Origin of the sequence: Oceanobacter sp. 1_MG-2023, assembly GCF_030689025.1 — a bacterium.
GTDB lineage: Bacteria > Pseudomonadota > Gammaproteobacteria > Pseudomonadales > Oceanobacteraceae > Oceanobacter.
The window spans coordinates 1-84,735 of sequence record NZ_JAUYWA010000015.1; the positions used below are offsets into that span (position 1 = coordinate 1).

General features: G+C 53.7%; 79 protein-coding genes and 6 tRNA genes. 37 read left to right on the top strand and 48 right to left on the bottom strand.

Going from position 1 to position 84,735, the window contains the following annotated elements:
- Both Q8W22_RS10815 and Q8W22_RS10820 read left to right on the top strand, forming a co-directional pair.
- A partial coding sequence (locus Q8W22_RS10815; RefSeq protein WP_305452372.1) for a hypothetical protein occupies positions 1-353 on the top strand: 353 nt, incomplete at its 5' end.
- A gap of 2 nt (positions 354-355) precedes the next feature.
- A complete protein-coding gene (locus tag Q8W22_RS10820; protein ID WP_305452373.1) occupies positions 356-598 on the top strand; it encodes a hypothetical protein in 243 nt (80 codons plus the stop codon).
- Positions 599-829: 231 nt separating this feature from the next.
- Here Q8W22_RS10820 and Q8W22_RS10825 read toward each other — a convergent pair.
- Together Q8W22_RS10825 and uvrB are read right to left on the bottom strand one after the other, a co-directional pair.
- Positions 830-906 (bottom strand) — tRNA-Val (locus tag Q8W22_RS10825).
- A gap of 99 nt (positions 907-1,005) precedes the next feature.
- Complete coding sequence (gene uvrB / locus Q8W22_RS10830; protein ID WP_303434042.1) at positions 1,006-3,036, bottom strand: excinuclease ABC subunit UvrB; 2,031 nt, start codon at positions 3,034-3,036, stop codon at positions 1,006-1,008.
- 125 nt (positions 3,037-3,161) lie between these two features.
- On the opposite strand from uvrB, the gene Q8W22_RS10835 reads away from it, so the two are divergent.
- Complete coding sequence (locus Q8W22_RS10835) at positions 3,162-4,349, top strand: pyridoxal phosphate-dependent aminotransferase (RefSeq protein WP_303434115.1); 1,188 nt, start codon at positions 3,162-3,164, stop codon at positions 4,347-4,349.
- A 265-nt stretch (positions 4,350-4,614) separates the two neighbouring features.
- On the opposite strand, the gene hda is transcribed toward Q8W22_RS10835, so the two are convergent.
- Positions 4,615-5,316, bottom strand: coding sequence for a DnaA regulatory inactivator Hda (gene hda, locus Q8W22_RS10840; RefSeq protein WP_303434043.1), 702 nt, complete (start codon positions 5,314-5,316; stop codon positions 4,615-4,617).
- The gene (locus Q8W22_RS10845; RefSeq protein ID WP_303434044.1) at positions 5,316-6,326 is read right to left on the bottom strand and encodes a DUF2066 domain-containing protein; all 1,011 of its coding nucleotides are present in this window, start codon (positions 6,324-6,326) and stop codon (positions 5,316-5,318) included. The genes hda and Q8W22_RS10845 overlap by 1 nt, the downstream gene beginning before the upstream one ends.
- 440 nt (positions 6,327-6,766) lie before the next feature.
- Here Q8W22_RS10845 and purM point away from each other — a divergent pair, with 440 nt between their 5' ends.
- From purM to Q8W22_RS10870, 5 genes are all read left to right on the top strand, one after another.
- Positions 6,767-7,819 carry a phosphoribosylformylglycinamidine cyclo-ligase gene (purM, locus tag Q8W22_RS10850; RefSeq protein ID WP_305415499.1) on the top strand — a complete coding sequence of 351 codons (1,053 nt, stop codon included), beginning with the start codon at positions 6,767-6,769 and terminating at the stop codon, positions 7,817-7,819.
- Complete coding sequence (purN, locus tag Q8W22_RS10855; RefSeq protein ID WP_303434046.1) at positions 7,816-8,484, top strand: phosphoribosylglycinamide formyltransferase; 669 nt, start codon at positions 7,816-7,818, stop codon at positions 8,482-8,484. Before purM ends, purN begins: the two co-directional genes overlap by 4 nt.
- Positions 8,485-8,512: 28 nt before the next feature.
- Positions 8,513-9,328 (top strand): DUF3108 domain-containing protein, encoded by an 816-nt coding sequence (locus Q8W22_RS10860; RefSeq protein ID WP_305452374.1) that lies wholly within the window; start codon positions 8,513-8,515, stop codon positions 9,326-9,328.
- A 26-nt stretch (positions 9,329-9,354) separates the two neighbouring features.
- Positions 9,355-9,936, top strand: coding sequence for a dCTP deaminase (gene dcd / locus Q8W22_RS10865; RefSeq protein ID WP_303434048.1), 582 nt, complete (start codon positions 9,355-9,357; stop codon positions 9,934-9,936).
- A 143-nt stretch (positions 9,937-10,079) separates the two neighbouring features.
- Positions 10,080-10,155 (top strand) — tRNA-Asn (locus tag Q8W22_RS10870).
- Between the two features lie 280 nt (positions 10,156-10,435).
- On the opposite strand, the gene pyrF is transcribed toward Q8W22_RS10870, so the two are convergent.
- From pyrF to gyrA, 11 genes are all read right to left on the bottom strand, one after another.
- Positions 10,436-11,170 carry an orotidine-5'-phosphate decarboxylase gene (gene pyrF / locus Q8W22_RS10875; protein WP_305415501.1) on the bottom strand — a complete coding sequence of 245 codons (735 nt, stop codon included), beginning with the start codon at positions 11,168-11,170 and terminating at the stop codon, positions 10,436-10,438.
- Positions 11,167-12,351 carry a hypothetical protein gene (locus Q8W22_RS10880; protein ID WP_305452375.1) on the bottom strand — a complete coding sequence of 395 codons (1,185 nt, stop codon included), beginning with the start codon at positions 12,349-12,351 and terminating at the stop codon, positions 11,167-11,169. The genes pyrF and Q8W22_RS10880 overlap by 4 nt, the downstream gene beginning before the upstream one ends.
- 9 nt (positions 12,352-12,360) lie before the next feature.
- Positions 12,361-12,645, bottom strand: a complete 285-nt coding sequence (locus Q8W22_RS10885; protein WP_303434051.1) for a LapA family protein — start codon at positions 12,643-12,645, stop codon at positions 12,361-12,363.
- Positions 12,646-12,668: 23 nt separating this feature from the next.
- Positions 12,669-12,980 carry an integration host factor subunit beta gene (ihfB, locus tag Q8W22_RS10890; protein WP_303434052.1) on the bottom strand — a complete coding sequence of 104 codons (312 nt, stop codon included), beginning with the start codon at positions 12,978-12,980 and terminating at the stop codon, positions 12,669-12,671.
- A gap of 322 nt (positions 12,981-13,302) precedes the next feature.
- Positions 13,303-14,985: a 30S ribosomal protein S1 gene (gene rpsA / locus Q8W22_RS10895; RefSeq protein ID WP_303434053.1), complete on the bottom strand. Its 1,683-nt coding sequence runs from the start codon at positions 14,983-14,985 to the stop codon at positions 13,303-13,305.
- A 157-nt stretch (positions 14,986-15,142) separates the two neighbouring features.
- Complete coding sequence (gene cmk / locus Q8W22_RS10900; RefSeq protein WP_303434054.1) at positions 15,143-15,859, bottom strand: (d)CMP kinase; 717 nt, start codon at positions 15,857-15,859, stop codon at positions 15,143-15,145.
- The gene (locus Q8W22_RS10905) at positions 15,852-18,101 is read right to left on the bottom strand and encodes a bifunctional prephenate dehydrogenase/3-phosphoshikimate 1-carboxyvinyltransferase (RefSeq protein WP_305452376.1); all 2,250 of its coding nucleotides are present in this window, start codon (positions 18,099-18,101) and stop codon (positions 15,852-15,854) included. Before Q8W22_RS10905 ends, cmk begins: the two co-directional genes overlap by 8 nt.
- Positions 18,098-19,210, bottom strand: coding sequence for a histidinol-phosphate transaminase (gene hisC / locus Q8W22_RS10910; RefSeq protein WP_303434056.1), 1,113 nt, complete (start codon positions 19,208-19,210; stop codon positions 18,098-18,100). Before hisC ends, Q8W22_RS10905 begins: the two co-directional genes overlap by 4 nt.
- A 112-nt stretch (positions 19,211-19,322) precedes the next feature.
- Complete coding sequence (gene pheA / locus Q8W22_RS10915) at positions 19,323-20,414, bottom strand: prephenate dehydratase (RefSeq protein WP_305452378.1); 1,092 nt, start codon at positions 20,412-20,414, stop codon at positions 19,323-19,325.
- Positions 20,415-20,479: 65 nt separating this feature from the next.
- Positions 20,480-21,562: a 3-phosphoserine/phosphohydroxythreonine transaminase gene (gene serC / locus Q8W22_RS10920; protein WP_303434058.1), complete on the bottom strand. Its 1,083-nt coding sequence runs from the start codon at positions 21,560-21,562 to the stop codon at positions 20,480-20,482.
- 58 nt (positions 21,563-21,620) lie between these two features.
- Positions 21,621-24,314: a DNA gyrase subunit A gene (gene gyrA / locus Q8W22_RS10925; protein WP_305415506.1), complete on the bottom strand. Its 2,694-nt coding sequence runs from the start codon at positions 24,312-24,314 to the stop codon at positions 21,621-21,623.
- 470 nt (positions 24,315-24,784) lie between these two features.
- On the opposite strand from gyrA, the gene Q8W22_RS10930 reads away from it, so the two are divergent.
- The 5 genes from Q8W22_RS10930 (at position 24,785) to Q8W22_RS10950 (ending at position 29,588) form a co-directional block, all read left to right on the top strand.
- The gene (locus Q8W22_RS10930) at positions 24,785-26,089 is read left to right on the top strand and encodes a TRZ/ATZ family hydrolase (protein WP_303434060.1); all 1,305 of its coding nucleotides are present in this window, start codon (positions 24,785-24,787) and stop codon (positions 26,087-26,089) included.
- Positions 26,090-26,122: 33 nt separating this feature from the next.
- Positions 26,123-26,851 carry a bifunctional 2-polyprenyl-6-hydroxyphenol methylase/3-demethylubiquinol 3-O-methyltransferase UbiG gene (gene ubiG / locus Q8W22_RS10935; protein ID WP_305452379.1) on the top strand — a complete coding sequence of 243 codons (729 nt, stop codon included), beginning with the start codon at positions 26,123-26,125 and terminating at the stop codon, positions 26,849-26,851.
- Entirely contained in the window at positions 26,848-27,507 is a 660-nt protein-coding gene (locus Q8W22_RS10940) for an HAD family hydrolase (protein WP_305415507.1), read from the top strand. The genes ubiG and Q8W22_RS10940 overlap by 4 nt, the downstream gene beginning before the upstream one ends.
- Positions 27,508-27,598: 91 nt before the next feature.
- The gene (locus Q8W22_RS10945) at positions 27,599-28,354 is read left to right on the top strand and encodes a YciK family oxidoreductase (RefSeq protein ID WP_305452380.1); all 756 of its coding nucleotides are present in this window, start codon (positions 27,599-27,601) and stop codon (positions 28,352-28,354) included.
- 310 nt (positions 28,355-28,664) lie between these two features.
- On the top strand, positions 28,665-29,588 hold the full coding sequence (locus Q8W22_RS10950) for a GGDEF domain-containing protein (protein WP_305452381.1): 924 nt from the start codon (positions 28,665-28,667) through the stop codon (positions 29,586-29,588).
- Between the two features lie 12 nt (positions 29,589-29,600).
- Here the strand turns inward: Q8W22_RS10950 and rluB are convergent, their stop codons facing one another.
- The 7 genes from rluB to Q8W22_RS10985 all read right to left on the bottom strand — a co-directional run bounded on the left by rluB (position 29,601) and on the right by Q8W22_RS10985 (position 36,345).
- Positions 29,601-30,455, bottom strand: a complete 855-nt coding sequence (gene rluB / locus Q8W22_RS10955; protein WP_303434065.1) for a 23S rRNA pseudouridine(2605) synthase RluB — start codon at positions 30,453-30,455, stop codon at positions 29,601-29,603.
- The gene (gene scpB, locus Q8W22_RS10960) at positions 30,452-31,414 is read right to left on the bottom strand and encodes an SMC-Scp complex subunit ScpB (protein WP_305452382.1); all 963 of its coding nucleotides are present in this window, start codon (positions 31,412-31,414) and stop codon (positions 30,452-30,454) included. The genes rluB and scpB overlap by 4 nt, the downstream gene beginning before the upstream one ends.
- Entirely contained in the window at positions 31,407-32,309 is a 903-nt protein-coding gene (locus Q8W22_RS10965) for a ScpA family protein (RefSeq protein WP_370694174.1), read from the bottom strand. The genes scpB and Q8W22_RS10965 overlap by 8 nt, the downstream gene beginning before the upstream one ends.
- Positions 32,310-32,317: 8 nt before the next feature.
- Positions 32,318-33,523, bottom strand: a complete 1,206-nt coding sequence (locus Q8W22_RS10970) for a tryptophan--tRNA ligase (protein ID WP_305415537.1) — start codon at positions 33,521-33,523, stop codon at positions 32,318-32,320.
- Positions 33,524-33,629: 106 nt separating this feature from the next.
- On the bottom strand, positions 33,630-34,679 hold the full coding sequence (gene trpS, locus Q8W22_RS10975; protein WP_305452383.1) for a tryptophan--tRNA ligase: 1,050 nt from the start codon (positions 34,677-34,679) through the stop codon (positions 33,630-33,632).
- Between the two features lie 77 nt (positions 34,680-34,756).
- Positions 34,757-35,380 (bottom strand): L-threonylcarbamoyladenylate synthase, encoded by a 624-nt coding sequence (locus tag Q8W22_RS10980; protein WP_303434068.1) that lies wholly within the window; start codon positions 35,378-35,380, stop codon positions 34,757-34,759.
- Between the two features lie 101 nt (positions 35,381-35,481).
- Positions 35,482-36,345, bottom strand: a complete 864-nt coding sequence (locus Q8W22_RS10985; protein WP_303434069.1) for a PHP domain-containing protein — start codon at positions 36,343-36,345, stop codon at positions 35,482-35,484.
- 65 nt (positions 36,346-36,410) lie between these two features.
- Here Q8W22_RS10985 and Q8W22_RS10990 point away from each other — a divergent pair, with 65 nt between their 5' ends.
- From Q8W22_RS10990 to Q8W22_RS11020, 7 genes are all read left to right on the top strand, one after another.
- The gene (locus tag Q8W22_RS10990) at positions 36,411-37,016 is read left to right on the top strand and encodes a septation protein A (protein ID WP_303434070.1); all 606 of its coding nucleotides are present in this window, start codon (positions 36,411-36,413) and stop codon (positions 37,014-37,016) included.
- A 3-nt stretch (positions 37,017-37,019) separates the two neighbouring features.
- Positions 37,020-37,319 carry a YciI family protein gene (locus Q8W22_RS10995; RefSeq protein WP_303434071.1) on the top strand — a complete coding sequence of 100 codons (300 nt, stop codon included), beginning with the start codon at positions 37,020-37,022 and terminating at the stop codon, positions 37,317-37,319.
- Positions 37,320-37,341: 22 nt separating this feature from the next.
- On the top strand, positions 37,342-38,070 hold the full coding sequence (locus Q8W22_RS11000; RefSeq protein WP_305415512.1) for a TIGR04211 family SH3 domain-containing protein: 729 nt from the start codon (positions 37,342-37,344) through the stop codon (positions 38,068-38,070).
- Between the two features lie 93 nt (positions 38,071-38,163).
- On the top strand, positions 38,164-38,721 hold the full coding sequence (locus tag Q8W22_RS11005) for a peptidylprolyl isomerase (protein WP_370693694.1): 558 nt from the start codon (positions 38,164-38,166) through the stop codon (positions 38,719-38,721).
- Positions 38,722-38,809: 88 nt separating this feature from the next.
- Entirely contained in the window at positions 38,810-40,891 is a 2,082-nt protein-coding gene (gene mnmC, locus Q8W22_RS11010) for a bifunctional tRNA (5-methylaminomethyl-2-thiouridine)(34)-methyltransferase MnmD/FAD-dependent 5-carboxymethylaminomethyl-2-thiouridine(34) oxidoreductase MnmC (RefSeq protein ID WP_305452384.1), read from the top strand.
- Positions 40,892-41,035: 144 nt separating this feature from the next.
- Complete coding sequence (locus tag Q8W22_RS11015) at positions 41,036-41,314, top strand: type II toxin-antitoxin system RelE/ParE family toxin (protein WP_305452385.1); 279 nt, start codon at positions 41,036-41,038, stop codon at positions 41,312-41,314.
- A complete protein-coding gene (locus tag Q8W22_RS11020) occupies positions 41,314-41,610 on the top strand; it encodes a HigA family addiction module antitoxin (RefSeq protein ID WP_305452386.1) in 297 nt (98 codons plus the stop codon). Before Q8W22_RS11015 ends, Q8W22_RS11020 begins: the two co-directional genes overlap by 1 nt.
- Before the next feature lie 218 nt (positions 41,611-41,828).
- Here the strand turns inward: Q8W22_RS11020 and Q8W22_RS11025 are convergent, their stop codons facing one another.
- The 12 genes from Q8W22_RS11025 to Q8W22_RS11080 form a co-directional block, all read right to left on the bottom strand.
- A complete protein-coding gene (locus Q8W22_RS11025; protein ID WP_303434077.1) occupies positions 41,829-42,026 on the bottom strand; it encodes a hypothetical protein in 198 nt (65 codons plus the stop codon).
- Between the two features lie 45 nt (positions 42,027-42,071).
- A complete protein-coding gene (locus tag Q8W22_RS11030) occupies positions 42,072-42,332 on the bottom strand; it encodes a YheU family protein (RefSeq protein ID WP_303434078.1) in 261 nt (86 codons plus the stop codon).
- Entirely contained in the window at positions 42,316-42,759 is a 444-nt protein-coding gene (locus Q8W22_RS11035) for a hypothetical protein (RefSeq protein ID WP_303434079.1), read from the bottom strand. Before Q8W22_RS11035 ends, Q8W22_RS11030 begins: the two co-directional genes overlap by 17 nt.
- Before the next feature lie 189 nt (positions 42,760-42,948).
- On the bottom strand, positions 42,949-43,278 hold the full coding sequence (locus Q8W22_RS11040) for a multidrug efflux SMR transporter (protein ID WP_303434080.1): 330 nt from the start codon (positions 43,276-43,278) through the stop codon (positions 42,949-42,951).
- Positions 43,279-43,442: 164 nt separating this feature from the next.
- Positions 43,443-45,245, bottom strand: coding sequence for an alpha/beta hydrolase (locus Q8W22_RS11045; protein WP_305452387.1), 1,803 nt, complete (start codon positions 45,243-45,245; stop codon positions 43,443-43,445).
- Positions 45,246-45,321: 76 nt separating this feature from the next.
- The gene (locus Q8W22_RS11050) at positions 45,322-45,714 is read right to left on the bottom strand and encodes a phasin family protein (RefSeq protein ID WP_303434082.1); all 393 of its coding nucleotides are present in this window, start codon (positions 45,712-45,714) and stop codon (positions 45,322-45,324) included.
- Positions 45,715-45,950: 236 nt separating this feature from the next.
- A complete protein-coding gene (locus Q8W22_RS11055) occupies positions 45,951-46,202 on the bottom strand; it encodes a DUF6489 family protein (RefSeq protein WP_303434083.1) in 252 nt (83 codons plus the stop codon).
- Positions 46,203-46,245: 43 nt separating this feature from the next.
- Positions 46,246-47,403 carry an MFS transporter gene (locus tag Q8W22_RS11060; RefSeq protein WP_305452388.1) on the bottom strand — a complete coding sequence of 386 codons (1,158 nt, stop codon included), beginning with the start codon at positions 47,401-47,403 and terminating at the stop codon, positions 46,246-46,248.
- Positions 47,404-47,414: 11 nt separating this feature from the next.
- On the bottom strand, positions 47,415-48,530 hold the full coding sequence (gene aroC / locus Q8W22_RS11065; protein ID WP_305452390.1) for a chorismate synthase: 1,116 nt from the start codon (positions 48,528-48,530) through the stop codon (positions 47,415-47,417).
- Between the two features lie 85 nt (positions 48,531-48,615).
- Entirely contained in the window at positions 48,616-49,554 is a 939-nt protein-coding gene (gene prmB / locus Q8W22_RS11070) for a 50S ribosomal protein L3 N(5)-glutamine methyltransferase (protein WP_303434086.1), read from the bottom strand.
- Between the two features lie 132 nt (positions 49,555-49,686).
- On the bottom strand, positions 49,687-50,613 hold the full coding sequence (locus Q8W22_RS11075) for a patatin-like phospholipase family protein (protein ID WP_303434087.1): 927 nt from the start codon (positions 50,611-50,613) through the stop codon (positions 49,687-49,689).
- A gap of 6 nt (positions 50,614-50,619) precedes the next feature.
- Positions 50,620-51,564 carry a DUF4892 domain-containing protein gene (locus Q8W22_RS11080; RefSeq protein WP_305415519.1) on the bottom strand — a complete coding sequence of 315 codons (945 nt, stop codon included), beginning with the start codon at positions 51,562-51,564 and terminating at the stop codon, positions 50,620-50,622.
- Between the two features lie 161 nt (positions 51,565-51,725).
- On the opposite strand from Q8W22_RS11080, the gene Q8W22_RS11085 reads away from it, so the two are divergent.
- Entirely contained in the window at positions 51,726-53,525 is a 1,800-nt protein-coding gene (locus Q8W22_RS11085) for a DUF885 family protein (RefSeq protein WP_305452391.1), read from the top strand.
- 6 nt (positions 53,526-53,531) lie between these two features.
- Here the strand turns inward: Q8W22_RS11085 and Q8W22_RS11090 are convergent, their stop codons facing one another.
- The 5 genes from Q8W22_RS11090 to Q8W22_RS11110 form a co-directional block, all read right to left on the bottom strand.
- Positions 53,532-54,068 carry an RNA methyltransferase gene (locus Q8W22_RS11090; protein WP_305415521.1) on the bottom strand — a complete coding sequence of 179 codons (537 nt, stop codon included), beginning with the start codon at positions 54,066-54,068 and terminating at the stop codon, positions 53,532-53,534.
- A gap of 159 nt (positions 54,069-54,227) precedes the next feature.
- Positions 54,228-55,562, bottom strand: a complete 1,335-nt coding sequence (locus Q8W22_RS11095) for a DUF3422 family protein (protein WP_305452392.1) — start codon at positions 55,560-55,562, stop codon at positions 54,228-54,230.
- Positions 55,563-55,729: 167 nt separating this feature from the next.
- Positions 55,730-56,257: a hypothetical protein gene (locus Q8W22_RS11100; protein ID WP_305452393.1), complete on the bottom strand. Its 528-nt coding sequence runs from the start codon at positions 56,255-56,257 to the stop codon at positions 55,730-55,732.
- A gap of 81 nt (positions 56,258-56,338) precedes the next feature.
- Positions 56,339-57,400, bottom strand: a complete 1,062-nt coding sequence (locus Q8W22_RS11105; protein ID WP_303434093.1) for a YHYH protein — start codon at positions 57,398-57,400, stop codon at positions 56,339-56,341.
- 377 nt (positions 57,401-57,777) lie between these two features.
- On the bottom strand, positions 57,778-59,019 hold the full coding sequence (locus Q8W22_RS11110) for a YihY family inner membrane protein (protein WP_305452394.1): 1,242 nt from the start codon (positions 59,017-59,019) through the stop codon (positions 57,778-57,780).
- A gap of 59 nt (positions 59,020-59,078) precedes the next feature.
- Here Q8W22_RS11110 and arsC point away from each other — a divergent pair, with 59 nt between their 5' ends.
- Genes arsC through Q8W22_RS11125 form a run of 3 tightly spaced genes read left to right on the top strand, consistent with a single transcriptional unit; the run spans position 59,079 to position 60,455 of the window.
- On the top strand, positions 59,079-59,426 hold the full coding sequence (gene arsC / locus Q8W22_RS11115; RefSeq protein WP_305452395.1) for an arsenate reductase (glutaredoxin): 348 nt from the start codon (positions 59,079-59,081) through the stop codon (positions 59,424-59,426).
- Positions 59,426-60,043, top strand: a complete 618-nt coding sequence (gene wrbA / locus Q8W22_RS11120) for an NAD(P)H:quinone oxidoreductase (RefSeq protein ID WP_305415526.1) — start codon at positions 59,426-59,428, stop codon at positions 60,041-60,043. The genes arsC and wrbA overlap by 1 nt, the downstream gene beginning before the upstream one ends.
- A gap of 1 nt (position 60,044) precedes the next feature.
- Complete coding sequence (locus Q8W22_RS11125; RefSeq protein ID WP_303434097.1) at positions 60,045-60,455, top strand: DUF2069 domain-containing protein; 411 nt, start codon at positions 60,045-60,047, stop codon at positions 60,453-60,455.
- Positions 60,456-60,626: 171 nt separating this feature from the next.
- Here the strand turns inward: Q8W22_RS11125 and Q8W22_RS11130 are convergent, their stop codons facing one another.
- Positions 60,627-61,832, bottom strand: coding sequence for a YbfB/YjiJ family MFS transporter (locus Q8W22_RS11130; RefSeq protein WP_305452396.1), 1,206 nt, complete (start codon positions 61,830-61,832; stop codon positions 60,627-60,629).
- Between the two features lie 103 nt (positions 61,833-61,935).
- Here Q8W22_RS11130 and Q8W22_RS11135 point away from each other — a divergent pair, with 103 nt between their 5' ends.
- Positions 61,936-62,826 (top strand): LysR family transcriptional regulator, encoded by an 891-nt coding sequence (locus Q8W22_RS11135; RefSeq protein WP_305452397.1) that lies wholly within the window; start codon positions 61,936-61,938, stop codon positions 62,824-62,826.
- Here Q8W22_RS11135 and Q8W22_RS11140 read toward each other — a convergent pair.
- The 4 genes from Q8W22_RS11140 to Q8W22_RS11155 form a co-directional block, all read right to left on the bottom strand.
- Positions 62,788-63,141 (bottom strand): DUF1428 domain-containing protein, encoded by a 354-nt coding sequence (locus Q8W22_RS11140; RefSeq protein WP_303434100.1) that lies wholly within the window; start codon positions 63,139-63,141, stop codon positions 62,788-62,790. The genes Q8W22_RS11135 and Q8W22_RS11140 overlap by 39 nt on opposite strands.
- Positions 63,142-63,523: 382 nt before the next feature.
- Positions 63,524-63,766: a hypothetical protein gene (locus Q8W22_RS11145; RefSeq protein ID WP_303434101.1), complete on the bottom strand. Its 243-nt coding sequence runs from the start codon at positions 63,764-63,766 to the stop codon at positions 63,524-63,526.
- Positions 63,767-64,024: 258 nt separating this feature from the next.
- Positions 64,025-65,095 (bottom strand): AraC family transcriptional regulator, encoded by a 1,071-nt coding sequence (locus Q8W22_RS11150; protein WP_303434102.1) that lies wholly within the window; start codon positions 65,093-65,095, stop codon positions 64,025-64,027.
- 1 nt (position 65,096) lies between these two features.
- Entirely contained in the window at positions 65,097-66,011 is a 915-nt protein-coding gene (locus tag Q8W22_RS11155) for a GGDEF domain-containing protein (RefSeq protein ID WP_303434103.1), read from the bottom strand.
- A gap of 473 nt (positions 66,012-66,484) precedes the next feature.
- Here Q8W22_RS11155 and Q8W22_RS11160 point away from each other — a divergent pair, with 473 nt between their 5' ends.
- The 6 genes from Q8W22_RS11160 (at position 66,485) to Q8W22_RS11185 (ending at position 74,213) form a co-directional block, all read left to right on the top strand.
- Positions 66,485-69,265: a TonB-dependent receptor gene (locus Q8W22_RS11160; protein WP_305452398.1), complete on the top strand. Its 2,781-nt coding sequence runs from the start codon at positions 66,485-66,487 to the stop codon at positions 69,263-69,265.
- Positions 69,266-69,384: 119 nt separating this feature from the next.
- Entirely contained in the window at positions 69,385-71,349 is a 1,965-nt protein-coding gene (locus tag Q8W22_RS11165; protein ID WP_305452399.1) for a phytase, read from the top strand.
- A 481-nt stretch (positions 71,350-71,830) separates the two neighbouring features.
- Complete coding sequence (locus Q8W22_RS11170; protein WP_303434106.1) at positions 71,831-72,886, top strand: hypothetical protein; 1,056 nt, start codon at positions 71,831-71,833, stop codon at positions 72,884-72,886.
- Complete coding sequence (locus Q8W22_RS11175) at positions 72,883-73,419, top strand: ATP/GTP-binding protein (protein WP_303434107.1); 537 nt, start codon at positions 72,883-72,885, stop codon at positions 73,417-73,419. Before Q8W22_RS11170 ends, Q8W22_RS11175 begins: the two co-directional genes overlap by 4 nt.
- Positions 73,412-73,837, top strand: coding sequence for a roadblock/LC7 domain-containing protein (locus tag Q8W22_RS11180; RefSeq protein WP_305415531.1), 426 nt, complete (start codon positions 73,412-73,414; stop codon positions 73,835-73,837). The genes Q8W22_RS11175 and Q8W22_RS11180 overlap by 8 nt, the downstream gene beginning before the upstream one ends.
- 16 nt (positions 73,838-73,853) lie before the next feature.
- The gene (locus tag Q8W22_RS11185) at positions 73,854-74,213 is read left to right on the top strand and encodes a hypothetical protein (protein ID WP_303434109.1); all 360 of its coding nucleotides are present in this window, start codon (positions 73,854-73,856) and stop codon (positions 74,211-74,213) included.
- 124 nt (positions 74,214-74,337) lie between these two features.
- Here Q8W22_RS11185 and lysS read toward each other — a convergent pair whose 3' ends face one another.
- From lysS to Q8W22_RS11205, 4 genes are all read right to left on the bottom strand, one after another.
- Complete coding sequence (lysS, locus tag Q8W22_RS11190) at positions 74,338-75,864, bottom strand: lysine--tRNA ligase (RefSeq protein ID WP_305415532.1); 1,527 nt, start codon at positions 75,862-75,864, stop codon at positions 74,338-74,340.
- 146 nt (positions 75,865-76,010) lie between these two features.
- A complete protein-coding gene (prfB, locus tag Q8W22_RS11195) occupies positions 76,011-77,096 on the bottom strand; it encodes a peptide chain release factor 2 (protein WP_368501393.1) in 1,086 nt (361 codons plus the stop codon).
- A 199-nt stretch (positions 77,097-77,295) separates the two neighbouring features.
- The gene (locus Q8W22_RS11200) at positions 77,296-77,832 is read right to left on the bottom strand and encodes a hypothetical protein (RefSeq protein ID WP_305452401.1); all 537 of its coding nucleotides are present in this window, start codon (positions 77,830-77,832) and stop codon (positions 77,296-77,298) included.
- Positions 77,829-79,772 (bottom strand): ATP-binding cassette domain-containing protein, encoded by a 1,944-nt coding sequence (locus Q8W22_RS11205; RefSeq protein WP_305452402.1) that lies wholly within the window; start codon positions 79,770-79,772, stop codon positions 77,829-77,831. The genes Q8W22_RS11200 and Q8W22_RS11205 overlap by 4 nt, the downstream gene beginning before the upstream one ends.
- 235 nt (positions 79,773-80,007) lie before the next feature.
- On the opposite strand from Q8W22_RS11205, the gene Q8W22_RS11210 reads away from it, so the two are divergent.
- From Q8W22_RS11210 to Q8W22_RS11235, 6 genes are all read left to right on the top strand, one after another.
- The gene (locus Q8W22_RS11210; protein WP_305452403.1) at positions 80,008-81,114 is read left to right on the top strand and encodes an efflux RND transporter periplasmic adaptor subunit; all 1,107 of its coding nucleotides are present in this window, start codon (positions 80,008-80,010) and stop codon (positions 81,112-81,114) included.
- 2 nt (positions 81,115-81,116) lie between these two features.
- A complete protein-coding gene (locus Q8W22_RS11215) occupies positions 81,117-84,251 on the top strand; it encodes an efflux RND transporter permease subunit (protein WP_303434114.1) in 3,135 nt (1,044 codons plus the stop codon).
- Between the two features lie 97 nt (positions 84,252-84,348).
- Positions 84,349-84,424, top strand: a tRNA-Val gene (locus Q8W22_RS11220).
- A gap of 21 nt (positions 84,425-84,445) precedes the next feature.
- Positions 84,446-84,522 (top strand) — tRNA-Asp (locus tag Q8W22_RS11225).
- A gap of 30 nt (positions 84,523-84,552) precedes the next feature.
- Positions 84,553-84,628: transfer RNA gene (locus Q8W22_RS11230), tRNA-Val, on the top strand.
- Positions 84,629-84,659: 31 nt separating this feature from the next.
- Positions 84,660-84,733 (top strand) — tRNA-Asp (locus tag Q8W22_RS11235).
- The last annotated feature ends 2 nt before the right edge of the window (positions 84,734-84,735 follow it).

An 84,735-nucleotide genomic window follows, 5' to 3' on the forward strand; every position in this document is an offset into this window, starting at 1 on the left:
ATTCAACGGCGGCATTTCGCCTGTTGCAGCTGAGGAAAACCTTAAAATACTGTCCGGGATTAGTTGACCACTACAACGAGCTAATGCCCGGTGTGGCTCAAGAAAGTTCTAGTAGTCCTGGTTTGCCTGAAGTATTGGAGTCAGTTCTACCAGATGTTAATGCCCAAAAGGCATCTACTCGTAAGCCTAGTCAGATCGGTAGGGGTAAGGCAAAAGCGAAGCCAGCAAAGAGGCTCTATAGCTTTCAAATCGATGAGGCAGATCTCGAAGATTTGAAAATTCGAGCTGATGAAGATGGCAGGACAGTATCTGGCGTTCTTAGAATGTTGGTTAAGGCATATCTGAAGGAGTGAGTATGGGAAAGGTAGTTACATTCGGTGACCGGTTGAGTAGGTGTAGATTGGATGATTTAGAGCATCGTTTGGATCGTCATGTCGGTTTCTTGCGTGGCTTCAATGAAACTTTGAGTAGCTTAGAGGATGCCGAAAACTTTAGATTTGTGGTAGAAATTCTTGGCTTCATTCAAACTGATGCAGAAGCTATCAAGGATCTATTGGTTGAGCTGAGGAAGAAACCCAACGTGTCCAAGTCCATTTGACAGACAGCTACACAGGTCAGCAACTGGACCGAGTGTCAGGCAGAGCTATCGATGACCTTGCCAAAAGCACTGTATATTGATAATTGAATGTAGGCGTAAAGCTAGTAGGAATGCGGGGCAAGCCCTGATAGGTGACTACTGTATATTGATAAAGTATTGAGAATTTTTTGATTCTCGATAGACATAAAAAAAGCCAGACACCGCTAAGTGTCTGACTTCTTTAATAATTCTTGGTAGGACTACCCAGATTCGAACTGGGGACCTCTACCATGTCAAGGTAGCGCTCTAACCAACTGAGCTATAGTCCTAAAGAGAGCGCGCATATTACTTCTGGTTTTGTAGTCGTGCAACCCTTTTTCTGAATTTTTTCAAAAAAGGGGGAAATCGGTCGGCTGCCACTTTTTATATTAGCTGTTGGCGATGATTCTGGCTTTCATGTCGTGGAGCTGGTCGCGGAGTTTGGCGGCGGTTTCAAAATCGAGGTCGCGGGCGGCTTTGAACATGCGGTCTTCAACTTCGGCGACTTTTTTCACCAGCTCGGGGGCGGTGAGTCGGCTCCAGTCGGCTGATCCATAATCCGGCTTGTCTTCTGCCACTTTGCGGTTACGGTTGCCATTGCGTCCTTTTTTACCGGGTGCAGGAGCCGCTTCCAGGATGTCTTCAACCGATTTGAAGACGCCTTGGGGAGTGATGTTGTGCTCTTCGTTGAAGGCGACCTGTTTTTCCCGGCGGCGGTCGGTTTCTTCCATCGCCTTGCGCATGGAGTCGGTTACCCGGTCGGCGTAGAGTATTGCCCGGCCATTCAGGTTACGGGCGGCGCGGCCAATGGTCTGGATCAGTGAGCGTTCGGAGCGCAAAAAGCCTTCCTTGTCGGCATCAAAAATAGCCACCAGCGAAACTTCCGGGATATCCAGCCCTTCTCGCAATAAGTTAATACCCACGAGCACATCAAACTCGCCCAGCCTCAGGTCGCGGATGATTTCTACCCGCTCGACGGTGTCGATGTCGGAGTGCAGGTAGCGAACGCGCACGCCTTGCTCAAACAGGAAGTCGGTCAGGTCTTCGGCCATACGTTTAGTGAGTACGGTAATCAGTATCCGTTCGCCCTTGTCGACCCGTAAGCGCAGCTCATGCAGCACATCGTCGACCTGACCGGTGGCTGGGCGGATTTCGATAATCGGGTCGACCAGGCCGGTGGGCCGCACCACCTGTTCGACCACTGCGTCCTGGTGCTCTTTTTCATAATTGCCGGGGGTGGCGGAGACAAAGATGCATTGCGGTACGATGGCTTCCCACTCTTCAAATTGCATCGGCCGGTTGTCGAGTGCCGATGGCAGCCGAAAGCCAAATTGCACCAGGGTTTCCTTGCGGGAACGGTCGCCCCGATACATGCCGCCAATCTGGGGGATGGTAACGTGACTTTCATCCACAAATACCAGCGCGTCTTTGGGGATGTAGTCAAACAGGGTTGGCGGCGCGGCCCCCTGCTCTCGGCCTGAGAGGTAGCGCGAGTAGTTTTCGATGCCGGAGCAGTACCCCAGCTCTTGCATCATCTCAATATCGTAGCGGGTGCGCTGTTCCAGCCGCTGGGCTTCGACCAGCAAATTCTCGTTGCGGTAATATTCCAGCCGTTCGTCCAGCTCGACCTTGATGCCGTCAATGGCATCGAGAATACGCTGGCGCGGGGTGGCGTAGTGGGTTTTGGGATAGATCGTGACGCGGCCAAGGCGGTTGTGTATGGCACCGGTCAGTGGATCAAAACTGCTGAGCTGTTCGACTTCGTCGTCAAACAGTTCGATACGTACGGCTTCGTCGTCACTTTCTGCCGGGTAGACGTCGATCACTTCTCCCCGTACTCGATAGGTGCCGCGGTGAAAATCCATGTCGTTACGAGTATATTGCAGCTCAGCCAAACGGCGTAGAATAGTACGCTGATCAACCTGGTCTCCGCGCACCAGGTGCAACATCATTTTGAGGTAGGAGTCCGGATCGCCAAGACCATAGATGGCCGATACGGTGGCGATAATAATGGCATCGCGGCGTTCCAGCAGTGCCTTGGTGGCCGACAGCCGCATCTGCTCGATGTGTTCGTTGACGGAAGCATCCTTGTCGATAAACGTATCCGATGAGGGCACATAGGCTTCTGGCTGGTAGTAGTCGTAGTAGGAAACAAAATATTCCACAGCGTTGTCGGGGAAAAATTCCTTGAACTCACCGTACAGCTGCGCCGCCAATGTTTTATTGTGCGCCATGATAATCGCCGGCCGCTGACACTGGGCGATAACGTTGGCCATGGTGTAGGTTTTACCGGAACCCGTAACGCCGAGCAGGGTTTGTTTGAGAAGTCCGGCGTTAATACCGGCAACTAACTGCCGAATGGCTTCAGGCTGATCTCCGGCAGGGGAATATTTGGACGTGAGCGCAAACGTCTTGCTCATAGGGATTCCAGTATGTCAGTAGATTTAGTAAGATTCCGCAGTTTGGCATTCATTCCGGACAATTCATCATTTTGCAACATTGCTCCGGTTGTCAATTTTCTATCACGCCTGTTTTGAGGATACACATTTTGGACCTGCAACTGTCTGATCGCGTTCAACAGATCAAGCCTTCCCCTACGCTGGCAGTCACCAATCGTGCTGCGGTTTTGCGGTCAGAAGGTAAGGACATTATCGGCCTTGGCGCCGGCGAACCGGATTTCGACACCCCTGAGCACATAAAAAAAGCGGCTATTGCGGCTATTGATGCAGGCTTCACCAAGTATACCTCTGTGGATGGAACGCCGGGACTCAAACAAGCCATTATCAGCAAGTTCAAAAACGACAACAACCTGGAATATGAAGCAAATCAGATTCTGGTGTCGTGTGGTGGCAAGCAAAGCTTTTTTAACTTGAGCCTGGCCTTGTTAAACCCTGGCGATGAAGTCGTTATCCCGGCGCCGTACTGGGTGTCTTACCCGGATATGGTCAAGATTGCGGAAGCCACGCCGGTGATTGTTGAAACATCGATGGACAACCAGTTCAAGATGACGGCTGAGCAACTGGATGCGGCCATTACTCCCAAAACGCGTCTGGTGGTCTTGAACAGCCCATCCAACCCGTCTGGCAAAGCCTACAGCCTGGATGAACTGAAAGCGCTCGGCGCGGTGCTGCAACAGTATCCGGATGTGCTGATCGCCACCGATGATATGTATGAGCTGATTTTGTGGGCTGAGTGTGGCTTCCACAATATTCTCAACGCCTGCCCTGAGCTGTACGAGCGCACCATCGTTCTGAACGGTGTATCCAAGGCGTTCAGCATGACTGGCTGGCGGATTGGTTATGCTGCCGGGCCAGCCAAGCTGATTGGGGCGATGAAAAAGATCCAGTCACAAAGCACATCAAACCCGGCCTCGATCTCCCAGGTGGCGGCGGAAGCCGCTTTAAGAGGCGGTAACGACTGCGTCAAACCCATGGTGGCTGCGTTCAAGGAACGTCACGACTATCTGGTAGCGGCATTAAATGCGTTACCCGGCGTTGAGTGTCTTGAAGGGGATGGCGCGTTCTACGCGTTCCCGAGCTTTCAGGGCGCGATGGATACGATGGGCATTGCCAATGATATCGACTTTGCAGAGAAGATGCTGATCGAAGCCGGTGTGGCGATGGTGCCTGGGTCGGCGTTTGGTTCGCCAGGCTTTATGCGACTGTCGTTCGCAACCAGTCTGGCAACGTTGAAAGATGCCATTGCGCGCCTGCAAAAAGCGCTGGGTAACTGATCCGGCGACGTATTTTGGCTTCAGTCTTCCTTGTTCCCATGCCTGGCGTGGGGACAAGGCAGCCAGACATCAATAGCTGAATCTTCAGAATTAGCTGTAACGTTTTATCAAGACCGTCTTGTTTATCCTGCCCAACAACACCTGCAGCACACCTATACCAGCACCATCAACACACCATCAACACACCATCAACACACCATCAACACACCATCAACACACCACCAGCACCAACAGCACCGATATGGTCTTGCCAGGGTTGGTTGTGTTACCAGTCCATCTCTTCCTTGACAAACGGGATGGTCAATTTGCGCTGATGGGTCAACGAAGCATGGTCCAGACGATCCAGAATATCAGCCAGGCCTTCCATATGTTCCGGCCCTCGCGAGACGATAAAACGCGCCACGTCTTCTGCCAGTAAAATACCCCGCTGCCGCGCCCGCAAGACCAGTGCCAGAGCCCGCTCTTCTGGCTGCAGCAATGCCAAATGGTACACCACGCCCCAGCATAATCGGGACCCCAGATCCGGCAGCGCCACAGCCAGCTGTTGAGGCGGACAACGTGCCGAGATCAACAAATGGCCATCGTTTTCCCGCACCCGGTTAAACAGATGAAACAGGGCCAGCTCCCAGTCGTCATGGCCCAGTACTGCCTCGATATCATCCAGTACCACCAAGGGTAATTGTTCCAGTGAATCCAGCACCTCGGGGCTGTAGTTCACCAGCTCTTTTAATGGCAGATAGACACTGTGATGACCGAGACCATCGGCATAATGACACGCCGCTTGCAACAAATGACTCAGGCCGCAACCGGAATCCCCCCAAAGGAACAGGAAAGGGTCTCCTGATAACGTCCACTGGCGCTGCACAGCCTGGATGACTTCTTCGTTGGGTCCGGCATAAAAATTGGCAATGCGCGCATCATCCCGCACATAGACGGACAAGGTCAGCTGAGGGTGCGGCGTCACCATTAATGCCCCATCCAGAGCAGTGTATCCGGCAAGTTGCTATCACTGACTCGACGGTCAAAACGGATATTAGTCAGCACCTGCGACCAACTGGCATTCAGCGTCAGCCCCAGATCGAGACTGTCGCCACGAACGCCCAGAACCGACACCTGCTCTACTCCGGATACCGAAGCCAGTAATGCCAACACAGCCCGATAATCGTCGTAGCGGCTAACCTGCTGTATGGTCAGCGTCTGTTGCTCTATTGCCAAATCGGCTGCTGAAGTCACCACGCCGTAGCGACTGGAAAAATAGCCACTCACTGCCTCGGCCAGTGCAGCAATAACTGCCGACTCCGATTTGCCGCGAATATCCAGCGGAAAGTGGTCATGGTGATATTCAAGATAACCATCCGCACGCCAGCCATCTCCTGACGGAGTGATCCGGGCGGCAACAATGGCATCCGTGTGATAGCGTTCAGAAGCTGCCCGGATATCATCCCGGAACAAGCCGAACAGGCGTTCGGCTGGTAGCGCCATCTGGTCGTCCAGGTCCTGAATCGGCCAGACGGCTGGAATCCCGTGCAGTGCAAATACATTGCGCCAGCCCCGATATTGATCGGCACTGATAACCGATCGGCTGCCGTTATAAGACAACCCCAGCCAGAACATGACATCCGGTCGATTACTGCCCCACACAGGCAATCCATGACGGGCCAGCAAGTCATTGACCGGACCTGTCGCAAACATGGCTTGCAGTACCAGAGCCCCGCCATCCGTCTGCGAGGTGTAACGATAACTGGCCAGATAACGGCTCGATGACTTACCGGTCAGAGATTTCAGCTCTGCCGCAGGTTTGCCCGACACCTTGGTCAATACCTGCAGCAATGCCGCGGGCATCGCCGCTTCTCGCGTCGCGGGCGTTCTATCTGCCACTTCAATAGAGGCCAGATACAGATCCGTTACTACCCCGGCAGAGGCCACGGGAGAGAGTAACAACAGACAATACATCAATCGCAGAAAGACTGAGCGCACGCGTGAAAATTCCTTTGTCATTCCGGTTTACGGCGTACAACCACCGCGAACATGGGTTCTTGCTCTGACGCCAAAGGGGTTGCTGCGACTATCGGTACTGCGACTGTTTATAAGCCTTATATTGCAAGCCTTATAAGCTCCGTTATTGATAGCCCCACATTGACTGCGGCCATCATAACCATCACAACAACAATACCGGGAGCAGGAACAACACCAAGACATCGGACAGTGGCTATTGTGCCACGCACAAGCCACGCACCCAAGAGAACTCCGCCAGTGACTTGATGATCTGGGGATGCTGATCGTAACAAAAGCCGGTTTCCATGCGCTTCTGCGCCAATTAACTGGCCTGTCGTACTATTTCTTTGTCGCAGCAGGTGAAGTGGCGGACACAAATCGCTAGAATACCCCGCTTCTTTGCAGCCACCCTGTGAATCCGAATGACCGAATCAAAATCCCTAAGCTATAAAGACGCTGGCGTTGACATCAATGCCGGAAACGCACTGGTAGAACGCATCAAGGACGTAGCCAAACGCACTCGCCGCCCGGAAGTCATGGCCGGCCTTGGCGGTTTTGGCGCTCTGTTCGAACTGCCACAAGGCTACCATCAACCCGTTCTGGTATCGGGTACCGATGGCGTGGGCACCAAGCTGCGTCTGGCTATGGATCTGGGCAAGCACGACACCATTGGTATCGACCTGGTCGCCATGTGTGTCAATGACCTCGTGGTCTCTGGTGCCGAGCCGCTGTTTTTTCTTGACTATTATGCCACCGGCCACCTGAACGTTGACGTTGCCGCAGCCGTTGTCAGTGGTATTGGTGCCGGCTGTGAACAGGCCGGTGCCGCACTGGTTGGCGGTGAAACCGCTGAGATGCCCGGTATGTACGAAGGCGAAGACTACGATCTCGCCGGTTTTTGTGTTGGTATTGTTGAAAAAGCCGACATCATTGATGGCACCAAGGTTCAGGCCGGTGATTCCCTGGTCGCGCTGGCCTCCAGTGGCCCGCATTCCAATGGCTACTCGCTGGTACGCAAGATCCTTGAAGTTGCTGATGCCGATCTGCAACAGGACCTCGACGGTGTGCCGCTGGCCGACGCTCTGATGGCACCGACTCGCATCTACGTCAAATCAACCTTGCAACTGATCAATGCCACCGAAGTGCACGCGCTGTCGCATATCACCGGCGGCGGTTTCCAGGAAAATATCCCCCGCGTTTTGCCAGACAACTGCAAAGCCGTGATCAATACCAACAGCTGGCGCTGGCCTGCGGTGTTCGAATGGCTGCAACAAGCCGGTAATGTCGCCACCGCAGAAATGTTCCGCACCTTTAACTGTGGTGTTGGCATGATCATCGCCTTGCCGGAACACAAAGCAGACCAGGCGATCGCCCTGCTGAACGCTGAAGGTGAACAAGCCTGGATTATTGGCAATATCGTTGAAAAAACCGATGAAGAAGCCAGCGTGGAATTCATCGGTCACCGCACCGTATGATGACCGACTCGGCACTTGATCAACCTCGTATCGTGATACTGATTTCCGGTACGGGGAGTAATATGCTGGCCATTGCCGACGCTGTCCAGACGGGCGATATTGACGCCATGGTTGCCGGTGTTGTTTGTAATCGCCCAGAGGCAGCGGGTATGCAATATGCCCGCGACCGCGATATTCCGGTGGTACTGGTGGACCATCAGCAGTTCAACAGCCGCGAGGAATTTGATGCCCACCTGATGCGGGCCATCGATGACCTTGCCCCGGATCTGGTAGTGCTGGCGGGATTCATGCGCATCCTGACCGCTGACTTTGTTCGTCGTTACCGCGGCCGCCTGATCAATATTCACCCATCCCTACTGCCCTTGTATCAAGGGTTGGACACCCATCAACGCGCCATTGATGCCGGTGACAAAGAACATGGAGCCTCCGTACACTTTGTCACCGAAGAGCTGGATGGTGGCCCAGTGATCGCTCAAGCCAGTGTGCCCATTGAGGAAGACGACACCGCCGCCAGCCTGCAACGCAAGGTACAGGCCCAGGAGCATGTGTTGTATCCAATCATCGTCAAATGGTGTACACAAGGCAGACTGGAGATGACTGATAAAGGTGTCACTCTTGATAGTAAACTTCTGCCGCCATCCGGACTCAGACTGACAGCCCAGTAATCAATCACCATCGCAGTGAGGATGATCTGTGAGACGAATCAAATACCTGGCCTGTACTCTGCTACTGTCACCCTTATTGGCTTTGGCCAGTAACGGTGACACTCAGCCCCCTACTCTGGACAGCACGGATAGTACCTACCCGTCATCGACGGACGATGCCGGACTGCAACCAGAGCACAACGCGATACCAGACGAGCTGCCAGCAGTGCAACACGCCACACTGCAACCCTTCAGGGCACAATATACCAGTCGCTACGAATGGGGGTTTTTCAGTTTCAACATTGATGCTGAGCGCCGTCTGGTACAGCGCCAGGATGAACTCTGGCAGATGACCTTTGAGGCTGACGCCTCCGCCGCATCGGTGCAGGAGCAGGCGGTTTTTTCACTGCAGGATGGCATTATCCAGCCGCAAAGCTACCATTACCGGGGCTCAGGACTGATCCAGGAAGATGATCAGGAATATCAGTTTGACGCTGCCCGGCAGCGGATTTATTCACCGTTGCAGTCGCGTGAATTTAACGATGTCTGGCAAGACAAGCTGCAAGACAAGCTGACCTATATGCTGCAAGTCAGCCTGGATCTTGCCAGTGGTCAGGATCAACTCAGCTATCAGGTGTTCGAGAAAAACCGGGTACGCAATTATGAATTTGTTATCGTTGCGGAAGAGCCGTTAAAAACCAGAATTGGCGTGCTGGATACCATCAAGATCAAACAAGTCCGTGATGATCAACGAGACATTTATGCCTGGCTGGCGAAAGACAAGGGTTACCTGCTGGTAAAACTGGTGGATCGCAAAAAAGGCAAAACCCAATACCAGATCGACCTGGTCAGTAGCGACCTGTAAATCGACCCAATAATCAGAGAACCGCCATGCGATTAAGTGATGCCGACATTGAACAGCGCCTGAGTGAGGGCAGCATTACTATCGAGCCAGCTCCAGGCCCCGATGCGATTGCTGGCATCAGTGTTGACCTGCGCCTCGACCACCGTTTTCGAGTCTTCAGCAATAACTCTGCCACTCACCTGGATCTTTCCGGTGAACGCGCACAGCTGGAGCGCGATATCGACCATATCATGAGCAAGGAAATCGAAATTGCACATGATCAGTCGCTTTATATCCATCCGGGGGAGCTGGTACTCGGAGCAACCATGGAATCTGTCACCATCCCGGACGACTTGGTTGGATGGCTTGATGGTCGCAGCTCACTGGCACGCCTTGGTCTGGTGGTTCACCTGACCGCCGGACGAATCGACCCGGGCTGGGATGGCCAGATCGTTCTGGAGTTTTATAACAATGGCAAATTGCCGCTGGCATTACGACCAGCCATGGTGATTTGTGCCTTGTCGTTCGAAACGCTCAGCAGCCCTGCCAAACGTCCGTATAACAAACGGGTAAACGCCAAATACAAAAACCAGAAAGGTGTGGTTTTCAGCCGTATCGCCAAAGATTAAAGATGGCTTCTGCTGATGCGTCGAATACTTTCTACCGACGCTCCGGCAGAACGCCTAACGCCTTGAATTTTCTCTTGTTTATTTAATTCTGGGCTATTGACACAAACCGCTGGCTCCGTATAATGCGCACCACTTGCTGATGTTCCCCGATAGCTCAGTTGGTAGAGCAGTAGACTGTTAATCTATTGGTCGCTGGTTCAAGTCCAGCTCGGGGAGCCAGGCAAGTAATATGAAGTTCTGCTAATCGCTCTCGCCGATTCCTGCTTCGATTGATCCTATCCGTGTTTTCTTTCTTGTTATATCCAAACAGATCCCGACGATTTGCCGTTGTTGCTTTATGGCGTCATTGGTTGTTACGTCATTGATTGTTACGCCAACTCAGCCCCATTCCGCCGCTGGTCTGGTTAAATCTACTGCTGCGCTTGCGCTATCACAGTACTGACAGCGTATTGAATAAGTGCTCATCCATAAGCACTCCCAGCAGCAGACACATCAGCGATCAGGCCAGGCTATCGAGAATTTTCTGACACGCTGCAGCCGGATTCTCCGCCTGGGTAATCGGTCGGCCAATGACCAGATAATCAACCCCTGCAGCCATTGCCTGTTCGGGTGTCATAACACGTTTTTGATCCTGATTCGTGCTCCAGGATGGACGGATACCCGGCGTTACTGTTTTGAACTCGGCCCCACAATGCTGGCGAATAACCGCGAGCTCATTGGCAGAACACACAACACCGTCCAACCCGGATGACTGCGCCAGGCTTGCCAGTCGTGCTACCTGCTGCTCCGGTGTCACCGTCAGGCCCAACTCCGCCAGATCAGAGCCATCCATGGAGGTCAGCACCGTGACACCAATCAACAACGGAGGGTTGGAACGCTTGTCCAGTTCATTACGAGCGGCTTCCATCATGCGACGACCACCACTGGCGTGTACATTCACCATCCAGACACCCAGGTCGGCCGCAGCCGCGACAGCCTTGGCGCAGGTATTGGGAATATCGTGAAATTTCAAATCGAGAAACACATCAAATCCAAGCCCGTGTAATTGCTCGATGACACTCGGCCCGGCGGCGGTAAACAGCTCTTTACCCACCTTCACCCGACAACTGGCAGGGTCCAGCAATCTGGCGGTTGCCAGTGCGCCCTCCGATGAGGGGTAGTCCAGCGCCACCACGATAGGAGAAGTTACAGCAGCGGAAACAGGTGGAGCAGAACGGAAAGAATCAATAGTCATAGGTCTTCAATAACAACGGAGGAGTGACTGGAAGAGGTGATAGCCTTGAAGCTGGCCCAGTTTTTACAACTTGGGCAGCGCCAATGGAATTCCCGCGCCTTGAAGCCACATTGACTGCAGACAAAGCTCGGGTCATCGGTATCGATGCGGTGGAGAATATCATACACCCCATGGGCCTGCGACTCGGTCAAACGCTGCTTGTGGCGCAGCAACAAGCCCAACATCGCCACATACCCGGTATAGGATGGATAACGTTCAAGATCCTCGATAAATCCAGCGATGGCGCTGTCCGCCCCTTCGAGATCGGCCAGGGTTTCGGCACGGGCCACCAGAGAAGGCACGTAATTCAGCTCTTCACCATGACGCTGCAAGTGGGCCAGCAAACCACGGGGATCACCCAGCTGACGGAACGACTTCACCATCGGTTCCAGCATGGCAATAATGGAGCCAGGATCATGATCCAGCGCTTTCAGATAGCAGCGTACCGCTTCATGGGGTTCGTTTTGCTCAAACGCCATATTCCCCAGCACCACAAAGGCACGGGCACAGCGACTGTCTGATTTGAGTGCGGCGCGGCACAGCTGACGGGTTTCAACATAATTGCCACTACTTGCCACCCGTTCAGCCAATTCACACGCCGCATGTGCCACACGGCGTTGTAACAAAGGGGAAGTGGGTAATTTTTTGGCCTGATTCAGGTCGAGAATTTGTTGCCACTCGCCCTCGCCTTCCAGTAATTCCAGTAAAACCATGGCTGCTTTTTCCTGGATACGGCCACGACTCTCCAGTAATTCCAGCAACAGGCGTTCCGCCCGGTCATGCAGACCCGCCATGGAAAAATCCATCGCCAGTTCCAGCTCCAGTTCTTGCAGCAGTACGCCCTTCAGGTCAGTCCGGGCAAACAGGGTCTGGTGCAAGTGGATAGCACGTTCAACTTCGCCTTTTTCCCGCAAACTACAGCCGAGACGGAGAAACAATTCAACCGAATCATCATCCAGTGTCTGGGCATTAACAATACGTTTAAGAGTGAGGTCGGTGTTTTGTGCAAGAATAAAATCGATACTGGGAATCCAGTCAACCGGTGTACTTTTGGGGCGAGCCTTACCGGAACGATAGCCCAGTGTCCAGCCAATGCCAGTACCTACCAGCACCAGTATAAACACAATTGCGGATTCTATCATGATGCCAGCCTAGGGCAGCCTGCCAGATCGCTTCTCTAATTCATCCAGCGCTTTTTGCAAGCGGCGGATTTTGCGTTTCTTTGATAAGACGGACATCACACCCGCCAGCAGGCCAATAGCACAACCAAGTGCCAACATCAGACCAAACCACAGCGCAACCGGCAGACTGACAGGAGCCCCTACCAGAAAAAACACATCCAGCGACTCGCTGTTACGAGTCGCGAATGTCAGACAATAGAGAAAGATAAGCAGGAATGAGATCAGACTTATGCCGATCCTGATTTTTTGCAGCATGATATTACCTGGCCGACAAGGCCCTAGTGTTCGCCGTCGATACTGTCATTAACCTGGTCGCGCAAGTCTTTACCCGGCTTGAAATGCGGCACAAACTTGCCTTGCAACTCGACCGTTTCGCCAGTTTTGGGATTACGCCCGATCCTCGGTGCACGATAGTGCAACGAGAAGCTGCCAAATCCGCGAATCTCAATCCGCTCACCCGACGACAGGCTCAACGACATATAATCGAGCATCGTTTTAACGGCTAACTCGACATCTTTGGCAGATAACTGCGGCTGACGACTGACGATACGTTCTATCAGTTCAGACTTAGTCACAGTGTTTTCCTCCATGAGGTGACTGCATGACAATAACTGTTGTCAAATCATGCAGTTAGCAGACAACAAATGCAACCGTTCGATGTTTGTTTATGTACTCAAAGATGGGAAAGCCATTTCATCCACGATGTTACCTGAAATATCCAGACAATCCCTATAGCTAATCGACATAAAAGCGCACTGCCAATCAAGGAAAACCTGTCCTGGCTGTCTGGAACCATACCGCTTCAAACAATACCGTCTCAAGCAATACCGAAATAATACCCTGCTATCAAAACTGGATAACAAGGCATAAAAAAACCCGCCGAAGCGGGTTTTTATTCAGAGCAGCTTGACCTTAGTCTTTCTGGTTCAGCTGTTCTTTGATCAGATCACCAATGGTGGTCGGTCCAGATACTTCAGCATCCGCTTTGGTACGCTGTTCTTTCAGAGCCTGACGATCTTCTGCATTGTCTTTGGCTTTCATAGAGATGCTCAACGCACGGTTTTTACGATCAACCATGGTGATAACACCTTGTACGTCTTCGCCTTCTTTCAGCACAGTACGGGCATCGTCTACTTTGTCACGGCTGATTTCAGAAGCTTTCAGGGAAGCTTCTACGCCTGGAGACAATTCAACAACCGCTGATTTGACATCAACAGAAATGACCTTACCGACAACAACAGCGCCTTTATCGTGAACTGCAACAAACTCGGAGAACGGATCGCTTTCCAGCTGTTTCACGCCCAGAGAGATACGCTCACGCTCTGGATCGATAGACAGGATAACGGTTTCCAGCTCATCGCCTTTCTTGTAGTTACGAACGGCTTCTTCGCCCGTGTCGTTCCAGGAGATGTCAGACAGGTGAACCAGACCATCGATACCACCGTCCAGACCGATAAAGATACCGAAGTCAGTGATTGACTTGATCTTGCCGGAGATTTTATCGCCCTTGTTACACTTGGTACCGAATTCTTCCCATGGGTTCATGGTGCACTGCTTGATACCCAGAGAGATACGACGACGTTCTTCGTCGATATCCAGAACCATCACGTCGATCTCATCACCAACCTGAACAACCTTGGATGGGTGGATGTTCTTGTTGGTCCAATCCATTTCGGAAACGTGAACCAAACCTTCAACGCCTTCTTCCAGCTCAGCGAAACAACCGTAGTCAGTCAGGTTGGTGACGCGGGCTTTAACGCGGGCATTTTCAGGGTAACGGTCATTGATGTTGACCCATGGATCATCACCCAGTTGTTTCAGACCCAGGGAAACGCGGTTGCGTTCACGGTCGAATTTCAGGACTTTAACGTCAATTTCGTCACCAACAGCAACGATTTCGCTTGGATGCTTGATGCGCTTCCAGGCCATATCGGTGATGTGCAGCAGGCCGTCAACACCACCCAGATCGACGAATGCGCCGTAATCGGTCAGGTTCTTGACGATACCTTTGACAGACTGACCTTCTTGCAGGTTAGCCAGCAATTCTTCACGTTCCTGGCTGTTGGCAGCTTCCAGAACGGCACGACGAGAAACCACAACGTTGTTACGCTTGGCATCCAGCTTGATAACCTTGAATTCCAGCTCTTTACCTTCCAGGTGGGCTGTGTCACGTACTGGACGGACATCAACCAGAGAACCTGGCAGGAAGGCACGGATGTTTTTCAGGTCAACAGTGAAACCACCTTTAACCTTACCGTTGATAATACCGGTAACCATTTCTTCAGCTTCAAAGGCTTTCTCAAGCTCTTTCCAGCTTTCAGCACGCTTGGCTTTTTCACGAGACAGCTTAGTTTCACCAAAACCGTCTTCAACCGCTTCCAGGGAAACCTGGGTTTCGTCGCCAATAGCAACTTCCAGTTCACCTTTTTCATTCAGGAACTGGCTGCGGGGAATAACAGCTTCAGATTTCAGACCTGAGTTCACAGTTACCCAGTCGCTGTCGATGTCGACTACGGTACCAGTGACGATAGAACCGGGCTGCATGTCCAGTTCTTTCAAGGATTCTTCAAATAACTCAGCAAAACTTTCGGTCATGAATTAATACCTATATAAAAGCGTATATTCCGATGAAATGGTTGACGGAATAGTGACGCGTTCCAAATGGCCAGACATTTGGGTCAAATCATACAAAAACCCTGGTACGCTTCTGATTCCTTAGAGCAGGGGGCTGGCAAACGTACCGGATTTCATCTCAGACCAGTCCTGCTTTGCGAACAAGATCTGCCACGTGTCCGCACACCTGGTCGATCGTCAGCTCAGTACTGTCAATGGTTATAGCGTCATCGGCAGGCTTCAGCGGAGCAACAGCCCGGTTGCTGTCGCGTTCATCGCGAGCTCGGATGTCTTCGATAAGGGCGGGTAAACTAGCATCAAATCCCTTGTCAAGCAACTGCTCATATCGCCTTCTGCCCCGCTCTTCGGCGCTGGCGGTCAGGAATACTTTAACTTCGGCCAGAGGGAACACCACGGTACCCATATCCCGGCCATCAGCAATCAGGCCCGGGGCCTGACAAAAGTCACGTTGCCGCTGCAACAGGGCATCGCGTACTGCAGGTAAAGCCGCAACCTGAGAGGCCAGGCTGCCAACGTCTTCAGTGCGAATGGTGTCGGTCACGTTTTCGTTTTCCAGAATCACCTGCACTCCAGTGCTGCGTGGTTCAAAACGCACATCCAGCACCGCAGCGACAGCGGCGACAGCGACTTCGTCATCCAGCGCAATCTGTTTGCGGCTGGCGGCCAGACCGGTAATCCGGTACAGCGCACCACTATCCAGCAAATGCCAGCCCAGCTGCTCAGCCAAAAGCGCACAAACGGTGCCTTTACCAGCACCGGAGGGGCCATCAATGGCGATAACCGCAGACGTCGTCGGGACTGCTGCCGGAATTGACGTTGCTCTCGAATCAGTCACCACCCACATCTCCTTGTATTTGCAGCTGTAACCCCGTGCTATTGGCCAGTTCAACATAACCCGGGAAAGAGGTCGCGACGTTGGCGCAGTCATGAATAACAATCGCTGCATCTGCCCGCAATGAGGCCATTGAGAAACTCATGGCGATACGATGGTCGCCATGGCTTGCGATCACGCCAGCACCAAAGCTGCCTTCAGGGCCAAAACCGGGAATAATTGCACCATCGGCAGTGCCTTGCGCCGCAACGCCGAGGCTATTCAAGCCATCAACCATGGACTGGATACGGTCGCTCTCCTTGACGCGCAATTCCTCTGCTCCCGTCAGGATGGTTTCCCCTTCGGCACAGGCGGCGGCAATAAAGATCGCCGGAAATTCGTCAATCGCCAGCGGCACCTGGTCTTCCGGTATATGGATACCCTTGAGCTGGGCCGAGCGTACCCGGATATCAGCTACCGGTTCACCGCCAACTTCACGCTCATTCATAACCTCGATATTGCCGCCCATGGCACGGAGGATATTGATCACGCCAATACGGGTCGGATTGATACCAACATGCTGCAAGGTAATATCGGAACCCGGTGCAATGCTGGCTCCCACCATATAAAACGCAGTGGACGAGATATCTGCCGGGACATCAATACTGGTCGCCGTCAATTCACCGCCAGACTGGATCGTCACCGTGCTGCCATCCACCTGCACATCGTAGCCAAAGCCTTTCAGCATGCGTTCGGTATGATCCCGGGTCGGTGCCGGTTCCGTCACGGATGTACTGCCTTCGGCGTACAAACCCGCCAGCAGCACACAGCTCTTGACCTGGGCACTGGCCATGGGCAACACGTAGTGAATACCTTTCAGGGCCTGGTTACCCTTGATTTTTAACGGTGGACGACCACCTTCTTCGGTTTCCACAATGGCGCCCATTTGTCGTAACGGATCAGCCACCCGCCCCATTGGACGCTTGCTCAAGGATTCATCACCACTCATTTCGACATCAAAAGACTGACCGGCCAACAGACCGGACAACAGCCGGATGGAGGTGCCAGAGTTGCCGACATACAGGGCATTGGCCGGTGCTTTCAAGCCATGCAGGCCAACACCATGAATGGTCACACGACCACGATGCGGGCCTTCAATCACCACTCCCATATCCCGGAAGGCCTGCAAGGTTGCCAAGCTGTCTTCACCTTCGAGAAAGCCGCTGACTTCTGTAACACCATTGGCCAGCGAACCCAGCATGATGGAGCGATGAGAAATGGATTTGTCGCCAGGTACGCGAAAGGTGCCGGACAAACACTTGGCCGGTTGCACCAGATAGGAAAGAGAACTGGTTTTCATAGGTTCCACAAAGGCCCTGCGGGCAAGTATGTTTGAAAAATGATCCCGTGCAGCCTTGGCACGAGTCAGCACCCCCATCAGGGTCGTGGTGTCATTCTGGACAATGGCCTCACGTAACTGCAGGAGGTCTTTGTTAAACAGGTCCAGGGTTGCCAGCAATTGCTCCCGGTTGGCGGTAAAAATATCCCGCCACATCTCCGGGCTACTGGCAGCGATCCGGGTAAAGTCACGGAAACCACCCGCCGCATAATTGAAGATTTCTTTGTTTTCATGATTGTTGGCCAGGGTATCCACCAACGAATAGGCCAGCAAATGCGGCAGATGGCTGGTCGCGGCCAATACTTCGTCGTGATGACCCACCGACATGATTTCGACGTCGGCTCCCACCGCTTGCCAGGCCTGCATGACCAGTTGCAGTGCGGTGTTGTCGGTATGGGCCTCGGTCGTGATGATCACCTTGTGCCGGCAGTAGAGATGTTCATCCGCCGCGGCCACCCCACTGCGTTCAGAACCGGCAATCGGGTGGCCGAGAATAAAGCGGCCAAACCCGGCCCCGAATACCGCCTTGACATCTGCAGCAACCGATCCCTTGACCGAGCCGACATCGGTAATCACTGCATGCTGCGGCAAGCTCGCACTCAATGCCTGCAGCACCGGACGTACCGATAAAATCGGCACCGATACAATCACCAGATCGGCGTCGGCAACCGCTGCCCCGGGGGAGGTTGCGTAGCGGTCAATAATGCCGGTCTCGCAAGCCAGTTCCATTGAATCGAGGTTGCGATCAAAGCCGACCACCTCGCCTACGCCCCCCTGGGCACGCAGTCCCTTGACCCAGGAGCAACCAATCAGCCCCAGGCCAATTACCGCGACCCGGTGAACAAAGAATCCATTCTCTGTGGTCAAGCCAGCACCTTCGTCAACGCATCAATAAATGTCTGGTTTTCTGCCGTCGTTCCGACCGATACCCGAATGTATCCGGGCATATCGTAGTTGGCGACCGGGCGAATAATCACCCCCATTTGCAGCAACTGTTGATTCACCGTCTGATCATCCTTGCCTTCAGGCAACTTGAAGGTCACAAAATTGGCTACTGACGGAATATAACTCAATCCCAGCGACTCAAACGCGGCAACCAACTGCGCCATACCCTGACGGTTAAGCGCAACACTGTTGGCCAGATAGTCGCTATCTTTCAGCGCTGCGGTGGCAGCGGCCAGTGCAAAGGAATCCACATTGAATGGCGGACGAACCCGGTTCATCAGGTCAGCCACAACCGGGCTGGAAACGCCATAACCGACCCGCAGCGATGCCAGACCATAGGCCTTGGAAAAAGTACGCACGACCAGCAGGTTGGGATACTGTGACAGGTAATCCAGACCGCTGGGGTAGTCTTCAACTTCGGCATATTCGAAATACGCTTCGTCCAGCAAGACCAGCACCCGCTCAGGTACCGCTGCCAGAAAAGCTTCCAGTTCTGCACGGGTACTGTAGGTACCAGTCGGGTTGTTCGGATTGGTGGCAAATACAACCCGTGTACGGTCATTGATCGCCGCCGCCATTGCCATCAGATCATGGCCAAAATTCAGGGCAGGCACTTCGATCACTTCGCCACCAATGGCGCGGGTCACCAGACCGTAAATGGAAAAAGCATGTTGCGACACAACGACGTTATCGCCCTTGTCGACAAAAACCCGCACGGCAAAATCGAGAATATCACTGGAGCCGTTCCCCAGTGTCAGTTGATCCGCGGTCACGCCCAGGCGTTCACACAAGGCGGCCTTGAGATCAAAACCGGCACCATCCGGGTAACGGGTCAGTTCTGCCAGCTGACCCTGAATGGCGGCAATCACATTCGGGCTGGGGCCAAGCGGATTTTCATTGCTGGCCAGCTTGACAATATTGGCCTCATCCAGCCCATGTTCACGCGCCAGCTCATCAATCGGTTTGCCAGGCTGATAAGGTTTCAGACCGCGCACTCCGGCAACGGCCAACTGCTGAAAATCTACACTCATGATTTGCTCTCATAGCATGGGCCAGACAAGGGAGCCGCACGGCCAGATGTCTAACACTTGTTTAATCAACCCCGTCAATCGATGGACAGACAGGGCTCGGTAACCAGGTCGCTTACAGAACGGCTTTCGGGTAAGAACCCAGCCATTTGTAATCCGCCGCAACCTGTTGCAGCTGTTCCAGCACAGTACTGATCACAGCGTCGTCACTGTGGCCTTCAAAATCAATAAAAAAGGCGTAATTCCAGGTGCCGGTACGTGCTGGTCGGGTTTCGATACGCGTCAGGCTGATTCCGGCCTGATGAAATGGCTCCAGCACCTGATACAGGGCACCCGGCTGATTGCGGCTGGACACCATGATCGAGGTTTTGTCTTCACCACTGGACAGGGTTGCCTGACGGCCAACAATCAAGAAGCGCGTGGTATTGTCCGGGCGATCTTCAATATTGGCGCTGCAGACAACCAGCTGATACAGATCAGCAGCAACTTCACCGGCAATCGCCGCACTGCCCGGTTCAAGGCTGGCACGGCGCGCCGCTTCGGCATTGGAACTGAGCGCAATCCGCTCCACGTCCGGATAATGCTGGTCAAGCCAGCGTCGGCATTGCCCCAGTGACTGGGCGTGGGAGTAGATCCGTTCGATCGGTTGGGCCGGGGCTTGCGACATCAGGTGATGATGAATCCGCAGCGATACTTCGCCACAAATCTGCAAGTTTGAATCAAAAAAGCTGTCGAGGGTATGGGTCACCACGCCTTCGGTCGAGTTTTCTACCGGCACCACCCCAAAATTGGCAGCACCGCTTTCCACTTCACGGAACACATCACCAATCGAGACCTGGCTGTGACAACACACGGCATGGCCAAAATGTTTTACTGCCGCCTGTTGGGTGAAGGTCCCTTCCGGGCCAAGAAACGCCACATTCAATGGCTCTTCCAAAGCCAGACATTGCGACATGATTTCGCGAAACAGGCGCGCCATATTTTCATCCGGCAACGGGCCGGTATTACGCACCATCACATTACGCAGTACCTGTGCTTCCCGCTCAGGACGATAAAAAATCACCGACTCACCCGGCGCTGCGTATTTTTCCTTCACCTCTGCAACCTGCTGGGCACAGCGGGCACGCTGATTGATCAACTCCTGAATTTGCCGATCAATAGAGTCAATCGACTGGCGCAGTTGTTCGAGTTCCTGAGCTTCACTCATGAGTTGCCTTGCTTCGTTAATCTGGAATGGGATCACTGACCCGACAGGCGAGCCAGTGTACAAGCTTAACCGTGGCGACGAGCGAAGTCGGCCATAAAGTCAGTTAATGCAACAACAGCCGCTTCAGAAACGGCATTGTAAATACTGGCACGCATACCACCCACACTGCGATGACCGGCCAGATTCAACAGCCCGGCCGCTTCACTCTGTTGCAGGAACAAGGAGTCCAGATTCGCATCGGCCAGGGTAAAGGGCACATTCATGATCGAGCGATTGGGAAGTGCAACCGGGTTGGCATAAAAGTCATTGGTATCGATAAACTGATACAAATGTGCCGCTTTGCGATGGTTGGCCGCCGCAATGGCCGCAATACCGCCCTGTTCTTTCAGCCATTCAAACACCAGCCCGGCCAAATACCAGCTATACGTTGGTGGTGTGTTGTACATCGAGCCGTTATCGGCACACACGGTGTAGTTGAACATCGTTGGTGTGGTTGCCCGGGCCTTGCCCAGCAAGTCATCACGAATAATGACCACACACAGGCCCGCCGGGCCGATGTTTTTCTGGGCACCGGCGTAGATCATGCCAAAACGGCTGACATCCAGCGTATCAGACAAAATCGCCGATGACAGATCCGCCACCAGAGGAACGTCGCCAGTGTCAGGAATATAATCAAACGCCACACCACCAATCGTCTCATTCGGACAGTAATGGACATAGTCGGCGTCGGCGTTGAAGGCCAATTCTGATGGTGCCGGCGCCGAGGTAAACTTATTGTCTTCGGTCGAGGCAATCACCCGGACATCCGCAAAACGCTTGCCTTCTGCCAGCGCTTTTTTTGACCATTGGCCGGTCACGATCTGATCGACCTTGCCGCTGCCGTTGGCCAGATTTAATGGCACCATCGCAAACTGGCTACTGGCGCCACCTTGCATAAACAACACTTTATAGTTGTCGGGAATGGCCATCAGGTCACGCAGGTCTTGTTCGGCTTTTTTGGCCACGGCAACAAAATCAGCGCTGCGGTGGCTCATTTCCATGATCGACAAGCCCTTGCCATGCCAGTCTGCCAGTTCCAGACCCGCCCGCTCCAGTACCGCACTCGGCAATGCCGCCGGGCCAGCACAAAAATTAAACACTCGGTTCATCAGATTGATTGCTCTGTATTGCAGGCGCCGGAGCGCCCCGTCCAGACAACGCAGCTTGTTATTCTGCGTCGTCACCGTTGTCGTCGGTATTGCTGTCAGAATTGTCTTCAACACCGGCTTCTTGATCGCTTTGATCACTATGATCGGCCGTATCGCCGGCGTCATCAGCGTTCGCCAATACCGCCAACAGGGCTTCATCATCTTCCGGATCACAGATCCGTTCCAGCCCGACCAGCTTTTCTTTCTCACTGACACGAATCAGGGTCACACCCTGGGTGTTACGACCCAACAGTGATACTTCGTTGACATGGGTACGCACCAGCGTGCCCTGATCGCTGATCAGCATCACTTCATCACCGTCGAACACTTGCACGGCTCCCACCATACGGCCGTTACGATCGTTGGTGACCATGGCAATCACACCTTGTGTGCCGCGCCCCTTGGTCGGGAACTCCGTCACTTCCGTGCGTTTGCCAAAACCACGCTCTGAAGCGGTGAGAATCGCACCGTTTTCTTCCGGAATGATCAGTGCAATAACGCTCTGCTCCTGACCCAGTGTGATGCCTCGCACCCCACGGGCTGTACGTCCCATCGGCCGTACTCCGCCTTTGCCTTCGCTGTCCTGGCCTTCATAAAAACGCACCGCTTTACCGGCATCAGACAGCAGCATGATATCGCGCGAGCCATCGGTAATGGCCACACCAACCAGATGATCACCGTCATCCAGCTCACAGGCGATCAAACCGCTGGAGCGTGGACGGGAAAACTGGTCGAGCGAGGTTTTCTTCACCGTGCCGCGAGCGGTGGCCATAAAGACAAAGTTGTCTTCACGGTACTCGACCACGGGCAGAATGGCGGTAATACGTTCGCCTTCATCCAGTGCCAGTACATTGACAATCGGACGGCCTTTGGCATTACGGCTGGCTTGCGGAATATTGTACACCGTCAGCCAGTACACCTTGCCCGCATCGGTAAAGCACAACACGGTATCGTGACTGTTCACCACTAACAGGTGTTCGATGAAGTCCTCATCTTTTACTGACGTGGCAGAACGCCCTTTACCACCGCGCTTTTGGGCCTGATAGGCATCAATTGGCTGGGTCTTGGCGTAACCGCTGTGGGACAGCGTCAGCACCAGATCCTCTTCCGGAATCAGGTCAGCCATGCTCAGGTCGCGCTTCACCGCCATGATTTCGGTCTTGCGCTCATCGCCATACTCTGCCCGAATGGCTTCCAGCTCTTCCCGGATCACTGTCATCAAGCGATCGGCACTACCAAGAATCTCCAGATATTCGGCGATTTCTTCCAGTTTTTGCTGGTACTCTTCGATCAGTTTTTCATGTTCCAGGCCGGTCAGTTTTTGCAGTCGCAGATCCAGAATGGCTTGTGCCTGGGCCGGCGACAAATGGTATTTGCCATCCCGGAAGCCAAATTCTTCCGGCAGGTCATCCGGGCGACAGGCGTCTTCACCGGCTCGCTCCAGCATGTCCAGGACATCGCCCGGATGCCAGGCGGTAACGATCAGCTTTTCCTTCGCTTCGGCAGCGTTGGTGGATTCCTTGATCAACTGGATCACCGGATCAATATTCGCCAGTGCCAGTGCCAGACCTTCCAGCAAGTGGCCGCGCTCCCGGGCCTTGCGCAGATCAAAAATGGTGCGACGGGTAACGACTTCACGACGGTGCTTGACGAAAGCTTCCAGCAGCTGCTTCAGGTTCAGCGTGCGGGGCTGGCCTTCGACCAGTGCCACAACGTTGATGCCGAACACGCCTTGTAACTGGGTCTGGGCGAACAGATTATTGAGCACGACTTCGGGCATTTCACCACGACGCAGCTCTATCACAATCCGCATACCGTCCTTGTCGGACTCATCACGCAGTTCGGTAATGCCTTCCAGTTTTTTTTCCTTGACCAGCTCGGCAATTTTTTCAATCAAGCGGGCCTTGTTCACCTGATAAGGAATCTCGGTGAACACAATACTGACCTTGCTGTTCTTTTCGTCGGTTTCAAAATGGTGGCGAGCACGCAGATAAATGCGACCTCGACCGGTGCGATAGGCTTCAATAATGCCATCACGACCATTAATAAAGGCGCCCGTCGGGAAATCCGGCCCCGGGATGTATTCCATCAGGGCGTCGATATCAAGATCCGGGTTGTCGATCAGCGCCAGACAACCGGTCAATACTTCGGTCAGGTTATGCGGCGGAATATTGGTTGCCATACCCACGGCGATACCGGAGGAACCATTCACCAGCAAATTGGGCACACGGGTCGGCAATACTGCCGGAATCTGCTCGGTACCGTCGTAGTTGGGCACCCAGTCGACGGTTTCCTTTTCGATATCACCCAGCATGTCGTGGCTGATTTTATCCATGCGGATTTCGGTATAACGCATGGCTGCGGCCGAGTCGCCGTCGACCGAGCCAAAGTTACCTTGGCCATCCACCAGCGTGTAACGCATGGAAAAATCCTGCGCCATACGCACAATAGTGTCGTAAACAGCAGAGTCACCGTGCGGGTGATATTTACCAATGACATCACCAACCACCCGAGCGGATTTTTTGTATGGCTTGTTCCAGTCGTTGTTCAGTACGTTCATCGCATGCAAAACACGACGATGCACCGGTTTGAGACCATCCCGAACATCGGGCAATGCTCGCCCGACAATTACGCTCATGGCGTAATCAAGGTACGATTGTTGCAATTCATCTTCGATGTTAATCGGGAGAACTTCTTTGGCTAACTCACCCATAGACTATTAAGATCCGTGCTGTATCGCTTGGCCACATACCGTGGCGATGGCATTCACTTGACTGTATTGATTAACAGAACAACCGCCGGAGCAGGCAGCAATCACAACCGCTACCCATTCGTACCGCTGCCCTGGCTGCAGACAACAGACTGGTTCAGAACCAGCGTTATTTTGCAGCGCAAAACAAAGCGCGCATCATACCATAAAAGCCCCGATAACCTAATACACTCCCTGCCAGAAGCGTCTCAGAACAACCACAAGCCCAGCATTAACAAAATACCCGGCAACGAACATCTTTTCGGGCAAAAGCGCTCCATTGCCCTTGACGGCCGCCCAAACCGCACTTTTGGATTCCAATCTTGCAGACTCTGCAAGTCTGCGGTCGCGAACACTCCGGGCGGTGGATATAATCGTCTTCGTGCCCGCCACCGTTGACGGCGATCTACTCTCTTTTTACATGAGGATTATTCATGACTGCAGACCTCCGTCTCAACGCTCGCTGGCTGGTGCCAATGGATGGTAATCAACCGATCATCGAACACGCTTCGGTTTTTGTAACAAACGGCCGTATTGAAGCCATTGAGTCGTCAGAATCTGAGCGTGACGCCCGGCAAACCATCGAATTGCCCCACCATGCACTGCTGCCCGGCTATATCAATGCCCATGGTCATGCCGCGATGTCGCTGTTCCGGGGAATGGCGGATGATTTACCCTTGATGACCTGGCTGCAGCAGCATATCTGGCCTGCCGAGACCCAATGGGTGAATAGTGACTTTGTCCGTCAGGGTACCGAACTGGCGATGGCGGAAATGATTCGTTCCGGCACCACCACCTTTGCCGATATGTACTTTTATCCGCAGGATGCCATTGCGGCCTCGCTGACCGTCGGCATGCGCCACGTTAACCTGATGCCGGTTCTGGATTTTCCTACCAACTACGCCAGCAACGCCGATGACTATCTACAGAAAGCCCTGGCAGTCCATACCCAGTGCCAACAGCACGACCTGCTGACATTGGGACTCGGACCTCATGCCCCCTACACCGTCTCCGATGCTCCTTTGCGCCAGGTACGCGCCATGGCTGATGAGCTGCAGCTACCGGTACAGATCCATTTGCATGAAACCGCCTTTGAGGTGCAAGACAGCCTGGAAAAATACGGCAAGCGCCCTATCGAACGTCTGTTCGATCTGGGCTTTCTGGCCCCTGGCGTCAGCTGTGTCCATATGACCCAGATCAACGACCAGGACCTCGAGCTTATGCGCCAGAGCGGTGCCAGCGTCGTCCACTGTCCGGAATCCAATCTGAAACTTGCCAGCGGCTTTTGCCCCACGGCTCGGCTGTTGCAGGCCGGTATTCCGCTCGGACTGGGCACCGATGGTGCCGCCAGCAACAACGACCTGAACCTGCAGGCCGAAATGAAAACCGCTGCCATGCTGGCCAAGGCCGTCGCCGCCGATGCCGCCGCCGTACCGGCCTTGCAAGCCTTGCATATGGCCACGCTGGGCAGTGCCCAGGCACTGGGCATCGACCAGCACACCGGTTCGATTGAAGTTGGCAAATGGGCTGATTTACAAGCAGTTGACCTGTCGCAGCTATCACAGCAACCACTGTATGATCCAATATCCCAGCTGGTTTACACCGACAGCAGTCGTTATACCAGCCATGTCTGGGTGGCTGGCCAGGCGCTGTTGCATAACGCCGAGTTTACCCATATAGATATCGACCAGCTGACCGCCACTGCGCGCCAGTGGTCACAACGTATTCGTCCGAATTAACCCAAGACCTCGACGGGACAACAGGAAACAATGATGACCGAACACAGTACAGCAAACGTCGACCACGCCGAAGTCGCCAAATTTGAAGCCCTGGCCAGCCGCTGGTGGGACCCGGAAAGCGAATTCAAACCCCTGCACGATATCAACCCATTACGCTGCAACTACATCGACCAGGCCGCCGAACTGGCTGGCAAACAGGTTCTCGACGTTGGCTGTGGTGGTGGTTTGCTCAGCGAAGCCATGGCCCAGCGCGGTGCCACGGTTACCGGTATCGATATGGGTGAAGCGCCGCTGAATATCGCCCGCTTGCACGCCCTCGAATCCAGCGTCAAAATTGATTACCAGCATATTGCCGTTGAAGCACTGGCCGAACAGCAACCGGCCAGTTTCGACGTCGTCACCTGCCTCGAAATGCTTGAGCACGTACCCGACCCGGCTTCTATCATCCGTGCGTGTGCCACCCTGGTAAAACCCGGCGGCCATGTGTTTTTCTCTACCTTGAATCGCAACCCCAAAGCTTATGGCATGGCGATTATCGGAGCGGAATACCTGTTAAAAATGCTACCGGCCGGTACCCACGATTACACCAAATTCATCAAGCCCAGTGAGCTGACACGCTGGTGCCGCCAGGCTGATTTGCAAGCGACCCATATTACCGGCATGACCTATAACCCGTTGTTCAAAAGCTACAAACTGAACGACCAGGATGTCAGCGTCAATTACCTGATGACCACCATCCGGCCAGCACAGGACGACGTATGAGCCAGCCGCATCCACACGCCATCCTGTTCGACCTGGATGGCACCCTGCTCGACAGTGCCCCCGACTTTTTTGGTGTTGTCAATTCGCTGCGACAAGAACAGGGCAAGCCCCCACTGGACCATAAAACCATTCGCCAGCAAGTCAGTAATGGCGGTGCGGCACTGACCGAAATCACCTGGGAAATAAGCCGGGATCACCCGGAATTCAGTGACTACCGCGAGCAGTTGCTCAACCGTTATGGCGACTACCTTGCCACGGCCAGCGCCTTGTTTCCCGGCTTCCGGGCCGTACTCGATGAATTGCAACTGCTAGGGGTGCAATGGGGCATTGTCACCAACAAACCACGCCGTTTTGCTGTTCCCTTGCTGGAAAAGCTGGCCATTAGCGCACCGGTACTGGTCTGTGCCGACGATGTTCGTATCGCCAAACCAGACCCGGAAAGCCTGCTGCTGGCCGCAGCCCAGCTGGAACTGCAACCGGAGGCCTGCTGGTATGTGGGCGACCATCTGCGCGATATTCAAGCCGGCAAGGCTGCCGGTATGCGCACCATTGCCGCCCTGTTTGGTTATATAGAAGACCACGATGACCCGCAGCGCTGGCAAGCCGATAACAGTATTCATACCGCGGATGAACTGATCACCTTGCTCGGCCGCTAGCCGCCACCCTGTTGATCAGCACCACCAGGGCGGCGTATCGGTTGATCCAGGCCATCCCCCTGACCCGAACCACCAGACCAAGGATTTTCGCATGACCGCAACACAAGCCCTGCAAGGGCGTACTATTCTGATCACCGGCGCTGGCTACGGAATTGGCCGCGAAGCAGCCCTGACTTATGCCCGGGCCGGAGCCACCGTTTTATTGTTGGGACGTACCCAGGAAGCCCTGAACGATACCTACGACCTGATTGAAGCCGAGCAATTGCCACAAGCCGCCGTTATGCCGTTTGATCTGGAAACCAGCGACGAAGAACCTTACCGTCAGTTGGCCGAGATGATCGAAACCCACTTTGGGCATCTGGATGGCTTGCTGTTGAATGCCGGTGTGCTCGGCCAACGTACCCCCATCGACAACTACCACGCCGACACCTGGATGAAGGTGATGCAAATTAACCTCAACAGCCAGTTTTTACTAACCAAGCAGCTGCTGCCATTGCTGCACAAGGCACCCGCCGATGCCGCCATTCTGTTTACCAGCAGTAGCGTTGGCCGTGTTGGTCGCGCTTATTGGGGAGCCTATTCGGTATCCAAATGTGCTACCGAAGGGCTGATGCAGGTACTCGCACAAGAGCTGGAAAACACCAGCAATATCCGCGTCAATGCCATCAACCCGGGAGCGACCCGCACCACCATGCGGGCAGCCGCTTATCCGGTTGAAAACCCCGCCGATGTAACTCCTCCCAGTGATATTATGCCGTTGTACCTGCATTTGATGAGCCCGGCATCGACCGGTATTCATGGCCAGAGCCTGGACGCTCAGGGCGAACACGCATTTCGCCCGGAATAGACCACTAGCGGACTCAGGCTGAATGAGATGTCTGGCCGGGGTGTTCTCCGGTCAGACACTCTTGCTCCGATTCCCTCGCCATTCTCTCCGCTCTCTATATCCACGCCACGTCAACAACTGACAATAAATTGACTTGCTGCGTCAAAAATATGTTCTTTTTAATGACACCAACCAAGAGTATTTTTCAGCAAAGCCGATGCTATAAAGACAAGTTATTGAGTTATATAGTATTTTATCAACACCAGAGTTCAGGCATTAACTTTGCTTATGAACTATAATCTGGTCATAAAACAACAAGAGGCAAGATGGGGTGAACCGATCACAACGCAGTAACCCGCCTGGGCCGAACGACGCCACCGTTATTGATGACCCCATTCGACCCGAAACCCTGCTTCATCTCGCCCTGCAACTCCAGAGCACGCTGGAACTGCGACTGCTGATTGAACTCTTCTTCCAGAATATCCAGAACACTATCCCTATTGATGGCATCAGCTATCGCTCGTATGACCTGCCTATGGCGGTCTGCCTCGGGCGGGTTGGCCCACACCGGGTCAATCACTCCCTGAATCTTCATGATGATGACCTGGGCGAACTGATTTTTTTTCGCGCCACCCCCCTGTATGACCACGAACAATCCTGCTTGCACGTACTGCTTGGGGTTTTACGCCATCCTCTGCGTAATGCCTTGCTGTATCAGAAAGTACGGGATGCCTCGTTTCGTGACCCCTTGACCGGAGCTGGTAACCGGATTGCCATGGAACAGACGCTGGAGCGGGAAATTGAACTGAGCCATCGCCATAACCAGCAACTGTCGCTCTTGATGCTCGATATGGATAACTTCAAGGCGATTAACGACCAGTATGGCCACAACAGTGGCGATGAAGTACTACAAAGCGCGGTACAAGCCATTACCGACTGTATGCGCCAGACGGACCTGTGCTTTCGTTTTGGAGGGGAAGAGTTTCTGGTATTACTCAGCAATGCCCATCAGAGCGATGCCATGATTGTTGCCAACCGGATTCGCGAGACCATCAGCCAACGGCGTATTTCATCATATGGGGTCAATATCGCTGCCACCGCCAGTATTGGCTGTGCCAGCCTGAGGGCATCTGACAGTCGCCGCAGTCTGATTCATCGTGCCGACCAGGCGCTGTACAGCGCCAAGCATCAAGGCCGCAACCGGGTGGTGGGTGAGCAGGCATTGCCAGAATCCTGCGCCACGCCACCGGATTAATACCAGAACGGATCAGGCTTCGGGGTTACGCCGCTTGGGACGTGGGCCAACCTGCTGACGTATTTTTTGACGCTTTTGCTGGCGCTGGAATTGTTCTTTTTCTTTCCCGACCAACCGGCGCACGCGTTTACGCTCCAGGCTGACCGAGTCTGACAGGTCATTCAGCTCACGCTGGCCCAGCTCAACCCAGGTACCGACCGGAATATTGGATGGCAGAAAAATACAGCCATAGCGCACCCGTTTAAGACGACTGACTTCAATTCCCTGGCTTTCCCACAAGCGCCGCACTTCGCGGTTACGACCTTCCATCACCACCACGTGATACCACTTGTTCTGGCCTTCGCCATCGAAGTATTTCACATCGGCAAACTTGGCCATGCCGTCATCCAGCAAGACGCCTTCTTTCAGCCGGGTAATCATCGCCTCATCCACATCACCCCGAACCCGCACCGCGTACTCACGATCGACACCGGTCGATGGATGCATCAACCGGTTGGCCAGTTCACCATCGGTGGTGAATAGCAGCAAGCCGCTGGTATTGATATCCAGACGGCCAACATTGATCCAGCGTTCGCCTTTGGTTTTGGGCAAGTGATCAAAAACCGTCGGGCGCTTCTCCGGGTCGGTACGGCTGCACACTTCGCCCACCGGCTTGTTATAAGCCAGCACGCGGCGATCCCGGCCAATATCATCCAGCTTGAGCGGGCGACCATCGAGGCGCACATCATCATACTTATCGGCGCGATCACCCAACACGGCGGTTTTGCCATTCAGGCCCACACGACCTTCAGCAATCCAGCGTTCGGCTTCACGACGAGAGCTGGCAATGGCACTGACGGCCAGGATTTTTTGTATACGTTCTTTCATGACGGTTTATCTTGTTTACGGGCATCCTCTGCATCATCTTCCGATGCCGCTGAGTCTGCAGGTGTCTGGGAAGCGTCCCGCTGTGCTGGTTGTTGCAGCCGGTCGATCAAATCGTCAAGCTGCTTCCGGGCGGGGACGCCCTCTGTATTGCTACCTTTGGTGATCTTGTTATTGCTGCCTGAGTCATGCTCATTACGGGCCAGCAAATTCTGTTCAACTCGGGCGACCAGTGCATCGGCCTCGGCCAAGTCATCGGCGGTGGCATCCAGAACATCGGCACCACGCCGAGCGACGTCTTCGTCGCGGGTAAATGTATAATCTTCATCGGGACGGCGCTTGGCGTCGGCATTCTCACCCAACGCCTGCTTGCGATTGTCCTCATCCAGCTCCCGGATAGCCATCAGAGAGGGTAGTTGATCAAGGCTACTGAGGCCAAAATAATCGAGAAATTCTGCCGTGGTGGCGAACAGCGCTGGCCGCCCCGGTACATCACGATGACCGACCACCTTGATCCATTCACGCTCCAGCAAGGTCTTGATAATACCGGAACTGACCACCACGCCACGTACATCTTCAATATCACCTCGGGTCACTGGTTGTCGATAGGCGATCAGCACCAGGGTTTCCAGTAAAGCCCGGGTATAACGCGGTGGCCGCTCCTGCCATAACCGGCTGACCCAGGGCATGGTGTGCTGACGCACCTGCAATCGATAGCCACTGGCGACCTTGACCAGTTCAATACCTCGCCCCTGCAGCTGCTGATCCAGCAACTCAAGGGCAGCGCGCAGTTCTGAATTAAGCGGTTTCTGCGACTCCTCAAACAGGCTGGCCATACGCTCCAGCGACATCGGTGCGGCATGAACCAGCATCGCAGCTTCCAATACAGCAGCCAGCTGCTCTGCTGTCAGGCCATGGCGAACCAGTGACTGATTGCGGTGATGACGGTCAGGATTATTCATCGTCAGTGTACTCTCCGCTTGCGGGCTTCATCCGCACATGGATCGGACCAAATGGCTGCTGTTGCACCAGCTCGATCAGTTTTTCTTTTACCAGTTCCAGCACCGCCAGAAAGGTCACAACAACCCCCAGACGACCTTCCGTCGAATCAAACAGCTGCAGGAACGGGCTGAATTCATCGCCATCCAGTCGCTCCAGTACCTGGCTCATACGCTCCCGGGTTGATAGCTGCTCACGTTGTACTTCGTGATGTTCGGTACGGTCAGCCCGCCGCAGAATATCGGCATAAGCCAGCATCAGCTCCCGCATGTCGACATCCGGGTGCATACGGGTCACTGTCGGCTGCTCGATACGAAGACTGGCCTGTTGCCAGTCCCGCTCCATACGCGGCAGGGCATCCAGGTCTTCAGCGGCCGTCTTGAAACGCTCATATTCCTGCAAGCGGCGGATCAGCTCGGCGCGAGGGTCTTCTTCTTCATCATCACTGCCGTCACTGTGACGAGGCAACAGCATGCGGCTTTTGATTTCTGCCAGCATGGCGGCCATGACCAGATACTCCCCCGCCAGCTCCAGCTGCATTTCTTGCATCACATCAATGTAACGCAGGTACTGATCAACAATATCAGCCACATTGACGTCGAGAATATCCAGGTTCTGTTTGCGAATCAGGTACAGCAGCAGATCCAGTGGCCCTTCAAATTGCTCCAGAATCACTTCCAGCGCATCGGGAGGTATGTACAAATCCAGCGGCAACTGGGTCAGGGGCTGCCCTTGTACCAAAGCAAAGGATATCGCTGGCGGCGTCGATTCAAGAGATTCGGTCACTTCAGTGACATCCACAGCGGCAACGGAGGTATTGCCGGGTGCTGGGGCGGCGTTATTCTGCGCGTGTGTCACAGCCTCTCCTAGCGATAGCTTAATCCCATGGCCTCGCGCACTTCATCCAGTGTCGCTCGCGCTGCATCCCGCGCTTTGTCGGTACCATCCGCAATCAGACTGCGGAGCAAATCCGGCTCGTTTTCATATTGTGCCGCGCGGGCACGAATCGGTTCCTGCTCAGCCACGATCGCATCGATCACCGGTTGTTTGCATTCCAGACATCCCCACTCACCACCACGACAGGCGCCCTGGACACGCTGCTGCAGTGATTCATCGGAATAGACCTGATGAAAGGGCCATACCGGGCACACATCCGGGTTGCCGGGGTCTGTCAGCCGGACTCGTGCCGGATCGGTGCGCATGGTGCGGATTTTCTGGCTGACCTCATCAGGCTCAGCACGTAATGGAATAAAATTATTCCCGGAGCTGGACATTTTTTCGCCGTCCAGGCCGGGCATTTTCGCCGTAGCCGTCAGCATTTCATGGGGTTCCGGCAGAATGGTTCGCCCTACACCTTCAAGATAACCGATCAGGCGTTCCCGATCGGATAGCGTCAGGCTGACCTGTTCCCGCACCAGCGCCTGGGCAGTCAACAAGGCGTCGTTATTGCCATGCGAAAGAAAATCCCGCCGCAATTCCTTGTACAGCTTGCCGGTCTTTTTACCGATTTTTTTTAACGCCAGCCGGGCATGGTCTTCAAACCCGGCTTCGCGGCCGTATAAATGATTAAAACGGCGGGCCAGATCTCGCGCCATTTCGATATGAGCCACCTGATCGGCACCGACCGGCACCAGACCAGCGCGATAGGTCAGAATATCGGCGGCTTGCAGCAAGGGATAACCCAGCAGGCCATACGTCGATGATTCCGATTCATGCAGGGACGATTTTTTGTCTTTGTAGCTCGGTACCCGCTCCAGCCAGCCTTGTGGCGTCAGCATCGACAGCAACAAATGCAGCTCGGCTTGCTCCGGTATTTTGCTTTGGATAAATAATGTCGCAGACCCCGGATTGATCCCCGCTGCCAGCCAGTCGATCAGCATGTCCCAGACATGGGTCGACAATGCCTGTGGCTGCTCGTACTCAGTGGTCATGGCGTGCCAGTCGGCAACAAAGAAAAAACATTCATATTCGTGCTGCAAACGCACCCAGCTTTTTAATACGCCGTGATAGTGCCCGAGATGCAACCGCCCTGTCGGGCGCATACCGGAAACCACGCGCCGCTGGGAATCCATGGAGCTCAAATAACATCCCTCTTGTATTGATCCTGATACGGACTACCTGCCAAACGCAGGTGCCAGTGACAACAAATACGGATAACCCGATTCACCGAACGGGTTTTCAAAACAAGCGGGCGATACCTACCGCCTGCCGCACCTCAGCCATCATGGGTTCACTGATGGCGCGAGCGCGGGCAGCACCGGCCTGCAGCTGTTCTTCGATATCCTGGGGACGGCTCATCAAGTCGTTGTAACGCTCCCGTGATTCAGCCAGCTCAGCGTTGATCAGCTCGAACAGTTGTTTCTTCGCTTCACCCCAGGCAATACCATCAGCAAAGGCCTGGCGCATGGCGGCGGTTTGTTCGTCGGAAGCAAAGGCTTGCCAGATCTGGAAGACCGCAGAGGTATCCGGGTCTTTGGCTTCACCGGGTTCCAACAGGTTGGTCTTGATCTTGTTGATGTGTTTTTTCAGTTGTTTCTCAGGCAAAAAGAGCGGAATGGTATTACCGTAGCTTTTGCTCATTTTACGACCGTCCAGCCCTTGCAGCACGGCCACCTGATCACTCACAACGTAATCGGGCAGCGTCAGAATCGGGGCCTTGTTGGCATAGATATGGTTAAAACGCTGGGCGATATCGCGGGCCATTTCCACATGCTGGATCTGATCCTTGCCAACCGGTATATGTGTGGCACCAAACATCAGGATATCCGCTGCCATTAGTACCGGGTAGCTGAACAGGCCCATGCTGATGCCTTTGTCGGCATCCACACCGTCGGCTACGTTGACGTCCACGGATGCCTTGTAGGCATGTGCCCGGTTCATCAATCCCTTGGCGCAAATACAGCTGAGAACCCAGCACAGTTCCGTGATCTGGGGAATATTTGACTGCCGGTAAAAAACGGCTTTGCTGGTATCCAGCCCCAAGGCAAGCCAGGTCGCGGCAATTTCCTTGGTGGACTGTTGGACCGCGGCCGGGTCCTGACATTTGATCAGGGCATGATAATCTGCCAGAAAATAGAACGACTCGTTGGTATCTTCCCGGCTGGCTTCAATGGCTGGCCGAATGGCTCCGACGTAGTTCCCCAAATGAGGTGTTCCGGAGGTGGTAATGCCGGTCAGAACCCGTTTGGGGCCATTTGGCACAGTGGCATTCGAAGCGTCTTGAGTCATTCTAATCATCCAGGCAAGCGAAACAACAAAACGCGCATCATACCGGTTTTATCCCCGACTGACAGCCCGGCCGATGACTAGTCGAGGATATCCGCCGCATCCCCGACCCCTTGTCGAATCAGCTCTGGTGCGTCGCCGGTCATATCAATCACGGTCGTGGCTTCAAAACCGCAATAACCGCCATCGATAATCAGATCGAGCTGGTTTTCCAGGGTTTGACGAATATCGTAAGGATCGGACAGCGGCATATCGTCTCCGGGCATAATCAATGAACTGGTCATCAGTGGTTCATCCATGGCCTCCAGCAAGGCCATGGCGATGGCGTTGTCTGGTACCCGAATACCGATGGTGCGTTTTTTCGGGTGCATCAGCAGTCTTGGTACTTCACGGGTGGCGGGCAAAATAAACGTGAATGCCCCCGGTGTATGGGCTTTGAGCAACCGGTACTGGCTGTTGTCTACCTTGGCAAACGTTGCCAATTCAGAGAAATCCCGACACAACAAAGTAAAATTGTGTTTCGGCCCCAGCTGGCGCAAACGCTGGATTGTTTCTGTGGCTTTTTTGTCTCCGATACGGCATGCCAGCGCATACGAGCATTCGGTGGGAATAATACCAACGCCGCCTTTACGCAGTACTTCAACAGCCTGATTAATCAGTCGTGCCTGGGGATTGTCTGGATGAATCTGTAAAAATTGGCTCATGTTAACTCCTGTCTCTTTCAATCAATCTGCCATATTGATCATACGCCGACGGTCACTCGCCTGCTTAAAAAACCATAACGCAGATCAACGGCAACCCGTGCTCAACATGGCGCGGAGGAAGAAGCTGACCATTGCTGCCACACCGGGGTAATCAGCGACGGATAAGCCGGCATCATACCCAGCTCGAGGCCAAAACGGTTCGGGCCGTGGTAATCACTACCGCAGGAGCCAAGCATATTGAACTCCCGCGCCAGCGAGGCCATCTGCCCCGCCTGATTGCTGTCCATTTTACCGTAACTGACTTCCAGCGCCTGACCACCCGCAGCGATAAAATCCCGCACACAGCTGCGTAATTTGGTACGGGTCATATTGTAAAGGTGGGCATGGGCCAACACCGGTATGCCACCCGCTGCCACAATCCACTCCACTGCAGTAGCCATATCAGGCCAGCCGCTTTTGACGTCACCGATCTTCCCCGCACCCAATAATTTACTAAACGCCTGCTGCACACTGGGCACCAGGCCTTTCTCGACCAGGTATTTGGCAAAATGTGGACGCCCCAACTGATCCGCTGTGGTGTTACCGAAGGCTATCACTTCTGCCAGCGGGATCTCACACCGCAGTTTTTTCGCCAGCCGCGCAGCGATAATTTCTGCCCGCGCTGCCCGCACAGTACTCTGATGCTGTTCTGCCTGTTGCATCACCGCCGCCTCCGGATCAAAGCCGAGCCCGACAATATGTACCGATACACCACTCCAGACAGTCGACAGCTCAATTCCGGGGATCAGCTGTATCCCCAGCTCCGCTGCGGTATGCTGGCCGCGACGGAACCCGTCAACCGTATCGTGGTCTGTGATCGCCAGAGTTTTGATACCGCGCTCGGCAGCAAGACGCACTAGCTCGTCTGCCGGAAAGTGGCCATCGGAGGCATTGCTGTGGCAGTGTAAATCGATCTCTGAGTTCACATGGACGCTCTTGGTAGGTTCAGCCATAATCGGCCTATTGTAATGGGACATAGAATGCGAAGCGAATGAAGTTACTCCTGGATTTTTTACCGATCGTTGTTTTTTTTCTGACCTACAAGTTCGCTCCCGAGCTGATTGAGTGGGTATCGCCTTGGTTGAATGTCGACCAGCAGGCCTCATTACATGCCATGGAACCGATCGTACTGGCCACCGCCGTACTGATTCCGGCCACCATTTTGCAAATCCTTTATACCCGCTTCACCACGGGTAAAATCGAGAACATGCATCTGGTGACTCTGGCTCTGGTGGTACTGATGGGCGGCGCCACGGTTATTCTGCAAGACAAAACCTTTATTCAATGGAAACCCACCGTTGTAAACTGGCTGTTTGCAGCGGCTTTTCTGGGTACCTACTGGATCACAGGAAAAACCCTGCTGCAGCGTATGATGGGTCAGAACCTGACGCTTCCTACACAAGTCTGGGTTCAGCTGAACTACGCCTGGGTGGCTTTTTTCCTGCTGAGTGGCATCACCAACCTGCTGGTTGCCTATAACTTTTCTGAAGATATATGGGTTAACTTCAAACTGTTTGGCCTATTGGGACTGACCATTGTATTTATCGTGGCGCAGTCGATATTTTTATACAAATACATGAATCACGAGGAGTCCTGAACCATGTGGTATGCCATTATCAGTCAAGACGTTGACAACAGTCTCGATCAGCGCCTGTCTGCCCGTCCGGCCCATTTGAAGCGTTTGCAAACCCTGTCGGACGAAGGCCGTTTACTGGTTGCCGGGCCTCATCCTGCCATCGATAGCGACGATCCCGGCAAGGCCGGATTTACCGGCAGCCTGGTGATTGCCGAATTCAACTCACTGCACGATGCCCAGCAGTGGGCTGACAGTGACCCTTATATCGATGCGGGCGTATACCAGCAGGTCATCGTAAAACCGTTCAAGAAAGTGTTGCCTTAAGGCAACCCGCAAGGAGTAAGACGTGAAACTGTTAACGCAACTGGGGTTATGCCTGATCATCGCCGCAGGCACAACAGCGACAAGCGGCGCTCAGGCAGAACAAACCGCGGCCGGTGACAGTTATGTTGCCGTCTCTGCCGGTTCAAAACGCTATGTCACCGACACGCTGTGGCTGCAACTGCGTTCCGGCCCTTCTGCCCAACACCGGATTATCCAGGCGCTGAAAAGCGGTGAGCACCTGACCCTGATTGGCGAAAATACCGATGCTGGCTATTCACTGGTACGAACCAGCAAGAACAACGAAGGCTGGGTTCTGACCCGCTACCTCGACAACCAGCCCACCGCACGGGAGCATCTGGTTGTTGTCAACCAGGAGCTGGAACGGACCAAAGCAGAACTCACCACTGCAACCGAACGCCTGCAAGCCCTGGAGACCGAGGTCAAAGGATTACGTTCCGAACGCAGCGACCTGGAGCAAAAAACCGTTCAGGTCACCCAGGAACTGAACAATATCCGTGAAGTATCTTCTGGTGCGCTGGCACTGGATGAAAAAGCCCGCAAATTATCGACCCGTAATCAGGAGCTGGAAATCCAGCTCGAAGCGATAAGTGTCGAAAACGCACAATTACGCGAAGACCGCGACCTCAACCGCCTGATTTATGGTGGAGGTCTGGTCTTTCTCGGCATTCTGGCCGGCTTGATCCTGCCTTCCCTTCGTGGTGGTCGCAAGCACACCAGCAGCTGGTCCTGATCGCGGCCCGGCACCGCCCGTCATTCCGGCCGGTGCCGGAATGACACCGGCCTGATACCTATTTATTTCTGGAGTAAATCGATGTTCCGTCGTTTGTTAGTTAAACAGCTACTGGCCCTGAGCGCCGTTTTGATGTTATCCCCCGCCTGGGCCGATGCCACCCCACAAGCACCGGTTGCCGTCCGCCTGACCACCAATATGGGTGTTATTGAGCTGGCCCTGGATCGTAACAAGGCCCCCATTTCGGTAGAGAACTTTCTGACCTATATGAACAGCGGCCATTACAATCAAACGCTGTTCCACCGCGTTATCGACGATTTCATGATTCAGGGCGGCGGCTTCACCACCGACATGCGCCAGCGTGCTACCTTGCCTCCCATTGCCAACGAAGCTGAAAACGGCTTAAAAAACGTACGGGGCAGCATCGCCATGGCTCGCCGGAACGATCCTGCCAGCGCCACCAGCCAGTTTTTTATCAACCTGAGCGATAACCACTTTCTCGATAACGGCAGCCGGGGTTTCGGTTACGCTGTATTCGGCAAGGTCACCAAGGGGATGGATGTAGTGGATGCCATCGGCAAGGTCAAAACCCTGCGAGGAGACAAACCCGCAGAACCGGTGATCCTTATCAGTGTGGAAAAAATCCAGTAACGACCGGCAGCAGCCAGTCACAGCCATACCGGTGCCTTGTTCACTTTTGCCGGTATGACTGAATCCGATACCCATTTCCTGTAACGCCATGGCCAACATGACCTCCCACTCCGCTTCGTCTTCTCCTCTCGCTCTGGGCAATGCCGATATTATCTGGCAAAACGATGATCTGCCGGTATCCCGACAGTTTCACGACCCTTACTTTTCCCTGCACGATGGTCTGGCCGAAAGCCGCTATGTTTTCCTGCAACACAATCAGCTGCCACTGCGCTGGGCCGACTGGCATGGGCCTTTCTGTATCGTCGAAACCGGGTTTGGCACCGGGCTGAATTTTCTCGCTACCTGGCAGGCCTTCCAGCAACACGCCGGCCCTGACTGCTGGTTACACATCACCAGCATTGAGAAATACCCACTCAGCCGCCAGCAGCTCGCCAGGGCACTGGCACACTGGCCGGAACTGGCAGAGCTGAGCGAGCAATTACTCACTCAGTACCCGGACGCCATTCGTGGCTTCCACAGCCTCTGTTGGCCCGCACAACGGGTACAACTAACGCTGGTACTGGACGATGTAGACAATGCCCTGAGCGAACTGTCCGGGCCGGTTCATGCATGGTATCTGGACGGCTTTGCTCCGGCGACCAATCCGCAGATGTGGCAACCCGAGCTGTTTAACCAGATTCGCCGCCTGAGTTGTCGTCATCCTCACCTGACAGGCACTACCACCCTGGCCACCTTTACCGCTGCCAGTGCTGTACGCCGCGGGTTACAAGGAGCCGGGTTTCAGGTCAACAGACCCAAGGGCTTCAACGGCAAACGGGAAATGCTGGCGGCAACATACGCCGCCACCATTGGCCCAGAGCGTCCACCCGAAGCCAACACCCAACCATGGCTGACACCGGTGCGGCCATGGTTAATAGAGAACACTACCGAGACCGACACGCCCGATCTCGCCATGGTCGTTGTCGGCGCTGGGCTGGCCGGTGCCACCACCGCCAGAGCCCTGGCAGAACGGGGGATGCCGGTACGGGTAATCGACCAGACCGGTATTGCCAGCGGCGCTTCTGGCAACCCTCAAGGTGGGCTATACGTCAAACTGGCCGCCAATGACCAAGCCACCCATACTGAATTTTATTTGCAGGCTTATCTCACCAGCCTGCGCTGGATGAAGCGACAGTTGGCAGCCGGTCCCGATGGCGCCTGGAACCCTTGTGGCGTATTACAACTGGCCTGGTCTGCAGCCGAACAACAACGCCAGCAAAAATTTCTCGACCGCCTCCACTACCCCGATAGCTTGATTCGACCGGTATCCGCAGCAGAAGCCAGTGTCTTGTCAGGGAGTCCGCTACAGCAAGGCGGGTTGTTTTTCCCGGATGCCGGTTGGGTCAGCCCGGCGGACTTGTGTCAGCAACTGCTTGATCACCCCTTGATTGATGTCCAAATCTCTACCGTCCGATCAATACAGCAAGATTCCGACACTCGCTGGCAGTTGCAGCTCGGCAACGCCCCCACCCTGACCAGCCGACAACTGGTGATTGCGACAGCCGGTGCCAGCCCGTCATTACTGCCGGATACCTACCTGCCGATCAAATCCATTCGTGGTCAGCTCAGCTACCTCGATGCCCAGCAAAGCCCTCCATTACAAACCGTGCTGTGTGGCCGCAGCTATATGGCACCGGCACGGCAAGGTCAGCTGGTATTGGGGGCAACCTATCATCAGAACGACCAGGATCTGACGCTCCGCCCCCAAGACCACCAGACCAACCTTGATCACCTGAAAGATTTTGGCTCATCATGGCATGCGCTGGCGGACACCGCCGACAAGAGCGGCCTGGTTATTGGTGGTCGTACCGGATTCCGTTGCACCACCCCCGACTATCTGCCCATGGCCGGACCAGTGGTGGATACCGATGCCTTTATCCGCTGCTACGCTCCCATGATCAAAAACGCCAAGCAAATACCGGCGCGCAAGGCCCCGCTGCACACGGGCTTATGGCTCAATATCGGGCATGGTTCCCGGGGCCTGGCATCAACGCCATTGTGCGCAGAACTGCTCGCCGCCCAGATCACAGGAGCGGCCTTGCCCGTCAGTACCCAGGTCGCAGCCGCCTTGTGGCCAGGACGTTTTTTATTGCGGGATATGATTCGGCGCAAACTGCCAGCTCGAACCTGATTGCGGCCAGACCAAGGCGGTTATATATGCCTATGTGCGGAGGTGTAGACAGAAATTAAAAGGGTCTGGTGCGAGAGGACTTTATCCTCGGCCAGATTATTGAAACCACCTTGACATCGTAACCCCAAAGGTTACGATTGAGGCATGATCAAAACTTTTAAGCACAAAGGTTTGGAAAAATTCTACCGAACAGGCAGCACTGCGGGCATACAGACTACTCATGCCAAGCGGTTACGATTAATTCTGTCCAACCTTGATCAAGCAGAAATCGCCGATAACATGGACTTGCCCGGGTTGCGTTTGCATGAACTATCCGGCTCACGAAAAGGTACCTGGTCAGTCACTGTTAGTGGCAATTGGCGCATCACATTCAGATTCAACGGGCGTGATGCTGAAATTGTTAACTATGAGGATTATCACTAATGACTATGCATAACCCTGCTCATCCCGGTGAGATATTAAAAGAATTGGTAATTGAGCCTTTGGAGTTAACGATTACCGATGTTGCGGAACACTTGAATGTAAGCCGTAAAACCTTATCCAAGGTATTAAACGGACGAGGCGCAATTACTCCTGAAATGGCTATCCGCTTGGAGCTGGCTTTTGCTAAGCCCTCCGCCGACCACTGGTTGCGCCTTCAAAGTGCGTATGATTTATCGGTGCTCAGGAATCAACGGGCAACGCTGCAAGTCCAACCCTATGAACTGGCGTTTGGATAATGACAGCGGCTCAATGATTCCGGACAGTTTGTAGCGGAACGAAAATTGTTACGTGTGCTTGTGTTTGTTGAATCATTTACGTGCAGCTTCCGGTACAGAAGCGAATGGGAGACAAAGCAATGGATGTCAGCCCTGATCGCTCAGCTTCGCTACCATTACTGATTTAACGTCCGCATTGGGGCTGGTTGAAGTGCAACGGAAAACCATCACACCGCCCCCTAAACGACTCGCTTCAGCATATTTCTCCGCTTGGCGGCTTGCCTGGCACGTATAGAGTCTTCACGGATCTTGCGCATGGAAGCCGATAACTCAGCGCAACAATCACGAATCTCGGCCAGTTGGTCTTTCATGGTATCCATATCATCCACCGCATCCGCCACCCGACGGCGTAACCGTTGAACTCGAATATCCGTCATGGTGGCAGCCTCCGGAGGTGTGGTTTTGAGATAACGACAATCAGCTCAGTTACGAACCAGGTCAATGTGGCAGCTATTTTCTATCGGGTCAAATAACAACCGGGCCTTGCCGGATTCCAGTTGTTGCTTCACGTGTTGCTTTTTATCAGTCAGGCTGAATTCTTGTTCACCGTAGTCGGTGCCTTCTCGTAATACAAACTCCGCCAGCACAGCATCCAGGGCATCCGTACTCAGGCGATTCCAGGGAATTTCAAGCACGCCATGATCCGGGGTATCGTCTTGTGGTGTCTCAGAATGCAAAGCCAACCTCTCTTTCCCACTCGCAGCTCATGCGTAATTCAGCATCCGAGGGGATATGACCACGATCAGCTTGCCAGTTAAACGTATGTTTACCTGATAATTCCGTTTCCAGGTGTACGGTCGCGGATACCCAGAACATCGACTTGAGCAAGGATTCAAACTGCCGTAACCAGGATTCCCATTCATACTCGACCGCCCGATAAGAAGCAGCAAAATGAATAATATGAGTTTGATAGGTACCATTCAGCAGATGTTGACCGGGCATTGAGAACATCTCCCGGCACAACAACGACCAATCATCATCCACCCCCAGAGGCAGGCTCTGCAAGGCCGCCCAATTTGTACGCCGCTCATTCTCGGCAATCACTTCCCGAGTACTGGGGCTATGGCGTATCACGCCATACACGATGGATTCCTGATCAAAGTGGTTCACGGGTCTGTCCTGAACTAGAGGCTCGATAACATAATCATAAACAAAACCACCATGGCGGCAAGCGCCTGAAGCCCATTGCGCATACTGATCGCCACAATTGCTATTTTGTGATGTTTACTCAGGCTGCCACTCCGTGCTCTCTGTCACACATTGTGCAGGCTTTTTCTTCAGGCCGGTTGGTTGGCCCTGTCAATGCCCTGCTTTTGAAAACAGATTGATCATGGCAACACCGGTAATAATCAACCCCATACCAGCCAATGCCCAAAGATCAGGTTTTTGCCCGTGCAGGAAAAAGGCAATAACGGCCACTAGTACGACCCCCAACCCAGCCCAGACGGCGTAGGCAATACCCACCGGAATGGTTTTTAACGCGACAGATAAAAAGTAGAACGCAACCACATATCCCAATACAACAATAATCGACGGCCCCAGGCGGGTGAAACTGTCGCTTGATTTTAACGCTGATGTTGCAATCACTTCGCCAAGGATGGCAATTGCTAACAAGACCCAGTGGTTCATTCTTTCACTCCAGACAGGTAAGCGGCCAGTGTATCTGTCTGCCTTCCAATAAGCGCATAAAAACGCCGGATTGTCAGCGAGACAATCCGGCGCTCTGATCGGTCAGTGGTCGTATTCAGTTCAAGCCAATATGCGCTTGCCTGAACAAGACAGTCACTCCAGCCCTATTTTGCCACAACCCCGATCCGGCGTTGTACGTAAGAGCCCGGTGCGTCTTCAATGACGGGCAACTCATCGCTGCCTGGCTGACGAGCATCCACTTCTTCCATGCCTCCTTGTTTGAGAATCCATTCTTGCCAATCTATCCACCAGGAACCTGCATTGTGAGTTGTGCCCTTGTACCACTCATCGGCATCTTCCGGCAGCTCGTCGTTGGTCCAGTAGCCGTACTTTTTCTTGTGTGGCGGATTCACAATACCGGCAATATGACCAGACCCACCCAGTACAAAGCAGTTTTTTCCGCCCAGGATGGTGGCCCCTTTGTAGGTACTTTTCCATAAAGCAATATGGTCCTGGGCACAGGAGATAAAGTAGCTTGGCGTTGTGATCTTGCTGATATCAATCGGAACACCGTCCAGCATGATGCCATCAGGTTCGATCAACTTGTTGTACAGGTACATATTGCGCAGGTAAAAACTGTGCATTGCCGCTGGCAGGTTGGTGCTGTCGGTGTTCCAGTACAGCAAATCAAAGGCCGCCGGACGTTCACCCATCAGGTAGTTGTTAATAAAGAACGACCAGAACAAATCATTTTCACGCAAGGTGCTGAAACTGAATGCCATTTGTCGACCATCGTAATAACCCACGAGATCCATCTGGCGTTCCAGGGCAGAAATAGCGGTTTCGTTAATAAACACACCAATTTCACCGGGCTCAGAAAAGTCCATCAAGGTAGCCAGGTAGGTCGTTGACTTGATCGGCGACTTACGTTTTTTCTTGAGGTAAGCCATCGTTGATGCCAGCAAGGTACCACCAACACAGTAACCAATGGCGTTGACTTCTTTTTCTCCGGTCGCTTTCTGAATCGCATCAACAGCAGCGATCGGGCCTTCCAGCATATAGTCGTCAAAGCCCTTGTCGCGTAGTTCCGAGCCAGCATTCACCCAGGAGATACAGAATACTGTGTGGCCCTGATCCACCAGCCATTTCAGGAAGGAGTTATCTTCGCGCAGATCCAGAATATAGTACTTGTTGATAAAGGGCGGAATAACCAGCAACGGCCGTTTGAAGACCTTGTCGGTCGACGGGCTATACTGGATCAATTGCATGACGTCGTTCTGATACACCACCTTGCCTGGCGTCACCGCAATATTACGACCGACCTGAAAGGCACTGGTATCTGTCATGGCGACGTTCAGAGAGCCTTTGACACTACCTTCGATATCTTCCATAAGCTGCTCCATACCCTTTGTCAGGTTGGAGCCGCCGGTTTCAATCGTTTTGCGAATAACAGCAGGGTTCAGAGTAGGGAAATTGGTTGGTGCCAATGCATTGACGTACTGACGTATAAAATACTCTACTTTTTGGCGGGTATGATCACTCAGGCCATCGGTGTCACTGATCATTTTCATCAGCGAGTTACCCTGGATCAGATACAACTGCTTGATATAGTCAAAAACCGGGTTTTCTTCCCATTCTTCATTCTTGAAGCGACGATCGGATGGATCGGGAGTAACCACAGGGTCCGGAGCCTGCCCCAGAAAACGTAATACTGTATTTTGATACAACATCTGCTGCTGCTTCATCAAATCCATCTGATCAGCAATCAACTTGTTGGGGTTGTTCAGCATGGCTGACCCAACCTCCTGAAGTGCCGCAGAAAAGTCGGACAATACAGACGCAGAAGGATCTTCCCCTGATGTTGGCTGGGTAACCACTTTTTCCAGCAAATGCCCGTATTGTTCTGCCAGCCGACCTGACATCTCGTAAAAATCGCCGACTGCGACTTCAAAATTTTCCTTGGTCATATTTATCAAACCCATAATCCGAACAGAAGAAAGAAAAAAGGCCACCCAAAGGTGGCCTCAGAAACTTCGACCAGGATTAAGCGGCTTTAGTAGTCGCTTTGGTCGCTGGTTTTGCAGTCGTAGCAGTAGTAGCCGCTGTGGTGCGAGCTTCTTCCATGATAGTTTCGACCTGGGATTTGAACTCCATGGCCATATCAGAGAAAGTTTTCGCATCTTCCATGATTTTTTTGTTCAGCGAGCTGGCAGCTTCAGCCTGTGCAGCAGTGTAGGCACGCATACCTTCGGTATCTTTTACTTCAGATGCTTTTTTCATCTGATCCAAACCCATCTCAGCATAGCTTTTGATAGAGTTCAGTTGGAAATCGGTCATTTTTTCCATATTTTCAACAAACAGGCTGTTGAATTTGGACATTGGCGCGTACATGGTTTTCGCTTGTTCTGCGAACGCATTCAGGACGTTATCTTGCATGGTTTTGCTCCTTCAAAAGGTCGTGGTTAGCAAGTATTGCCACAGTCATACTAGCTGATGCCGTTTTACACTTAAATGACAAATAACATTATTTGACAAATTTTATTGCGCCAAATCACATATTATTTAATCTTGCGTTCAATTCGTCAGAAAATTGGCACAAACAAGGCCCGTTTTTGACCAAAATTCTAACTAGTGTTAGAAGAACACCCGTAAAGCCCTATAAATACAGGCTATCACCCGTTAGAATTTTCATCTGTTTTTCCAGCCATCATGCCAAACATCATATTTTGAAACTTGTTCATCGCTGTCATACTTTCACTGAACAGAGGTTTATATAACGACATGGCATCATAACCTTCCTCGCCTGACTTCATTTTTTCCATCATTTGATGAAACACTTCCTGCTGGAATTCCTGAACATCCGGTAAGCCCATAACACGACGGAATTCTTCAGGCGTTAAATCAAAACTTACATTAATTTTCATATTTTATTCCTTTTGATTCTTATAAATTCTTATAACTTATTAGCTATTCGATTTTTATATTCATTCCTTTCCAGGCAACAATCAATGCCAAAACGGCAACAACCGCTGCACCAACAAACACCCATTCCCCACCCAGATGCCAGAAATAGCCACTCAACCAGGCGCCCAACGCCCCACCCAGGCCAAACCCGGCACTGGAATACAGCGCCTGACCCCGGCCATGGCTTGCAGCAAACAGTACCGACACATAACGGATACAAACAGCATGTAACATGGCAAAAGTGAGCGCATGGGAAGCCTGAGCCAATAACAACACCCACAACTGCTGTGGAAAAGCCGCAATCAACAACCAGCGCAAGGCGGTGATGAGCAGGCTGACCAGTAACCAGTGGCGCAAGTTCAGCCACTGCAACAACCAGCGAATACGCCAGAACAGTATCACCTCAGCAACCACCCCCAGAGCCCAGAGCAAGCCGATACTGCTGGAGGAGTAACCATTGTCATCCAGATAAATACTTAAAAAAGTGTATAACGGCCCGTGACTGACTTGCAGCAACAGATTAACCAATAAAAAGGCCATCACCGGCCAACGTGTCAATAACGCCCAGAGTGAGCTGTCTTCCCCATTATCACGGCCTGGCTGCTGGTCTGCGGCAGGCTTCAGTCGCCAGCTATTCACCACCACGCCCAGCATCAATACCAGCATCACCGCAGGCAACCAATCCACCGGGATGTACTCAAACAGCCAGCCCAGCAGGGCCACGGTAATCACAAAGCCAACCGATCCCCAAAGACGAATACGACTGTAATCCTCAACACGGTTGGCAATGGCATGCATGGTGATTACTTCGTACTGCGGCAACATCGCCGACCAGAAGAAGCCATACAGCAACATTACCCCCAGCACCGGCCAGAAGCCGTCCACCAGCCAAATCGCGCTGAAACAGACAGCAGTCATTAGTCCGGCGATGCGGGCCATATGTAAAGGAGTGTGGAAGTAGCGGCTCCAGTGAGCCCAGAGCATGGGGGCAACAATACGAACAAGGGAGAAGGAGGCAATGGCGCTGCCAATATCGCCATAATCAAAGCCAAGGGATTGCAGATATGGCCCCCAGTAAGGGGCATTACAGCCAACCAGCGCAAAAAACAGCGCATAAAAAACCGCCAGAGGCTGGCGCACCTGGCGATCGTTCGCAGACATATTGTGCTCCGTTACTGACCGGCTTGAGGAGCGGCCCCGGCAATCACCGGCGTCGTACAGTGCACGTCGCCATTCTGGCCACGCTGGCGTAACCAGTGGTCACAGATCACAATAGCCATCATCGCCTCGGCGATGGGAGTGGCACGAATACCGACACACGGGTCATGCCGGCCCTTGGTGACCACTTCGATCGGGTTTCCTTCGACATCGATGGACTGCCCTGGAATCACCAGACTGGACGTCGGCTTGAGAGCAATATGGGCTATCAGATCCTGGCCGGTCGAGATGCCGCCCAAAATGCCACCGGCGTGATTACTGAGGAATCCCTGGGGGGTCATTTCGTCACGGTGTTCGGTGCCTTTTTGTGTCACAACATCAAAGCCGTCACCAATTTCAACACCTTTCACCGCATTGATGCTCATCAGGGCATGCGCCAACTCGGCATCAAGACGATCAAATACCGGCTCCCCCAAACCTGGCATCATGCCAGTGGCGACCACCGAGATCTTGGCCCCGACCGAGTTGCCTTCTTTCCGCAACGCGGTCATATAGTCTTCCATCGCGCTGACCTTGCTGGCATCCGGACAGAAAAACGGGTTTTGCTCCACCTGTTGCCAGTCAAACTGGCTGTGATCAATGCAGATTGGCCCCAGCTGCGAGAGATACCCACGAATCTCGATCCCTTTGGCGGCCAGCACTTTTTTGGCAATTGCTCCGGCCGCCACACGCATGGCGGTTTCACGGGCGGAAGAACGACCACCACCACGATAATCGCGGAAGCCGTATTTCTGGTTGTAGCTGTAATCTGCGTGAGCCGGACGGAAGGTCGCAGCAATATTGGCGTAATCACGGGAGCGCTGGTCGGTGTTTTCAATCAGCAGGCCAATCGATGTACCAGTGGTTTTGCCTTCAAAAACCCCGGACAAAATCCGTACGGCATCGTCTTCACGACGCTGGGTGGTATAACGCGAGGTACCGGGTTTACGACGATCCAGATCCCGTTGTAAATCGGCTTCTGTCAGTTCAATCCCCGGCGGACATCCGTCAATAATGGCCCCCAGAGCCAGACCATGGCTTTCACCAAAGGTAGTGACGGTGAACAGTGTTCCTATGCTATTTCCAGACATAATCATTCCGAGGTAGCGGCCCGGCGGCCCGCGACACGGGCGGCAACAAGGGCAGTAAATTCAATCGGTATTCAGTAATCATCCGTCAATTGACGGGTCTAACGGGTGGCTCCACAAACGGATCCAGATCACGGGCTTGCAATACAAACACCCCATGACCACCACGTTCAAAATCAGGCCAGACAAACGGCAATTCAGGGAAAGCGTCCTCCAGTGCTGGCCAGCTATTACCCACTTCCACCACCAGTAACCCGTCATCACTGAGATATTGCCGCGCCTGACGCAGCATGATACGCACCAGGTCGAGCCCATCCTCCCCTGCTGCCAAGGCCAATTCCGGCTCGTGATGGAATTCTTCCGGCAGGCTGGCCATGTCTTCTGCATCGACATAAGGAGGATTGGAGACAATCAGATCGTATTGACCATGGGCAGCATCAAACAAATCAGACTGTAACGCCTGTACCTGATGCGACAAGCCATGACGATGGATGTTTGCTTCCGCCAGCGACAACGCATCGAAGGAAATATCCAGCAGCTCAACCTCAGCCTCTGGAAACTGCACCGCACAGGCAATACCAATACAGCCAGAACCGGTACACAAATCGAGGATACGCTGGGGTTTCGCTGCCCCTTGCCACCAGGGTAGAAAATCCTGTTGGATCAATTCAGCAATCGGCGAACGCGGAATCAGCACCCGCTCATCCACCACAAAAGGCAAACCGCAGAACCAGGCTTCGCCAGTCAGATACGGTGCCGGCAAGCGGCTTTCAATCCGCTCGACGACCAGTCCGACGGCAGCTTCACGTTCCTGTCGGGTCAGACGAGCGCTATACCACTCCGGTGCCAGATCCCAGGATAACGCCAACCCATGCGTCACCAACAACCGGGCTTCATCCCAGGCGTTGTCGGTGCCATGACCAAAATAGAGATCGGATTCGTTCATGCGGCTGACTGACCATCTCAAGATATCCTGGATAGTACTCAGCTCTGCAATTGCCGCAGCGGCACTCTGATGCAAATACATAATTGGCCTGACGATAAAATCCGGCTAGTTTACTGGCTGTGTACAAAAATGTCGCGAGTGACAATCAGACAAGCGCAAAATCGTCCTGGCAGCCATCCGGCTGCATCACTCGCACACCCAACCACCCTGGCCTCAGGCCATCCGCTGACCATAAGGGCTGCAGCTACCCTGCTCAAAAGCATCCAGAGCTTTCTCGGCAATATGGCGGCCCAGTTCAATCATTTCCCGGGCGCGATAAAATTCGTAAATATCGCAAGAATCGATCGGCATATTGATCATCAGGTCCGGTGGATAAGCTGCCGTCTTGAAACGGGTCAGGGACAGCTGCATGGTTTCAAACATCTGGTTCATCATTTCCAGCTTGCCAATGTTCTCATCCACATGACTGGACATATCATCACGCCGCTTTGAATCGAGCCAGTTGGTGGCCTTGTCGACCACCGAGTTGAACCAGTCACGTTTTTGCTGGCGAGTATCGATCTGGCCAAAGACAAAGTCATCCGGTATCGCCGCGTCTGAATTCAGATCGACAGCAAACAGATAATCGGCATGAATCGAGATACAGGGAGCAATCGGTAACGGGTTCAGCACGCCGCCGTCGACCAGGGTTCTGCCATTCACTTTCACCGGGTGCAGAATACTGGGGATCGCCGCCGATGCCCGAATCGCCAGATCCAGCGAGCCGTTCTGCATCCAGACTTCTTTTTTGGCTGCCATATCCGTCGCAACCGCAGTAAAAGGAATGTCCAGATCTTCGATCAGGCAATCCCCCAGCAGCTCGCTGATCATATTGAATACCTTGTCGCCACGAATCACTCCGCTCGACAACAAGGACACATCCACCAGTTTGAGCACTTCCAGATAGCCCAATTTGCAGACCCAATCACGATAGAGATGCAATTTGCCCGCGCAATAAAACCCTCCTACCAGCGCTCCCATGGAACAGCCGGAGATGCCCACCACCTGATAACCACGTTCTTCCAGTACATCCAGCACACCAATATGAGCGTACCCCCGTGCACCACCACTGCCTAACGCCAACGCCACGGTTTTCGACATTGCCAGTTATCTCCCAGGCCAGAATACAAAACGTAAAGCAGGTACCAGACTGTCACCCGCAGGCAACACCAGCGCCGCCTGTCCACTGACATTCAGTTCAGCACCATGATCAAAAGCCGCCACCCGCAGTTGTTCTGCCAGGCGGTCAGAACAGGTCTGGTTCACCGACATCTCATTGGACTGGTAACAATGCACCACCAGAAACAAACGCTGCTGTACTCCTTCAGACAAGGATGACAGAACCTCTAATAATGGCTCGCTGGCGACAGGGTCCAGCTGGTTATCGGCTAACTCAAAACCAGGCAACCAACCACTGCTGAGGCTCAACATATTATTGATATCCTCACGACTGGCGACTCCAGGCAGCACTTCGTCTGTCGTTTCTATAACATCCAGGCCCACCACTGTCTGGCGTGGGCCACGCTGGGTGGCGTATACCAGCAACAGGGTTGAGGGCGCATCGGCACTGGCTGGCGGCAAATAGACCGCCATATAACGTTGCTGATTGTCTCTGCCCACCAGTCGGCCATTGCTGAATATTTCATTGGCCCAGAAATGGCTGCTGCCACAATCGAGATCCTGACACTGATACAACACCCGAGCCGACATGCCCCGGGCCAGTTCATTACGCAGCGGTTGCAGCAACTCATCCAGATCCCGTTTTTCACTGGATTCCCAGGCCATCCGCCGTAACGAACCAGACACCCTTAACTCACGATCAGCGACGGTCTTGGTCACCGTCCGTTTTTGCGCCGACAACACCAGCCGGAAGTGATCGATCGATGACGTCCGGTCTGTCAGAACCCGCGCCCCCACCGGTGCCAGCAACTGGCCAAAGCGGTTCTCCTCAGCAGCGTGTAGCGGGACGACACACAAGACCATCAGCATGGCCAGAACAAACCGGCACATACCATCACCGACCCAATTATTTTGCTGCAGATTTTCAGTCACAAAACTACCTCACACCAACATTCATGCCCATTATAGACCACAGCCTACCACGAGCCTTGCCCTTCACCGCGGCATTAGCACCTGCCGATCACAGCGTGACTACAACGCAGCGTTACAGATTGCTACACTGCGGCCTCCGAATCCAGCGACACCGAGTCCCCATGTCACTCCTTTTTGCTCCATTGCTGCGCACCTTGCCTCTGACCCTATTATTACTGGGAGGATGCCAAGCCACTTTGCCAACCATTCCGGATACACTGGATGATGAGTCGGTCAGCTATTCTGATACGCAGCAAGCCGATGCCCGAAGCCAGTTAAATAATATCAGCGCAGACTATTTTCAACAGTTGGCTGACCGTTTCCCTGAACGCGCCCGTACCCTGGGGATCGAGCCGGAAGCTGCCTGGTCATCCCTGTCAGAGATCACCCGGAATAACCACTACCAGCAATTGCAGGCGCAAAAACAACAGCTGCAACAATTGCCACTGGATGCCCTGACGGCACAAGAACAACTGATCGCCAGTACGCTGATTTACCGCATCAACCAACAACTGGACTGGCGCGAGTGCAGCAAGAGCACCATGCCATTGGGCAGTGAACACGACTGGCTGCATATCATGGAAAGCAGCCTGGCGAACGACACCCCGGTCGACAACATCCCCGGTTTTCATCGTTACCTGACCCGGCTGGAGTCCGCTGCCATCCTGCTGCAGCAATGGCAACGGCAAATCAGCGAACGCAGCCAGCACCATATCCCGATCCTGGACAGCAGCCGACAGCACACCCTCAGCCAACTCGACATCATGTTGACCGGCTACCCCTTTACCGACAGCCCGGAGCCATCGCCACTGTGGCAAGATATTCAAACCCGGCTGACACAGCTGGAGTTATACCCCGCCAGCCATGAAATACTCGAAGCCAAAGCCGCCAGCACGCTGACCAATCACCTGCTGCCGGCCTTGCGAGCACTGCGTCGTCAACTCAAAGATCTCACCACCCAGACCAGCCTGAGCTGGCAGCAATACCCCAATGGTGATGCCTGTTATCGCTTACAATTGACAGAAATGGGCAGTACCGAATCCCCGGAACTGCTGCAAGAAATAGCCAAAGCCCGTCTCTCAGACATACAGCAACAACTGATTCAGGCCTTGTCACTCGACCCGGCACAGCTGCTGGCACCTCAGCTACGCGCCTGGCTGGCATCACAACGTTCCCGACCACTCCAGCAACAAGACTCCGCCCGCCAGCGCCTGCAACAGCTGAACCAGCAACTGCCACAACAGTTTGCCTACCTGCCCAGCACAGCACTGGTCATCCAGCCCAATCAACGTCGTGGCATCCAGGCTCCCTGGTACCAGGCGCCGCAACCGGCACTGGCACAACCAGGTATTTACTGGACTCTTGCCACCAACCCGGATCACCACTGGCGCTGGCCGCTGGACCTGTATCGCAACACCCTGCCCGGCAAACACTTGCAAGTAGCCATGGCCCAGGAAAATGATCAGCTGCCCGACTTTATGCAAACACCGCTCAATAACGACTTTGAGCCAGGCTGGTTATCCCTTGCCGCCGAGCTGGCAACCGACCTGGGTGGCTATCAAAGCAGCGCCGAACACGCCTGGGTGTTACTGGATGACATGGAGCAGGAACTGAACCTGATTCTGGATATTGGGATTCATCTGTATCAGTGGCCCCAGGACCAGGCCATCGACTATTGCCAGAGCAACAGCTTTTTATCGGCACAAGACTGCCAGCAACGCCTGCAACAGATTATGGAAGCGCCCGGACAACTGGCTCGACCGGCTATCTCCCGGGCCAATTTATTGGGCCTGATCCGCTCGGCAGAATCCGAACAAGGCAGCGCCTTCAGTCCTCAACAGTTTTACAGTGACTGGCTGGCCGCCGGATTGTTACCACCGGCGCTGTATGGCCAGTGGCTAAGATTATGGATCGAGCAATAACAGGGATTAATGATCAGACGGACACGGATGATGGTGACGAAAGACCAGCCGGTTATTAACATCCCGGCTGCTTTTAACCCGTTCGTTATGATCGATCGACTGCTGCTGTTTGGCCATGCGGTCATACAGCACAACATTTACTGTCGCCGCCAGGTTCATACAGCCAACGGTAGGGATATACACCACCTCATCAGCCATATCGATCAGGGACTGATCAATCGACCCGTCCTCCGGGCCAAAAACATACAGCGCCTGATCCGGGTGAATAAACTCCGGTAATGGCGTCGCGCCAACCACCAGCTCCACACACACCAGCTTCCGCTCCTGCCCGGCCAGCTCGGCAAACGACTCAATCGCGCTTAACTCAATATGTTGGCTGACGTTCTGGGTATCCTGATGATACTTGGCCGCTCGGGCAAAACGGTTACCGGTATAATAAATCGCACTGGCGCCATAACACCCCGCGGCGCGCATCACCACACCAACATTAGAAGGACTTTTGGGATTGCACAGGGCAATGGCTGACGATCTGGAGTTGTCCAAAACAAATTCCTGAATTTGAAGGTATTCAGGCCCATCATACTAAAAATTCTTATGTAAAAATCGCCCCGGCCACGAATCCGATACCCGCCTTCCATGGCGTGGCAGCCCCTGCTTTCACGGCTGGCTCACAAGCAGCGACTCAAACCGGTAGCCAATCCACTAATCCGTTCCGGATTTTCCATCCAGACTCGCCATCTTCTCATTCAGATGATGACGCAAGCGGTGAATCGCAACAAACACCACCACCAGCACCACCGGCAAGGCCGACGCCTTCAACAGGTACGGCTCAATAGGCACGCCCAGCGCCTTGAGGCCATCCGCACCAATCCCGATCAGTGCCAGCAAGTAGTAACAGATAACCACCACGGATAGCCCTTCGACCGTTTGCTGCAAACGTAACTGCAGCTCACTGCGTTTATCCATCGACGTCAGCAAACGCTGGTTTTGCTCCTGGATCGACAAGTCCACCCGGGTACGTAACAGACTGGTGGTACGGTGAATACGGCGAGACAAGTCTTCGAGCTGATCCCGTACCGAATTACAGGTTTTGATCCCTGGAGTTAAGCGCCGTTCGAGAAATTCCCGCAAACTCTGCACGCCCTCCAGCGGCTCTTCTTTTAGCTGGTCGAGACGGTCTCGCACCAGATCGTGGTACGCCTTGGCGGCCGCAAACCGAAAATTGGTATCCGAGCGATAGCGCTCAACATCGGCAGCCAACTGCGACAACGACGTCAGCAAATCCCGGTCTTCCAGCTGGTTCTCCAACTCGGAAATATTCTGGATCAGTTGCGCCAGGCTGGTTTCCACCAAGGTCAGTTGATTACTCATTTTACGCGCCACCGGCAATGCCAGCAGCGACATCAGCCGGTAGGTTTCCAGCTCAAACAGCCGCTGCACCAAACGCCCGGTCTGATACGGATTCAAGCCTCTGTTGACGGCCACGATCCGGCCAAAACCATCACTGTGCAGCCGGAAGGCCGTCCACACCAGGGCATGACCACTGGCCACCGATGCCCCGGACACCCGCTGTCCTTCGAACCAGTCAAACATCTGCTGATCGTCAGGGGTCTCCTTGACCAGCGACAGATTCACGGCCACAACCAGCTCTCCGGGCATCGCCGCCAGCCAGTCCTTGGGAATAAACGCCAGAGCATCGGTTGCGAATGGCGTTTCGGTTGCAACAATAAAGGTGAAGTTGGCAAATTCCAGATGGCGCTCCCAGCGCAACTCAAAGCCACCAAAATCCTGATACAAACAGGAAGAATCCGGGTCCGGCGCTGGCACACTGTAACGGCGGCACAACTCCACCACATGGGCATGCAGTTCCTGGCGGTTGTCATTCAGCTTGACGGTAAAATGCGCGACCTGGCAGCTGCCCTCAATCACCGGGGAAGGACGGTTATGCAGCTCTTCATACAACACAGAGCGCATCGGATGCACATTCAACGACAGACTGGGACTGGCGATATCCGGCGCATGGGTATTACAGATCATGAGTCGACACATCCTGAGTGGTCAAAAATGAAACCAGACTACAGGGAACAACACCCTGTCGCCAAGGTGTCTATTAGGCCCAATACCAGAGAGTTATTTATATTTGAGCGGCAAGTGATCCATGACCTCGCAGCAGCGTCGTTCTGAACTTGATCCAGAACCAGCCGCTACAATAACGTTATAGCCCCGGCATAGTGATTCCCAGGCGTCAGCCAATAACGCTGGATATGCTCACCATGGATAACCCTGAAGACATTTTTGGCAGGCCGGTATTCCGTCATGCTGGAGATATGAAATGCCAGTTTTGATACATCTGCCGGCATGCCCTTTATCTCGAAGAGCAACACACTGAGGTGATTGTCCAGCTTGATGCGCCCTCGTCCCAGGCTGACGGCCAGATCACCAGAATCCGGGGCAGCCTGAGCATCAGACACCGACATATCAAACCCTTGCTTGATATAGGCAACCACACTTTCTTTGTACGCCACACTGTCGAAGTCCGCATCCGGGGCGTCCGGGTGCGTCATATGTAACGAGCGGTCGAGGTTGTATAACGGCGTCATCACTTCATAGACCCAACCCTGTGACTCGACATAGCGAACCTGGAACGTCGCCATATTCACATCGTGCGACAACACTGCAGGGGATACCACATAAACGCCCAACAGCAGACACAGTTGAAAAAGACGTAACACTCAAACCTCCTGCTTTATTGTAAAAACAGATGCCGCAAAACATGTTTCCATCCTGCGCACCTTTACTCCCCAGTGCACGTCCTACTGCACGCTCACACTGCGATCAACAAAACTGCCCATCAGGCAAGGAGGATTATTGGGTGCCTGATCCTGTAGCGCGTGATAATGGTAAACTCCGTCAGGGTATTCATTGGTTGCATGGCTATGTCCGTTACACTCATCCAGCTCGGCCACAGTAGCAGGCTCGGTATCCAGACCATCGACGGAATCCAATGCGCCATAAAGAGGAAAACCATCTTTGGCGAGGCCAGCAAATGCCGACGGGTTGTCATAATCAATATAAATATTATTGCAGCTGATATCATATAGCTCGGTGTAGTTATAATCATCCGCCGCATATACGGTATTAATGGATTGCGGGATAAAATGCCAATGATAATAACCGGAAGGATCAGGGTGACCACCACATAAATCCAGAGCCGGAATATTGCCACTTCCGGTGCCGCCCACTCCGGCTTCAGCAACGGTAACGCTGGGTGGATTGGCGGTCAGCGGTATGCCGTTAACCCCCATGCCAATACTGTCGATGGTGCCAAAATAATAAGGCTCACTTCTGAGCTCTGGTGTCACCGGAATCAAAAATGTCACTTCCAGGGAAGAATCAAAATTGGCCGACAGGCAATAACTGAAACCCGCTTCCTCACTGCCCTGGGTCAGATCACTAAAGCGGATATTGCCGTCTTCATCAACAATATCGTAGCCGTCGGCGTCCATCGCCACAGCAGCATCCACCAAAGACTGAAACCCAGGGGTGGTGGTGCCATCATAGATACCAACACCGGCTTCATCCCGAGAGGTATTGATGGAAGGCGGGCAATAAGGTCCAATCGTGCCGCTGTCTTCGGTATCACCCACGGTGTTGGCAGCAAAGGTCAGCTGGTAACAGGTTGTGGTGCTATTGTTCTCCAGCGTGCAGCTCACTTGCGTTTGCGACAATGCCGATGTATCAAACAGCGAAGCGTCAAAATAACCACTGCTGTCCGTGTTGGTCTCAGTGCTTGTTTCTGTATCTGACGTGGTGTCGGAATCGGTGGTTGAGACACTGTCGGAGCCGCCACATCCACTTATTGAATATAAGCACATTAACGCACTTCCTAACATAATAGATCGCATAACCACTCAAGCCTTTTATCATAAAATGTCAGCTTTTGTATGAGTGCTTTTACATTCAACAGTTGACACTAAAGGTTTTATATTCACCGTATCAATACGGAATAAATTAAGGACATTAAAACACTCCTCCAGAAACAAAACCGGCCAACTTAATAATAAACAACGATTACTTACAAATATCTGACAAATAGCATAACGCGCATCCAACCCCTGCCACACGATGGATGCAATCGTATGACACTCATAAAAGTTATGAAGAAACGTACAACAAAAACAGTAACGGCTGCTACTGCAGACACGCAGCAACAGCCGCCTGATGGTTATAACGACCCGGTAGCTACACGTAACTACAACCGAAAACCCCCGTCGTTATCCAGCAACTGATCCAGTGATACCGAGAGGCTACTAGCCACATCCTGTTGCCAGTGCGCCAGCCAGTCATGCAATGACGCATCACCAGGCTGGGAGTCGTCCCTTACCACCTGCTCTGCCGCGTGCAACTGATCCAGAGACAGATCGGCAAAAAAATGCTCAAGCGTCAGCTGGCGCATATCAGGCAGCCAGATCCAGCTGTCATCCTGACTCTGGGTTACCCAGCCCGCCAACTGAAAACGCTTCAGCAGCGCCGACAATTCCGCGGCCGGAATCCTGCGCAAACGGCGGCGCAATTCGTTTTCAGTCATGCCTTTTCCCCCTTGTTGTCCCTGATACAGGGTCGCCGCCAGCGCCAGCCGTTGCCGTAATGGGTCTTGCGATGAAAGCGACTCCGGATGACTGAGCGCATACGTCAGCTCCGCCCCAAACAGCAGCAACATCCAACTGAGATACGTCCACAGCAGAAACAGCGGCACCGCTGCAAACGCCCCATAAATCAGTTGATAAGACGGGAACATGCCAACGATTTTGGCAAACAGGAACTTGCCGGTTTCAAACACCGTCGCCACCACCAGGGCAGCAATCACCGCATCTCTGGGAGGCACCTTGCAGTTGGGCACCATCATATACACAAAGGTAATCGCCGCCACCGTCATCGACCAGGGCACCAGCCGGGCAAACGAAGGCACCGACGCCGTCACCTCTGTTACGCCCTCTGGCAACACACTGAGCGAGGCCAGCAAGGAACTGACTGCCTGAGCGGCACCAAACAGCAATGGCCCGAGGCTTAAGACTGTCCAGTAACGAAAAAAGCGCTGTAAGGTCGAGCGCGACACATCGACCTGCCAGATTTTATTAAACTGCTGCTCAATGGTTTGCATCAGCATCAAGGCGGTAAAAAACAGAAACACCACCCCGATCCAGGTCAACTCTCTGGCTTGCTCACTAAAACGCACCAGATAATCCGACACCAGGTCGCTACCTTCGGGCATAACATAGGCCAGCAGGTTAGTGTGTGCTTGCGTACCCAACGCCTGCAGTGAAGGAATCGCGCTGAGGATGGCGTAGGTCACAGTAATCACCGGCACCAGCGCAAACAGCGTGGTATAGGTCAGGGCAGCGGCATCGCGCCGACGCTCCATCGACTCGAACCGTTTAAGGGTTTGCCAGATCAGTCGCAGTACCCGGCGACCACGGCGGAAAGCGGTGAGCATCTAAAGCTTCCTTGTTACAATCACTACCAATTGGTTGACTATTTAAGAGTGTACACAGCATGAGTGATATACAGATTTACCACAATCCCCGTTGTTCCAAGTCGCGGGAGACCCTGAAACTGCTGCAAGACAAAGGCATAAGCCCGGTTATTGTTGAGTATTTGCAACATGCACCATCAGCGGATGATATTCGCCAACTGTTGCAATTACTCGGCTTCACCAGTGCACGAGAATTGATGCGCACCAAGGAAGTCGAATACAAGGAACAGAATCTGGCCAGCGCCGATGAAGACACTCTGATCACCGCCATGACCCAGACCCCCAAACTGATTGAACGCCCGATTGTGATCAACGGCTCCCAGGCGCGTATTGGCCGCCCACCGGAACAGGTGCTGGAGATTCTCTGATGGCCGCTGCCCCTTATGTACTGGTGCTGTACTACAGCCGCCATGGCAAAACTGCCGAGCTGGCAAATCTGATTGCACGCGGTGTAGAACAAGGCGGCATGAGTGCCCGTATTCGCACGGTACCTTCCGTATCGCCGGATACCGAAAGCTCACTGCCCGCCATTCCCGACAGCGGTGCCGTGTATTGCAGCCAGGAAGACCTGCGCCATTGTGCTGGCCTGGTCATGGGCAGTCCGACCCGGTTTGGCAATATGGCCGCGCCACTGAAGTACTTCCTCGACAGCACCAGCGGCCTGTGGCTGAGTGGCGCCCTGGCCGATAAACCCGCCGGTGTGTTTACCTCAACATCTTCATTACACGGTGGTCAGGAAAGTACCCTGCTGACCATGGCATTGCCGCTGTTACACCATGGCATGGTGTTCGCCGGTATTCCCTACCGTCATGCTGAGCTCAGTGACACCCGTTCCGGTGGTACACCTTATGGCATGAGCCACTGGGCCGGAGCCAATAACGAGCAAGCCATCAGTCCCCAGGAAAAAGCCCTTTGTCTGGCCCAGGGCAAACGGATAGCAACGCTGGCAACCGCCCTGCTCAACAGCCATGGCACAGGAGCCTGATATGAATGCATTAGCCGACACAGCCAGTCCTTTTGTGGCCAAAGCCAGGCTGGCCTACCGCTGCCTGATTGGCAGTTATATTGCCCTGTTGCTGGTATTACTGGTTTCGACTCTCAGCAATCCGCCCGCGGCGGCTGAGCCAGGCCTTTCCATGTGGTTAACCGGGTTCGGTATTGCAGTGTTCAAATCATTGCCACTGATGCTGTTCATACCCGGCCTGATCGCTCGCTCACACAAATCAGCCGCCTGGCTGGCCTATATGATTCTGTTATATTTTGTGGTGTCTATTCTGTTTCTGTTCACCCCCGGCAGCGGTACCTGGGGCTGGCTGATGGTATTTGCCTGTTTGGCGATTTTTATCAGTGCCATTCTGTTTACCCGCTGGCAGAAGCGGGTCGAAGCAGGCTTGTAAAGGGCTGGCCTGTCAGAAAAACCGTCCTACAGAAGTGCGGGCCGCCGTGCCCGCCAGCCCGACCCAGCGAGTACTCAGCCCGCTTGACACTGCCTCACTCAAACGCAACCGGGCTTTTTAAACCTTGATGCGTTTGATGCGTAAGCAGAAATATTGAGGATCAATACGGTGTTACAACCCCTGATACGGACGTGCATAGACTTTTTTACCCTCAGAACGCCTGTCCAGGCGCACTAACCCAAACAAAAACACAACACCTATAATCATGACGCCTGCCGACAAGTACAATCCGGGGTTATAACTTCCCAATGCCTCGGCAAGATAACCAGTAAACACAGGGGCGATAATTTGAGCTGCCCCATAGGCCAGTGTCATCACCCCCATAAATCGGGCAGGATTACTGGGGAAAAACTTGCCTGCCATTGTCAGCACCAGACTGACACAGGCAATAAATGTCCCGCCAAACAGCAACGCACTGAACAAGACCACAGGCAAGGTATCATTAATGGCAGGGAGAATAATGCCAACCACTTGCAGCAGATAAGCCACCAACAAGACATACAGGTAACCAATTTTTCTCGCGACTCTGTCCCAGAGCAGCGTTGCTGGCATGGCAGCCAATCCAATCAGTAAAAACGTATGGGTTCCCTGCCCCTCCAGTCCTTGTGTTCTCTCGACAATATCCACAATAAAAGTTGAACTGACCGCATAACCATAACCGGCACAAAAATAGGCAAGCATCATCAGGGTAGTAAACATCCGGCCTGGCGGATTATCTTTGGGCGGTGTGACCTCTGCTCCACCCACAAAAGGATGAGGAATCCACAACCAGGCAGGCACAGCAACCAGCGCAGCCATTACGGCCAGAGCCAACCACTGTTGTTGCCAGTTAGCCGACAGATTCAGCATCACTTCAACCAACACAGAGGTGGCAATAATACTGATACCAACCCCGGCAAAATGAATGCCTAACTCAGCACGATACTGATTTTTAACCAGCCACTTTAAAATCAAACCAGAGGCAATAATAAGGCCCCCGGAAGCGCAAACCCCGGCGATAAACCGCAAGACTGCCCAAACCATCATATCGGTTGTCATCACCATCGCTGCGGAAGTGACAACGCTTAATACCAGGTAAGCCCGGTGCAAATTGTATTTGTCGTTGAGGTTATGCAACCTGGAAGCAAGCAGCACACCAGCCATGTACCCCATAAAATTAGTGGTCGCCAGCCAGCCGCCAGCCAACTCGGTAAGACCTGCGCCATCCTGCATGATAGGCAAAAGCAGGCTGTAGGAAAAACGCGCCACACCAACCGTCACAATCAAGCTGCAGATCCCGGCCAAATAGACACGTACTCGAGTCAGCGCCATCAGCATACCAGCCACCTTGTTATTAGAAATTGTTAACAAAGGCTACTTCGAGCTGATAATCTTAAAAATTGAATTATTCAGAACAGATACTTCAATATTAGAGAACTGTATGGAAATCCTGGCACTCAAGACCTTTAAAACGGTGGTGGATGAAGGCGGCATTAAAGGCGCAGCAGATAAACTCCATACCGTGCAATCGAACATCACCAACCGTATTAAAAAATTGGAAAACGAGCTGGATACCAGGCTATTCACCTTGGCAGGCAGAAAACTGCAGCTGACACCAAGCGGACAACAGCTCTGCCAGTATGCCGATGAGATCTTGCAGCTGGAGTACCAGGCCAAGTCCGCTATTTTGCGTGACCAAGGCAGTTATGAACTAAGAATCGGTATGCCAGAAACCTTTGCGGCGGTTCATATGCCGCTGGCACTCAAGCAACTCAAACAAGATCACTCCAATATTCAGGCAAAGATTTTTACAGACACCAGCGACCGGCTCGTACAGGCCGTCTTGAACAACAAGGTAGACTGCGCCGCCATCGGCAATGCCCCCCAGCATGACAAGCTGGTAGTGATTCCGATCGTGAAAGAAGAATTGGTCAAGGTAACACCCAAAGAGAGTGATCATGACCCGGTACTCATGGTCCGAGACGAAGGCTGTGGCTACAGAAACCATGCCCTGCTATGGCAGCAACTGGCAGGGCAAGGCAGTGATGAACTGATGATCATGAGCAGTGCCGATGGCGTGCTGGGCTGTATTTCCGCAGGCCTGGGTTACACCATTATTGGCAAAAACATGGTAGTTGGCAGTCGGTATGAAAAATCCCTCACCATGACGCCGGTCACCCATGGCCCCAAGCATGTGCAGCTATCCATTGTTTATCGCAAAGGCAGCCCGTTAGAAACCGGAACATTAACCCTGGCGAATATTTTCACACGCAAGTCAATGACCAGCAGGAGATCAACCCTCAATAAGCACGTCAAATCCACCATGGATTAAACGTTTGCCATCAAAGGGCATCGGGTTATTTTCTGGATTCATTCTGGGGTCTGCCATAATGGCTGCCCATCCTGCATCCCTGACTTCCTTCGATGGCCACACAACCGTAGAAAAAACGACCGTTTCGTTTTCCTTACACTTCACAGCCATCGGGAACGAAGTCACTTCGCCATCAGGCAGCTCATCACCCCACGCTTCCCTGATCGATAAGGCACCGTGATCCTTGAATATCACCGCTGAAAATTCAGCATGCGCTATGTATTTTTCTTTATTCTCCGTCGGAACGGCAGCGACAAATCCATCGATATAAGACATATACTTTTCCTGTATTGCACGTTATTCATAAGAGTTTATATAACGAACGGATGGAAAAACCCTGTTCCAGCATCTGATTTTTCCTTCACTGTCGGCCTTGCGCGGGTTTGTTACACCTGCTGTTTATTCCTGTTTCTGTCCATTCAACTGATTGTATCGTGCCAGTTTTTATACCCGAGATACAGGCAGAATAAACAGGATTTATATAGCCGCTACCTATTAAAAACAAAGGCCATTAGATATAGAGACTATTAGAGATAAAGGCTCTTAAAGAGAGGGCTGCTGTGAAGCATATAGAGGAGATAACCCCGATAGTATCAGTCAGGGTTATCTTATTCGTCATCAAAACCGGTATGCGTTACCAGTTTATCGATCCCAAGTCTCAGTCGTCAGACGAATCATCATCCCATACGCCATCGGTATCGTCGTCAGCAATTTCCGTCATAATCGCCGCACCACACTTGGCACACTTGCCTTCGACCACGATCACGCCATCTATTTCATATTCTTGCGGCTCAACCATACCGAGGTCGGCGGCCATACACTCATTGCACCAGGTCTGGCTCAGGAAAGCATCCTGATCGTCTTTTTCACGGGCAAAAAAATCGCGTTCGATGCGTTCCATTTGTTTCTCTCTCAGATCAATCGGGCCAATGCCCGCCAATACGGTGTTGTATCGGCATTCAGCGGGCATTGTAGGGGAATTCTGCGGGAAATGAAGCGTGATTGATTGCCAAAGAGCGGCATTGGGGTACAAGGCTTGCGGCGACCGGAACAGAGACAACCGCAAAACCGGCAACAGCTATCCACACGTCAGTGAACCCTCGTTGATCCGCTTCTCTATTGGCCGCACTCGCCCACCCGCTGGAGATCAAATACCGTATTACAGCCCCACCAATTCGGGCAAAACCGTGTCAGGGTGAATATCAAACAACGAGAAACGGGAACGGCTGTCGCTGGGAGTAATCCCCACCCAACGCTTGAAAGCACGGCGGAAGTTGGTGCTGTCGTTAAAGTTCAGGTGAGCAGCAACCTGCTCATTGTTCCAGCCACACACATGCAACAGATAAAGGCTCATATGCAGCCGTGCCTGATCCTGCAATTGCTGGAAATGGCAGCCATGTTTACCCAGTTTGCGTTTCAGGGTCGCTGGGCTCATGGCCAGCCGTCCGGCCATATCGGGCAAGGTAAGTGGTTCCTGTACCCGCTCGAGCAACAACCGGTACACCTGTTCTGGCAGTGAGGATGCAGGCAGGTTTGCGAGTCCTGACTCACATTGACGCTGGGCGACCTGATACGCCGTTGCCGACCCGCGAGGCCACGGCCGGTCGAGCCAGTGCCGTTCAATTACCATGACATCGACGCCCAGATCAAACCAGAGCTGGCTGCCGAAGTTGACCTGGTACTGTTCTTCGTAATCCGGCCGTGAGTCGCTAAAGCCATAACGCCATGGCAGACGTTCACCACTCATCCAGCGGCTGAACGATGTCAATGCCGACATCGCCGCTTCAATCAGGAACCGGCGTTCGCCCATATGCCCCAGCGTCAACCAGTGCACATAACAATAACGTTCATCTGTTACCACAAACGGTGTTGCCCAGGGCGACAAGATGCGCCGGTAATGCACCAGAGCGCTCAGCGCCTCACGCAAGGAACCGGCATTGCCCAGCAAACTGCTGGCGCTGTCGTAGTGCCCGGGCCAGCAGGAAGCACCCCAACGAAACGATAATCCCGGATCTTTGCCCAGCTTGCTGGCATTACTCACCAGCAGGCCTGCCTGGGTCGCCGACATCATCACTTGCCCTTGCAGAATGTCGTCATAAAACAGCCCGGTGCCGCGCAATATCTTATGGCTGCACAGACCACCAGAGCGTAATAAATCGATCAGCAAGGCGGGCTGATAATGGGCGGCAAAAATACGCTCATCGCACTCATACCAGGAAGGGGTTGTCACATCAGGCCACCTCTCCCAGTCCGCCACTCGACTTGGCCAGAAACAACGCCTGATTTGCACGCTGAACCAAGGCTTCGGTCGTTTCCCCCTGCCAGTCTGCCAGGCCAATGCTGATGGTCTGATAGAGCGTGTCGCCACGGGTTTTGTGTTTGTAGGCAAAGTGCTGCACCGCCTGGGTCAGTTCGATGGCCAGGGTCCGGCCCTGTGCAAGACCAGTATCTGGCAGCACCACGGCAAAACGGTCGGCGGCATAGCGGCAAATCAGATCGTCCTGGCGCAAGTTCAGCAGCATCAATTCCGACAGCTCGTACAGCAGGGTGTCCCCTTCCTGATGGCCGTAGCGACGATTGACATCGGCAAAATTATCCACATCCACCATCAACAGCACCATGTTGCGGGTTGGCAACTGGGCCATCACCGCTTGCAGCTGGGCTTTGAGGTAATCCACCCGCCCCAGCTGGGTCAGCTTGTCGATAAACCGATGCTCCCGAAAACGCTGCTCGCGCTTGCGCAGCTGCTGGTTGATCGAGAGCTGCTCCTGATGCCAGTGCACCAGTCCGTAGGTTAACAATACGATTCCGACGGGCATGGCACCGGACTCGAGCCATTGATCCCAGAACTGCTCGGCGGGCAAGTGAATAAATTCGTCGAGGTTGTCCTGCCACATCGCCAGAAACATAAACCCCATCCCCAACGTCAGCAGGTCGGTTACCCGCCCTGCCGGACGACTGCCCAGAATCAGCAGCATCCAGACCGCCAGTGCCAGTGCCGCACCACCTTCACCGAGGACATCCAGCCAGTCGATCTCGGCCCACGGCTTGGCGTCCCCCATTATCAGGCTGCCCACCAGCCCCGCCAGCGCGAGGCCAAACACCAGCAACAATTTGCGCTGGTGTATTCCCAGAGTCGAGAACATCCCCAACCACCTGTCTCATTATTTGGATTGACCGACCCGGTCTGCCAGCCACTGCCAGCCGGGTCGTTAAGAGGTCGGCATTAAAGCATGTTCACCCGCACGCAGGACCTCAGGGGTCATAAAGGCTCAGTAAAAGTTGCCGTAAATTTGATGAATTTTTTATGACAGCAGCGCCCCATTGCGCTGGCACGATACAAGCCCATCACTGACAGGGGATGGCGCTCGACAGACTTGCCAGCCACAACGTCATGCCGTCTTGATGCATGGGTTAATTTGGATCATTTACATATCCAACCCGACCGCTGGCGGAAGAATTGCCACGCTGGCAAGGCGTCGCCCTGCTCTCCGTAACGAAAGTGTCACAGCTCATTCCTACCGTCGCGACGTCCTGACAAGAGAGACCCACTCCCGCTTCAAGCACAGCATTACCAAGACTGGCCACGCGGGAGCCATTATTCTAACGGAGAGCAGACGTGAAATTGTTAATCAAACCGCTGGTAGCCAGCCTTGCCCTGGCATCCGCCACTCTCGCCCACGCCGATGGTATCGTCGAAGGCCGCATTATCGATGCCGCTTCGCAAACCATTTACAAAGGTGCAGTGGTTCGGCTGGAAGAAGCCAAGCGCCAAACCCTGTCCGGCCAGTCCGGGCGCTTCCGCTTGCCGCAGATACCCGCCGGGGAATACACCCTGACCATCACCCTGGGTGACCAGACGCTGGATTCGCGCAAGATTACCGTGACTGAAAACACCGTGACCAGCACCGATGTGGTGGTCAACGATGGTGACGACATGATCGATGAAGTGCTGGTATACGGCCAATCAGCCCAAATGCAGCGCGCCCTCGATCGCCAACGTTACTCCGATCGTATTATCAGCGCAGTGAATGCCGACGCCATTGGTGAGCTGCCCGATGCCAACGCCGCCGAAGCCCTGCAACGGATTCCCGGCCTGTCGATTGAACGCGACCAGGGCGAAGGCCGTTTTGTCCGTGTCCGTGGTATGGGTTCCGACTACAACTCCGTGTCGGTTAATGGTACCCAGATCCCGGCCCCCGAAGCCGGTACCCGTTCCGTGGCTCTGGATGTGATTCCTTCCAACCTGATCAGCTCACTGGTCGTAACCAAGTCACTGACTCCCGACATGGATGCCAACTCCATCGGCGGTGCGATTGAGATTGAAAGCATCTCGGCGCTGGATCGTGAAGGGCCGTTCTACAATGCCGATCTCGAATACAGCTACGATGAACTGACCGAAAACACCAACCCCAAACTCTCGCTCGGTGGCGGTACCACCATTGCCATGGACGGTGATCGCCGCCTGGGCATCGCCGCCGCGGCCAGCTACGAAAGCCGTGACTTCGGCTCGGAAAACACCGAAACCGGTGGTGCCTGGGACGACGGTGAGCTGGAAGAAATGGAAATGCGCGACTACACCATCAACCGTGAACGGATTGGTGCGGCGCTGAACCTGGATTACGAACACGACATCAACAACGCCTTCCACTTGCGCACCCTGTATTCCAAATTCACCGATGATGAACAGCGTCAGGCACTGATTGCCGAATTCCAGGAACTGGTCATCGAAGATGGTGAAGAAGAACGCGACGGCACCTCACGCGCCTCCGGTGACAGCGGTCTGGGAGAAGTCTCCCGCGAACTGAAAGATCGTAAGGAAACCCAAACCATCAAGTCCGTCACCTTTGGTGGTGAACACTTTATCAACGACTGGACGGTCGAATATGACCTCGGTACGTCCAGCGCCAAGGAAGACGAGCCAGACTCCATGGACAGCGCGGTGTTTACTGCGGAAGTCGACAACATCGGCTTTAACGGCAGCCGCCAACCCATCCTGTTTGGCAGCGAGCTGTACGACACCAGCAACTTTGAACTCGACGAAATCGAACGGGTGCGCAGCTACTCCTCAGATGATCTGAACGTCGCCAAAATCGACATCACCCGTGACCTGATCGTTGCAGACTACCCTGCCATGGTGAAGTTTGGTGGCAAACTGAAAAACCGTAAAAAACACATGGATGTCGATATTCGCAAGTACTCAGCGGATGACATTAGCCTGTCGGATTACACCTCTGGCAGTACCGATTACAGCCTTGGTAACTTTGGCCCATCCCTGAGCAGCAGCCAGCTACGCTCACTGATGAACACACTGGCCGCCGATGCCGACACCGAAGCAGACGCCGTGGCAGAAGGCTTTGTTGATTCACTGATCGAAGACTACACCATCGAAGAAGACGTCAACGCCGCCTATGTAATGGGCCGTATTGATATGGACCAGCTGCAACTGATTGGTGGCTTGCGCCATGAGCAAACCAAACAGAAGAGCAAGGGTTACGAAGTGAATGGCGACGACAACGAAGCCAACGTCAGCCGTACACATTTCAGCAACGACTACTCTCATACGCTGCCATCCTTGCTGGCCAAACTCGACATCGCCCCGGATACCCAGGTGCGCGCTGCCTGGACCAACTCGGTTGTGCGTCCAACCTTTGAAATGATCCGCCCGAACGTTGCCATTGATGGCGACGAGCTGGAAGCCGGTAACCCGGACCTGAAACCGCTGGAATCCAGCAACCTGGATCTGGGCATCGAGCACTTTATGGGGAACGCCGGCGTTATTTCTGCATTTGCGTTCTATAAAAGCATCGATAACTTCTCCTACGAAACCGAGATCTCCGACAACGACTATTACAACAGTCTGGCGGGAGAAGACGACACCACAACCACTACCTTTGAAAATGGCCGCACTGCCACAGTCAAAGGGCTGGAACTGGCTTATTCGCAAAAATTCGCCACCCTGCCCGCACCGTTCAACGGCTTGCTGTTATCTGCCAACGTCACCTTTGTGGACTCCAAAGCCACCATTGAATCTGACGACGGCGACGAGCACCTGAGCCGCACCATCAGCCTGCCACAACAGTCGGATACCACAGGTAACCTGATGGTCGGTTACGAAAACGACACCATCAGCTTGCGCCTGGCCGCCAACTACAAGTCCGACTACCTGGATGAAGTCGGCAACCTGGAAGACAGCAGCGAAGACATCAAACAGTCAGCCCAGACTCAGGTGGACTTCAACGCCTCCTACAAGGTATCCGAGCAAATCAAGGTACGCTTCAAAGCGGCCAACCTGACCGACGAGCCTTACTATGCCTATCAGGGCAGCGAGCGCTACAACGCCCAATACGAAGACTACGGCCCAACCTACAGCCTGGGTTTGAGCTACACCAGCTTCTGATATCACGGGCTGGCACCGTCTGTGCCAGCAATAACCCCGGTGCTGTTTGACCGGGGTTATTGCCTCTGACTCCCGTACTGGCCACCAGCGGGGCATGATCCACGCGACAGAGAATTGTTATGAACGCACCCTCCAAACCGATCCACTTGTTATCAAAAGCCACAGCTGCCCTGACCCTGACGGCCCTGTCGGCCTGCTCCAGTCTCGACAACCAACCGGAAACTCCAACCGCGGCCAGCGCGACATCCCAGCTTGCGGTTGCCCAATCTCCTCTCAGTGGCGAACATCTGCTGATATTACCGGGACAGCACCAGTTCAGTATCGGTCCAAGCAGCCCGGCACAACTGATCAACACCCAGACCGGCAACACCGAATGGCAGGCTGACTGGGCCGGTGAATTACTCGATGCCCGCGAAAGCAGCAACAACGGCCAGGCGCAGATCCAGATCATCAGCCTCGACCAGCAAAACCAGTTACACCTGCTGACACTGACCGAGGCCGATCACCGCTGGACGCTGCAGCAAGACGCCGTCAGCACTCCGATTCAACAACCACTGGAAGGCCTGTGCCTGTATGCCCCGGACAGCGCTCACCCAACCGACCTGCAAGTATTCCTGCTGGGGGAAGATGCCAGCGCCCGGCAACAGCTGCTGAACCCAGCGTCTGACGACCGCAACACATCACTAAACATGACGTTGCTGCGCCAGTTCGCCACTGCTCCTGGTGCCCAATACTGTGTCACCGATGACCAACGCGATACGCTTTATATCAGCGAAGAAAGTGTCGGCCTCTGGCGTATGAACGCCCGGGCCGAAAGTGACCCTATCCGCGAGATGATTGACCTGACCTCACCGTTTGGCCATATTCGCGGCGAATCCGGTGCCCTGACACTGAGCCAGGGCAGCCTCTGGCTGGCCGAAGCCGAAAGTTACCGTCTGCATCAGTACCAGCTGGATAACGGTCAATACCTCGGCAGCACCCTGCTGCAGGAACAGCTTGCCATCGACACCTTGCTGAGCGTCTCCAACGCCACCCAGGCCGGCGCTCTGGACAAGCACAGCGACGCCCTGATCAGCCTGACCCTGCCGTCGATCGCCGCCACCCGCCACGACAACATGATTGCCACCGTACCGGCCAATGGCGAAACCCAGCCCGTCCTGACCGCCGGAGATGCCGCCGACGACCCGGCCATCTGGGTCAATCCCAACCAGCCAGATGCCAGCCGGGTACTCGGCACCAATAAAAAACGGGGCCTGTACGTATACGACCTCGATGGCAACGAACTGCAAGAACTGCTGGTCGACCGGGTCAATAACGTCGACCTGCGCCAGGGTTTCCAGTACCGCAACCAGCCAATGGATATTGCCGCCGCCAGCCAGCGAGATCGCCACGCCATCGCCCTGTTCCGTATTGAGCCGCAAACCGGTGTCGTCCACAGCGCCGGAGAAGTCGTCACCACTCTGGATGAAGTGTATGGCCTGTGCATGTACCGCAATCAGCAACAGCAGGTATTTGTATTTATCAACGACCAGGACGGCCGTTATCAGCAGTACCGTATTCTGGACAGCGATAGCGGCTGGCAAAGCCAGTTGGTGCGGGAATTTGCCGTCGCCAGCCAGCCAGAAGGCTGCGCCGCCGATGACCGGGCCCAGCGCCTGTTTGTTGGAGAAGAAAACCAGGCCGTCTGGACCTTGTCTGCCGAGCCGGATGCCAGTACCGAGATGCACCAGGTGGCTGGCATCAGCGACCTGCTCCATGCCGATATTGAAGGCATGGATATTTACCAGACTGCCAGCGACAACTATTTGCTGGTATCCAGCCAGGGCAACGACAGCTATGTACTGTTCAGCGCCAACCCGCCGTATGCCTATATCGGCCGCTTCCGGGTTGGCCTTAACCCAGACAAAGGCATTGATGGCGCTTCTGAAACCGACGGCCTTGCCGTTAGCTCCGCCTTTTTGGGAGCACAATACCCACAAGGAATGCTGGTGGTACAGGATGGCCGCAACCTGATGCCTGAGCAAAACCAGAACTTCAAATACGTTGACTGGCGCGAGATCAAAAACCTGCTTGAACTCCCGTAAGGACCGTAGAGAGGGCCCCTGGAGGCCGAGGGATTGTAGCGACCCCAGGACAGCCACGGAGGGCGTCCCCACAATCTGGACGTTGGGTTTGACCGTAGGGACCGGCTCCGTCCGTGTCCCTTGGCCGATTCCGTCATGATGATCGGCTTAAAGAAAATCAACAGACAAACAAACCCCTACAATAAACCCCTAATACCCACATTATTAATAATGATATAACGCATTGCTCACACGACACGTATATCCGTAAGTATTTGTAACAGCAACAAATCAAAAGGCCAAAAAAGAACCATTAAAATCCTGAAAATACAGGGACCTTGTCATTCACATTACTATTAAAACCATCAATAAAAGAAAAAAACCAATAAATTCAATTACATTCAAGAAAGTCACGATTTTTTTTGATTTATGCTGATTTAATTCCTATACTTTTTACATAATTTATCTACTTTCTCTCACGCCTGTCCGCACGGTACCCTTCATGGAAAAAAATATTTCCAATACTGCAATGGAGAACGAATACACAGTAAAGACGTTTGGCTTGAGTTCATATGAACAGGGAATAATACACAAACAGTTACAATTACTGCGTTGCAGAACCAAGAAACCTTGGCTGTATCAAGGAGAAGGCCTGGATGCTCATCTGGTACTGGCCAGGAAACCAATAGATATTTGTCCATGGGGAATATTAGCCGTAATGGCCAATGAACATGTCATTTCTGACAGTTACGATTATTTACATTGCGACTGGCCACTGCGAATTATTGGATTACTGGATTTACTACATAACGCAGAAGATAAATTGCATAACAGGCCATTAGGTACTAGCACCCGGCAAGATTGGTTAAATACCCATGCAAGCCATAGCGGCCAAGAGAATGTGTTAGCCGATACCTTGCCCTCTCCCACGCTGATATCCGAGCAACTGGACAATCGTATCCAGCAACTCGCCAAGCACCAGTATTTCGAATTACAAATCCAGCAACACCAAGCCATCGTTGCCCGAGACGATAACAACCGTACGACGATTTACTCTGATAGTCATTCAAGCGGATTATTAGAAGCGCTGCTTGAACCACAAATGCCTTTTACCATCACCCAAACCCAGGCTGCTCCGGATAATGCCAGCCCACTTTCTGGCAAACACTCTTATCCCGTTGAACAGTTCCTGTGGGAGCTGGCCTGGAAAGAACCGATAGAAGACATAGGCAGCTGGGATAACAACACGGTCTTTCGTATCAAGCAATGGCCTCGTCTCGGCCAGTGGTACACAGAGCCAGCCATGTTTCAGTTGTCGGCTCTCTACGGCAAGAAATTCGCCTCGTTAAAAAGTGGCGAACAGCTCAGTGGCTTGCCCAGCAATCAGGTAGCTGCTTTTTTGCGAGCCTGTACCGTCGCCCGGTTGGGAGTTGTCAGCAAAGAAACCTCGCCAGCAGCAGAACCCCCACAACAGATTCCAGCACCGGTTTCCCCGAAACGGTCTTCCAACCTACTGGGAAGTCTGCGTAAAAGACTTGGATTGGCTTTTAATTTATGACCAAAGAAAACAAGATTATTTTTATTGGCCCAATGGGGGCCGGTAAAAGCACAGCCATCAGTACGATCAGTGACGAAGCGCCCGTTGCAACAGAAGCAAGAAACTCCAATACCGCACAGGTCAATAAAGCAACCACAACCGTGGCGATGGATTATGGGCGCATTCTTCTCGATAACAACGACAGCGTCCATTTATATGGTATTCCAGGTCAGCAGCATTTCAGTTTTATATGGCCGATTGTTGCCAAAGGGGCACTTGGCGCTATTTTATTACTCGATTGCAGCCAATCAAACTGGAAACAGCAACTATTGGTTTTTTTACAAGCCTTCGAATCAATGGCTCACTCCGGACGCATTGCTATCGCGCTAAACAGAAGTCTGTTCACTGATACCGAAGAATGCTTTGACATATTGTCGGAAGAGAATATTTTTGCCCCTGTATTTAATGCCGACCCCCGTAATCGCGATGATGTTTTATTGCTTCTCCAGGCCTTGATTGCCAACGCAGAATCAGAGGATTTCCTTGATGAATAACCCGATAGATCCATTGAAGTCCAACACCTTGATGGCTCGTTGTCACGAATCTTTGCTTGCGACCACGCAGCAATCAGACAACTTGAGTTATATGATTTTGTCGACATCCGATGGATACGTCATATCTCATACCGTACCTTTTGATACGACAGCAGACCCAAAACGCTTGGCAGCAATGGCGGCTTCGTTTGCCGGTATTGGTTCCAGTCTGGCCGCAGAAACCCAGCTGGAAGAAGTGGAAGGTAATATTATCGAAAGCAAAAACGGATTTGTGGGCTGCCACCTGATCCGAACCGACACCATGGATGCCGTTTTACTCGGTGTTTTTAACCAACATACAACTCATGGTCTCGCTCTATGGATGCTTAAAAAAGCATCGGGAGATATCCGGGAAATCATGACCATTTTCAGCTCATAAATCAGAGAAATACAACATGAATAGCATTGAAACCAAACTGTCCCCACTAATGTCTGTTAACGGCGCTCTTGCAGCGGCTCTGGTCGACTACAACAGCGGAATGATGCTCGGCTCAATCGGTACAGGTCTGGACCTGGAGATTGCTGCAGCAGGAAATACCGAAGTTGTCCGTGCCAAGCTCAAAACCATTGAAATGCTGCAACTGAATCAGGATATCGATGACATCCTGATCACTCTGACCAGCCAATATCACCTGATTCGCCCAATGGACGCCGACCGCGGTCTGTTTATTTATTACGTACTGGATTCCACCAAAGCCAACCTGGCACTGGGCCGTCGTGCCCTGCAGTCGCTGGAAGGCACTATCTCTCTTTAATCGCTCACCAGTCTGCCAAGGTGGCAGAGCCACAGTCGAGAGTTGTCCACCGGCTGTTTGCCAGCCACAAAAAAGCCGCACAAGATACGCGGCTTTTTTGTGGCTTGTGAACCGATCAGGCGTGTCAGTTACCTTGCGGTTTCATATGCGGAAACAAAATCACATCTTTAATGGTGTGTGAGTTGGTAAACAGCATCACCAGACGGTCAATACCAATACCTTCACCGGCGGTTGGCGGCATACCGTATTCCAGCGCATTGATATAATCGGCATCGTAGTGCATCGCTTCATCATCACCAGCGTCTTTTTCTTCAACCTGTTTACGGAAACGTGCCGCCTGATCTTCAGCGTCATTCAGCTCCGAAAAGCCGTTGGCCAGTTCACGCCCGCCAACAAAAAATTCAAAGCGGTCGGTCACAAACGGGTTGGTATCGTTACGGCGTGCCAGCGGTGACACTTCCCACGGGTATTCGGTAATAAAGGTCGGCTGATCCAGCTTCTCTTCTGCCGTTTCTTCAAAGATCTCACAGATGTATTTACCGGCACCCCAGGCAGCCTGCTTGGGTGAGTCCTTGATACCAACCTGCTGGGCGTATTGCTTCAGCGTGTCGATATTGGCTTCTGCATTATCCAGCACCTCGGCGTCCATCTCCGGGTTGTACTTCAGAATCGCTTCAACCATGGTCATACGCTGGAATGGCGCGGCAAAATCGTAGGTCGATTCACCGTATTCAATGGTGGTATTCCCCAGCACGGTTTCAGCAATAAACTTCAACATGGCTTCGGTAATATCCATCAGATCGCGATAATCGGCATAAGCCTGATAGAACTCGATCATGGTGAATTCAGGGTTGTGCCGGGTGCTGGTGCCTTCGTTACGGAAGTTACGGTTGATTTCGAATACCTTGTCGAAGCCGCCCACAACCAGTCGTTTCAGATACAGCTCTGGCGCAATCCGCAGGAACATATCAATGCCCATGGCATTGTGATGGGTCTCGAATGGCTTGGCTGTGGCTCCACCCGGAATGCTTTGCAGCATCGGGGTCTCGACTTCCATAAAGCCGCGTTGCGACAGGAAGTAACGGATACCTTCAATGATTCTGGAACGCACCAGAAAGGTGTTACGAGTCTCTTCGTTGATAATCAGGTCGACGTAACGCTGACGGTATTTCATCTCCTGATCACCCAGTCCGTGGAACTTGTCGGGCAATGGGCGCAGGGATTTGGTCAGAATACGCAATTCGTTGATGTCGTCGATCTCAACATACAGGTCGCCCTTGCCGGACTTCTGCAAGGTGCCGGAAACTCCGACAATATCGCCGATATCCAGTAACGGCCAGATCTCGCTTTCTTTCTGTTTGGGCTTGGCCAGATAAAACTGGATGGCGCCGCTGCTGTCCTGAATGCCAACAAAAGGGCCGCCACGACGCATCACACGACCAGCCACCACGACCGGGTGCTTCTCTTCCGCCAGCGTTGCCTTGTCCTTGTCGCCGTGTTCCGCCTTCAGGTCACCGGCCAGGTGTTTACGTCTGAAGTCGTTTGGATGGCCATTAGCAGCACTGCCTTCCCGCAACTGCTCCAGTTTGGCGCGACGTTCGGCAATCAGTTTGTTTTCTTCCTGGGCGGTTTGAGTCTGTTCGGTCGTCATTGTCTAACCTGAATATAAATAAGTTGGGCGCCAGACGTCGGGCATCGGACGCGTTATGTTTGTCGCTGGACATCGGGCGCGTGGCGCTTGTGATCGACTACCGGCCGGTAGTCGATCGCCGACGTCAGGCATCCAGCCGTTCACCATTAAAGCCCTTTTTTCAGGCTCGCTTCAATAAACTGATCCAGGCCGCCATCCAACACTGCTTGCGTGTTGCGGGTCTCGACGCCAGTACGCAGATCCTTGATACGTGAGTCATCCAGCACATAGGAACGGATCTGGCTGCCCCAGCCGATATCAGACTTGGAGTCTTCCAGAATCTGGGCTTCGGCGTTCCGTTTCTGCAGCTCAAACTCGTACAACTTGGCCTTTAACTGCTTCATCGCCTGGTCTTTGTTCTTGTGCTGCGACCGGTCGTTCTGACACTGGGTCACAATATTGGTCGGCAAGTGAGTAATACGCACCGCCGATTCCGTCCGGTTGACGTGCTGACCACCGGCACCCGAGGCACGGTACACGTCGATACGCAGATCGGCCGGATTGATTTCAATATCGATATTGTCGTCCACTTCTGGCGACACAAACACAGAAGAGAACGACGTATGCCGACGGTTGCCGGAGTCAAACGGGCTTTTGCGTACCAGACGGTGTACACCGGTTTCGGTACGTAACCAGCCGTAGGCGTATTCGCCTTCTACCCGGATGGTTGCGCCCTTGATACCGGCCACTTCACCATCGGAGACTTCCATCAATTCGCCCTTGAAACCATGGGCTTCAATCCAGCGCAGATACATCCGCAACATCATGTTGGCCCAATCCTGGGCTTCTGTACCGCCAGAACCGGACTGGATTTCGACGTAGGCGTTGTTGGCATCCAGCTCACCGGAGAACATCCGACGGAATTCCAGCGCCTCCAGCTGTTGTTGCAGATCAGCCAGTTCCGACTCGACTTCGGCCACGGCTTCTTCGTCGTCTTCTTCGACGGCCATATCCAGCAAGTCTTTCAGATCTGCCAGGCCACCATCCAGATTGTCGATGGTCTTGACCACGGCTTCCAGAGCCGAGCGCTCCTTACCCAGATCCTGGGCGCGGGCGGCGTCATTCCAGACGTCTGGCTGGGCCAGCTCTTGCTCTACTTCTTCCAGACGCTCGGTCTTGTTGGCATAGTCAAAGATACCCCCTAAGCACGTCGGTGCGCGCCTTGAGGTCTTTGATGGTTTCGATGATTGGATTAATTTCCAAGGGGATACCTGTCTGTGTCACTGAACTGTAAGTCGATTGTCCTTCACTCGGAGGGTGAAGGAACCAAAAAGAGGCCGGTATTCTACAGAAATTTACACCAGACAGCCACGGCGGCGGCACGGCCTCGGCCCTGGTTCCTCTCCTGCACCGTTTTGAAGAATACCCGGCATTGTCGTCATCGGCTCCACACTATCCGGCCAGGGCAGACAACGCCGTTAATGCCTGCTTATACGCCTCGGCACTGGCAGCTTTGCGTTCCGCCGGTATCAGGCTAACCCGGTTTTCGTACAGTTCCAGCAGCAGCACGTCATCCGGGAAACCGGCCAGTGCGGACTGGATATCCGCGCTCAGAGCCTGCGCCAGAACAAGCCGTTGCTCCTGGCCCAACGCTGGATCTCCCGGCAGGTCATGCCATGACAACCCCTCAGGCAAGCCCTGGCTTTCCCACCCTGGCTGTCCGACGATACGAAACAACAGTTTCTCCTGCGGTTTGGTGTCGTCATGGGACGGCGGCCGGAAAACCAGCGTATAACCGATGCCGGTGATGTCTTCTCGAACACCGGTTTTGGCGGCATCAACCTGAAAGCTGCAGTGACGTACCTGCAGCCCGGCCTTGGTGGAATCCAGTCGCAACTGACCCAGACGGGCATCCCGCGGGCTGGGTTTCAGGCCGTAAATCGACCCGATCACCGCCAGTACGACCAGCACAGGAATCAACCAGGTCACGAGGCCATTTCCTCCAGTTCAAGCCAGCGCTCTTCGAGTTGTTCAATTCTGGCTTCTGCCGCAGTCAACTCCGCCAATACCGCTTGTACGGTGTCTGCATCACCGGCATAAAAATCCGCCGCGTGTGTCGTCGCCGCCAGGGCATCGCGCTTGGCTTCTGCCGCCGCAATCTGGTCAGGTAACTGATCCAGCTCCCGTTGCAACTTGTAGGAAAGTTTTTTCGCCGCCGGTTTTGCTTCCGTCTTGACCGGTGCAGCAGGTGCTGGCTGTTTTGCTGATTGTTTTGCGGATTGCTGCGCAGCTTTCTGTGACTGCTTTTTACCGGCTTTTTGTTGCGCCTTGGCTGCCGCCTGTTTGGCCTGATGACGCGCCTCCCAGTCAGAATAACCGCCGGTTTGCTCGTCGATATGACCTTCACCTTCAAACACCAGCAGCTGGGTCACGACGTTATCAAGGAATGCCCGGTCGTGGCTGACCAGTAACAAGGTGCCCTGATATTCCATCAATCGTTCTTCCAGCAGCTCCAGGGTTTCCACGTCGAGGTCGTTGGTCGGCTCATCCATCACCAGCAGATTACATGGTTTCAGGAACAGCTTGGCCAGCAACACCCGGTTGCGCTCACCACCTGACAAGGCTCGCACCGGTGTCCGGGCACGCTCAGGAGGAAAGAGGAAGTCACCCAGATAGCCGATCACGTGGCGGCTCTGGCCATTCACCTCGACATGGTCTTTGCCATCGGCGACGTTATCTGCGATGGATTTATTGCCATCCAGCATATGCCGGGACTGGTCGAAATACGCCACTTCCAGCTTGGTACCCACCCGCAACTCACCGGATTGTGGTTGCAGCTGACCCAGTAACAATTTCAGCAGAGTACTTTTACCGGCACCGTTCGGGCCGACCAGACCAATCCGGTCTCCACGCTGGATAATGGTTGAGAAATGCGACACCTGTGGCTGATCACCCCAGGCATAACTGATATCGGTTGCTTCAAAAACGATTTTCCCGGACGAATCCGTACCGGTCATGCTGATATTGGCTGTGCCCTGACGTTCACGGCGTGCACCACGCTCGTTACGCATTTCTTTCAGACGTTCGACCCGACCTTCGTTCCTGGTGCGGCGTGCCTTGATTCCCTGACGGATCCATTTTTCTTCTTCTGCCAGACGCTTGTCGAACAGCGCATTCTGGGTTGCTTCGTCTTCAAGACGCTTTTCCCGGTACTCAATAAAGCTGAGGTAATCCCCCTGCCAGATATACACATGGCCGCGATCGAGCTCGACAATCCGGGTGGCCAGATTTTGCACAAAGGCCCGGTCGTGACTGATAAATACCAGTGTCCCGCTGAATTGTTTGAGCTGTTCTTCCAGCCATTGGATAGTGGCGATGTCCATATGGTTGGTTGGTTCATCCAGAATCAACAGATCCGGTTCCGTTACCAGCGCCCGAGCCAGCATCACCCGGCGTTGCCAGCCACCGCTCAGTTCGGCAAAACTGCGCTCGGCGGGTAAATCCAGACGTTGAATAATTGACTCGACTTTTTGCTGCCAGCTCCAGCCATCATTGGCTTCGATACGGGTTTGCAGTTTTTCCATCAGGTTGAGATCGGCATGTTCACCCTTGTGGGTTTCTTCATGGTAGCGGGCGATGTCTTCCCCCACTTGCCCTAACCCCTGAGCCACCACATCGTAAACCGGAATATCCACTTTCTCTGGCAGCGCCTGTTGCAGCGTTGCCATGCTCAACATATCAAGGCGCTGAATCACACCATCGTCCGTGGTCACTTCTCCGGTCAGGACTTTTAATAAAGTAGACTTGCCCTCACCGTTACGACCAACAATACAAACCCGCTCACCAGAGTGGATATCCAGATCCACCTTGTCGAGCAGTACATGATCACCAAAGGCCAACTCGGCCTGTTTCAAACTCACCAACACCATACAAATCGCCTGCAAACCGACAAAATCGCATCCCGAATATCGAATATACCGGGCCAGGCGCCCAGTTTACTGCCGCCGCTCCCCCCTTAACAGGCAAACCGCCACTGGATTGCAAAGTATTCATGGTAAACATCTGCCCAGAAGTAAACTATCCTTCGATGCACAACTACTATGACCGCCGCATCCACCGCCCAGAGCAAGCGTCCGGATTTGCCATATCAAAGGACTCAAGACCATGTCGATTACGTTTAACCGTGGCTACCTTGCCGCCGCCGCTGTCCTTATTGTGACTGTCGTCTGGATGCTGGCAGGGGCCGATACCGAACCCTTGGCTGCCAGGGAAACCGACCGATACCCGGATGCAACACGCCTGATACGGGTGCAGGTCGACGACCTGATACCCGAGCAGCATATCCGCTCACTCAAACTGTCGGGCAAGCTGGCGGCCAATCGCAACGTCACCATCAAATCCGAATTGCGCGCCAAAGTAACTGCGATTCATGTCAACAAGGGCCAGCGAGTCAAGCGCGGGCAATTGCTGCTCGAACTGGATACCCGCGACTGGCCAGCCCGGCTGCAACAGGCACAGGCAACGGTGCGCCAGCGGCAACTGGAGCAACGAGGGGTAATCCAGCTCAACCAACAAGGGCTGGCAAATGAATCCATGCTGGTCCAGGCCGATACCGCCCTGGCAAATGCCCAGGCGGAACTTACATCAGCACGTTTACAGGTCGAAGCCGCTGCTGTCCGGGCACCCTTTGATGGCGTGATCAATAACCGCATGGTGGAACTGGGGGCTTTCGTCAAGGATGGTGAGTCACTTCTGGAACTGGTTGATTTCTCTCCCTATCTGGTGGTCGCGGAAGCGGCCGAACAGGATGTTGGTTTACTCAGCCCCGGTATGACAGCAAGCGCCAGATTACTGTCCGGAGAGCTGGTAACCGGAACACTGCGGTTTGTCTCGTCGCTGGCGAATACCGCCACCCGCACTTTTACCGTCGAGCTTGAGCTGGCCAACCCACAGCATCATCCCATCCCGGCCGGACAAAGTGCCCAGCTGATTGTGCCTCTGGGCGAGCGTCAGGCTTACCATGTTTCACCGGCTCTGCTGGTGCTGGATGAATCCGGCAAGATGGGGCTGAAAACCGTCAATCAGGATAACCGGGTAGCGTTTGTCAGCGTGGAGCTGGAAGGCGCCGATCAACATGGCGTCTGGGTTTACGGCCCGGAATCCGTGCGCCTGATTACCCAGGGTGGCGGTTTTGTCAACGTTGGCCAGCAGGTTGACGCAGTGCTCAAAAGCGCTCCCGGCACATCGCCCAGCCAGCCTGAGGGAGACTGATCATGTACGCTCTGATTGACGCGGCTCTCAGCCGCGCCCGCACGGTCATGATGGTGTTTGTACTGGTGATACTGGTGGGCCTGTCGGTGTTGTTTTCCATTCCCAAAGAAAGCTCACCAGACGTCACCGTGCCGTTTGTTTATGTCTCCGTCGCCCACGATGGGATTTCCCCGGAAGATGCCGACTCCCTGCTCTACAAGCCGCTGGAACGTGAATTACGCGGCCTCGATGGTTTGAAGGAAATGGTTTCGACGGCCACCACCGGACACTTGTCCATCATGCTGGAGTTCTACACCGATGTAGACATCGACCAGGCGCTGCTTGATGTCCGCCAGAAAGTCGATGACGCCCGCAGCGATCTGCCGGAAGACAGCCACGAACCCCGTGTACTCGAAATCAACGTCGCCCTGTTTCCGGTCGCCGTTGTCACCCTTGCCGGCGACGTCAGCGAGACGGAGCTCTACGCCGTCGCCAACGACCTGCAGGATCGTCTCGAAGCCTTGCCGGGCGTGCTGGAAGCCACGATTCAGGGCAAACGCGAAGAAATTGCCGAAATTGTCGTCGATCCGGTGCGCATGGATAATTACCAGCTCTCCATGGTTGAGCTGTCCAATCTGGTCTCCAACAATAGCTCACTGGTTGCCAGCGAAGATTTACAGAACGAAGCCGGACGCTTCAGTATCAAGATTCCCGGGCTGGTCGAGAACATCAACGATATTCTCAATATGCCGGTCAAGGTCAGTGGTGATCAGGTGGTGCTGTTCCGGGACATTGCCGTTGGCCGTCTGGCCTACAAGGATCGTAACAGCAGTGCCCGCATCAATGGCCAGCCCGCCGTGACGCTGGAAATCAAGAAACGGATCGGCTCCAACATCATCGAAACCATTAATCAGGTTCGCGGTGTTATCGATACCGTGTCGCCCTACTGGCCCGCGGGCATCGACGCCAGCATTATTCAGGATGGCTCCAGCGAAATCGAAAGCATGCTCAACGACCTGTTCAACAATGTATTGGTCGCCACCCTGATGGTGATTGTACTGGTATTGGGTAGCCTCGGATTGCGGAACTCATTCCTGGTTGGGCTGGCGATTCCGGGAGCCTTTCTGATGGGGCTAATCTGGCTCAGTCTCACCGGCAATACCATGAATATGGTGGTGTTGTTTGCTCTGATTCTGTCCGTCGGCATGCTGGTCGATGGCGCTATCGTCGTCACGGAATACGCCGACCGCCGCCTGGCTGACGGTGCCACTCCCAAGCAGGCCTATGCCGATGCCGCCAAACGGATGGCCTGGCCAATCACGGCATCAACCGCCACCACGCTGGCGGTCTTTTTGCCTCTGCTGTTCTGGCCCGGCACCACCGGCGACTTTATGAAGTATTTGCCATTGACCCTGCTCTATACCCTGACGGCTTCGCTGGTGATGGCGCTGATTGTTGTGCCAACCCTGGGGTCATTGATCAGCCGTCAAGGCGGTTATGAAGACGGGGCCATTGCCCGACTAAAAGCCGCCGAACGAGGCGATTTCCACCTTATCGGCGGCTTCACCGGAGGCTACGTGCGCCTGTTACGAACTGCCTTGCAGCGGCCACTGACGGTGCTGGTGCTGTGTTTGCTGACGCTGGTGGCTTCGTTTGTCTTTTATGGCCAGCACGGCCATGGCGTGGAGTTTTTCCCCGATGTTGACTCTGATATCGGCCTGGTGGATATCCGCGCCCGAGGTAATCTTTCCATTCAGGAGCGCGAAGCACTGGTCTTGCAGGTCGAACGACATATCTTTGCTCTCGACGATGTCGATTCAATCTACACCACCACCTTTGCCAAGGCCCCTAACGATGCCGCCCCGGATCTGGTCGGCCGTATCCAGATAGGGCTGGCGGACTGGGAGCAACGCCGCCCCGCCAATACCGTCCTGGCCGATATTGAACAACGCAGCGCGGCCATCCCCGGCATTATTGTCGAAACCCAGAAAAAACAGGGTGGCCCTCCCAGTGGGGCCGATATCCAGCTGCAGCTGACCGCCAACAGTGGTGACGCCATTATTCCGCTGCTGGAGCAGGTCCGGGAGATATTTGAGCAGGATGCCGATCTCAAAGACATCCGTGATGATCGCCCGTTAGAGGGCATCGAATGGCAACTCACGGTCGACCGTGAACAGGCCAGCCGCTACGGAGCCAGTATTTCTGCCACCGGCGGCATGGTACGCATGCTGACTGGCGGCCAGAAAGTCGGTGCCTTTCAGCCTGATTTTACCGACGACGAAGTGGACATCGTCTTGCGTTACCCGGAATCCCGCCGCACCCTGGCAGATCTGGATGGCTTTAATATCTCAACAGCCTATGGGCTGATTCCCGCTTCGCAATTCCTGACCCAGACCGCTGAGCCTCGCTCGGGCGATCTGGTGCGGATCGATGGCAAACGCCGTTACCGCCTCACCGCCAACGTGCGTGATGGCGTCAACGCCAATGCCAAAATCCAGCAACTCAGCGAACAGATGAAAGATCTCGACTGGCTCGGTGCCGGTGTCGAGCCCAGATTCCGTGGCGACTTTGAACAAATGGCCGAAACCGGCAGCTTTCTCGCGACCGCGTTTTCCATTGCCATCTTTATGATGGCAACCATTCTTGTCACCCAGTTCAACAGCTTTTATCAAGCCACATTGATCATGAGTGCCATTATCCTGTCGATTGTCGGCGTGCTGATTGGCTTGCTGATTCGAGGCGAAGCTTTCGGCATCGTGATGAGTGGCGTAGGCGTGATCGCCCTGGCAGGTATTGTGGTCAACAACAATATTGTCCTGATCGATACCTATAATCGCCTGCGGGACGAAGGGCTGGATGCCATTGACGCCGCCCTGCGTACCGGTGCCCAGCGTCTGCGGCCGGTATTATTGACCGCGATTACGACCGTCCTCGGCCTGATCCCGATGGTGATGCAGTGGAATATCGACCTGATTCATCAGCACACCAGTGTTGGCGCTCCTTCTTCACAATGGTGGACCCAGCTGTCTACTGCCATTGCCGGAGGGCTGACTTTTGCCACCGTACTGACTCTGATCCTGACACCTTGCTTGCTGATTCTGGTCGACCGACGTTCCAACTCAACCAGGCGCTCAACGAAACAGGCAGAAACTGGCTGATTTTTATGCAAGTGCCTGAATAAATTTAAAAAATCAAAGATTTATGTTTGACAACGAAGGCTCTACGAGTAGAATGCCCACTCGCTTTTGAGACCAAGGGTGATTAGCTCAGCTGGGAGAGCATCTGCCTTACAAGCAGAGGGTCGGCGGTTCGATCCCGTCATCACCCACCAAAAGCGAAAGTTGGAAGAATTGGACTGGTAGTTCAGTTGGTTAGAATACCGGCCTGTCACGCCGGGGGTCGCGGGTTCGAGTCCCGTCCAGTCCGCCAATTCTTACAACAGCAGTACGATAGACCGAAGGGTGATTAGCTCAGCTGGGAGAGCATCTGCCTTACAAGCAGAGGGTCGGCGGTTCGATCCCGTCATCACCCACCAAACCTTTTGATGTGGTTTGAACATCAACAGTGGACTGGTAGTTCAGTTGGTTAGAATACCGGCCTGTCACGCCGGGGGTCGCGGGTTCGAGTCCCGTCCAGTCCGCC

Coding starts and splice junctions, on each gene's coding strand:
- Q8W22_RS11060 (WP_305452388.1), bottom strand. CDS start 47,403: ATGTCTGCGAACGATCGCCAGGTGCGCCAGCCTCTGGCGGTTTTTTAT.
- rluB (WP_303434065.1), bottom strand. CDS start 30,455: ATGAAAGAACGTATACAAAAAATCCTGGCCGTCAGTGCCATTGCCAGC.
- Q8W22_RS10930 (WP_303434060.1), top strand. CDS start 24,785: ATGACTGCAGACCTCCGTCTCAACGCTCGCTGGCTGGTGCCAATGGAT.
- trpS (WP_305452383.1), bottom strand. CDS start 34,679: ATGACTCAAGACGCTTCGAATGCCACTGTGCCAAATGGCCCCAAACGG.
- Q8W22_RS11145 (WP_303434101.1), bottom strand. CDS start 63,766: ATGGAACGCATCGAACGCGATTTTTTTGCCCGTGAAAAAGACGATCAG.
- aroC (WP_305452390.1), bottom strand. CDS start 48,530: ATGTCTGGAAATAGCATAGGAACACTGTTCACCGTCACTACCTTTGGT.
- dcd (WP_303434048.1), top strand. CDS start 9,355: ATGCGATTAAGTGATGCCGACATTGAACAGCGCCTGAGTGAGGGCAGC.
- Q8W22_RS11155 (WP_303434103.1), bottom strand. CDS start 66,011: ATGTTCTCGACTCTGGGAATACACCAGCGCAAATTGTTGCTGGTGTTT.
- Q8W22_RS10970 (WP_305415537.1), bottom strand. CDS start 33,523: ATGGATTCCCAGCGGCGCGTGGTTTCCGGTATGCGCCCGACAGGGCGG.
- Q8W22_RS11130 (WP_305452396.1), bottom strand. CDS start 61,832: ATGCTGATGGCGCTGACTCGAGTACGTGTCTATTTGGCCGGGATCTGC.
- Q8W22_RS11210 (WP_305452403.1), top strand. CDS start 80,008: ATGTCGATTACGTTTAACCGTGGCTACCTTGCCGCCGCCGCTGTCCTT.
- Q8W22_RS11215 (WP_303434114.1), top strand. CDS start 81,117: ATGTACGCTCTGATTGACGCGGCTCTCAGCCGCGCCCGCACGGTCATG.
- Q8W22_RS10880 (WP_305452375.1), bottom strand. CDS start 12,351: ATGATAGAATCCGCAATTGTGTTTATACTGGTGCTGGTAGGTACTGGC.
- ihfB (WP_303434052.1), bottom strand. CDS start 12,980: ATGGAGGAAAACACTGTGACTAAGTCTGAACTGATAGAACGTATCGTC.
- uvrB (WP_303434042.1), bottom strand. CDS start 3,036: ATGAGCAAGACGTTTGCGCTCACGTCCAAATATTCCCCTGCCGGAGAT.
- Q8W22_RS11025 (WP_303434077.1), bottom strand. CDS start 42,026: ATGACGGATATTCGAGTTCAACGGTTACGCCGTCGGGTGGCGGATGCG.
- Q8W22_RS11185 (WP_303434109.1), top strand. CDS start 73,854: ATGAATAGCATTGAAACCAAACTGTCCCCACTAATGTCTGTTAACGGC.
- Q8W22_RS11125 (WP_303434097.1), top strand. CDS start 60,045: ATGAATGCATTAGCCGACACAGCCAGTCCTTTTGTGGCCAAAGCCAGG.
- Q8W22_RS11075 (WP_303434087.1), bottom strand. CDS start 50,613: ATGTCGAAAACCGTGGCGTTGGCGTTAGGCAGTGGTGGTGCACGGGGG.
- mnmC (WP_305452384.1), top strand. CDS start 38,810: ATGGCCAACATGACCTCCCACTCCGCTTCGTCTTCTCCTCTCGCTCTG.
- Q8W22_RS11165 (WP_305452399.1), top strand. CDS start 69,385: ATGAACGCACCCTCCAAACCGATCCACTTGTTATCAAAAGCCACAGCT.
- Q8W22_RS11020 (WP_305452386.1), top strand. CDS start 41,314: ATGACTATGCATAACCCTGCTCATCCCGGTGAGATATTAAAAGAATTG.
- Q8W22_RS11135 (WP_305452397.1), top strand. CDS start 61,936: ATGGAAATCCTGGCACTCAAGACCTTTAAAACGGTGGTGGATGAAGGC.
- hda (WP_303434043.1), bottom strand. CDS start 5,316: ATGGTGACGCCGCACCCTCAGCTGACCTTGTCCGTCTATGTGCGGGAT.
- lysS (WP_305415532.1), bottom strand. CDS start 75,864: ATGACGACCGAACAGACTCAAACCGCCCAGGAAGAAAACAAACTGATT.
- Q8W22_RS10940 (WP_305415507.1), top strand. CDS start 26,848: ATGAGCCAGCCGCATCCACACGCCATCCTGTTCGACCTGGATGGCACC.
- Q8W22_RS11170 (WP_303434106.1), top strand. CDS start 71,831: ATGGAAAAAAATATTTCCAATACTGCAATGGAGAACGAATACACAGTA.
- Q8W22_RS11045 (WP_305452387.1), bottom strand. CDS start 45,245: ATGACCAAGGAAAATTTTGAAGTCGCAGTCGGCGATTTTTACGAGATG.
- purM (WP_305415499.1), top strand. CDS start 6,767: ATGACCGAATCAAAATCCCTAAGCTATAAAGACGCTGGCGTTGACATC.
- Q8W22_RS10995 (WP_303434071.1), top strand. CDS start 37,020: ATGTGGTATGCCATTATCAGTCAAGACGTTGACAACAGTCTCGATCAG.
- pheA (WP_305452378.1), bottom strand. CDS start 20,414: ATGAGTGAAGCTCAGGAACTCGAACAACTGCGCCAGTCGATTGACTCT.
- Q8W22_RS10945 (WP_305452380.1), top strand. CDS start 27,599: ATGACCGCAACACAAGCCCTGCAAGGGCGTACTATTCTGATCACCGGC.
- Q8W22_RS11040 (WP_303434080.1), bottom strand. CDS start 43,278: ATGAACCACTGGGTCTTGTTAGCAATTGCCATCCTTGGCGAAGTGATT.
- rpsA (WP_303434053.1), bottom strand. CDS start 14,985: ATGACCGAAAGTTTTGCTGAGTTATTTGAAGAATCCTTGAAAGAACTG.
- Q8W22_RS11180 (WP_305415531.1), top strand. CDS start 73,412: ATGAATAACCCGATAGATCCATTGAAGTCCAACACCTTGATGGCTCGT.
- purN (WP_303434046.1), top strand. CDS start 7,816: ATGATGACCGACTCGGCACTTGATCAACCTCGTATCGTGATACTGATT.
- Q8W22_RS11085 (WP_305452391.1), top strand. CDS start 51,726: ATGTCACTCCTTTTTGCTCCATTGCTGCGCACCTTGCCTCTGACCCTA.
- arsC (WP_305452395.1), top strand. CDS start 59,079: ATGAGTGATATACAGATTTACCACAATCCCCGTTGTTCCAAGTCGCGG.
- Q8W22_RS10820 (WP_305452373.1), top strand. CDS start 356: ATGGGAAAGGTAGTTACATTCGGTGACCGGTTGAGTAGGTGTAGATTG.
- Q8W22_RS11105 (WP_303434093.1), bottom strand. CDS start 57,400: ATGTGCTTATATTCAATAAGTGGATGTGGCGGCTCCGACAGTGTCTCA.
- serC (WP_303434058.1), bottom strand. CDS start 21,562: ATGAACCGAGTGTTTAATTTTTGTGCTGGCCCGGCGGCATTGCCGAGT.
- scpB (WP_305452382.1), bottom strand. CDS start 31,414: ATGAATAATCCTGACCGTCATCACCGCAATCAGTCACTGGTTCGCCAT.
- Q8W22_RS10990 (WP_303434070.1), top strand. CDS start 36,411: ATGAAGTTACTCCTGGATTTTTTACCGATCGTTGTTTTTTTTCTGACC.
- Q8W22_RS11175 (WP_303434107.1), top strand. CDS start 72,883: ATGACCAAAGAAAACAAGATTATTTTTATTGGCCCAATGGGGGCCGGT.
- pyrF (WP_305415501.1), bottom strand. CDS start 11,170: ATGACTATTGATTCTTTCCGTTCTGCTCCACCTGTTTCCGCTGCTGTA.
- Q8W22_RS11055 (WP_303434083.1), bottom strand. CDS start 46,202: ATGAAAATTAATGTAAGTTTTGATTTAACGCCTGAAGAATTCCGTCGT.
- Q8W22_RS10885 (WP_303434051.1), bottom strand. CDS start 12,645: ATGCTGCAAAAAATCAGGATCGGCATAAGTCTGATCTCATTCCTGCTT.
- Q8W22_RS11015 (WP_305452385.1), top strand. CDS start 41,036: ATGATCAAAACTTTTAAGCACAAAGGTTTGGAAAAATTCTACCGAACA.
- prmB (WP_303434086.1), bottom strand. CDS start 49,554: ATGTATTTGCATCAGAGTGCCGCTGCGGCAATTGCAGAGCTGAGTACT.
- hisC (WP_303434056.1), bottom strand. CDS start 19,210: ATGAGTGTAGATTTTCAGCAGTTGGCCGTTGCCGGAGTGCGCGGTCTG.
- wrbA (WP_305415526.1), top strand. CDS start 59,426: ATGGCCGCTGCCCCTTATGTACTGGTGCTGTACTACAGCCGCCATGGC.
- Q8W22_RS11050 (WP_303434082.1), bottom strand. CDS start 45,714: ATGCAAGATAACGTCCTGAATGCGTTCGCAGAACAAGCGAAAACCATG.
- Q8W22_RS11095 (WP_305452392.1), bottom strand. CDS start 55,562: ATGATCTGTAATACCCATGCGCCGGATATCGCCAGTCCCAGTCTGTCG.
- Q8W22_RS11140 (WP_303434100.1), bottom strand. CDS start 63,141: ATGTCTTATATCGATGGATTTGTCGCTGCCGTTCCGACGGAGAATAAA.
- Q8W22_RS11110 (WP_305452394.1), bottom strand. CDS start 59,019: ATGCTCACCGCTTTCCGCCGTGGTCGCCGGGTACTGCGACTGATCTGG.
- gyrA (WP_305415506.1), bottom strand. CDS start 24,314: ATGGGTGAGTTAGCCAAAGAAGTTCTCCCGATTAACATCGAAGATGAA.
- Q8W22_RS10980 (WP_303434068.1), bottom strand. CDS start 35,380: ATGAGCCAATTTTTACAGATTCATCCAGACAATCCCCAGGCACGACTG.
- Q8W22_RS11205 (WP_305452402.1), bottom strand. CDS start 79,772: ATGGTGTTGGTGAGTTTGAAACAGGCCGAGTTGGCCTTTGGTGATCAT.
- ubiG (WP_305452379.1), top strand. CDS start 26,123: ATGACCGAACACAGTACAGCAAACGTCGACCACGCCGAAGTCGCCAAA.